The sequence below is a fragment of the Kribbella polygonati genome (assembly GCF_050320105.1).
Taxonomy (GTDB): Bacteria; Actinomycetota; Actinomycetes; order Propionibacteriales; family Kribbellaceae; genus Kribbella.
Genome location: NZ_CP190129.1, coordinates 8,157,441 through 8,268,151 on the forward strand (window position 1 = coordinate 8,157,441; position 110,711 = coordinate 8,268,151).

Consider the following 110,711-nt stretch of genomic DNA (forward strand, 5'->3'; position numbering starts at 1 on the left):
GGATGGGTTCCGGGCCGCGCGCCGGGCTCGGCGAGATCGCGCTGCCGGACCTGCAGCCCGGGTCCAGCATCATGCCCGGCAAGGTGAACCCGGTGATCTGCGAGGCGACGCTGATGGTCGCCGCGCAGGTGATCGGCAACGACACCACGATCACCGTGGCCGGTGCCGGCGGCAACTTCGAGCTGAACGTGATGCTCCCGGTGATCGCCCGCAACCTGCTCGAGTCGATCACACTGCTGGCGAACAGCTCCCGGCTGCTCGCCGACCGCTGCGTCGACGGCATCACCGCGAACGTCGCCCACGCCCGTGCGCTCGCCGAGTCGTCGCCCTCGATCGTCACCCCGCTGAACCGCTACATCGGGTACGAGAACGCCGCCGCGGTCGCCAAGAGTGCCTTGAAACAAGGGAAAACGATCCGCGAGGTCGTGATCGAGAACGGTCACGTCGACAAGGGAGACCTCACCGAGGAGCAGCTCGACGCGGCCCTCGACGTACTGTCGATGACCCGGCCCGGCTCGTGACGGAGTACTGGGAGCCGGGGACGACGATCGAGTGGGTGTACGAGGGCCGCGGCAAGCACGCCGACCTGCCGAACGTACGGCCGATGACGGTCGTCCGCGACGACGCCGACGGGCTGGTCGCCTGGCTCGCGCCCGGAACGCCGCTGCTCAAACCGGTCCTGGCCGACGGCCGGGAGACGCGGGACGCCGGTCCGATCGCGATGTTCACCGCGGACCGGGTGCTGAAGCTCGACGTGTGGCGCGGGACCGGGATCCTCAAGGCGTCGCCGGTCGGGAAGCCGTGGTCGGTCTGGTACTTCTGGGACGCCGACGGGACGTTCAGCGGGTGGTACGTGAACCTGGAGCGGGAACACGTTCGCGATCTCGCGGGGCGGCGTACGAGCACCGTGGACCATGTCCTGGATCTGTGGATCAACCCTGACCGCAGCATCGAGTGGAAGGACGAGGACGAGCTGGATGGGGCGGTGACCGCGGGGCGCCACACGCCTGCGGAGGCGGAGCAGATCGTGGCGGACGCGTGGGCGGCGATCCGGGACGTGGAGGCGTGGGTGGCGCCGTTCTCCGAGGACTGGCAGGAGTGGGTGGCGCCGGTCGGGTGGCGGGTGCCGGGCGCGCCGACGACCCACCAGCCGGCGCTGATCGCGGCGGAGCTGCACAGCTGACAACTGGTGGGTGCGGGATTAGCTTGGAGGTATGTACACCATCGAGCTGCAGGCCGAGGAGCTTCAGATGCTGCGCTCGGCCCTTGGGTGCTACCTCCAAGCCTTCGGCCACAACGAGGCAGACCTCGTCCGCGCCGCCAAGGCCCTCCTCCTCAAACTCCCCGAAGAAGTAGAGACGAAGGCAGGCTGAATCAGCTTCGGGGGCGGACCGTCAACGGAACCGGCTTCCTCGTGTCGGTGAAGAAGTCGTTTCCCTTGTCGTCCACCACGACGAACGCCGGGAAGTCCTCGACCTGGATCTTCCAGATCGCCTCCATCCCGAGCTCCGGGTACTCGATCACCTCGACCGACTTGATGCAGTCCTGCGCCAGCCGCGCCGCCGGCCCGCCGATCGACCCGAGGTAGAACCCGCCGTGCTCCTTGCACGCCGCCGTCACCTTCGCCGACCGATTGCCCTTGGCAAGCATCACGAACGAACCACCCGCCGCCTGGAACTGGTCGACGTACGCGTCCATCCGCCCCGCCGTCGTCGGCCCGAAGGACCCCGACGCGTACCCCTCGGGCGTCTTCGCCGGGCCCGCGTAGTACACCGCGTGGTCCCGCAGGTACGACGGCATCTCCTCGCCGGCGTCCAGCCGCTCCTGGATCTTCGCGTGCGCGATGTCCCGCGCCACCACCAGCGGCCCGTTCAGCGACAGCCGGGTCTTCACCGGCAGCTTCGACAGCTCCGCGCGGATCTCGCTCATCGGCCGGTTCAGGTCGACGCGGACCACCTCGGAGTCGTCCAGGTGCTCGTCGGTGGTGTCCGGCAGGAACCGCGCCGGCTCCTTCTCCAGCTGCTCCAGGAACACCCCCTCCGGCGTGATCTTCGCCAGCGCCTGCCGGTCCGCCGAACAGGACACCGCGATCGCGACCGGGCAGGACGCCCCGTGCCGCGGCAGCCGGATCACCCGCACGTCGTGGCAGAAGTACTTCCCGCCGAACTGCGCCCCGATCCCGAACTCCTGCGTGAGCTTGAAGACCTCTTCCTCGAGCTCCACGTCCCGGAACCCGTGCCCCACCGGCGATCCCACGGTCGGCAGCGTGTCCAGGTAGTGCGCGGAGGCGTACTTCGCGGTCTTCAGCGCGTACTCCGCCGACGTACCGCCGACGACGATCGCCAGGTGGTACGGCGGGCAGGCCGCCGTACCGAGGGACCGGATCTTCTCGTCCAGGAACTCCAGCATCCGGTTCGGGTTCAGGACCGCCTTGGTCTCCTGGTACAGGAACGACTTGTTCGCGGAGCCGCCGCCCTTGGCCATGAACAGGAACTTGTACGCCGGGTCGCCGTGCTGCGGGGTGGAGTACAGCTCGATCTGCGCCGGGAGGTTCGAGCCGGTGTTCTTCTCGTCCCACATGGTCAGCGGGGCCATCTGCGAGTAGCGCAGGTTCAGCTTGGTGTACGCGTCGTACACGCCGCGGCTGATCCACTCCTCGTCGACCGCGCCGGTCAGCACACCCTCGGACTTCTTGCCCATCACGATCGCGGTACCGGTGTCCTGGCACATCGGCAGTACGCCGCCCGCGGAGATGTTCGCGTTCTTCAACAGGTCGAGCGCGACGAACCGGTCGTTCCCGGACGCCTCCGGGTCGTCGATGATCCGCCGCAACTGCTCCAGGTGCGCGGTCCGCAGGTAGTGCGAGATGTCGTGCATCGCCTCCGCGGTCAACTGCCGCAACACCTCGGGCTGCACCTGGAGAAAGGTCCGGTCGCCGGCGGTGAACGTACTGACACCCTCGGTCGTCAGCAGCCGGTACTCCGTCCCATCAGCACCCAACGGCAACAGCTCGGAGTAGTTGAAGTCCGCAGACACCGAAATACCTCCACACAAACTGGACTGGACGCTCCAAGCCTAGTTCTCACCAGCCGTCCGGCCCGCCACCCCCCGTGTTACTTCACCAACACCCGCCAAGCCCGCCCAAGCTCAACCCCCACCGTCAGTCGCCGATAGGCGCGAGTGCTGTTGCTCGACATCGCCGCCAACCGGCCGGTCGGTGGCGGCACGTGGTCGCGCAGCGCCGACGCGAGAACGAACATGGTGATCACACTCCCGGAGAACACGAAGCCGCCGAGCGCTAGCTGCTTCACCCCCGTCAATTGCGCGGCGAGCACACACGCCAGTCCTCCCCAGAGCCCGGCGAAGGCGACCAGGTACAAACCAGCCAACTGCCGTGCGCGGCGTACTCCACCCCAGTCCATGGCGGACAGTATGCGGGTCAGGGGACGGTTCAGGGGTGAATCGGGGAGACAACCGGTCTGCGGGTGGGGGTGGGCGCGCGTATGGTTTCTGACGTGGCTCAGGATGACGTTCCCCAGGAGAACCGACCGCAGGACGCGGTGCCGGCGCAGGTCGATCCGGCGTTGCTGCGGCGGGTGTCGGACCTCGAGCGGGAGGAGGTCGCCGACGTACTGCGCGACGCCGCCGGCGAGGGCCGGTTGTCGTACTCCGAACTGGAGGAGCGGCTCGAGACGCTGTACGCCTCCAAGACGTACGGCGACCTCGTCGAGCTGACCGTGGACCTGCCCAACGGCCCCCGCGCGCCCGGCGCGACCCAGGGCGTCCCGGCCACCACCCCGCAGTACAGCGGCGCGATGGTGGAGACCGGGCCGGTGATCAACGTGTTCATGTCGGAGACCAAGCGGATGGGCAGCTGGCTGGTCCCGCAGCGCCAGGAGGTCAACGCGGTCCTCGGCGACGTGACGCTGGACTACACCGAGGCGCAGATCCCGTACGACGAGATCCAGATCGACGTGAAGTCGATCCTCGCCGACGTCAAGATCCGCGTCCCGCAGAACGCCGTCGTCCTCCTCGACAGCAACCCCATCCTCGGCTCCGTCACCGAACAGGAAGCCGGCCTCAAAGCCGTCCCCGACCCGAACGCCCAGCCGACCGCCCCCAAACGCTTCCACATCCGCGGCACCGCCATCCTCGGCGAAATCAAGATCAAACGAGGCCCCCGCCTCAGCAAACGCCTAGGCCTGACCTGAGCCCTGCCGCTCCATCAACAAGGCCCCCAGCCAGCGGCGGAACTCCGGGAGGTCGCGAATGTTCTGTTGGTAGAGCCGCACGTTCTTGCTCGTCAGGTCCCGGCGGATCACCAGGAACGATCGTCCCAACGGTGGCCCGATGACGACTCCGAGTCCTCCGATCGCGCTCCAGGGCAGGAACTTCCGTCGTCCGTACCGGATCCCGTCGCGGTCCACCACCACGGCGGGCCGCTGCACGATCAGCTGGTAGAGCCTGATGCCGATCAGGACGGCGTACACCGCTGCCACGACGAGGACGTCGACGACCCCGGGTGGCGGCGCCGCGCGGAGCAGCAGACCCAGAATCAGCAGGGGTGGCAATATCTGGAGCGGCACCAGCAGGAGTGTCCACCGCCGCCGCAACGGGAACACCACTCGCCCGGTACGACGCAGCTCTGCGGCCCAAACGTCCGCCGTGGCGTCCCCCATGTCCCGCATCAGTCCACGCATCCTTCCCCCACGCCCGCCCGCTGCTTGTCAACCAGGTCACCCAGCCACCACCGGAACGCCGCCACGTCGCGTACGTACTGCTCATCGATCCGGAGCTTGCGCCTGCGACCGCGCGGTACGACGCGGAAGCCGTCGCGGCTCAGCTCGGTGATGCCGGCGATCTCGTGCCACGCCACGAACCGCCGTCGCCCGACCCGGACACCGGCCGCGTCGACGGTCAGCACCGGCCGCAGGGTGACCAGCTGCCAGCCGGAGACGCACACACCGACCAGCACGGCCGCCGTCACCACGATCGCCAGAACACGCAGCCCCCCGCCGCTGCGCAGAGCATGCGGCAACTGGATCAGCCCCAGCATTGCCAGAAGGAAAAGAGCAGGCAGGGTCTGCCGGAACAGCGCTTCACGCCGGATCGGAAACACAACCCGCCCAACCCGCCTCAGCTCAGCAGCCCAGCTCTCAGGGGACCCGTCACCCATCACGCGCCGCACCCAACACACCCTCGAGCCAAGTCCGGAAAGACTCCAGATCGTTGACGTGCTGCCGGGTGATGACAAGGTCCTTGGCCCAGACGTTCTTCGGGTGGATCGGGAGCTGGCGGGCGGGTCGACCGACGAGTCCGATGGAGCCGACGTCGGTCCACGCCATGGAGCGACGGCCGACGTGTACGCCGGCGTGGTCCACGACGACGTACGGGCGCTGGGTGACGGCGGTCCACGCGACGAAGCAGGCGACTCCGACGTACCCCGCGATCCCCAGGTACCCGACGTACCGCCATCCCGGCCGGTCGAGAACCCCCGCGAGGTGAACCAGCGGGCCGCACGCGATCCCGAGGAACATCAACGTCATCAGCAGAAACCACCATCGACGAATCGGAAACTCGACCCGCCGATTCCGAGCCCACTCGACCATCCAGGCCTCGGGCAGGCGTTCGCCCATCACGCTCATGTTTCCCCCAGGCGGTCGATCGATGGCCAAGGATGACAGGCCGCGCCGGGTTTCGGAAAGTCCTCAGTGGCGGGTTGTGGTGGCGGTCCAGCGGCCGGAGTGGTGGGTGATGGTGATGGGGTGGGCGAAGGTTTGGGAGATGAGGGGGGTGGTGATGACTTCGTCGACCGGGCCGGCGGCCAGGAGTTGGCCGTTGCGGATGAGGGCGGCGTGGGTGGTGCAGGTGGGGAGTTCTTCGAGGTGGTGGGTGACGAGGAGCCAGGCGAGGTGGGGGTGGGTGGTGTGGATGTGGTCGAGGACCTCGAGGAGTTGTTCGCGGGCGGCGACGTCGAGGCCGGTGGACGGTTCGTCGAGGAGCATGAGTTGGGGGTCGGAGATGAGGGCGCGGGCGATCAGGGCGCGGCCGCGTTCGCCTTGGGAGATGGTGGTCCAGGGGGAGTCGGCGAGGGCGGTGACGCCGAGGAGGTCGATCAGTTCCGCGGCGCGGGCGGACTCGGCGGGCGCCGGCTCCCAGCGCGGCATCCGCTCGATGGTGCCGGTGAGTCCGGTGAGTACGACGTCCCGGATGCTCAGCGGCGACCGCAGCGGGTGCCGTGGGTTGACGTGACCGATGGACTCCCGCAGCGTGCGGATGTCGACCGTACCGAGACGCCGGCCGAGGATCTCGACCGTGCCGCGGGTCGGGTGCGTGACGGCGCCGCAGAGGCCGAGCATCGTGCTCTTGCCGGCGCCGTTCGGGCCGAGCAGCGCCCACCGCTCGCCTTCGCCGACGGTCAGCGTCACCCGGGACAGCAGCAGTTTGCCGTCCCGGACGAAGTCGACGTCCTTCAGTTCGAGCACCCGTAAACCTCCTCGTACAACGCCTTCAGCTCCGAAGCGGTCGCTTCGCGCCCGGTCTCGTCCGTCCGTCGCTGCACGTGCCGCGCGAACTCCCGCTCGTCGGACAGCTTGATTCCGTACACAGACTCCAGCACATGCGCGATCCCACCCTTACCGGACTGGCTGTTCACGCGTACGACGGCCTCGTACCCGCGCCCCACGTCCGCCGGGTCGATCGGCAGGTACGGCACCTCCCACAACCCGTCGTCCTGAACGGCGAAACCCTTCCGGATCGCGTCCTGGTGCGTCCCCGAGAACGCCGTGTACACGAGCTCCCCGACGTACGGGTGCCGCGGATGGATCGGCATCCGCGTGCAGTGCTCGACCACCGCGCGGATCCCGTCGATGTCGGAGAAGTCGATCATCGGGTCGACGCCCTGCGCGTGCAGGTTGAGCGCGAGCGTGGCGATGTCGACGTTCCCGGTCCGTTCGCCGTTGCCGAAGATGCAGCCTTCGACGCGTTGCGCCCCGGCGAGTACGGCGAGTTCCGCGCAGGCGATGCCCGTTCCGCGGTCGTTGTGCGGGTGCACCGACAGGATGACCCCGTCCCGGCGCGGCAGGTTCTGGTGCATGTACTCGATCTGGTCGGCGTACACGTTCGGCGTCGCCGCCTCGATCGTCGCGGGCAGGTTCAGGATCACCGGCCGCTCCGGCGCCGCGTCCCACTGCTTGGTGAGCCGGTCCGCGAGCTTGAGCACGTAGTCCGGCTCGGTCAGGTTGTACACCTCGGGCGAGAACTGGAACCGCACCGAGTCGCCGGCCAGCCGCTGGATCTCCTCCGACCCGGCGTAGATCATCGACGCCAGCTCGTCGCGGGACTTGCGCAGTACGACGTCCCGCCACACCGGCGCGGTCGCGGCGTACATGTGGATGACCACGTCACCCTTCATCCCCGCGACCGACTCGACCGTCCGGGCGATCAGGTCGGGCCGGGCCGGCGTGAAGACGACGATCGTCACGTCGTCCGGCACGAGATCCGAGGTGGCCAGCAGGCGGACGAAGTCGAAGTCGGTCTGCGACGCGGACGGGTACCCGACCTCGATCTCCTTGTAGCCGATGGCAACCATCAGCTCGAAGAACTCGCGCTTCCGTTCCGGGTCCATCGGCTCGGCCAGCGCCTGGTTGCCGTCCCGGAGGTCGACCGGGACCCACAGCGGCGCCGCGGTGATCCGGCGGTCCGGCCAGGTGCGGTCGACGGGGGCGACCGGGACCTTGGCGAAGATGTCGCGATAACGGTGGCTGGGCATCGGGGAGGGCTGCTGACGGTTCATGCGAAGGTCCTTCCAAACCTGTCGGAGGACCGGCGGACGACTGCACTCCACGAAGGGAGCGCCGGTCGAATCAGCTCCCGCCGTGGCGGCGAAGAAGAAGGAGACCCGGGAGCAAGCGCATGCGGAGCACGCTACCAACTCCTCAGACAAGCTGACAACCCGGGTCCCGCTATTCTTGCCCGCATGATCCGCCGACACCCACTCGCCGAGCAGGCCGCCGAGGAGCTGCTGCGCCGGATCGGCAGCGGGGAATGGACGCTCGGCACGAAGCTCCCGGGCGAGACCACGCTGGCCGCCCAGCTCGGCGTCGGCCGGTCGACGATCCGGGAGGCCGTCCGCGAGCTGGCCGGTCGGCGGGTGCTGGAGAGCCGCCAGGGCGCGGGCGTGTTCGTGATCGCGCTGCAGGCCGCCGAGGACTGGGACAAGGTCCTGCGGAAGGCGGACATCACCGACGTACTCGAAGGCCGGCTGGCGATCGAGACCGAGGCCGCCCGGCTGGCCGCGTCCCGCCGTACGCCGGGGGACCTGAAGAACTTCCGCTACACCCTCGCGGACCGCGAACGGGCGGCCGCGAACGCGCCGGACGACTGGTACATCGAGGCCGACCTCGCGTTCCACCGGGCGGTCGTGACGGCCGCGCACAACGCCGTACTGACCGAGCTGTTCGACACGTTCGTGCCGCGGATCCGGCGGGCGATGATCGACATGCTCAAGCTCGACGACGAGCACCGGCACCGGCACGACCAGGCGGCGCACGAGGCGATCGCGGAGGCGATCCGCGCGAAGGACCTGGAGCTCGCGGCAGCCCGCTCCCGCGAGCACCTCAGCGCCGTACGAAGCTCAGTCCGTTAAGTGCTGCCGGTGCAGCGAGCGCAGCCAGGGTGCCAGGGCGTCCAGGTCCTCGACGTTGTCCTGTGAGATCGAGATCGGGCGGGTACGCCGGTCCGCCGGGCGGACCTGGACCGTGCGCGCGAGCGGGAGGCCGGCCGGTTCGTCGATGCCGGTGATGCCCGACCAGGGCAGGCTCCGGCCGCGGGTGATGCCCTCGGCGTTCACCGTGACGACCGGGCGGTTCGTGACCAGCTGCCACCCGGTCAGTCCGGTCCCGTAGACGAACGCCGCGAGCGCGGTCAGCCGCAGTACGCCGAGCGCGCCGGACACGCCGTCCGCGCGCAGGTGGTCGACGTTCGTCCACGCCGACAGCAGCATCAGCAGGCCGAACCCGAACAGCCGCACCCACAACCTGCTCCGGCGCGGCGGGAAGTCCACACTGCCCTTGGACTCCAGCTCGGCGGACCACGCCTCGACGGACACCGTCAGGAACCCCAGGTCGCCGTGTACTCGGCCGCCGTCGGCGGGTCGGCGCCGTTCCGCGTGCAGGTGATCGCCGCCGCGCGTACGGCGTATTCGACGATGTCGTGCAGGTCCTCGGTCGTCAGCCCGGCCAGCCGCCGCTCGCCGAGCAGCCCGCGCTGCTCCAGGCCCGCGATCAGCGCGGCCATGAACGAGTCACCGGCGCCGACCGTGTCGACGACGGTGATCGCCGGCGCGATCACGTCCACCTGCCCGTCCCGGCTGACCCCGAGCGCGCCCTTGCCGCCCCGGGTGATCACCACGCACTGCGTCCGCTCCACTGTCAGCAGCTCGGCGGCGATATCGGCCGGTTCCATCCCCGGACGCAGGAACTCGCAGTCTTCGTCGCTCAGCTTCACCAGATCACTGACCGCGGCCAGCTGCCGTACGGCGGCCCACGTCGAGACCGGGTCCGGCGTGATGCTCGGCCGCGCGTTCGGGTCCAGCGTCACGGTCACGGGCTGGTCCGCCACCGACTCCAGGAACGCCCGGATCGCGGCCGCACCGGGCTCGAGCACGGTCGCGATCGACCCGGTGTGCACGGCCGGGCAGCCGCGCGACAGCGACAGCGCCGGCGGCTCCCAGGAGATGTCGAACTGGTACGTGGCGACACCCTCCGCGTCGAGCGTCGCGGTCGCCGTACTGGTCCGGAAGTTCGGGTCGACGGACCCGGGCGCGAGCTGTACGCCGTTCCCGAACAGGTGCGCGCCGAGCTGATCGCCGTACCCGTCCGTCCCGAACCGCGTCACCAACTCGGTCGGCACCCCGAGCCGCGCTAACCCGACCGCCACATTCGCGGGCGACCCGCCCGGCGTCGCCTTGCTCTTCCCGTTGCCGTTGCGCTTGACCGCCGTACCGACAATGTCCACGAGAGCCTCGCCGATGACGAGGACGGGTGCGCTCATCGGGCGTGCTCGAAGTCGATGGCGGAGTAGGCGCGGAGCTTCTCCAGTTGGTGGACGCTCTCGATCGAGCGGATCGTGCCGCTCCGGGAGCGCATCACCAGCGAGTGGGTGCGGGCCGTCGAGCGGCCGTACCGGACGCCGCGGAGCAGTTCGCCGTCGGTGATGCCGGTCGCGACGAAGAAGCAGTCGTCGCCGCTGACCAGGTCGTCGGTGTCCAGCACCCGGTCCAGGTCGTGCCCGGCCTCGAGCGCCTTCTGCCGCTCGGCGTCGTCGCGCGGCGAGAGCCTGCCCTGGATCTTCCCGCCGAGGCATTTCATCGCGCAGGCCGCGATGATGCCCTCCGGCGTACCGCCGATGCCGAGCAGCATGTCCAGGCCGGTGTCCGGCCGGGCCGCCTCGACCGCGCCGGCCACGTCGCCGTCGGAGATGAACTTGATCCGCGCGCCGGTGGCCCGGATCTGCTTGGCCAGCTCGTCGTGCCGCGGCCGGTCCAGCAGTACGACGGTGACGTCGTCGACGCTGGAGCCCTTCGCCTTCGCCACCCGGCGGATGTTCTCCGCGACCGGGAGCCGGATGTCGACCACCTCGGCCGCCTCCGGGCCGACCACCAGCTTCTCCATGTAGAAGACCGCGGACGGGTCGTACATCGAGTGCCGCGGCGCGACCGCCATCACCGCGATCCCGTTCGCCATGCCTTTCGCGACCAGCGTCGTACCGTCGACCGGGTCCACCGCGACGTCGCACTCGGGACCCTGGCCGGCGCCGACCTGCTCGCCGTTGAACAGCATCGGGGCGTTGTCCTTCTCGCCCTCGCCGATCACCACCACGCCGTTCATCCCGACGGTGCCGATCAGCGTCCGCATCGCGTTCACGGCCGCGCCGTCGGCGCCGTTCTTGTCGCCGCGGCCGACCCAGCGCCCGGCCGCCATCGCCGCGGCCTCGGTGACCCGGACCAGTTCGAGCGCGAGGTTCCGGTCGGGCGCGTGCGCCTCGACCTCCAAATGGGCCGGTGGCGATGTCGGGTCCGTCATGTCCACGGATCGTAGCCAACGACCTTGGGCGGTGTTCGGGCGGATTGCGCAACGCGAGACACTGTGGGCATGAGTTCGACAGGTCAGGACGCTCCCGGCGACGCCGAGGCCCAGGAGAAGGCTGAGGAGAAGGCACGGGAACGGGCGCAGATCCAGGCGGAGGCGAACGAGTACCGGCAGGCGTACCGGCGGGACAAGGCGAAGTCGCAGACCGTCGGCAACATGGTGTTCGCGATGGCGATCTGCCTGGCCGTGGTCGCGTTCCTGATCGTCGTCACCTGGCGGCCGAAGCACGAGGAAGTGAAGGCGGTCGAGTACACCGCCCAGCTGCAGGACGCCCGCAAGGTCGCGCCGTGGGTCCGCGGCCCCGAGCCGATGCCGGCCGGCTGGAGCGCGAACAGCGTCGAATTCCTCGCACCGCAGCAGGAGCCGATCACCTGGCACCTGGGCACCGTGACCGACAAGAAGATGTACGTCGGCCTCGAACAGTCGAACATGGCGACCGGGAAGTTCCTCGCCGACAAGCTCGGGCGCACCGCCGACGACGGCACCGCGACGCTGGCCGGGGCAACCTGGCAGCGCAAGGTCCTGCTGGACCGGAAGAACGAGAACGCCCTGGTCCTGGTGACGTCGGGCGTCACCACGATCGTCACCGGAAACGCCGGCTACCCGGCGCTCGCCACCTTCGTCACCGCGCTGCACTGAGGGCTACCGCCCGGTATTGACCAGTTCGTGGGCTTTCGCGCCCACTTTCCGGACGGTCGTTGACACCTGCCCGGAGCAGGCGCTTCCATCGAAGCTCGGCTTTGTACGCTCGGGGACCAGCGAATCGAGTCTCGGATGCGCATGCCATCCCGGCCGGGGAGTTGACCCGGTCATGTTCATCACGGGGCTGTTGCTGGGCGCGGACGCCGCACCACATCTCGGTGCGCCTTGGCAGTTGCTGGCCTATCGCGGCGGGACGTTGTTCGGCGCGGCGCTGGACGGGGCGCGGGAGTGCGGGTTCGACCAACTGGTCGTGACGCTGGGCAGCGCGTCCGGGCAGATCCGCGACCGGATCGACCTGGACGGGGTCCGCGTGGTCGAGTCGCCGCACGCCGACACCGGCAGCGCGTCGGTCGTGCCGGCGCTGGACGCGGTCGACCGGCGCGCCGACGGGATCGTCGTACTGCTCGGTGACCAGCCCGGCATCACGTCCGCCGCGGTTTGGTCGCTCGTCGCGGAGGTGGCGACGCCGATCGGGGTCTGCCGGTACGACGACGGCGAGAGCTTCCCGTGCTGGTTCGGCCGCGAGCTGTTCGGCGAACTCCGCGAGCTGCGCAGCGACGCCGACCTGTGGAACCCGGTCCTGGACGGCAGTCACCCGGTCACCCGGGTCGATGCCATCGGCAACGTTCCGCCGCGGGCGACGAGCTGGTCGACGTACCATCAGCTGCTCTCCGGCGCGCCGGTCCCGGCCGAGGAACTGCACCCCACCCGCCCGAGCGCCTACGCCCGCCGCCGGCGCCGTACCACCAGCTGAGAAGCGGACCGCCGGCACTCACCAACCCTGCCCGCCCCGACGCCCGCACGCTCAGAGCGCGGCGCACGGCAGCCGCGAGCGCGGTCTGCTGAGTGGCGCAGGTCCGCTCAGTCGGCTCCGGCCAGGCGGAGGCCGACGACGCCGATCACGATCAGCGCGATGCAGGCCAGTCGTGCGGGGGTCACCGGTTCGTGGAACAGGATGATCCCGAGCGTCACCACCCCGACCGATCCGATCCCGGTCCAGATCGCGTACGCCGTACCGACCGGCAGCCTGTCCAGGGTCCTGGCCAGTAATGCCACCGAGATCACGCCGAACACGAGTACGCCGAGCGTCGGCCACAGCCGGCTGAACCCTTCACTCGGCTTCAGGCTGAGCGCGAACGCGATCTCGAACGCCGCCGCCGCGAGCAACACGATCCATGCCATCAGCCGGCCACCGCACCTCTCATAAGCTTCCTCCCACGCCGTGAGCGGACTACAGTCCGTCTCATGGACGACAGTACCGGACCAAAGTCCGTTTCACCACGCGATCTGCCGGTCGTCGGCGCCCCGCGCCCGGAGCGGGCCGACGCCCGGCGTAACCGGCTGCGCGTGCTGGAGGCGGCCGAGCGGTTGTTCACCGAGCACGGCGTGAAGAACGTCTCGCTCGACGCGATCGCCGCCGAGGCCGGCGTCGGGAAGGGGACCGTGTTCCGCCGGTTCGGTGATCGCGCGGGGCTCGCGGTCGCGCTGCTCGACGAGCGCGAGCAGGAGTTGCAGGCCAAGCTGCTCACCGGCCCGCCGCCGCTCGGCCCGGGTACGTCGCCGGTCGTGCGGGTGCTGGCGTTCCTCGACGCGTACCTGAACCTGCTCGACCGGCACGTCGAGCTGTTCATGGACAGCGAGAACGCCTCGGACGGCGCGCGCTACCGGATCGGCTCGTACCACCTCTGGCACCGTCACCTGTCGCACCTGATCGAGTCGGCCCGGCCCGACCTCGACGCGGACTACACGGCCCACGTCCTGCTGGCACCGCTGGCCGCCGACCTGCACAACGCGTTGCGCAACCAGGGATTCGGGCTCGACCGGATGAAGACCGGCCTGAAGGCTGTCGCCAAGGATCTGCTGAGCGCAGGAACCTTCACCTCAAGGGGGCGATCAGCCTGATTTCCGGGAGGTTTCCGAGCGAGGAGAAGGTGCGATCGGCGGTTTCGGAGAAGCCGTAGCGCGTGTAGAACGTGCGCGCCCGGGTGTTTGCCTCGAGCACCCAAAGTTGCACCGTGGCACAGTCGGCGGCCCGCAGGTCGGCGCAGGCGGCGTCGGTCAGGGCGCGCCCGGCGCCGGTTCCCCAGTGGTCCGGGTGGACGAAGAGCGCGTACAGCTCGCCGGTGCGCGGCGGCGCTCCCGGGTCACGCTCGGGCCCGACGCCGGCGTACCCGATGACGCGGTCGCCACGTACGGCGACGTGGATCCGCGAGCGCCCCGCGGCGATGCTGTCGGCCCACCCGGCGGCGATCGCCACCGGATCCATCGCGTCGAGAAAGCCCTGCGGCACAAGCCCCGCGAACGCCCCACGCCAACTGGCAACCCGAGCCTCAGCCGCCCCCAACAGATCCCCCGTCCGAGCCACCCGAACAACCACCCCGCCAGCTCCCACTCCACCCACCCCACTCGACCCACCCGCTGGACCCGGCCTGCTCGACCCGCTCCCGTTCGACCGCCCGCTCCACCTGACCGCTCGTCCCGGCCCGTTCGACCCGCCCACCGGACTCGGCCTGCTCGTCCCGCTCCCGTTCGACCGCCCCGCTCGACCTGGCCGTTCGTCCCGGCCCGTTCGACCCGCCCGCTGGACCCGCCTGCTCGACCCGCCCGCTGGACCCGGCCTGCTCGACCCGCTCCCGTTCGACCGCCCGCTCCACCTGACCGCTCGTCCCGGCCCGTTCGACCCGCCCACCGGACTCGGCCTGCTCGTGCCGCCCCCGCTCGACCCGCCCCGCTCGACCTGGCCGTTCGACCCGGCCTGCTCGACCCGCCCGCTCCACCTGACCGCTCGACCCGCCCCGTTCGCCCGGGCCGTTCGACCCGGCCGCTCCGAGTGGTCGCTCGACCTGCGCCCGGACCAATCGCCGGCTCGGGCTGTCCGCGCTTCGGGTGGGGTGGGTCAGTTTGGCTTTTCTTCGTGGGCGGCTTGGGCCTTGGTGAGGCGTTCGCGGGCGCCGTCTAGCCAGCGTTGGCAGGTGGTGGCGAGTTCCTCGCCGCGTTCCCACAGCGCCAGCGACTCCTCGAGGGTGGTGCCGCCGGCTTCGAGTTTGCGGACCACCTCGACGAGCTCCTCGCGGGCCTGTTCGTAGGTGATCTCGGGTCGGTCGCCGCTCACTTCTTCTCCTCGGACTTGACTTCCACCGCGAAGCGGCCGTCGGTGACCCGCGCCTGCAGCAGGTCCCCGGGCGCCACCTGCGCCATCTCCCGGACGGCCGTACCGTCGGCCAGTTGCAGCACGGAGTACCCGCGCTCGAGCGTCGCCTTCGGTGACAACGCCCGGACGCTCGCCAGCCGGTGCGCGATGTCGTCGCTCGCTCGGTCCAGCCGGTGCGTCAACGTACGGCGATTGCGCTCGACCAGCGCGGCGATCTCGTCGGCCCGCCGCTGCAGATCGCTCACCGGCGCCGCCAGCGCCGGCCGCGAACGGATCGCCGCCAGCGCGTGCGTCTCGCGATCCAGCCACGCCCGCACCGCCCGCAGCCCGCGCTCCCTGAGCAGGCGGACGCCGTCGAGCTCCTCGCGTACGTCGGGCACGATCCGCTTCGCCGCGTCCGTCGGCGTCGACGCGCGCAGGTCCGCGACCAGGTCGAGCAGTGGCGTGTCCGGCTCGTGCCCGATCGCGCTCACGACCGGCGTACTCGTCTTGGACACCGCCCGGATCAGCCCCTCGTCGGAGAACGGCAGCAGGTCCTCCAGCGATCCGCCGCCGCGGGCGATCACGATCACCTCGACCGCGTCGTCCGCGTCCAGCTTCCGCAGCGCGGTCATCACCTCGGCGGCCGCCGACGGCCCCTGCACCGACGCGTACTCGATCCGGAACGCGACCGCCGGCCAACGGCGCTTCGCGTTCTCCAGTACGTCGCGTTCGGCCGCGGAGTCGCGCCCGCAGATCAGGCCGATCGTGTGCGGCAGGAACGGCAGGCGCTTCTTCCGGTACGACTCGAAGAGCCCCTCCGCGCCGAGCAGCTGTTTCAGCCGCTCGATCCGCGCGAGCAGTTCGCCGATGCCGACGTGCCGGATCTCGCTGACCGCGAGCGCGAGCGTGCCGCGGCGGGCGAAGAAGTTCGGCTTGGCATGCACGAGCACTCGCGAACCGTCGCGTACGTCGACGGTCTCGAACACCCGGCGGTTGCAGGTGAACCGCAACGAGATGTCCGCGTCGGTGTCCCGCAGCGTGCCGAACACGGTCGTCGTACCGCGCCCGATCGAGACGTCCGTCAGCTGCCCCTCGACCCACACGGACCCGAGCTGGTTGATCCAGCTCGCAATCCCGTTCGCGATCGTGCGAACGGCCGCGGGCGCTTCCGGCGACGTCTCCAAAGCCACCCCCAGACCCTACGACCTGTCACCGACAATCGAGGGATGCGCCCGCTTCTGCTCCTGGATTTCGACGGCCCACTCAACCCGCACGCGGCAGACGGCGTACCGCCCGGCTACCGCCGGCACGAGATCACCGAGGGCGCGAGGACGTGGCGAGTGCTGCTCAACCCGTCGCACGGGGTGGAGCTGAACGCGCTCGCGGCCAGCTTCGACCTGGTCTGGGCAACCAGCTGGGAGCACGGTGCGAATCGCCTGCTCTCACCGCTCCTCGGGTTGCCGACGGACCTCCCGACGATCATGTGGCCGGAGCGTTCGCCGGTACGCCGCGGGTCGTGGAGGGCGGCGTACGTCGCGGAGTGGGTGGGGGAGCGGTCGTTCGCGTGGGTGGACGACGAGGTGGGTGACGCCGAGCGGGAGCGGTTTCCGGGGCAGCTGATCCTGCCGGTCGACGCCCGTACAGGACTGACCGCGGAGCACTTCGCGGCCCTAAAATCCTTTGCGGACAAGGGTTTTCCCGGGCATCCTTGAGACCTGGTAACACCTCCCACGGCGGAGCCGTCCGGACAGGGCGGACGGCTCCTCGTCGTGATGATGCTCACACGGCCGGGCGCCGGTGCGTCGATGCCGGGGCTCACTTCGTTCGGAGGCGTTGAGGCCGGGCCCGTACGATGGGGCCGTGACTTCCCAGGCTGACGAGAGCGGTGCTCCGACCGTGACGAAGACCAAGCGGGTGCTGCTGGCGGCCCCGCGCGGGTACTGCGCGGGCGTCGACCGGGCCGTCGTCGCGGTGGAGAAGGCGCTCGACCTGTACGGTCCGCCGGTGTACGTCCGCAAGGAGATCGTGCACAACAAGTACGTCGTACAGACCTTGCAGAAGCGCGGCGCGATCTTCGTCGACGAGACCTCCGAGGTGCCCGAGGGTGCGACGGTGATCTTCTCCGCGCACGGTGTCGCCCCGGTGGTGCACGAGGAGGCGGCCGCGCGGCAGCTGAAGACGATCGACGCGACCTGCCCGCTGGTCACCAAGGTGCACCACGAGGCGAAGCGGTTCGCCGCCACCGACTACGACATCCTGCTGATCGGCCACGAGGGGCACGAGGAGGTCATCGGCACCTCCGGCGAGGCCCCCGACCACGTCCACATCGTCGACGGGCCTGACGACGTACCGAACGTCACCGTCCGCGACCCCGAGAAGGTCGTCTGGCTGTCCCAGACCACGCTGTCCGTGGACGAGACGATGGAGACGGTACGCCGGTTGCGCGAGCGCTTCCCGCACCTGCAGGACCCGCCGAGCGACGACATCTGCTACGCCACGCAGAACCGGCAGGCCGCGGTCAAGAAGCTCGCCCCGGAGGCCGACCTGATGCTGGTCGTCGGCTCCCGCAACTCGTCGAACTCGGTCCGCCTGGTCGAGGTCGCGATCGAGCACGGCGCCAAGGGCGGCTACCTGGTCGACTTCGCCGACGAGATCGACGAGGCCTGGCTGGAGGGCGTCGACGCGGTCGGCGTCAGCAGCGGCGCCAGCGTTCCCGAGGTCCTCGTCCGCGACGTCCTCCGCTGGCTCGCCGAACGCGGTTACGCCGACGTCCAAGAGGTCACCACCGCCGAGGAAAGCCTCACCTTCGCCCTCCCCCGAGACCTCCGCACCGACCTGAAAGCAGCCGGCCTCCCCACCACCGGCACCTCCGACCACGCCTGGACTATTTGACCGTCACCTTCGCGGTCTTGACGGTCTTGAACGAACCGTTGGCGTTGCAGTACGACACCTCGTAGCGCAGCGTGTAGGTGCCGGCCTTCGTGTAGGTATGGGTGTCGATCGAGTACGTCTCGCGCCCGCTGCGCACCGTCTTGCCACCACACTGCACCGCCCCGCCGTCTGAACCGCCCTGCTGCCCGTCACCCCAGTAGTAGTTCGTGCCGCCGGAGAGGTTCAGGAACGACGTGTCCTTCGGCAGGTCCTTCCCGTCGGCCGTGGGCACGAGGACGGTCCCCGACACGGTCACCTTCACCGTGACGGTACGGCCGGTGACCGTTGGCGTCAGCCTGACGTGGACCCCGACGGCCGGCGGGGCCGGTGTGTTCGTCGAGGTGTTCGAGGTCGGCGGTGGGGTGTCACCCGGGTTCGGTGTATTCGTGTTCTGCGCAACGGGCGGCTCGGTAGTCGCCGTGGCTCCGGTCGCCTGGGTTGACGGCATCGCCGTCGGCGAGCTCGGAGCGGGCGTGACCGCTGTCATCGGGACGGTCGGAGTGTTACTCACCGGCGGGCGCCCGTCGATGTCGGTGACGTTGCCGATGGCAAACGCCACGGCGACAACCGCGGCGGCGGCCAGCGTGACCGCACCGGCGGTCCGGCGGCGTCGTGCCGTCCGGACCCGGGCGAAGACGGCCTGGCTCGGCTCCGTACTCGGCGGCGGCGGGTCGGCCACCAGCTGCTCGAACTTGTGCTTGAGGTCATCGGTCATGGCTCAGCCCTCCTTCGGGACCGTGGCGGGGATCGCGCTGATCAGTTCGTGTTCGCGGAGCTTGGCCAGCCCGCGGGAGACGCTCGACTTCACGGTGCCGACCGAGCAGCCCATGATCCGGGCGATCTCGGCCTCCGGAAGATCCTCGAAGTAGCGCAGGACCAGGGCGGCCCGGGTACGGCGCGGCAGTGAGGCCAGTGCCCTGAGCAACAGGTCCCGGTCGTCCACCGTGCCGTACGGCTCGTGTCCGCGGGCCTCGGGCAACTGCTCGGTCGGCGTCTCGCCGCGCCACTTCCGGCGCCACCACTGCGTGCTGGTGTTCACCATCACGGTCCGGGTGTAACTCTCCAGCGCAGTCCCGCTGCGCAAGGAGTTCCGGTGGAACCACACCTTGGTCAGCGCGGTTTGCACCAGATCCTCGGCCAGATGCCATTCCCCGGTCAGCAAGTAGGCGAACCGCTGCAACGCGGTGAACCGCCCGTCCACGAACTCGGCGAACTCGTGGTCGCGTCCTGGATCCATCCCAACCCCCAACTCGTCAACTCGGTCAGACTTGTGATGCCCGAGTGGGCCGGAAAGGTTGAGTGTTCCGGCAGGCCGGTTTCAGACCGCGTCGTACGCCGCCTGTGCCTCGGTGATGGCGGGCATGTGGGTTTCGGCCCAGTCGGTGAGGACGCTGATGGGGTCGATCAGCGAGGCGCCCATCGCGGTCAGGGTGTAGACGACGCGCGGTGGGATCTCCGGGAAGACCTCGCGGGTGAGCAGGCCGTCGCGTTCCATCCGCCGCAGGGTCTGGGTGAGGACCTTCGGCGCGACCTGGCCGATGGCGTCGCGGAGCTCGGTGAAGCGCTGCGGGCCGGAGCGCAGCCGCAGTACGACGAGGACCGTCCACTTGTCGCCGAGCCGGTCCAGGATCACCCGGGTCGGGCAGTTCGGGTCGAACACGTTTCCTTTGGTTACCACAAGGTACTTATAGCACGTTGAAGTAGCCAGTTACCAGTGGATACCGTCGAGGTCAGACCGAACAAGACGGGAGTTGGACATGAAGATCGCGGTGATCGGGGCGAGCGGGATGGTCGGCAGCCGAGTGGCGGCCGAGGCCGTCGGCCGGGGCCACGAGGTGACCGGCGTCACGCGCTCCGGCGGCGAGCTGCCGGCCGGCGTCCGCGCGGTGCGGGGCAGCGCGAACGACGTCGCGACGGCGAAGGAACTCGCCGGCGACGCCGACGTACTGGTCGCGGCGATCGGCCCGAGCCGGACCGGTGGCGACCACCAGGAGTACCTGGACGCGGTCGACAACCTGATCGGCGCGGTGCGGGGTACGGCGACCCGGCTGTTCGTGGTCGGCGGCGCCGGCAGCTTGGTTGTCGACGGCAACCGGGTGGTCGACGGGCCGGACTTCCCGGCCGAGTACAAGCTCGAGTCGCTGACCGTTTCCCAAGCGCTGGAGAACCTCCGTGCCACCGGCGACGACGTGAACTGGACGATGCTCTCGCCCGCGTTCGTGATCGCCCCCGGCGAGCGCACCGGCACGTTCCGGCTCAGCGGCGACGAGCCGGTCGGCGACCACATTTCCGCCGAGGACTACGCCGTTGCCCTGGTCAACGAGATCGAGACCCCGGCGTACAACCGGAAGCGTTTCACGCTGGGCTACTGAGGTCCTTGCCGAGGTACCCGCGGGCGAGCATCGTCACCCACTGGTAGACGGCGTCCTCCGCGGGTGCCAGCGGCCCGGGCCGGAAGTGCGGCGACTCCGCTCCGCGCTGCACCGACTCGCAGGCCGCCCAGTCCTCGCGGTTCGTGACGTCCCAGAACTCCACGGCGTACGCCGGATCCGTCGTCTCGGGCCGGAAGTACCACGAGCACTCGATCGTGGTCAGCCCCGGCGTCCGCGGTTCGAGGCGATGGGTCAGCACGTAGTCGGGGTGCAGCGAGATCAACAGGTTCGGGAACAGGCCGACGTAGTTCACCCGTCGCGGGTCGACGCCGGCCAGCATCACGCCGTGCGAGCGGCCGTCGAGCGACATGGTCTCGGCGTCCGGGCGGAGGTCCATCAGGCCGCCGACCCAGGCGCCGGGCAGGTCCCAGTTGTCGCCGGAGTTCGGCGGCGACACCTTGCACAGCTCGGGATGGATCAGCGGGCAGTGGTAGCACTCGTGGTAGTTCTCCACGATCGTCTTCCAGTTCGCCGCCACGTCGTACGTCTGCCGGAACTTCCGGACCAGCGTTTCCGGCGCGTACGGCGCGACCAGGCCGGTGAGCCCGCCGACGTGATCCGCGAACGCGGCCGCCGTACCGGTCGCGTTCACGAACAGCCACCCGTGCCACACCTCGGCCGGCAGTTCGACCAGCCCGTACGGCGTGGTGTCGAACCCGTCGCCCATCCGCGGCGCGCTCTTCACCGACCCGTCGAGCTCGTACGACCACCCGTGGTACGGGCACACCACCGCCCGCCGATCGCCGGCCTCGTCCCGCCGCAGCAGCTCATGTCCGCGATGCCGGCATACGTTCGCGAATGCCCGCGGCCGCTCGCCGAACGTCAGCACCGTCGCGATGTCGCCGACGGTCACCTCCCGGTACGCCGTACCGCTCGCGAGCTCGTCGACCCGGCCGAGGCAGGTCCAGGTACCGGCGAAGAAGTGCCGGCGTTCCCACGCGAGCACGTCCGGATCGACGTACGCCGCCCGCGGCAGCATCACCGATTCGCCGTGCGGCCGAAGTGTGGCTTCCAGAGCACGAGGGTCGACAGGAGGCATGCACCAACTATCGGGCGAACTCCACGTACTTGCCCAGGACGTAGTCCCAGCCGGTGTCGTAGCTGAGCCGCGCCCGGCCGCCGTCGCCGCGGCGTTCCCAACCGGCGTGCACGAGCTTCACCTCGGTACCGTCGCCGGTCGCGGTGAACGTGACGGTCACCTGCCCTGCCTCCGCCGGATCCTGGCCCGGGTGCCAGCTGAAGCTGAGCGACACAGGCGGGTCCCACTCCGACAGCGTTCCCCAGGTGGCGATGTCGCCGTCGGCGCCGTACTCGACGATCTGCCCGCCGATCGTCCCGTCCACCCGCACGCCGCGCGCGGACTCCTCGCCGACCGAGTGACCGAACAGCGGCCACCACTGCGACGTTTCCGCGGTGAAGGCCTCGAAGGCGCGGTCGACGCCGACCGGCACGGTGACGGTCTTCACCAATGGCGAAAGGTCTTGTTCCACAGTCATTTCCGTTCCTCCTCGGTCCGCCGCACGTGGTCTGCGTACGCCTGCAGCGTGTCGCCCCAGAACTGGTCGAGCCAGCCACGCAGCTCGTCGAGCCCCGACTGGTGGACGCGGTAGATGTTCCGCGTCCCGCGCGACTCGTGCCGCACCAGGCCGACCGCGCCGAGCACCTTCAGGTGCTGCGAGATCGCCGGCCTGCTGACGGGCACGCGCTCGGCCAGTACGCCGACCGAGCACGGCCCGCTGGTCCGCAGGGTCTCGAGGATCGCCCGCCGGGTCGGGTCGCCGAGTGCGTCCAGCACCGGTCCGACCGCTTCCAGTGATCCGTAAGTTTCCACGAACGGTAAGTTGCCACTAACGGAGCGAGGAGTCAACCCTCAGTTCAGCGGATCCAGGATCAGCGCCGCCTGCTGCGGGTTCCCGTCGTGCACGAGCGCCTCGTGGTTGCCGACGTCGTCGAACGCGAACCCGTACGCGCGGCCGTCCGCCATCTGCGCGTGGATGGTCTTCGAGTACTGGTTCGTGGTGCCGTCCTGGTAGAAGTTGGCGTCGTTCGGGTCCGGCTGGTTCGGGTTCGTCAGCAGGGTCGAGCGGTTGTACCCGGCGCAGAGGGTGCGCGAGATCGGCCCGCGGACCTGGTCGTTCGGTGCGTCCAGCAACTTGAAGCAGCCGAAGACGCTGGCCGAGTCTGGCTTCTGGAACGACGTGACGACGGCGCCCGCGCTGTTGGTGAAGTTCATGACGTCGCCCGACACGTGACCGAAGTACTTCGTGTCCGGCTGGTCGCCGAACGGTGTCACGGTCAGGGTGTCCGAGCTGTACTTCGACCACACGCGGTTGATGTAGTCGTCCATCGCGCTCGCCGGCAGCGCGCCGGTCTCCACGCCGTACAGCGGGGAGAGTGCGCGCAGGGTCGAGCCGTCGGGCGCGGTCTGGATCAGCCCGCCCCAGTTGGCGGAGCGCAGCCCGTTGTAGACGGCGGCGTACCCACCGGACTTGAGGTGGCCGGTGGTGCTGGAGTTCACGCTGACCGCGTACGGCGCCGAGAACATGTCGACCTGGGTGCTGTTGATCCACAGGCCGTCGTTGTTCAGCGTGTACTCCGACCAGTTGAACAGGATGTTCCGGTTCGGGTCGGACGGGTTCTGGACCGCGGGCTGGACGAGGCCGCCGGTGGTGAGCTTGAAGACGAGCTTCTGGCCGTACGAGAAGTACACGCGGCCGGAGAACTTCGGCATCTGGATCGTCACCGACTGGCCGTTGGCCGGGCCCGCGATCGAGGCGTCCGGTGCCGGGGTCGGCGGATCGCCGCCGGCCGGCCAGGCGTGGAAGGTGCCGGAGGCATCGGCCCAGCCCTGCTGTCCGGTCGCCAGGTTGGTGCCCAGGTTGTAGATGTACACGGCGTCGCCGCGGCCCGAGTTGTTGGTGATCGTCAACGGAATGGTGTCCGGCACGGCCGCGTCGGCGTGCCGCCCCGGGGCTGCCGACAGCACACCCGCCACGGCCACCGCGGCTGCGACGACACCCAGCAGTCTGAAACGCATCAGTCTTCTCCTCACGTCCGCCTGAGAGAGCGCTCTCATCGTTTCGCGGAGAGACCACTGACTGTCAACAACTCATCACTGTCGGCTTTCCGACAGGTCCTCACCAGGAATGCCTTCGCCGGTGAGGCCGTCGATGGATTCGCGGATCAGGTCGGCGTGGCCGGTGTGGCGGGCGTACTCCTCGATCAGGTCGACGAGGATGTAGCGCAGGCTGGGGGAGTCGCCGTTGCGGCCCTGCCAGTTCGCGAGCTGGTCGACGGCGCCGCGGGTGAGCACCTCGGTGACCGCCGCGCGGGACCCCTCGACGGACGCCTCCCAAAGGCCCATCAGCTCTTCGGGAGAGTCGTCGGCCGCGCTGTGCCACTCCCAGTCCGGGGCGGCGTCCCAGTCGACGCCGTCCCACGGTGCGCCGAGGTCCTTCCCGAGCAGGCGCCGGGTGAAGTACTCGTCCTCCACCAGGGCCAGGTGCTTGAGCAGCCCGCCGAGCGTGACGGTCGACGGTGGATGCTGCTTGTTCAGCCCGGCCGCGTCCAGCCCGCCGCACTTCCAGGCAAACGTCCGCCGGTTGCGCTCGAGCGCCCCGATCAACGTGTCGGCCTCACTCCCGGCAACAGGCGGCCCGGTCAACGGTGTCGTCTCCATGCCGGCCACGCTATCCCGTGTTCCGGACGATCCCCGTCCGGAACCGCATCGGGGTCAGCCGGCCTGGGACGGCGGCCAGCGATGGGTCGAGGGGGAGTCGTCGAGGGCGAGGAACTCGGGGGCGGTCAAGGGACGGACAGAGGCCTCGATCGACTCCATCGCGGTGAGCTCGGCCTCGGTGACATGGAGGTCGCGGAGTTTCCGGGCGGTGATGAAGACCCGGCGCTCGAACGACCCCACCGTGCCGTTGTACGCCTCGACCGCCGACGTCAGGGATCGCCCGACCCGGCCGAGGTGCTCGCCCATCGTGCCGAGCCGTTCGTACAGCTCCCGGCCGAGCTCGAAGACCTGCTGGGCCGACTCGGTCAGCGCCGACTGGTTCCACGCGTACGCCGCCGCGCGAAGGGTCGCGATCAGCGTGGTCGGCGTCGCGAGGATCACCCGGCGCTCGGCGGCGTACTCCAGCAGCGACGGCTCGACGTCGAGCGCCGCGGACAGGAACGACTCGCCCGGCACGAACAGGATCACGAACTCCGGCGACGGCGACAGCCTGGTCCAGTACGCCTTCGACGAGAGCTGATCGACATGCGTCCGCAGATGCCGCGCGTGCGCCCGCAACCGGTCCTCGCGGAACGCGGCATCGTCGGACTCGCTCGCGTCCAGGAACGCCGCCAGCGGCACCTTCGAGTCGACGACCAGGTTCTTGCCCTCGGCAAGCCGCACCACGAGATCCGGCCGCAGCACGCCGTCCTCGCCGAACGTGGTCGTCTGCTCGGTGAAGTCGCAGTGCGCGACCATCCCGGCGAGCTCGACCGTACGGCGCAGATGCAGCTCACCCCAGCGCCCGCGGACCTGCGGCTTGCGCAACGCGGTAGACAGCGACGCGGTCTCCCGCCGCAACGCCTCGCCACTCATCCGTACCTCGTTGACCTGCTGATGCAACTGGCTCTGCCACGCGGCCCGCCCCTGCTCGAGCTGGTTCAGCTGTGCGTGCAGCCGATCGAGCGCCTCCTTCACGACCGCCTGGCCGCCCAGTTGCTGCCCGACCGAGGTCCGCTCCTGGGTCAGCTCGACCACGCGGTCCTCGGCCGCGTCCCGCTCCGCCGTGATCCGTGCCAGCTGCGCGCCGTCCCGCCCGCGCACCCACAGCACCCCGAACACAGCACCCAGCAACAGCCCGACCACCAGGAAGAGCAGGATCAGCAACACAGTCGTACCGGTCATGTCACCGATAGTGCCCAACGCCACCGACAGTTTTGGGCCTGAAGCGCCCGAAGTTCCGGAAAAGTGCCGATTCAGTTCGTCAACGCTGCCGGCAGTTCATCGCCGGGAACGTGTAGCCCTGCGCCTTCAGTACCGGCAGCACCTGCTCCAGGGCCGCGACGGTCTGCGCGCGGTTGCCGCCGCCGTCGTGCATCAGGACGATCCGGCCGCTCTTCGCGTGGGTCAGGATGTTGTGCGCGATCACGCTGGTACCGGGGCGGGCCCAGTCCCGCGGGTCGACGTCCCAGAGCACCTGGACCATGCCGGCGGCCTTGATGTCGGCGCGGACCTTCGCGTTGGTCGCGCCGTACGGCGGCCGGAAGCAGGTGGACTGCGGACCGTCGAAGATCTGGTGGTGCCGCTGCGCCGCCGACAGCTTGGTCAGCTGCGGGTGGCTGATCGAGTGACTGCCGATCGCGTTGCCCGCGGCAAGCACCTGGTCACGCAGACCGGGGTGCTCCGCCTGCATCTCACCGAGCTCGAAGAACGTCGCGTGCGCGCCGTACTTCGCCAGCGTCGCGAGCACCTGCGGCGTCCAGGTCGGGTCCGGCCCGTCGTCGAAGGTCAGGAACAGCACCTTCTTGCCGGAGGCAACGGACGTGGTCGGGTTCGGCGGCACCGGGTGGACCGAGCTCGGCTTCTGCGTCGGCGTACCGCTCGGAGTGGGAGCACTGGTCGGCGTACCGGACGGTGTCGTGGTCGCCTTCGTGGTGGCGGCGGCCGCGTGCGGTTGCCGTTGCTGCCCGACCGCAGTGGCCATCATCCAACCGCCCAGGGCGGCGAGCGCTACCAGCGTCGTGACGAATGCGGCGAACTTGCGGGTCATGGCGTTTCCCCTTGTATTTCAGGCGGTTCTTCCCCAGTGCTCCCCCTCAGGAGCGCCTCACACCACAAGAGACGCCTCATCCCGCGGAATGGTTGGCCCCGTCATGTTGCGGTGAGATCTCGACTGTTGCCGACGCGCCGCGGTGGTACAGCCGCCCTTCCAGCGCCTTCACGCTGGACACCAGCACGAAGCTCATGCTGACCAGCAACGACCACGCGCCGAACTTCGCCGGATGCACCAGCCGCCACACACTCACCTGGTCCGGGTAGTTCCAGGCGTCCAGGAAAGTGCCGAAATTCTCCGCGATCCAGAGGAAGAACCCGATCAGCGCGAACGCCACCGCGAGCGGCATCCGGTACCGCCGTACGCCGACCGTGAAGAACACCCAGGTACGCCGCAACACGACCAGCAGGCCGAGTGCGATCGGGATCCGCAGGTCCGGGATCCAGTGATGGGTGAAGAAGTTCGCGTAGATCAGCACCGCGAGAATCGTGGTCGGCAGCGGCCGGTAGTTGCTCACCCGCAGGTCGAACCGGCGCCACGCCTGACAGATGTAGCTGCCGACCGCGGCGTACATGAACCCGGCGAACAGCGGTACGCCGCCGAACTTCGTCACCGCGTCGCCCGGGTACTCCCACGAGCCGACCCGCACCTTGAACAACTCCAGCCCGAGTCCCACGAGGTGGAACCCGAAGATCACGGCCACCTCGCGCCACGTCTCCAGCCCGACCGCCCAGCACAGGACGGTCAGCCCGACGCAGTAGATCAGCAGCGCGTCGTACCGCGCGATCGGCAGGTCGACGTACTTCGAGATCGCCAGGGCCGCGAACAGGCACACCGGGAACAGGCAGGACACCAGCTCCAGCCACCCGAACCGGAACAGCTGCAGGCAGCCGAACACGAAGCGTGAAGGGATTCCGGCCCGATCTGTCCACGTGGTCACAGACTGGAGACGTTGCTTGCGATCACCTGGTTGGGAGAAATAGGAACGGGCGTGGGAGGTGGTGGGGATGGTGGTGTTCGAGACCGATCGGGTCGTGGTGCGTGACTGGACCGACGCGGACGGCGACCGGGTGTTCGACATCTACCGGCGCTGGGAGGTCTCCCGCTGGCTCGGCGCCGAGCCGCGGGTGATGACCGACCGCGACGCCGCGAGCAGGCTGATCGAGCGGTGGAACGAGCGCAGCCGCGAGGCGCCGTACGGCGTCTGGGCGGTGGAGGAACGGGCCACCGGGACCATCGCGGGGACCGTACTCCTGGTGCCGCTGCCCGACCCGTCGGACGGGACGGCCGGCCGCGGCGAGATCGAGGTGGGATGGCACCTGCACCCGGACGCGTGGGGGCGCGGGCTCGCGACCGAGTCGGCGCGTGGCGCGATCGAGCACGGGTTCAAGGCCGGCGTCGACGCGATCTACGCGGTGGTCCGCCCCGGCAACGTGGCCTCACTGGCGGTCTGCAACCGGCTCGGGATGCGGCCGCTCGGGTCCACCAGGCGCTGGTACGGCGCAGACCTCGAGGCGTTCCTGATCTGACGGATTGGGGTACGGCGTGCCAACCCGCGTACCCTTGCCTCCCGTGGCACTCACCATCGGAATCGTCGGACTCCCGAACGCGGGCAAGTCCACCCTGTTCAACGCACTGACCAAGAACGACGTGCTCGCCGCGAACTACCCGTTCGCGACCATCGAGCCGAACGTCGGGGTCGTCGGTGTGCCGGATCCACGGCTGGCCAAGCTGGCCGAGGTGTTCGGGTCCCAGAAGCTGCTTCCGGCCACCGTGCAGTTCGTCGACATCGCCGGGATCGTCCGCGGCGCCTCCGAGGGTGAGGGGCTGGGCAACAAGTTCCTCAGCCACATCCGCGAGTCGGACGCGATCTGCCAGGTCACCCGGGTGTTCCGCGACGACGACGTCACGCACGTCGACGGCAAGGTCTCGCCGGCCGACGACATCTCCACCATCCAGACCGAGCTGATCCTTGCCGACCTGCAGACCGTCGAGAAGGCGATCCCGCGGCTGGAGAAGGAAGCCCGGCTGAAGAAGGAGAGCGTCGCCGTCCTGGACGCGGTCCGGGAGGCGCAGAAGCACCTCGAGGCCGGTACGCCGATCATCGCCACCGACCTGGACCGGGACGCGCTCCGCGAGCTGATGCTGATGACCGCGAAGCCGTACCTGTACGTCTTCAACTGCGACGCCGACGAGCTCGCCGACGCCGAGCTCAAGCAGAAGATGCGGGACCTGGTCGCCCCGGCCGAGGCGATCTTCCTGGACGCCAAGTTCGAGGCCGAACTGGTCGAGCTCGGCGACGAGGACGAGGCCCGCGAGATGCTCACCGAGATGGGCATCGACGAGCCCGGCCTCGACGTACTCGCCCGCGTCGGTTTCGACACCCTCGGCCTGCAGACGTACCTGACCGCGGGCCCGAAGGAGTCCCGCGCCTGGACCATCAAGCGCGGCGCGACCGCCCCGGAGGCGGCCGGGGTGATCCACACCGACTTCCAGCGCGGCTTCATCAAGGCCGAGATCGTCTCCTTCGACGACCTGATCGAAGCCGGCTCGATGAACGCCGCCCGCGCGGCCGGCAAGGTCCGCATGGAAGGCAAGGACTACATCATGCAGGACGGCGACGTGGTCGAGTTCCGCTTCAACGTCTGAGGCGGAGTTGCGGTTAGGTGCCGACCAGTAGGCGGACGAAGAAGAACGATCCGAGGCCGAACGCGGCCATGGCGGCGAGTGCGCCGCCGAGTGCGGCGCGGCTGGTCTTCTCGACCGGGTACGACTCCGTGGGCTTGCCGGGGTTGACGCACACGGCCAGGGACTGATGTAGAGGCAGCGGGTGGTACCTGCTCCAGACCGTCTCGCCCTGATAGGTGCGGCCGTCCGGGCCGGCGTACTGGTAGACGCTGATGTACGAGTTGGACGTGGACAGGTCGCCGCTGGAATCCGCATCGGGAACGGCCTTGTGACCGACCACGACCGCCTGGACGTGCGGCCAGGTGCGCATCCCGAACTCGCGATGCCTGAGCTTACGCAACTGGAACACCGAGACCAGGATCACCAGCAGGAAGAACCCGCCCCAGCAACTCCACACCACGGTCTGAACGGTCGTCATGAACAGGTCTTCTCTCCGTCGGGGCGGTTGAGGTGAGGTCAGAGGGGGCCGTACGAGGCGTTACCGACAGGGGGTCGCCAGGTGACGAGGTCCTGTTCGAGCAGGGCACGAAATCCCGTGTCGTTCGTGGCCTTACGGCGGAACGTCTCCCGGGACCGACCCATGATCGTGGCAGGCACCACAATGCAGGCCGTCAAGAACAGCATGATGAGAACGTAGGTACCGATCAACGCGGTCAGCATGGACTTCCCCTGCCCGGGTGCGACGGATGCAACCCCCGCACCGAGGGCGACGCCGAAGAAGGCGAGCATGCTGAGGCCGCCTCGTGCCGATCCGGGACCGCGCGCGATCAGGGTGCGTGTGGTGTCGGGAAGCCGGGATCCGACTCGGCGGCATCCGAGGACTCCGAGCACCACGAGCGTCGCTCCGAGAACTCCGAGGACGACGAGCGGCGCGAGGCCGCCGCCCAGCGCGGCGACGAAGATTCCGGCGAGGACGAACACCGCGCCGGCCCCGATTCCCGCTCCCCAGGCTGCTGTCAGGGTGCCCTGGGTGTCGGCCAGTTCGCGCAGCCGAGAGGGCAACTCCGGTGGGACCGGACGAGCCAGGTCCGGCGACAGCCAATACTCCAGCGGCCGCCCCGGTGGGTCGGCAGGCAACCGCCATGACTGGCCGGTCATCTCCCGGTCTCCTTGTCCTTGGCGACGTACCGGACGAGCAAGCCGAGTACGCCGAGAACCATCGCGAGGCCGAAGACGCGGGAGCCCCAGAGCGCCCAGGCGACGGTGCTGTTGCCGGTGATCGCGAGGACGATGACGTCATAGGCTCCGGCGTACGACGGCCAGCCGCCGGGTGCGCCCGCGAGGGCGACGACCGAGCAGGTGATCCAGCCGGCCCAGGCTCCGAACAGGCAGCACAGCGCTGTCCTCGTCGCACGGCTGGTCCGCCGGTGCGGGGTGCCACGGTCTGGTGGCGTGCCCGCCTCGTTCGTTGTCACGCGCCGTCCCTTCAGGGGCCATGAGTTGCACGACGAACGCCGCGCGGACCATCGACGACCGGGCGGCGACCCGGTTGGCCGGGCTTGCGGTTGGACGCGGTCAGGAGACCAGGCGTTCCGGTTGGGTGACCTCGGACCAGAGGGTGTCGAGGGAGAGACCGAGGACGTCGGCGATGGCGGCGATGGTGGGGAAGGCAGGGGTGGCGACCCGGCCGGACTCGATCTTGCGGAGGGTTTCGGGGGAGACACCGGCGGCGAGGGCGGTCTGGAGCATGGAGCGGTTGCCGCGGGCGCGGCGGAGGAGGACGCCGAGGCGCTCGCCGCGCTCGACTTCCGCGGGGGTGAGCGGGAGCCTGACCATGATCCGATAATAGTACCGGGATAATATGGCCGGTATAGTTATTGCATGATCGAGATCCTGGACACCCGTGAGTTGGCGCAGGCGAAACAGACCGGCGCGCTGGTCGGCGGCATCCTGCAGGACCTGAAGGGCCGCACCGCGGTCGGGACGAACCTGCTGGACATCGACCAGTGGACGAAGGAGCTGATCGTCGGGGCCGGCGCGCAGTCGTGCTACGTCGACTACGAGGCGTCGTTCGGGCGGGGGCCGTTCGGGCACTACATCTGTACGGCGGTGAACGACGCCGTGCTGCACGGCAAGCCGTCCGACTACAAGCTCGCCGACGGGGACCTGCTGACGCTCGACCTGGCCGTGTCGCTGGGCGGGATCGCGGCGGACGCGGCGATCAGCTTCGTCGTCGGTGAGAACGCCGCGCCGGAGGATCTGGCGATGATCGACGCGACCCGGCGGGCGCTCGACGCGGGCATCGCGGCCGCCGTACCGCGCGCGCGGGTCGGCGACATCTCGCGCGCGATCGGCACCGTGCTCGGAGCGGCGGGGTATCCGATCAACACCGAGTTCGGCGGGCACGGGATCGGGTCGACGATGCACCAGGACCCGCATGTCGCGAACACGGGCCGTCCGGGGCGCGGGTACAAGCTGCGGCCCGGTCTGCTGCTCGCGCTGGAGCCGTGGGTCATGCAGGACACCGCCGAGCTGGTCACCGACGAGGACGGCTGGACCCTGCGCAGCGTCACCGGCTGCCGCACCGCCCACACCGAACACACCATCGCGATCACCGCCGACGGCCCCGAGATCCTCACGAGGGCGTGATGCTCACACCGATCCTCGCGACCCCTGATCCGTACGCCGCTGCCGACGAGTTCGTCGCCAACGGGTGGACGCTCGCGTACGCGACCCCGAAGGACTCCGGTGACCGGATGGCCGTCGTCGAGCTGTACGGCGGGCAGGTGATGCTCGGCGTCGACACCGAGCAGTTCCTGCCGGCCGCGGCCCGCGAGCACCGTGGTGCGGGCGTGCAGTTCTACGTCGAAGTTCCCGCCGACGTGATCGATGCGGTGCATGCCACGCACCGGGATCCCGGGCCGATCGAGCCGCGCGCGTGGGGCGTGCGGTCCTTCGTGGTGCGGCTGGCGTCGTACAACTTCATGGTCGCGACTGCCCAGGGTGCTGCCACTGGGTAGGGTGTGAGGAATATTGTCGACCATCGGAGGAGTCGGCGGGTGCCGGTGCAGGACGGGCAGTCTCTGGGGGCGCGGTTCCGGTCGTTGGGGCATCACGCTGCCGAGGAGCTTCGGGAAGCGATCATCGACGGGGAGCTCGCGGCCGGGGAACGGCTGGTCGAGCGGGACCTGGCGGCGCGGCTCGAGGTGTCGCGGATCGTCGTCCGGGACGCGTTGCAGCAGCTCACCAACGAAGGGCTGGTCGAGCTGCTCCCGCGGCGCGGTGGGGTCGTCACCGCGCTGACCGCGCAGGACATCCTCGACCTGGTCGAGGTCCGGGCGAGCGTCGAGGTGCTCGCGGCCCGGCTGGCGGCGGTACGGCGTACGGACGCTGACCTGGAGCGTCTGCGCTCGGCGATCGAGGGCGCCGCCGCGGCGGTCGGGCTGAAGGATCAGCGCGCGGCCGCGCGGGCGAACGTCGCGTTCCACGAGGAGCTGGTGCGCGCGTCGGGCAACGCGCTGCTGGAGTCGATCGTGCTCGGGTTCAGCAGCCGGCTGCGGCGGATGTTCCAGCTCACCCGGCGCCTCGACACCGACCGGATGGCCGACCACCAGGCCCTGTACGACGCGGTCGCGGCCCACGACCCCGACCGCGCCGCCGAGGTCGCCCACCACCACATCCTCACGACGGCCGCCGACACCCTCACGGCCATCGACGAACCCCGCGACCGACTCACCGCCATCACCACAAACCTCTGAACCACCGCCGAGACTCGGTCAGGGTTTGGTGGGGTAGTACTCGATGGCGCCGGGGACTTCGGGGCGGATTTCGGTGCCGGTGGTGCGGGCGAGGAGTTCGGGGAGTTTGTCGAGGGGGCCGATCAGGGCGCGGCCGCCGCGTTTGGCGAAGCGGATCGCGGCGTCGACCTTCGGCTGCATCGAACCTTCCTCGAACGGGAACTCGGCCAGCGCCTCTGGTGTCGCGGACCTGATCGCGCGCTGGTCCGGCGTACCCCAGTCGACGTACACGGCGTCCGCGTCGGTCAGCATCACGAGTACGTCGGCCTCGATCTCGGCGGCCAGTACGCCACTAGCGAGGTCCTTGTCGACGACCGCCTGGCTGCCGAGCTGCCGGCCGCTCGCGTCGACCCGCACCGGTACGCCGCCACCGCCCACGCACACCACCAGGTGGCCCAGGTCGAGCAGCTCCTTGATCACCGGCGTCTGCAGGATCCGGATCGGCATCGGCGACGGCACCACCCGGCGGAACTGCGAGCCGTCCCGGGCGATCGTCCAGCGGTACTCCGCGGCGGCCTCGGCGGCGTCCTGCGCGGAGTACTGCGGGCCGATCAGCTTGGTCGGCCGCTCGAACGCGGGGTCCTGCTCGTCGACCTCGGTGTTCGTGATCAGCGCGACGATCTGCCGGTCGCCGCCGAGTGCATTGGTCAGCTCCTGCTGGACGACGTACCCGATCATGCCCTGGGTCTCGGCGCCGAGGATGTCCAGCGGGTACGCCGCGACGTCGGAGTACGCCAGGTTCTGCAGCGCGAGCAGGCCGACCTGGGGCCCGTTGCCGTGGGTGATGACGAGTTCGTGCTCCTGCGCCACGGCGGCGAGGGTGACGCACGAGCTGCGCACGTTCTTGCGTAGGTAGTCGGCGGTCATCGGCTCGCCCCGACGGGCGAGCGCGTTGCCTCCGAGCGCGACGACGATCCGCACGTTCGGGTCCTTTCAGCGGGTGGTGATGCGTCCAGGTTGCTCCCTGGCGCAGCTCCAGCATAGGTGAGATTGGTATATGGTCTACCATCGACCAAGATTCCGGCTACCTCTGAAGGTCCCCTCCGCCATGAGCACCCGCACCGCACGCACGCTGACCGCGCTGAGCGCGGACGGGCTGCTGCTCGACGCGCTCGGCGCGGCCGTGGTGGGTGGAGAGGTGCACAGCGTCTTCGAGCGGGTCGTGAACTTGATCACGCCCGACGGGTGGTTGATCACGCTCGCTGCCCGGACGCTGGACGACGCTCCCAACACCGCTCGCGTCGACGAGGCCTCGTGGACCGACGTACGTGCGGGCGAGCTGTTCACCGCCGAGCACGGGCGGCTGGAGGTCGCCGGCCTGACGGTCGACCTGCGGCACGCGAACCGTTGGCAACCACAGCTCCCACTCCTGGTCGCAGCGTCGTGCGAGCCCGCCGTGGTGACCCTCGACGAGGTGCTAGGGGCAGTCGGCGTTGCCGGCGGAATGGTTGCGGTGGGGGCGACCGCGTTCGAGCGTGAGCAGGCTCGCCTGTTGCGGGAACACTCGGCCGGCGTGGTCGAGGCGCTGCGTCTCGGCGATGCGGCCGCGGTTGCCGTACATGTACTGGGGTTGGTCGGCCTGGGACCGGGGCTGACGCCTTCGGGGGACGACTTCTTGACCGGGCTGCTGCTGAGTGCGGCGTCGGTCCGGCGGCTGCTGGCTCCGGCGGTCGTCGATCAGGTCCACCGGACCACCGCGGTCAGTGCGGTCACGCTGACGGAGGCGGCCCGCGGCCGGGTCCGGCAGTCGCTCGCCGACCTTCTCCACGCCGTTGCCAACGGCAACCAGCCGGCCGTCCGTACGGCCGCCGTGAAGGTGTTCGCGATCGGCCGGACGTCGGGCACGGACATCTTGTCGGGGGTGCGGGCCGGCCTGCACCTGGAACTACTGCTGAGAGGTTCAGCGTGAGTATCACCGTCGTACGCAAGAACACCTACTACGACTCCGTGTCGCTGATGTCGGTCTCCACGCGGGCCAATCAGCTGGACGGCGTGCACCAGGCCTTCGTCGCGATGGCCACCGAGATGAACAAGGAGGTACTGCGCAACCTCGGCCTGCTCACCGCGGAGCTGGACGCGGCCGGCGGCGGCGATCTGATGATCGTGCTGGACACCGCGGACGGCGTCGACGACGACGCCACGCTGGTCGCCGTGGACGAGTTGTTCACCGCGAAGAAGCGCGCGTCCGGGCAGACCGAGAGCTACCGCACGATCGACGCCGCGGCCCGCAACCGCCCCGGCGCCAACCTCGCGGTGATCGCGGTCGCCGGCACGTTCGCCGCCCGCGAGGCCCGCAAGGCGCTGGAGAACGACCTGCACGCGATGGTCTTCAGCGACAACGTCAGCATCGAGGACGAGGTCGCGCTGAAGACACTTGCCCACGACAAGGGCCTGCTGATGATGGGCCCGGACTGCGGTACGGCGATCATCGACAACGTCGCGCTCTGCTTCGGGAACGCCGTCCGCCCCGGCACGATCGGCATCGTCGCCGCGTCCGGGACGGGCAGCCAGGAAGTGAGCGTACGGGTACACGCGCTCGGCGGCGGGGTCTCGCAGCTGATCGGCACGGGCGGCCGTGACCTGAGTGAGCAGGTCGGCGGCGTGATGATGATCGACGGCCTCCGGGCGCTGGCCAAGGATGCCGGTACCGACGTGATCGTGCTGATCTCGAAGCCGCCGGCGCCGTCGGTGGAGCAGAAGGTGCTGGCCGAGATCGCCGGTGCGGGCAAGCCGGTCGTGGTCTGCTTCATCGGCGGATCGCAGGACGCGGTCGTCGCCGCGGGCGGGACCTTCGCCGCGAACACCGACGAGGCCTCGCGGGCCGCGGTCCGGCTGGCCGGGATCGACGTACCGGACGAAACCCCGGAGCCGGTCGACGTCGAGGCGATCCGCGCGAAGCTCACGCCGGAGCAGCGCTACATCCGCGGGCTGTTCTGCGGCGGGACGCTCTGCGACGAGGCGATGTACGCCGCGCTCGAGGTCTTCCCGGACGTGTACAGCAACATCCAGAAGGACCCGGAGCGGAAGCTCGACGCCTCGAGCCGGAGCGTGGCGCACACGTTCCTGGACTTCGGCGACGACGACTTCACCAACGGCCGGCCGCACCCGATGATCGACCCGACGCTGCGGATCGCCCGGCTGCTCGAGGAGGCGAAGGACCCCGAGGTCGGCGTGATCGTGATGGACTTCATCCTCGGTTTCGGCTCGCACGAGGACCCGGTCGGCGTCCTGCTGCCCGCGATCGCCGAGGCGAAGGAACTCGCCGCCGCCGACGGCCGGCACCTGGAGATCGTCGGGTACGTGCTCGGCACCGACCGGGACCGCCCGGAACTCGGTGCACAGCTGGAGAATCTGCGGTCGGCCGGAGTCACGGTCGCCGCCAGCAGCGCGTCGACCGGACGGCTCGCGCGCGCCATCGTCCGGAAGGGAGACGACGCATGAGTGGGATCGAGGAGCTGTTCGCGGCCGACCTCGAGGTGGTCAACGTCGGCCTGCAGATGTTCGCCGACGACATCACCGCGCAGGGAGCGGCGGTGACGACGCTGGACTGGACCCCGCCGGGCGGCGGCAAGGCCGACGTCGTCGCGGCCCTGAACACCTTGGAGGACCCGGAACTCGCGGCGCGGATCGAGGCCGCGAACGCCGAGGCGGTCGAGCGGATCACCAGCTCGCAGCCGATGCTGGCCGGGTTCGGCAAGGCGATCGACGTGGTGCCGGGGATGACGCCGACGACGATCCTGCACGCGGGTCCGCCGATCGAGTTCGAGCGGATGAGCGGCCCGATGAAGGGCGCGGTCACCGGTGCGCTGGTGTTCGAGGGCCTCGCCGCCGACCTGGACGAGGCGGCGAAGGTCGCGGCGTCCGGGCAGATCACGTTCGCGCCCTGCCACGAGTACGGTTGCGTCGGGTCGATGGCCGGCGTGACGTCCGCGTCGATGTACATGCACGTCGTCGAGAACGCGACGTACGGCAACAAGGCCTTCACCAACCTCAGCGAGCAGCTGTCGAAGGTACTGCGGATGGGCGCGAACGACGCGTCCGTGATCGACCGGCTGGTCTGGATGCGCGACGTACTCGGGCCGATCCTGAAGGAAGCGCTGGAGATCGGCGGCCCGATCGACCTGCGGCTGATGCTGTCGCAGGCGCTGCACATGGGCGACGAGTGCCACAACCGCAACGTCGCCGGCACCACGCTGCTGATCCAGGCGCTCGCGCCGATGATCCTGCAGACCAGCTTCACGACCCAGCAGAAGAAGGAGGTCTTCGACTTCGTCGCGAGCTCGGACTACTTCTCCGGGCCGACCTGGATGGCGATGGCGAAGGCCGCGCTGGACGCCGCGCACGGGATCGAGTACTCGACGGTCGTCACCACGATGGCCCGCAACGGGGTCGAGTTCGGCATCCGGGTCAGCGGGATCGGCGGCAACACCTGGTTCACCGGGCCGGCCCAGCCGGTGATCGGGCCGATGTTCGCCGGGTACAAGCCCGCGGACTCCGGGCTGGACATCGGCGACTCGGCGATCACCGAGACGTACGGGATCGGCGGGTTCGCGATGTCGGCGGCGCCGGCGATCGTCGCGCTGGTCGGCGGCACCGTCGACGAGGCGGTCGAGTTCACCCGGCGGATGGGTGAGATCACCACCACCGAGAACAAGAACGTGACGATCCCGCTGCTCGACTTCCAGGGTGTGCCGACCGGGATCGACGTCCGCTCGGTCGAGCTGACCGGGATCCTGCCGGTGATCAACACCGCGATCGCGCACAAGGAACCCGGCATCGGGATGATCGGCGCCGGCATCACCAACCCGCCCGTGGACTGCTTCGACCAGGCCGTCGTCGCGCTCGCGGACCGGTACCGGCGAGGCGGGAACGATGACTAGTTCGGTCGACGACAAGCAGGGCGGGCTGGAGTCGGAGTTCGAGCACAGCCCGGTGCCGCAGTCGCACCGCAAGGGCCTGGCCACGGTAGCCGCGGTCTGGTTCGGGTTCCCGATGATTCTCACCAACGCCGTACCCGGTGGTGTGGTGGTCGCGATGCTCGGCTTCTGGAAGGGTCTCGGCGCGATCGCGGCCGCGAACCTGGTGATGCTGCTGTACGTCGGCCTGCTCAGCCACCGCGCGGGCAGCACCGGCCGGAGCTTCGCGCTGCAGGCCACCGAGACGTTCGGCAAGGTCGGGTACGTCATCGCGTCCGGGTTCCTGGCGACGATCGTGGTCGGGTGGTTCGCGTTCAACACCGGGGCGACCGGCGCGACGCTGAACAGCTCGTTCGGCTGGAACAAGGACGTCGTGATCGTGGTCGCGGGGCTCGCGTTCATCGCGATCACGTACGCCGGGATCCGGGCGCTGTCGTTGCTCGGGGCGATCGCCGCGCCGTTGTTCATCCTGGTCGCGGTGATCGCGCTGGTGATCGTGGCCCGGAGCAACGATCTCGGGAAGGTGTTCGGCTACCAGGGGGTCGGCGGCGGGGCGATGACGTTCGGCGTCGCGGTGTCGGTGATCATGGCGACGTTCGCGGACTCCGGGACGATGACGGCGGACTTCACCCGGTGGTCGAAGAACGGCCGGGAAGCGGTGATCGCGTCGGCGACGGCGTTCCCGGTGGCGAGCATGATCGCGCAGGTGACCGGTGGGCTGGTCGTCGCCGCCGGGGCGATCGCGGATCCGGCGACGGACGGCGGGAACTTCCTGCCGATTCTCACCCACGGGCACGGGGTCGCGCTGAGTGCGTTGGCGGCGGTGTTCGTGTTCGTCAACCTGGGGTCGGTCTGCAGCCACTGCCTGTACAACGGTGCTGTTGGGTGGTCCCACATTCTGCGGGGGCGGATGCGGATCGTGACGCTCGTGCTCGGAGTTGTGGGGCTGGTCGTCGCGCTGGCCGGGGTGTGGAGCTTCTTCCTCAGCTGGTTGGTGATTCTCAGTGTGTTCGTACCGCCGTTGGGTGGGGTGCTGATCGCGGATCAGTTCCGCCGGCACGGGCCGCGGGACGAGACGTTCCGGCCGACGGCGTTCATCGCGTGGGCGATCGGGGCGGGCGGTGCGGCGCTGGTGCACTGGGTGGTGCCGCAGTTCTCGGACGCGGTGACCGGTTTGGTGGTCGCGATCGTCGCGTACCTGGTGATCGAGCGGGTCCGGGTTCAGGCCTGACGGTGCTGGTCCGCGAGGTGCTGGGCGGCTTCGTGGACCAGCGTGACGAGTTCCTTCGGTGCGACGACCTGGGCGGCGCCGGCTTGGGCGAGTACGGCGGCTTGGGCTTCGTACGCGTTCTCGAGGTCGGCGTGCACGATCCACCAGCCGTTGCCGGTCGGGAGCATCGGCTGGGTCGGGCGGAACCGGCGTACGGCGTGGTCGCGAACCTTGAGCACGATCGGGTACGACGGGCGGGAGGCCTGGAACTCGCGCTGGGACCGGGCCCAGTAGGCGGCCAGGTCGAAGCCGGGCGGTCTCGTGAAGGTGTCGGTGGTGAGTTCGGCCGACGTCAGGCGGGACAGGCGGTAGGTGCGCAGGCGACCGTCGGTGCGGGCTGCCACCAAATACCAGGTACGCGCCTTCGCCACCAATCCCAACGGTGCGACCGCAAACACCCCGCGCCCGGCGCGCTCCGCGCGCCCGGTCGCGGGGGTGGGGGCTGCGGGTGTCGCGGGGGTGGGGGCTGCGGGTGTCGCGGGGGTGGGGGCTGTGGCAGGTGGGGTGGTGGGGGTGGGAGGGGCGCCGTAGGTGATGTTCAGGTGGCGTTGTTCCCAGAGTGCTTGGCGGCAGAGGGAGAGCCAGCGGGGGGTTTCGCGGTGGTCGTCCCAGCCGGCGTGGTCGATGAGGAGGCGTTGGCGGGCGTATTCGGCTTCGCGGCGGGTGCCTTCGGGGAGGGAGGCGATCAGTTTGGTGACGGCCAGGTCGCTGGAGGCGTCGAGGCCGAGGTCGGCGAGGACGTGCGCGGTGGCGCCGACGAACACCGACATGACCTCGGACGGGGTGAGGCCGGTCAGGCGGGTGCGGTAGTCGGGGAGCAGCGCCCATCCGCCGCCCCGGCCGCGGATCGAGTACACCGGCACCCCGGCGAGGCTAAGGACCTCGAGATCGCGCTGGATCGTCCGCGGCGACACGTCCAGCGCCTGCGAGAGCTGGTCGACCGTCGTCTGGCCGCGCGTCTGCAGGTGCAGGAGCAGCCGGAGGAGCCGTTCCGCGCGCATCTCCCGAGTATCGCAGGAAAATAAGTCACAGCTGGGCGTCTTTTGTTCCTACGGTCGGCGACATGACTGCTGTCGAGGTGGAAAACCTCTCGATGTCCTACCAGGCCCCGGTCCGCAAGGGCGGGCTGCGGGCCGCTTTCCGTTCGCTGGTACGCCGTGAGTACAAGACCGTCCAGGCCCTCGACGAGATCTCGTTCGGCATCGCCCCGGGCGAGGTGGCGGGTTTCATCGGCCCGAACGGCGCCGGCAAGACCACGACCATGAAGATCCTCAGCGGGATCCTGCACCCGACCGCCGGGCAGGTCCGGGTACTCGGCAGCGTCCCGTGGCACCGCCGGTCGCCGTTCCTGAAGCGGATCGCGTTCGTCCGCGGCAGCCAGCCGGTCGGCGGCTCGCAGGAGCTCACGGTGATGGATTCGCTCGAGTACCAGCGGCTGCTGTACGACGTCCCGCGCCCGGCGTTCCGCAGTACTCTCGCCGACCTCACCAAGCTCCTCGACCTCGAACCGCTGGTCGAACGCCAGCTCCGCGCGCTCAGCCTCGGCGAACGGATGCGGGTCGGCCTCGCGATGGCGCTGATCTACCGCCCGGAGGTGCTGTTCCTCGACGAGCCGACGATCGGGCTGGACGTCAGCGCGGCGAGCCTGATCCGCGAGTTCGTCCAGGAGTACGTCGAGCAGACCGGCGCGACCGTACTGCTCACCAGCCACTACATGGCCGACGTCGCGTCGCTCTGCCCGCGGCTGATCCTGATCGACCACGGGCAGGTGCGGTACGACGGCCCGCTGGTGGAGCTGTCCGCGCGGCTGTCGCCGTACAAGCTGATCCGGATCTCCACCCGCGACGACCCGTCCGCATTCGGCGAGGTGGTCGAGAAGGCCGACGGCCAGTGGGTACTGCGGGTGCCGCGGGACGAGGTCGCCGGCACGACGGGGCGCCTCCTGCAGGCGCTGGAGGTGGTGGACCTCGCGGTGGAGGAGCCGCCGCTGGAGAAGGTCATCGACCAGGCGTACCGCGAGGGGTTGCGATGAGGACCGCCGTACTGCTGGGGTTCCGGCTCCGTCAGGACGTGCTGGAGTGGTCGGGCGCGTGGTGGTTCCTGCTGACGCTCGTGGTGCAGGCCGTGGTCGCGCCGCTGATCGGGCTGTTCGTCTGGTCGGCGGTGTACCCGGGGGATCCGGCGATCGGGCGGTACTACGTCGCGGTCATCCTGGTCACGCTGATGACCGAGTCGTTCGAGCAGCACACGTTCTCCGAGCGGATCTACGACGGGACGCTGAGCCACGAGCTGCTCCGCCCGCAGCCCGTCGTACTCGGCGTGATCGCGACGAACCTGGCGGTCCGCGCCTGGCTGACGTTGCTCGGGGCACCGATCGTGCTGCTCACCGCGGTGGCGATGCGGGTCGGGTTCGACGGTTGGGCGGTGCTGCGGGCGCTGCCGTATGTCGTCCTCGCCGCGGTGCTCGTGTTCCTGTGGACGTTCCTGCTGTCGTTGACGGCGTTCTGGACGGATCGGGTGCACGCGGTGGTCGGGTTCGGCGGGCAGGTGATGTTCCTGCTCGGCGGTACGGCGGCGCCGATCGACGTGCTGTCGTCCGGCTGGCGGCGGGTCGCGGAGGTGCTGCCGTTCTACGGGATGACCGGGTTGCCCGCGTCGGTCGCGGCGGGGGTCAGGGCCGGGGCGGTCGGTTTCCAGTTGGCTTGGGTGGTGGTGCTGGTGGGGGCGGTCGTGGTGCTGTGGCGGGCCGGCGTACGGCGGTACACGGCGGTGGGATCGTGAAGGTGCTGCGGCTGTTCGGTGCGGGGTTCTCGATGTCGCTGCGGCGGAGCGTGGCGTTCCGGATCAACCTGTTCTTCGACGTACTGCTGGCGTTCACGGGCCTGGGTACGGCGATCGCGGCGGTGCTGATCGTGTTCACCCGGGCGGACACGCTGGCGGGCTGGTCGAAGGCGCAGTTCCTCGTGCTGATCGGGACGTATCAGCTGATCACCGCGCTGCGGGCGGCGTTCATCGATCCGAACCTGTCGTGGTTCCCGGAGACCGGCATCCGGAACGGGAAGCTCGACGGGTACCTGTTGCAGCCGGCGTCGAGCCTGTTCCTGTCCAGTCTGTCGTTGTCGTCGCCGCTGCAGCTGATCCAGTTCGTGCTCGGCCTCGGCGTACTGGGGTGGGGGATCTCGGATCGCTTGCCAACTGTGGGCGGGGTCTTGAGTTGGTTGGTGCTGGTGATCGCGGGCGTGGTGGTGACGTGGGCGTTGAGCGTTCTGCTGGCGTGCTTGGCGTTCTGGGCGCCGAAGCTGCAGTTGGACGTGTTCTACCACTCCGCCTGGCAGCTCGGGCGCTATCCGACGGATGTGTTCGCGCGGCCGCTCCGGATCATCCTCACCTATGTGTTCCCGATGGCGTTGATCGCCAGCGTCCCGTCGGCCGCGTTGCTTCGGGGGCCTCAGCCCGGTGTGTTGGCCGCCGGGGTCGCGGCTGCGGGCGGCGCGGCCGGCCTGGCGGTTCTTGCGTGGCGGGCCGGGTTGCGGAGGTACACAGGGGCTACGTCGTGATAGGGGGTACAGGAGGACAGGAGATGTCGCCGGATCGGCGGTTGCCGGGGCGACGGTCACGCTCACGGCGGGGTATACGTAGACGACTACGTCCTGTCGTTCTGTACCCGAAGCCGGGTTAGTGTCGCGGGCATGGTTGATGCGTTGTTCGGGGTGCCTCGGTTGGCGGCGGTGTACGACGCGCTGGATCCGGATCGGGGGGATCTGGAGCACTACGCGGCGATCGTGCGAGAGTTCGGCGCCGGGCGGGTGCTCGACGTGGGGTGCGGGACCGGCGAGTTGAGTTGCCTGCTGGCGGGCGCCGGGGTGGACGTGACGGGGGTGGATCCGGCGGCGGCTTCACTGGAGGTTGCTCGGGGCAAGGAGTTTGCGGATCGGGTGCGGTGGCTGCACGGCGACGCGACGACGTTGCCGGCGTTGCGGGTGGAGCTGGCGTTGATGACCGGCAACGTGGCGCAGGTATTCCTCACCACGGAGGAGTGGGCCGCGACGGTGCATGGAGTGCATCAGGCGCTGGAGCCGGGTGGGCGGTTCGTGTTCGAGACCCGGATCCCGGCGCGGCGCGGGTGGGAGGAATGGACCCGCGAGAACACCCATCAGGTGCGCGAGATCAACGGTGAGACCGTCGAGGTCTGGACCGATCTGGTCGAGGTGAGGCTGCCGTACGTCACGTTCCGCGCGACCTACAACTTCTCCTCCGACGGTGCCGTGCTCACGTCCGATTCGACGCTCTGGTTCCGCGAGCGGGACGAGGTGGAGCAGTCGTTGACCGCCGCCGGGTTCGCGGTCGACGACGTACGGGAGGCTCCGGACCGGCCCGGGAAGGAGTACGTGTTCGTGGCTAGGAAGTTGTAAGGAGAGCCGTCAGTGTGTGGTGGGCGGTGCGGGACATGACCGGGTTGGTCTCGACGTAGTACCAGAGGCAACCGATCGCCTGCGCGAACGACCACCCCATCCCACGCCGCCACTCGTCCTCGTCGCTGCCGACCGCGGCCCGGAACGCCGCCCGCGCCGTCGGGCCGAACAGGTTCCAGGCGGGCTGCAGGTCCATCGCGGGGTCCGAGACCGTGAACATGCCCACGTCGATGACGCCTGCCAACCGGCCGTCCCGGACGAGCAGGTTGCCCGGCATCAGGTCACGGTGCGTCCAGGCGTCCGGCTCGGTACGCGACGTCGTGCGCAGCTCGGCCCACAACCTCGTCAGGCTGTCCACGTCGATCATGCCGCGGCTGCGCTCCAGACACTCCGCGACCCACTCGTCCTGCGAGGTCAGCAACCCGCCGCGCCACTGCCCGTCGAAGGTCCGACCCTCGGTCGGCTGCGCACGCAGCGCGAGCACGAACCGCGCGAGATCCTCGGCGTACGCGGTGGCCTCGGCGACGTCGGCGTCGTACGCGATCGTCCCGTCCACCCAGGTCTGCACCGCCCACGGCAGCGGATAGTCCGCAGCCGGCGCACCGATCGCGACCGGTTCCGGTGTCGGGTACGGCGACATCGCGTGCAGCCGCCGCGCCGCCGCGGCCTCGTCCTCGAGTTCCTGCCGGACCGCGGCCGGATCACCGGGCTGGATCGGCAGCCGCGCGGTGAGCCCGTCGCCGATCCGGAACACCGCGTTGACGGTCCCGTGCGACGGTACAGCGCGGATCGGGAGCGCGCTCCACTCCGGGAACTGCTCCTTGACGAGCCCTTCCACCAGGTCGACCGACACGTCCAGCTGTCCTTCGTGCATCACGCCGTGCAGTATCCAGGTCAGGCGGCCGGGGCCGCACACGATTTAGACCAGGACTGCAGGGGCGACGCGGGCGGAGCCGATGCCGCGGTCCGGTTTGCCGAGGCGGAAGCGGACCTTGCCCTTGAGGACGGTCCCGGACTCGGCCTGCCCGTCGACGGGCGGTTCGCCGGGGAAGAGGGTGAACGTCCAGCGGTCGTTGTGCTCGCAGTCCGGCGGGGTCGCCCCGCATTGCAGCACCCGGGCGCCCCAGATCTGACGGGTCATCCAGGTGCGGGTGTCGTACCCGTCGACGATGAAGCCGTCCGAGGCCAGCACGTCGTTGTAGCTTCCGAGGGACGGGCCGTACGACCCGATCACGGTCACCACCAGGCGCCACGGGGCGCTACCCGGAAGTGCGACTCCGGCCGGGAGACGGTCGTCGAAGGCGTCGGGGGACGTCAGCTCGCGGGGGAGTGGGGCGCGGGTGTCGAGCTTCGACGGGTCGGGGACGAGGAGTACGCCGTACTCGACCTCGTCGGCGAAGCGGGCCGCGGCGAAGTGTGAGGACAGCGCGTGGGTGGTCTGCTCCGCCTGGGACCACGGGAAGGTGTCGCGCAGGTAGTCCTCGGTGATCGCCGGTAGACCGCGCTCGTGGACCAGTGGCAGGTCCCAGGCGGCGACCAGTCGTTCCACGGACACGGTGACGAAATCGTTCATGGTTCAGTGGGTGGCGAGGGGGCGGGCGCGGTCGGTGGCGAGGCGGAGTGCGAAGACGGCGAGCGCAGTCCCGGTCAGGTAGCGGTGGATGCGCATCCAGGTCGGGCGGCGGGACAGGAAGACCGCGACCGAGCCCGCGGTGATCACGAAGACCGCGTTCATCACCACGCCGACGGTCAACTGCCCGAGGCCGAGGATCAGGCTCTGGACACCGAGGTGCCCGCGGGACGGGTCGAGGAACTGCGGGAGCAGCGAGATGTAGAGGATCGCGATCTTCGGGTTCAGCAGGCAGGTGAGCAGGCCCATCCCGAACAGCTTGCGCGGGCGGTCCGGTTCCAGGTCCTGCGTCGCGAACACCGACGTACCGCCGGGACGGAACGCCTGCCAGGCGAGCCAGAGCAGGTACGCCGCGCCGGCCAGCTTCAGCGTCAGATAGATCTCCGGGACCAGCGCGAACAGGGTCGCGAGCCCGGCGCTTGCCGCGAGCAAGTACACGAGGAACCCGAGGCCGACGCCGGCCAGCGAGATCAGCCCGGCCCGGCGGCCCTGCGCGATCGAGCGGGAGATCAGGTAGATCATGTTCGGCCCGGGCACGATCACCAGACCCAGCTCGACCAGCGCGATCCCCAGCAGCGCCTCGTTGCTCACCAGCATCTGCGTCGTCCCTCCCTCGGCGGTACGACGAACCTAACAGCGCGACTCCCGCCGGGTCGGGGGTTTCCACAGGACGGTATTGGCTCGCGGCGGATGCTCACCCTCGGTTAGTTTGGGTGTGTACGCCTATGGTTTGAAGGAGACGGTATGAGCGACAAGTCCAGCGAGCCGGCGGACGATCTGCAGAAGAAGTTTCGGGAAGCGCTTCAGAAGAAGAACGCCGGTAACCACTCGCACCCCGGCAGCGGGGTTCGCGGACAGGGTGTCGGCGACGCGCACAACGACAAGCAGAAGCGCCAGTTCCGGCGCAAGTCCGGCAGCTGAAGTTCCGCCGCACTGTCCATCCATCCGATATGAGCCCCGGGTTGCCGCCCGGGGCTCGACCTTTGGTGCGGGATATTGTCGGCTCGTGAGCGAGCCGTTGCATTTCGTCGTCAAGACCCGGTTGATCGAGGTCGTCGAGCGGCTGGGGGAGGGCGCCGCGCTGCCGCCCGAGCGGGTGCTGGCGAAGGACTTCGGGGTGTCCCGGTGGACGATGCGGCAGGCGATCCGGGAGCTGATCGCGGACGGCCGGCTCCGGGCGCGGCAGGGGCAGGGGACGTTCGTCGCGACGCCGAAGCTGGTGCAGCCGCTGGCGCTGGTCAGCTACACCGAGGCGCTCCGGGCGCAGGGGCACACGCCGGGGCGTGAGGTGGTCGCGTTCGACGAGGTGGTCGCGGACGCGGAGCTCGCGGAGCAGCTGAAGATCGCCGAGGGTGCCCCGGTGCACCGGCTCGAGCGGGTGCTGTTCGCGGACGGGCAGCCGATCGGGCTGGAGACGACGTACCTGTCGGTGGCGCGTTTCCCCACGTTGCGCGAGGTGCTGGAGCCGACCGGTTCGCTGTACCGCTGCCTGACCGATCAGCTCGGGGTGCGGTTCGGGGAGGGCGAGGAGCTGGTCGAGACCGTGATCGCGACCCCGCGCGAGGCCGAACTGCTGAAGGCCACCCAGTCCCTCCCGATGCTCCTCCTGCACCGCAACAGCCGCGACGCCACCGGCGACCCGATCGAGGTCGTCCGCTCCCTCTACCGCGGCGACCGAGTCGGCTTCCGAGCCATCCTCCGCCCCTGACCCACGCCCCGCACCCCCCTCGCCGCCGAACCCACGCTCCTGCGCCGTCCTCGCCACTGAACCCACACCCCGCGCCGTACCTCGCCCCCGAAGGCCCGTCCCGCGCCCTCCCGCGCCGCGCCCTCCCGCGCCGTGCCCGCGCGCCGTGCCCGCGCGCCGTGCCCGCGCGCCGTGCCCGCGCGCCGTGCCCCCGCGCCGTGCCCCCGCGCCGTGCCCCCGCGCCGTGCCCCCGCGCCGTGCCCCCGCGCCGTGCCCCCGCGCCGTGCCCCCGCGCCGTGCCCCCCGCGCCGTCCCTGCGTCGGCTTCCGAGCGATCCTCCGCCCCTGACCCACGCCCCCCGCCGTCCCCGCGCCGTCCCCGCGCCGTCCCCGCGCCGTCCCCGCGCCGTCCCCGCGCCGTCCCCGCGCCGTCCCCGCGCCGTCCCCGCGCCGTCCCCGCGCCGTCCCCGCGCCGTCCCCGCGCCGTCCCCGCGCCGTCCCCGCGCCGTCCCCGCGCCGTCCCCGCGCCGTCCCCGCGCCGTCCCCCCTGCCGTCCCCCCTGCCGTCCCCCCTGCCGTCCCCCCTGCCGTCCCCCCTGCCGTCCCCCCTGCCGTCCCCCCTGCCGTCCCCCCTGCCGTCCCCCCTGCCGTCCCCCCTGCCGTCCCCCCGCCGTCCCCCCCGGCGCCGTGCCCCCGCGCCGTGCCCCGGCGCCGTCCCCTCCGCGCCGTCTCCTCCCGCCGTCTCCTCCCGCCGTCCTCCCGCGTCGTCCTCCCGTGTCGTCCTCCCGTGTCGTCCTCCCGCGTCGTCCTCCCGCGTCGTCCGCCCGCGCCGTCCGCCCGCGCCGTCCGCCCGCGCCTCGCCCCCGCGCTGTCCCCCCGGCGCCGTCCTCCCGCCGTCCACCCGCACCGTTCCCCGCGCCGACCCCGGGCGGTCCTCGCGCCGGGCTCCGTGGTTGGGGCGGATCGCCAGGCCATCACAATTGCGCTGGTCGGGGCAGTTGTGCGCTGGGGTGCGTCGCGGTGGGGGGATTGTGATGGCCTGGGGGTCCGCCAGCCAACTGTTCGTCCGGGGTTTACCTGCTGGACCGGCGTCCCGCATGCTCTCTTCATTGGTCCGGACCAATCTTGGTCTCGACGAGAGGAGCGGATGTGCGGGTGGTTGTGGTGGGTGGTGGCGTGCTGGGCACGTTCCACGCCTGGCAGGCGGTACGGCGCGGGTACGAGGTGCTGCACCTCGAGCGTGAACTCGAGGCGCGCGGCGCCAGTGTGCGGAACTTCGGTCTGGTCTGGGTCAGCGGCCGCGCCGACGGCGCCGAGGTCGAGCTGGCGCAGCGGGCCCGCGACCTGTGGACCGAGGTGCCGGGGATCGGCGTCCGGACCGCCGGCTCGCTGACGGTCTGCCGGAGCGAGGCCGAGCTCGCGGTCGCCAAGGAGGCGGCGGCCCGCCCGGACGCGGCGGCGCGCGGGTTCCAGGTACTCGACCCGGAGCAGACCCGGGAGCGCAACCCCGCGCTGAAGGGCGACCTGCACGGCGCGCTGTGGTGCGCCCGGGACGCGATCGTCGAACCGCGCGAGATCCTGCCGGCGCTGCGCGCCGAACTGGAGAAGTCCGGCCGATACAGCTTCGGAGGAGGACGCGAGGTACGCAACGTCCGGTCCGGCGAAGTCGTCGACGACCACGGCGACGTCCACGCGGGCGACCTGGTGTTCCTCTGTACGGGCGCCTGGCACAGCGGGCTGATCCGCGAGCTGACCGACGACCTGCCGGTACGCCGGGTGCGCCTGCAGATGATGCAGACGGCGCCGCTCGACGACACCCTCACGACCGCGGTCGCGGACGGTGACAGCTTCCGGTACTACCCGGCCTTCGCCGGTCCCGCGCTCGGCGACCTGCCGCCGCAGGCGAAGATCGCCGACGCGCACAAGATGCAGCTGCTGATGGTGCAGCGGACGCACGGTGGACTGACGATTGGCGACACCCACGAGTACGACGAGCCGTTCGGGTTCGACGTACAGACCGATCCGTACGACTACCTGCGCGGGGTGGTCGAAAGCATTCTCGGACGGGAACTGCCCGTGATCACCCAGCGATGGGCTGGGGTGTATTCGCAGGCCACCAGCAATGAGGTGGTGGTGCGGCGAGAGGTTGCTTCGGGCGTGTATCTCGTGACCGGGCCTGGCGGACGCGGGATGACGATGGCGCCGGCGATCGCCGAAGCGAGCTTCGAGGCGATCGAGGGCGCACGCTCGCCGCGACCCGGATCCCCTGCAGGCGTTGACGACCTGGCTGGACGGGCGTCCGACGAAGGGGCGGGGCGATGATTCAGCTGGCGGTGCTCGACATGGCGGGGACGACTGTTGCCGATGACGGGCTGGTCGAGCGGGCGTTCACCGCGGCGATCGGGGCCCAGGGCATCGAACCGGGGACCCCGCGGTACGACGAGATGATCGCGCATGTTCGCGCCACGATGGGCGAATCCAAGATCACCGTGTTCCGCGCGCTGCTGGGCGCCGAGGACGCGGCGCAGCAGGCTAACGCGGCGTTCGAGGCGGCGTACGGCGAACTGATCGACGACGGACTGGCGCCGATCGACGGTGCGGCCGACGCGATCCAGGAACTCCGGGACGCCGGCATCAAGGTCTGCCTGACCACCGGCTTCGCCGAGACCACCCAGCACCGGATCCTGACCGCTCTCGGCTGGCAGCAGCTGGCCGACCTCACTCTCTGCCCGGCGCAGGCGGGCCGCGGCAGACCGTACCCGGACATGGTGCTCAAGGCACTCCTCGAACTGCGCGCCGACGGCGTCCGGAACGTGGCCGTGGCCGGGGACACCGCCTACGACATGACGACGGGGATCCGGGCCGGTGCCGGGATCGTGGCCGGCGTCCTGACCGGTGCCCACGGCAACGAACAACTGACCGCCGCGGGCGCGACGCACGTACTCGAGTCGGTCCGGGACCTGCCCGGCCTGCTCCTCGATCGAAGGCTGGAGAAGTGAAGGCACTCAAGACCCTGCTCGCCACCACCCTCGTACTGACCGTTGCCGCCGCCTGTGGCGGGACCGGTGCGGCCTCGACCACCGGCGACGGTGCGAAGAAGACCGTCACCGTCTACACCGCCGACGGACTCGCCGACTGGTACAAGACCCGGTTCGACGCGTTCACCCAGAAGACCGGGATCAAGGTCCAGACCGTCGAGGCGGGCTCCGGCGAGGTGGTGTCGCGGCTGCAGAAGGAGAAGTCCAACCCGCAGGCCGACGTCGTCGTCACGCTGCCGCCGTTCATCCAGAAGGCGGACAAGGACGGGCTGCTGCAGAAGTACGCCGTACCTGGCGCGGATCAGGTGAAGGGCGTCAAGGGCGACGACTACGTCACGGTCGTCGACAACTACCTGTGCTTCATCGCGAACGCCCAGGCCGGTACGCCGAAGACGTTCGACGACCTGCTCGACCCGAAGTTCAAGGGCAAGCTGCAGTACTCGACGCCGGGGCAGGCGGGCGACGGTACCGCCGTACTGCTGCTGCTCCAGCATCTGCTGGGGAAGGACGGCGCGCTGGCGTACCTGAAGAAGCTGGAAGCCAACAACGTCGGGCCGTCCGCGTCCACCGGCAAGCTGCAGCCGAAGGTGAGCAAGGGCGAGTTGCTGGTCGCGAACGGCGACCTGCAGATGAATGCGGCGTCGATCGCGAACGACAAGTCGGCGTTCAGCATCTTCTTCCCGGCCGTGCAGGGCAAGCGGACGACGCTGGCGCTGCCGTACGTGATGGGGCTCGGTGCGGGGGCGCCGAACGCCGACGGCGGTAAGCAGCTGATGGAGTACCTGCTGTCGACGGACGCGCAGCAGACGATCTCGAAGGACGCGTTCGGGCTGCCGGCGCGCGACGACGTACAGCCGACCGACGCGAACTTCACGTCGGTGCGGAAGGCGACCGACGGGGTCGAGGTGTGGCAGCCGGACTGGGCCGCGGTGCTGACGGAGCTGGATGCGGATGTGGCGGCGTACACGAAGGCTGTGGGATGACCGTTCAGCTCGAGGACGTGACGGTGCACTTCGGCCGTACGTGCGCGCTGGAAGGACTGGACCTGAGCGTCGCGGCCGGTGAGACGGTCGCGCTGCTCGGGCCGTCCGGGTCCGGGAAGTCGACCGCGCTGAAGGCGGTGGCCGGATTCGTCCGGCCGTCGCGCGGGCGGATCCGGCTCGGCGGCCGGGACGTCACCGAGCTCCCGCCGGCGCGGCGGGGGATCGGGGTGGTGGTGCAGAACTATGCGTTGTTCCCGCATCTGCGGGTGTCGGAGAACGTCGCCTTCGGCCTGAAGGCCGCACACAGGCCGAAGGCGGAGGTGGCCGCGCGGGTCACGGAAATGCTCGAGATGGTCGGGATGGCGGATTTCCGGACGCGGTTTCCGCGGGAGTTGTCGGGTGGGCAGCAGCAGCGGGTGGCGATCGCGCGGGCGCTCGCGATCAAGCCGCCGGTGTTGTTGCTGGACGAGCCGTTGGCGGCGTTGGACGCGCAGTTGCGTGCGGACATGCTGGGTGAGCTGCAGAAGCTGCGGCGGGAGGTGCCGGACATCGCGATCGTGTATGTGACGCACGATCAGTCGGAGGCGCTCGCGCTGGCGGATCGGATCGCTGTCATGCGGGACGCGCGGCTGGTGGATGTCGCGCCCGCGGCCGAGTTGTACGCCGCCCCGCCGTCGGCCTTCACCGCGTCGTTCCTGGGCGGGGCGAACCTGCTGCCTGTCGAGATTTCCGAAGGCGCCGTCAGGGTGGCAGGCCACGAGATCCCAGGACTGACAGCAGAAACCGGTGGATCGCTCCTGTGCATCAGACCACACGCCATCCGCCTGTCGCCGAGCGGTGCGGGGGCGCAGGGCGAGGTGGGAGGTGCCGGTGCCGCCGCGCTGGGTGATGCGGGGGCGCTGGGTGAGGTCGGAGGGCCCGGCGCCGCCGCCCCGGGCAGTGCGGGGGTGCTGGTGGAAGGTTCCGGTGCCGCTGCGCTGGGTGGTGCGGGGGAGTTGGTGGGTGGTGCCGGCGCCGCTGCGCTGGGTGGTGCGGGGGTGCTGGGTGAGGTGGGAGGGGCCGGTGCCGCCGCCCCGGGTAGTGCGGGGGTGCTGGTGGAAGGTGCCGGTGCCGCTGCGCTGGGTGGTGCGGGGGTGCTGGGTGAGGTGGGAGGGGCCGGTGCCGGCGCCACCCCGGGTGGTGTGGGATCGGTTGTGGGGCTGGGTGGGCGGGTGGTGGGGGTGCAGTGGCGGGGGGACTCCAAGCGGGTTACCTGTGCTGTGGAGGGGTTGGGGGATGTGGTGGTGCGGGTGGATGTTGCGGCGGATCGGTGGGTGCCGGAGTTGGGGGCTTCGGTGGTGCTGGGGTTGCCCGTCGAGGCTTGCAGTTTGGTGGTGGGGGACTGATGGCTGTCGAGGCGCTGGGGACCGCGCTGGTGGTGGATCGGGGCCGGCGGCGGGACGGGAAATGGTTGTGGGTGCTGCCGCCGTTGCTCGTGATCGCGGTGCTGGTGGTCTATCCGCTGGTGCTGGTCGCGGTCGAGTCTGTGCCTGCCTGGGGAGTGGTGATCGGATCGGCGGAGTTCCGCGACGCGCTGGTGCGGACCGTGCGGATCGCGGTCTGTTCGACGATCGGGTGCATGATCGTGGGGACCTTCCTCGCCGTGGTGATCAGCTTCGTGCCGTTCCCGGGCGCGCGGGTGGTGGCCGGCCTGGTGGACACGATGCTGGCGCTGCCGTCGTTCCTCGTCGCGCTCTCGTTCACCTTCATCTACGGGAGTACGGGCATCCTCCGCGCCGGCGGGTTCCTCACCTCGCCGTGGGCGGTGGTGCTGGCCGAAGTCACGTTCTACACCCCCTTCGTCATGAGACCGTTGCTAGCGGCAATGAGTCGCCTCCCGCGCGCCCAGCTCGACGTCGCCGCCAGCCTCGGCGCGGGCCCTTGGCGGGTACTGCGGCAGGTAGTACTCCCCGAAGTACGACCGGCCCTGGTCGCCGGCGGCAGCCTCACGCTACTGCTGACGCTGAACGAGTTCGGCATCGTCCTGTTCCTCGGCGCGAAGAACACCACCATGCTCCCGATGCTCGTGCACACCAAGGGCATCGTGATGTTCGACTACCCGGGCGCCTGCGTGATCGCCGTCGTCCAGATCGCGCTATCGCTCGGCCTGTACGCCGTACTGCGGGCAGCGCTCGGAGGAGGCCGCCGTGCTCGTCTGGACTAAATCGGGAAAGGCCGTCGTCTGGACCGCCTTCGCGGTCGTCTTCGGCGTACTCGTCCTGGCGCCGTTCCTGGTCGTGATCGCCGCCGCGTTCGCCGGCTCGTGGAACGGCGTACTCCCGTCCGACCCGACCACCAGCCATCTCCAGCAGGCCCTGTCCGGCGACGAACTCGCATCGCTTTCGGTCAGCCTGCAAACAGCGTTCATGGGTGGGCTGCTCGCGGTCCTGTTCGGCACCTGGGGTGCACTCTCGGCCGCGAACACCCGGTTCGCCCGCCTCGCCGACGCCATGCACCACCTCCCGATCGCCGTACCGTCCGTGGTCGTCGGCCTCGGGCTGCTGGTCGCGTTCTCCCGGCAGCCGATCCTGCTCAACGGCACGAAGTGGATCGTGGTGATCGCCCACCTCGTGCTGATGGTTGCCTTCAGCTACGGAACGGTCGCGGCCGCCCTGCAGCGCGTCGATCCGTCGTACGCCGATGTCGCCGCCTCGCTCGGTGCCTCGCCGGCGCGGGTGTTGTGGCGGGTCCGGTTGCCGATGCTGCTGCCCGCGATCGCCTCGGCGGCCGGGTTGTCGGTCGCGCTGTCGATGGGCGAGATCGGGGCGACGATCATGGTCTACCCGGCGTCGTGGCGGACGCTGCCGGTGAGCATCTTCGCGCTGACCGACCGCGGTCAGGCGTTCGTCGCCGCGGCCGAGGCGGTGGTGTTGCTGGTGGCAACCGTCGTCCTCGTCCTCATCCTCGATCGGCTGCGGGGTCGGGCTGCCGAGCGCTGAGCAGCCCGGCCAGGCGGTCGAGTTCGGGGTCCCAGCCCAGCCGGTGGTTCGCGGCGTCCTCGGCGGTCGCGAACCCGGTGTGGCTGAGCCGCATCCGGGTCCCCTCCGGCACCTCGGTCAGCTCGACCTCGACCCGGGTCGGCGCGTCGTCGGTCCCGTCCCACCGCCAGCTGAACACCAGCCGGTTCGGCGGTTCGACCTCCAGGTACGTACCGCGGACCACATGCGGCCCCATCTCCACGACGTACGACCCACCCTCGCGTACGTCCGCGTCGACCTTCAGCGACAGCCGCGGGTTCGGGCAGTACCACCGGGCCAGCAGCTCGGCGCGCGTCCAGGCGTCGTACACCCGCGCGATAGTTGCCGGAAGCACCCTTTCGATCCGGATCTCAGTGTCCATCGCCGTCCTCCCGCAAGAGCTCTTCCAATCGGTCAACGGTGCCGTTCCAGTACGACGTGAGGTCGCCGAGCCACTGCTCCACCTCGGCGACCGCCTCCCGCCGGAGCGAGCACACCACGGTCCGGCCGGCCCGCTCCCGCCGTACCAGCCCGGCGTCGACCAGCACCCGGACGTGCTTGGTCATCGCCGGCGGCGTGAGCCGGTGCGGCCCGGCGAGTTCCCCCATCGTCGCCGGGCCGCGACTCAGCCGGCCCACGATCGCCAGCCTGGTCGGATCCGCGAGCGCTCCGAACGTCCGTGGCAGTCCAGTCAGCACCCGCAATACTTCACCAATTGGTGAAGTGTCTTGTCAAGGGCGGACCTCGAAGACCAGGTTGAACGGCGTCTGCGCGACGGTCCGGAATCGGGTGAACCCGGCCGCCTTGGTCACGTCCCGGATCCGCGCCGGGCCGGCCTGCGTACCGAGTGCGAGGCCGACCGGCTGGGACAGCGAGGCCGGTGTGCAGAGCAGCGTGGAGAAGCCGTAGTACGCCCGGCCGACCGGGTTGAGGTTGTCCTCGACGTGGTCCCCGGCCATCGGCTCGACCAGCATCCACGTCCCGTCCGGCGCCAGTGCGTCGCGGACGTGCCGGGCGGTCCCGACCGGGTCGCCCATGTCGTGCAGGGCGTCGAACGTCGTCACCAGGCCGAACCCGCTCCCGCTGAACCGGTCCGCCGGCGCCACCTCGAACGACGTCCGGTCGCCGACCCCGGCGTCGGCCGCGCGCTGCCGGGCGGTCTCGATCGACGCCTGGTGGTAGTCGGAGCCGGTGAACGTCGACCGCGGGAACGCCCCGGCCATCAGGATCGTGGACGCGCCGTGCCCGCAGCCGATGTCGGCGACCGTCGTACCGCGCTCCAGCTCGCCCACGACACCCTCCAGCGCGGGCAGCCAGCTGGTCAGCAGATTCGCGTTGTACGACGGCCGGAAGAACCGCTCGCACCCGATGTGGACATCGGACGTGTGCTCGTGCCATCCGATCCCGGCGCCGCTGCGGGCGGCCTCGATCGTCTCGGTGGCGTGGTTGACGGTGCCGAGCGCGATCTGGAAGAAGCCGGGCAGGTACGCCGGGCTGCTCGGATCGGTCAGCGCCACGGTCTGCTCCGGCGGCAACGTGTAGCGGCCGGAGGTCGCGTCGTACTCGACGAGTCCGCCGGCGGCCTGGGCGTTCAGCCACTCCCGTGTGTAGTGCTCGTCGGTGCCGGTCCGCTCGGCGAGCTCGGCCGGTGTCGCCGCGCCGTGGTCGGCGAGCGCCTGGTAGTAGCCGAGCCGGTCGCCCATCACCACGAGCGCCGCGTTCAGCGTCGCGCCCACCTCGTCGACAGCCTTGTAGACCAAGCCCATCAGCTTGTCGGCGTCAATCGCAACAGTCATCGCTCTGTCCCCCTTCGTGGGAATCGGTACGCCGAACGTAGGCAGCCGAGCCCGGCCGTCGCGTCAGGTGGGGCACCTGGTGGCACACTGCGAACATGCTGATCGGGCGGGATGCCGAACGCCGGGCGATCGAGCAACTGATCGCGGGGGCGCGGGTCGGAGCCGCGGGCGTACTGCTCGTGACCGGCGAGCCCGGCATCGGCAAGACCACCCTGCTGGACGAGGCCGCCGTACTGGCCGACGGACTGCAGGTGCTGCGCGCCCGCGGCACCGAGGCCGAGAGCGAACTGCCCTTCGCCGGACTGCTGCAGCTGTTGCGGCCCGCGCTGACCGACCTGGACCGGATCCCCGGCCCGCAGCGGACGGCACTCGCCGCGGCGCTGGCGCTCGGACCGGGTACGGCAGGCGCGGCCGACCGCTTCGCCGTCGGCGCCGCCACCCTCAGCCTGATCTGCCGGTACGCCGAGAACACGCCGGTCGTGCTGCTCGTCGACGACGCCCATCTCCTGGACCGGCCGTCCGCGGAGGCCGTGCTGTTCGCCGCCCGACGGTTGGTGGCCGACCCGATCGCGATGGTGATCGCGGTCCGCAGTCAGCAACTGCAGCCGTTCCAGGCCGACCTGCCGACGCTCCGGCTGGACGGGATCCCGCTCGACGCCGCGCAGCAGATCATGCGGCACCTCCCGGCGGAACTGGTCGAGCAGCTGCACCACACCGTGGCGGGCAATCCGCTGGCGTTGCTGGAGCTCGCCGATGATCCTGAGCGGCTGCTCCGGATACCTCCCGGCGTACCGCTCCCGGTCCCGGCGATGCTCGCGGAAGCCTTTGCCAGCAGGGCGAACGGGCTGAGCCGGGACGCGCGGACCGCCTTGCTGATCGCGGCGGTGGACGACCCGGAGCTCGGGGTCGTGTCCCGTGGGTGCGCCGAGGCCGGTGTCGACGTGGCTGCGCTGGCCGAAGCCGAGGCGGCCGGGTTGATCGCGATCCGCGACAGCCAGGTGCAGTGGCGGCACCCGCTGGTTCGGTCGGCGATCTACACCAGCGCCGACCCGGCGGAACGCCGTACGGCGCATCAGGCGGTTGCCCGGGCGACGCCCGACCCGGACCGACGCGCGTGGCACCTGTCGGAGGCCGTCCTCGGTGCCGACGACGAAGTGGCGGCCGGGTTGGTCGTTGCGGCCGAGCATGCGGCGTCCCGCGGTGCGTATGCGGTCGCGGCGACGGCGTACGAGCGTGCCGGCCGGCTGAGCCGGGGATCGCCGGACGCCGCGGTCCGACTGGTCGCGGCCGGTGAAGCCGCGTGGTCGGCCGGGCAGGCGGAACGGGCCGAGGCGTTGCTCGACGACGCGTTGCTGCTGCGGCCGCCGGTGCCGGTCTCGATCCACGTCCAGGCGATTCGCGGCGACATCGAGCTGAAGTGCGGGTCGCCGCGGCGGGCGCTCGACATCCTCGTCGCGGCCGCGGCGGAATCCACCGAACCGGAAGTCGCCGTCGGACTGCTCGCCGACGCGGTCGCGGCCTGTCTGCAGTTGTGCGACACCGCCGCCGGACTCGACGCGGCCGGCCGGCTCGACAGTCTGCTGCCGGTGCTCGAGCGGCCGGGCGCGCGGATCGTCGGCATGCTGGCGAGCGGCGTCGCGAAGGTCCTCGCCGGCGGCAGCGGCGGGACGGACCAGATCCGCGACGCTCTCGCTCTGACGCCGCACGACGAGGCCGGCAAGGATCCGCGCCGGCAGTACTGGACGGTGATGGGGGCGTTGTTCCTCCGGGAGACCGGGACCGGGCGGGCGTTGCTGCAGCAGGCGATGCACGAACGGCGTGAACAGGTCGCGCTGGCGGCCTTGCCCGGGCTGCTGTTCCTGCTCGCCCGCGACGACGCGACGACCGATCGGTGGGCCGACGCCGAAGCGTCGTACGACGAGGCGATCCGGCTGGCACGGGAGACCGGCGAGACGACCGAAGAGGCGATGAACCTGGCCGGACTGGCCTGGCTGATGTCCCACCAGGGCAGGGCGCGGTCCCAGGAACTCGCGCTGCGCTGCCTGCGGATCTGCGCACAGCACGAGATCCACATCGGTACGACGTGGTCGCTGTTCGCGCTCGGCGACCTGGAGCTCGCCCGGGGCGACCCGGCCGCGGCGTTGCCGCAGTACGAGCGGCTGGTCGGCGTACTGGCCGAGTACGGCATCAAGGATCCGGACCTGTCGCCGGCTCCGGAGCTGGCCGAGGTGTACCTGCGGTTGGGGCGTCCGGACGACGCACGGCGGGTGGCCCGCGAGCACTCCGTACTCGCGGAGGCGAAAGGGCAACCGTGGTCGTTGGCGCGCGCGGCCAGGGCGCTCGGGGAGGCCGGCGAGAGCGAGCAGGAATTCCTTACCGCGCTCAGCCGGCACGAGCAGACGCCGGACGCCTTCGAGCTGGCCCGGACCCGGCTCGCGTACGGCGCATGGCTCCGGCGGGTACGGCGGCGCGTCGACGCGCGGACCCAGCTCCGGCTCGCGGTGCAGGGGTTCGACCTGCTCGGTGCGCTCGGCTGGGCCGACCAGGCGGCGGCCGAACTCAAGGCGACCGGCGAGACCGCACGGCGCCGGGTGCCGAGCACCGCGGACGACCTGACGCCGCAAGAGCGCCAGATCGCCGTACTGCTGGTGGACGGGAACAGCATCCGGGAGGCCGCGGCCCGGCTCTTCCTGAGTCCGAAGACCGTCGAGTACCACCTGCGCAAGATCTACGCGAAGCTCGGCATCCACTCCCGCGGCGAGCTGGCCGACCACCTGGCCTCGGGCCGAACGTAGGCTGGCCGCATGCGCCAGCCGTTCACCGAGATCAGTGGCATCGCCCGGCACTGGGGGTTCGAGGACCTCGCCTCGACCGGGCCCGTGCAGCGCTTCACGATGTTCACCGGCGTCCCGGTCCAGCTCGTCACCGGGTACGCCGAGACGCGCGAGCTGCTCGCGCATCCGGACGTGGTGCGGTCGTCGATGGAAGGGCCGCACCGGGACGCGGTGATGGACGACCTGATCGCCAGTACCGAGCTGCACATGCTGAACCTGAACCCGCCGGACCACACCCGGCTGCGGAAGCTGGTCGCGGCCGCGTTCACCCGGCGCCGGATCGAGGCGCTCGAGCCGCGGATCCGCGAGCTCGCGGCCGGCCTGCTCGACGAGCTGGCGACCGCCGAAGGACCCGTGGACCTGGTGAACGCGTACAGCTACCCGCTGCCGATCACCGTGATCTGCGAGCTGATCGGCATCCCCGCGGTCCGCCGGGACGACTTCCGCCGCTGGTCGTCGGTGTTCGTGAACGCGGCCGTGCACACCCCGGAGGAGTACGTCGAGGCGATCACGCTGATGCGCGAGTTCGTCCACGACCTGATCGCGCAGAAGGGGCAGGCGCCGACCGACGACCTGCTGTCCGGGCTGATCGCCGTCCAGGAGGACGGGGACCGGCTGAGCCAGGACGAGCTGACCTCGATGGTGTTCCTGCTGCTCGCGGCCGGCCACGAGACGACGGTCAGCCTGATCAGTAACGGAGTACACGCTCTGCTCCGGCATCCGGACCAGCTCGAGCTGCTGAAGGCCGAGCCCGAGCGCCTCCCCGCCGCCGTCGAGGAACTGCTCCGGTACGACGGCCCGCTGCAGGCCGCCATTCCGTACGTCGCCCGCGCGCCGATCGACGTCTCCGGGCGGCGGATCGAGGCCGGCGAGGTGATCGTGTTCGCGCTGCTGCCGGCGAACCGCGACGTCCGGAAGGTGGAGCGCGCCGACGAGCTGGACATCACCCGCTCGGACTCGGCGCACCTCGCGTTCGGGCACGGGATCCACCACTGCCTCGGCGCTCCGCTGGCCCGGTTGGAGGGGCGGATCGCGCTCGGGATGCTGTTCGAACGGTTCCCGCGGCTGCGGCTCGCCGTACCCGAGCAGGACCCGCCGCGGCACCCGAGCTTCCTGATGAACGCGATCCGCGAACTGCCCGTGCTGCTCTGAACATCCGGTGAAATGACATCGGTGGGATTGCGGCGATCTTGACCCGCAATGGCATCCTTTCGGGGTGACGGAGTTGATGGAGGTCGCGCGGCACCTGCTGAGCATCGCGATGCAGTCGCACTGGCTGCTGCTCATCCTGTTCGTCGCCGCCGCGGTCGACGCGGTGTTCCCGGTGGTGCCCAGCGAGGGCATGGTGATCACCGCCGGCATGGCCGCGGCGGCCGGCCACCAGAACCTGCCGCTCGTGATCGCGGTCGCGATGGCCGGCTCGGTGATCGGCGAGTCCTTCTGCTACTTCCTCGGCCGCGGCTCCGGCCCGGCGCTGCACCGCTGGATGAAGCGCCAGGAGCGCCGCCAGCAGCTCTACGACCGGGTCTCGGGCGCGCTGCACAAACGCGGCGGGCTGATCCTGATGACGGTCCGCTACATCCCGGGCGCCCGGATGGTCGCGACGCTGACCGCGGGCGCGACCCGGTACTCGTTCAAGAAGTTCCTGATCTTCACGTTCTTCGGCGTGACGATCGCGTACACGTACGTCGCGATGCTCGGCTACCTGGGCGGGGACGCGTTCGCGCACGACCAGCTGAAGGGGCTCGCGTTCAGTCTGAGCCTGGCCGCGGTGATCGGTCTGGTCATCGAGACGTCCCGCCGGATCGCGAACCGGCGCCGCGCCGCGAAGATCACAGGCGCCTAACGATCCCCGCGCGGGTTTCCGTGCGGACGCGTGTCCTGGCCCAACCTTTCCGGCGTTCCGTGCGTCAGTAGGGAGGTGGTGAGGCCTGGGGTGAACCTCGCGGCCGTTGCGGTTGTCGTCGCGGCGGTCCTGGCCGGGTGTGCCGACGTACCGCCGGACGGTGCCCCGAAGCCCAGCCAACACACGGTTCCCAGGACCGGGGTGACGCCGACGACGAAACCCACGACTCCTTCGATCACGCCGTCGACCGGGAGGCTCCCGGCTGCTGCACCGGTGCTGCGGTCGTTCCCGGCGCGGCTGCCGAACGGGAAGCCGCCGCTGTTCGTGGTGGTCTCGTTCGACGGTGCCGGCGACCTCGGGCTCTGGGCGCACTGGCGCGCCGTCGCCAAACAGGTCAACGCACGGATGACGTTCTTCCTGTCCGGGCCGTACCTCTACCCCGAGGACCATCGCACCGACTACAAACCGCCGTACAAGAAGCCCGGCGCGTCCGACATCGGCTGGGGCGACACCGCGAACATCCTCGGCCGTACGACGGTACTGCGGCAGGCGATCGCCGAGGGCCACGAGATCGGTACGCACGCCAACGGGCACTTCTGCGGCACGAACGGCATCGGCCGCTGGACCACCGCGCAGTGGACCGCCGAGCTGAACGCGTTCGACCGGATGATCCGGACCGGGCCGACATTGGCCGCGGGCAAGACCGTCGAGCCGCCGTTCGACCCGTCGACCGTGAAGGGCATGCGGACGCCGTGCCTGGAGGGCAACCGGGCCGCGTACCGGGCCGCGATGGTCCGCCGCGGCATGCTGTACGACGCCTCCACGCCCGGCTACCTCGCGTGGCCGAAGAAGGAGAACGGCGTCTGGAACTTCCCGCTCGAGTCGGTGCCGCTCGCGGGGACCAAGAAGATCACGCTGACGATGGACTACAACCTCTGGTACTCGCAGACCAGGGCGAAGCGGGCGCCGGTCGCCCAGGCGGCGGCGATGAAGGCGCAGGTGCTCGCGACTTACCGGCAGACGCTGGCCAAGTCACGCGCCGGCGACAACCCGCCGCTGTTCCTCGGCAACCACTTCAACCACTGGAACAACAGCGTGTACTCCGACGCGCTCACCCAGTTCGTGCTGGAGACGTGCAAACAGCCCGACGTCCGGTGCGTGTCGAACATGGAACTGGCCAGCTGGCTGGCCAAGAACGGCGTACCGGCGCGTTCATAGCTCCAGGTAGCCGAACCCGCTCTGCCAGGTGCCGCCGTCCTTGATCCGCCCCACGACCAGCCGCTGCAGCGTGGTGTCCTGCGGGAGTTCGTCGAGGTGGTCGGTGCCGTGCGTACGGAACGTGAAGAAGATCGCGCTGTCCTGGCTGTCCACCGGCGTCCCGTACGGCGTGAACCGGCGGCCGAACTTCACCATGTTCGAGTCCTGCGGAAGGTGGTCCAGCAGGTACGGGTCGATCAGCCAGGACCAGAGCGTCGCGATCCGCACCGGGTGCTCCGGGAAGTACCGCGGGAAGAACTCGCGGGCCTGCCGCAGGCTGTCGTCGACCAGTTCCGGGGTCAGCGGACCGGTCTCCGGGATGTGGACGCCGATCACCCACTCGCCGGTCGCGACGCCCGGAACCGGGTCCTTCTCGGTGACCTCGTAGATCATGTACTGCAGCCGGCCGAGCGAGTAGATCTGCCCGTTCCAGAAGTGCCGCAGCCACCAGTGCGTCTCCAGGCCGTAGTCACCGTGGGTACGCCGGTTGACCTTGAGCTGCTGCCCGAGATCCGCGAGCGAGGCCCAGCTGATCTCGTCCGGGATGCCGCGCCCGGCGTGGAACCGGCGGATGTCCGGCACCGTGTCCAGGTACGCCTGGACCGAGTTCCGCGGGTCCTCCGGAAACGTCGGCTCGGCCTCCTGCCCGAGCTTGCCGACCGCGGCACGGAGCTGGTCCGCAAGATCCTTCACCGCCACCGGATCCGTCGCGAACGCCTCCGCCGCCTCCCGATCGACCTCCGAAAACCCCAGCAGCCGGTACTCCTCAGCAGTCGTCACCGGTCAACGGTAACCGATGTAACGGCGGACAGAACCTTACGATCTGAGGCGTGAGCTACCAGCGGTTTCCGGTGCCGGAACGGTTGCGGGGTGTGGTCGAGCATGTCTGGATGGTGGAGTCCGCGCCGCTGGCCGAGGTCCGGCGGGAGATCCTGATCCCGAACGGGCGGCCGGGCCTGGCGATCGCGCTCGCCGAGCCGGGGACGCGGCACGATCCGGTGACTGGGGCCGAGTGGGTGAACGCGGCGTCGGTGTTCGGTGTGATGACGCGGCCGCACGTCCTCGGGCAGGTCGGTACGTCGAGCTACGTCGGCGTCGAGTTCACGCCGTGGGGTCTCGCGGCGTTCGGGTTGCCGGCGTTGGTGGACGACGTACTGGAGCTGGGGGACTGGGCCGGCGCGGCCGCGGCCGGGTTGGTGGGGGAGCTGCGGGCGGTGCCGTTCGGGGCCGAGCGGGCGGAGCGGCTGGCGGGGTTCCTGGCGGCGTGGTTGACCGGGGCCGACGTACCGCCGGTCGTGGTGGCGGCGGTGCGGGCGATCGACGAGTTGCGTGGGCGGGTCGCGGTGGCGGAGGTCGTGCGGCGGTGCGGTACGTCGTACAGCACGCTGTACCGGCTGTTCCGGCGGAGCGTGGGGATCGGGCCGAAGCAGTACGCCGAGATCATCCGGTACTACGACTTCGTCGGCGGACTGCTCGGCGGTCCGGCGGACGCGGCGGCGACGCTGTCGGCGCTGCACGGGTACTACGACCAGGCGCACGCGGCGCGCGACTTCAAGCGGTACACCGGGGTGAGCGCGACGACGTTCCTCGCGGTGCAGAACGGGATCGCGGCGCTGATGCATGGAAGATCCGTCCAAGACGGATAGCCGCCCGCGGAGCAGGATCGGGGGCATGGGACAAATCATCCATGTCGAGATAGTTGCCGAGAGCCACGACCGCGCGGCGGAGTTCTACACGAAGGTGTTCGGCTGGCAGGTCACCCCCGCACCCGTGCCGGACGGCTACCTACTGGCCGAGACCGGCGCGGGCGAAGGAATCGACGCCGCGATCATGAGCAACCGCTACCAGACCCAGCAGACCATCGCCTGGATCGAGGTCGACGACCTGGAAGCCACCTTGGACGCCGCCCGCGGCGCAGGCGGCACACCCGTCGGCGACATCCAGGAACTCCCCGGCATCGGCCGCCTCAGCTACGTCCGCGACACCGAAGGCGTGCTGATCGGACTGCGCCAGGAGCGGACCTGAGGCACTCACCAACCCGCCGCCGCCGGCGCCGCGTCCGCTCAGCGCTGCGCTCGCACGGGTCCCTCGACCACCTTGGTGAGTGTTGGAGGTCCGCCTACCGCTCCTCGGCCAGGCCGAGGTAGAGGATCTTCGGGTTGGCGGGGTTGAAGGCGAGGGAGGGGATGCCGTCGTTTTTGTTGTGCTGTTTGGTGAGGGCGCCGGTGGACGGGACGAAGCGGTAGAGGTCGGCGCCGAAGTTGGCGAAGGACGTGCCGTAGCTGAAGTAGAGCAGGTCGGGGTCGACCGGGGAGGCCCACATCCGGTTGCCGTTGATCAGGTCGGCGCGGCTCTGGTCCAGGACCTCGCGGAACTTGAGCCCGCCGTCGTCGGACTGCCAGATGAACCGGGTCGAGCGGTCCCGGTCGTACCCCTCCAGCCACACCTTCGACGGATCCGCCGGCGAGATCGTCAGGCTGAACGCGTTCACCCGCTCCACGGCCCGCGCCCGGGTCCAGCTCCGGCCGCCGTCGTACGTCGTGTAGACGCCGTCCGACATCACCCCGACGACGATGTGGTCGGGGTTCCGCGGGTCGACGACCGCGTCGTACAGGAAGAGATCGGGGGCCGCCGGTACGCCGGCCCGCTGCCAGGTCGTGCCGTCGTCGGTGGAGTCGTAGATCTGCCCGTCCGTCGACACCGCGCGCAACCGCCCGGCGCGGGCGTCGAGCGCGGCGAGGCCGTTCCACTCGACCGGCCCGAGGGTCGAGGTGACCTGCGAGCCGTGCACGCGATAGATCGGCTGGTCGTTGACGCTGTAGATGTACGCCGAGTCGCCCGGCCCGGCCTGGACGTCGTACGTGCTGAGGTCGTCGGGCGACTTGTCCAGCAGCTGCCAGCTGCACCCGGCGTCGCTGGAACGCTGGATCGACCGCTGGCCGATGCTGATCAGCGTGTTCGGTTCCTGCAGGGCGGCGACCTTCGCGTACGTGACGGCCTGCAGCGTGCCGGTCGTGTTCGCGAGGACCTGGCCGTCGGTGTCGGTGAAGGTCACCGAGCCGTCGCCGTACACCTTTCCGCAGTGTGGGCGGTTCCAGGACCAGCCGGGGTCCGCGGCGTCGGCGTACGCGGGGAGCAGGGTGAGGAGGGCGGTCAGGGCACTGGTGATCGCAAGGTGGCGTGAGGTCATCCCTTAGATGTAAGGGCTTTCGGTACGCCGATCCAGCGCCTGCCGTGGCCGACAGGCGTCATGACGGAAAGCGGTCAGGCAGCGGCGGTGTCGATGTGGCGCGCCAGGACGAGGTCGTCCTCGGTCAGCCCGCCGGCCTCGTGGCTGCTGACCCGGAACGTGATCGTGGTGTACCGGATGTCGATGTCCGGGTGGTGGTTCATCGACTCGGCGAGTTGCGCGACGGTCGCCACCAGCCGGATGCCGTCCAGGAAGTTGTCCCTCGTGACACTGCGGACCAGCTCGCCGTCCACGACCTTCCAGCTCGGCAGGTGGTCGCGCAGGGCGAGGTCGATCTGGTCGTCGGTCAAGAGGTCAGCCATGCGCTCACTCTAGACCTATCCGTCTGGTGGCGAGCAGGCCCGCGGCCGCGGCGGCGGCGCCCGCGGTGATGATCGTGCCGAACACCCATGGCCGTGGATTGTCGGCGTTGAAGGCGAGCAGGGTGCCGCTGATCGCGAGGCCGGTGGCGATGCTCATCGTCGAGGCCATCTGGCCGGCGCTGGAGTTGCGGCCGGAGTTGTTCTGGTCCGAGAGATCCAGCGTCAGCACCGACAGGCTGGACGAGCTGAGGCCCATCCCGATGCCCCCGAAACCCCAGCCGATCAGCCCGAACCACGTCGTCGCGTCGGTCCACGCGAGCAGCGACGTCACAGCGAGCCCGATCGTCATGAACGCCAGCCCGGTCCGCAGTACGGCGACCCGCGCGAACCCGTGCTCCCGGCCCTGCAGCCACGACCCGAACGCCCAGCACACCCCGGTGATCGACAACGTGACGCCGGCCTTCGACGGGCTGAAGTGGTGCTGCAGCGTGAGCAGCAACGGCAGGTACGCGCCGACCCCGGCGAAGGCGGCGCCGCCGAGGCCACGGACCGCGACGACGGCCGGGAACCCGCGGCGGGCGGTGAACGTGCCCGCGGGCATCACCCGTACGGCGGCCCGCCCGAGGACCAGGAGCGCGACGAGGATCGCCGTACCGCCGAGCAGCGGATGCGCTTGGAGGTGGTCGCCGGCGACGGTCATCGTGAACAGCGCGACCGACGCGGCCAGTGCCCAGGGGAGTGCGGCGCGCCACGCCTCCAGCTCGGCCGCGTCGTCCGCGGAGCGCTCCGGCGCCGGTACGTCGGCGGACTGGCGCATCGCGGGGCGGAGCAGCAGCCAGCTCGGGACGAGGAGTGCGACCGCGCCGAGGAACACCCAGCGCCATCCGAACTGCTCGGTGACGACGCCGGTCAGCACCGGCCCGAGTACCGACGGCAGGATCCACATCGCGGCGAACAACGAGAACATCCGCGGCCGCAGTACGGCGGGCAGCGCCCGGGCGACCAGCACCATCAGCGACACGTCGAGCAGTCCTTCGGCCAGACCGCTGAGCAGCCGGCCGGCGATCACCATCGGCATCGCGGCCGCCGTACCGACGAGCAGCTGGGCGAGGGCGAACGAGATCGCGCCGGCCCGCAGCGTCGGGATCGGGCCGCGGCGGTCGGACCAGAGGCCCGCGATCGCGAGCGAGATCAGGTAGCTCGCGTTCGGGGTGGCGTTCGCCAGGCCGAAGCTGCCGAGCGCGTCGAACTCGCGGACCATCGTCGGCAGCGCCGTACCGACCGCGCGGTTCTCGAACGCGCCGAGCGTGACCAGGCCGATCACCCCGAGAACCAAGGGGAGATGCTGTCCGGTGAAGAGCTTCGGGCGGGCCTCGGTGACGGTCATGCCCGCTATCGTCGAAGTTGAAGTGGGGTTTAAGTCAAGCGATTACCTGGGAGGCGGAAGATCAGTACCAGGACGCGGAGCACGAGGACGGCGCAGATCACCAGCAGGTTGTAGCCGAACAGCTGGAACAGCGACATCGTCTCGGTGATCTTCGGGCCGCCGGAGGTACTGAGCAACAGTACGGCCATGATGCCGGCGGTGGCGCCGAGGATGACCAGCAGGACCTGGTGGAGCAGGGCGGTGAAGTGCCGGCGGTCGCGTTCGTCGGCGAGCAGCCGGACGTTCACGCCGAGCCGGCCGCTCTCCGCGGCGGCCGCGATCCGGTCGATCCGGCGCGGGAGCCGGCGCAGCATCGGGAGCAGCTGCGCGAGCTCTTCGGTCGCCGTACGGCGAAGTGAGTCCGGAGCGAGGCGGTCGATCACGTGCGCGCCCGCGAACTGGCGGGACGCCGCGACCAGGTCGAAGCCGGGGGAGATCCGGGAGATCGTGCCCTCGATCGTCGCCAGCGCGCGGAACACCGCGGCGACCTCCGGGGGTACGCCGAGGTCGTGCGAGGTGATGATCCTGAACAGGTCGTTGAACATGGCCGGGCCGAGCGTGACGCCGGCGGACAGGTACTTGGTCATGAACTGGCCGACGGCACGTTCCAGCGAGCGCTCGTCGATCACGTCCGGCCGGTAGACGATCTCCAGCAGCGCGTCGGTGGCCGCGACCGGGTCGCCGTGGTCGATCGCGAGCAGGAACCGCTGCAGGGCCTCGCGGGTGGCTGGGTCGAGGCGGCCGACCGAGCCGAGGTCGAGCATCCCGATCCGGCCGTCGGCGAGCAGCAGGAAGTTGCCCGGGTGCGGGTCCGCGTGGAACACGCCGTCGATCGCCACCTGCCCGAGCAGGCAGTCGAACAGCGTGCGGCCGAGGCGGACCGGGTCGAGCCCGCGGTCGGCGATCGCCTGCTGGGCGTTCCCGAGACCGATACCGTCGAGGCGCTGCATGGTCAGCACCCGGCGGGTACAGCGCTCCGGATACAACCGCGGTACGACGAGATCATTGCTGGCGGCAACGGAACGCCCGGCCGCGACCGTGGTCATGTTGCCGGCCTCGACGGTGAAGTCCAACTCCTCCCGCATGGCATCCGCGAACCCGTCCGCCAGCGCCCGAACCCCCATCGCGCGCCCCCAGTCCGTGTTCCGCTCCAGCAACCGCGCCAGCCGCCGCACGATATCCAGATCCCGCTCCACCAGCCCCCCGATCCCCGGCCGCTGCACCTTCACCACCACATCGGATCCTTCGGGGAGGCGGGCGGTGTAGACCTGGGCTACCGAGGCGGCGGCCAGCGGGGTGGTGTTGAAGTCGGCGTACAGGTGGTGGAGGGGAGCGCCCAGTTCGTCGATCAGGACCTGTTCGACGGCCGGCCAGGGAGCGGGGGTGACCTGGTCCTGGAGGCGGCTTAGCTCGGTGGCTACGGATGCCGGGATGATGTCGCTGCGGGTGGACAGCACCTGGCCGAGCTTGACGAACGTGACGCCGGCCTCGTCGAGGGCGAGGCGGAGGGAGCGGGCGAGTTCCGCTTGGCCGGCGGCGTTCTCGCGGCCCGGGCGGCGGCGGCCGCGGAGGTACGGGCCGAGGCCGTGCTTGATCGCGATCCGGAGGATCTGCAAGTACCTTCGGGTACGCGCGAGCCGCCCGCTGACGTCGCGGCGCAGATCGCGGGCCCTCGGCAACGACCCGGTCGGCACCAGCGCCTCCGCGAGGACCAGGAACACCAGCCCCGCGACCATCGACACCAGCGCGATCAGCACCATGTACGCGATCGCGGCACCGTTCGACCCGGTCCACGGCGGCGTACCGATCATCGCGACCGCCAGCGGACCGGACACGCTCAGCGTGATCAGCGCACCGACCGCCAGCCGCCCGAACCCGAACCGCACCCCGAGCAGCCGCTGCGCGATCGGCACGAAGATCACCATGAACAGGACCAGGTTGGTCAGCCGCAACACGACAACGTCCATGCCGGGAACACTAGGCGCTGGACCCGCGCCGACGGCTCCCCCACACGGGTGAGCAGACCCCGGACAACGCGAAACCCCCGGAACCCACGAGCAGGTTCCGGGGGTTTCACCGAGGATCAGGCGCGGCGGCGGATCTTGTTGCCGAGCCAGACCAGCGGGTCGTACTTGCGGTCGACGACGCGTTCCTTCATCGGGATCAGCGCGTTGTCGGTGATCTTGATGTGTTCGGGGCAGACCTCGGTGCAGCACTTGGTGATGTTGCAGAAGCCGAGACCGTGCTGTTCCTGCGCCGCGTTCTGCCGGTCGGCGGTGTCCAGCGGGTGCATGTCGAGCTCGGCGATCCGCATCAGGAAGCGCGGACCGGAGAAGTTCTCCTTGTTCTCCTCGTGGTCCCGGATCACGTGGCAGGTGTTCTGGCACAGGAAGCACTCGATGCACTTCCGGAACTCCTGCGAACGCTCCACGTCCTCCTGCTGCATCCGGTACTCACCGGGCTTCAGGTCCGCCGGCGGCTTGAAGGCCGGCACCTCGCGGGCCTTCTGGTAGTTGTACGAGACGTCCGTGACCAGGTCCCGGATCACCGGGAACGTCCGCATCGGCGTGACCGTGACGACCTCGTCCTCGGCGAACGTGTTCATCCGGCACATGCACATCAGCTTCGGCATGCCGTTGATCTCGGCGCTGCAGGAGCCGCACTTGCCGGCCTTGCAGTTCCACCGGACCGCCATGTCCGGCGTCTGGGTCGCCTGCAGCCGGTGGATGACGTCGAGGACGACCTCGCCCTCGTTCACCTCGACCTCGTAGTCCTTGAGCTCACCGCCCTCGGAGTCCCCACGCCAGACGCGGAACTTACCTTGGTAACTCATGTGGCCGGCAGCTCCTCATCCGTCAGGTACTTCTTCAGTTCGTCGCCCTCGAACAGCTCGAGCAGGTCCGCACGCATCGGGATCTGCTGTTCCTCGGACACGTTCACGTGGCCCTCGGCGTCGAGCCTGCAGACCAGCAGCTTCTTGCGCCAGTCCGCCGACATCGTCGGGAAGTCGTCCCGGGTGTGGCCGCCGCGCGACTCCTGCCGCAGCAGCGCCGCGCCGGCCACGCACTCGGACACCGTCAGCATGTTCCGCAGGTCGAGCGCGAGGTGCCAGCCCGGGTTGAACTGCCGGTGACCCTCGACCGTCATCTTCGCGATCCGGCCGCGGAACTCGGCCAGCCGGCCGAGCGCCTGCTCCATCTCGGCCTCCTTGCGGATGATGCCGACCAGGTCGTTCATCGACTGCTGCAGTTCCTGGTGGATCGAGTACGGGTTCTCGCCGCCCTCGAGCTCGAACGGCGCCAGCGCCTCCGCGGCGGCCGCGTCGACGTCGGCCTGGTCGATCTTCGGCCGCTCGGCCAGCGAGTCGACGTACGTCGACGCGCCGAGGCCGGCGCGCCGCCCGAACACCAGCAGGTCGGACAGCGAGTTGCCGCCGAGCCGGTTCGAGCCGTGCATGCCGCCGGCCACCTCACCGGCCGCGAACAGGCCCGGTACGACCGAGGACGCGGTGTCCGGGTCGACCTCGACGCCGCCCATCACGTAGTGACAGGTCGGGCCGACCTCCATCGGCTCGGCGGTGATGTCGACGTCGGCCAGCTCCTTGAACTGGTGGTGCATCGACGGCAGCTTCTTGATGATGGTCTCGGCGGGCAGCCGGCTGGACACGTCCAGGAAGACGCCGCCGTGCGGGGACCCGCGGCCGGCCTTGACCTCGGAGTTGATCGCCCGGGCCACCTCGTCCCGCGGCAGCAGCTCCGGTGGGCGCCGGTTGTTGGCCTGGTCCTCGTACCAGCGGTCGCCCTCCTCCTCGGTGGTCGCGTACTGCTCCTTGAACACGTCCGGGATGTACTCGAACATGAACCGCTTGCCCTCGGAGTTCGTCAGTACGCCGCCGTCGCCGCGGACCGACTCCGTCACCAGGATCCCCTTCACCGAGGGCGGCCAGACCATGCCCGTCGGGTGGAACTGGATGAACTCCATGTTGATCAGCGTCGCGCCCGCCCGCATCGCGAGGGCGTGGCCGTCACCGGTGTACTCCCACGAGTTCGAGGTGACCTTGAAGGACTTGCCGACGCCGCCGGTGGCGAGCACCACGGCGGGCGTCTCGAAGACCACGAAGCGACCCGACTCGCGCCAGTACCCGAAGGCACCCGAGATGGCGTCGCCGTCCTTCAGCAGGTCGGTGATCGTGCACTCGGCGTAGACCTTGAGGTTCGCCTCGTAGTCGCCGGTCTTCTCGAAGTCCTCCTGCTGCAGCGAGACGATCTTCTGCTGCAGCGTGCGGATCAGCTCGAGGCCGGTGCGGTCGCCGATGTGCGCGAGCCGCGGGTACGTGTGGCCGCCGAAGTTGCGCTGGCTGATCCGGCCGTCGGGCGTCCGGTCGAACAGGGCGCCGTACGTCTCCAGCTCCCAGACCCGGTCCGGGGCCTCCTGGGCGTGCAGCTCGGCCATCCGCCAGTTGTTCAGGAACTTGCCGCCGCGCATGGTGTCGCGGTAGTGCACCTGCCAGTTGTCGTCGGAGTTGACGTTGCCCATCGCCGCCGCGCAGCCGCCCTCGGCCATCACGGTGTGTGCCTTGCCGAACAGCGACTTGCAGATGATCGCGGTGCGCTTGCCCTGCTCACGGGCCTCGATCGCCGCGCGCAGGCCGGCGCCACCGGCCCCGATCACGACGACGTCATAGGTGTGTCGTTCCAGCTCAGTCATGACATCCTCAGTTGATGAAGCGCAGGTCGGAGAACCATCCGGCGGAGACCGCCATGATGTAGAAGTCGGTCAGGATCACGGTGAACAGCGACGTCATCGCGAAGGTGCCGTGCTTCGGGTTCAGCTTGGACACGAAGGTCCAGTACCGATAGCGCATCGGGTGCTTGGAGAAGTTCTTCAGCCGGCCGCCGACGATGTGCCGGCAGGCGTGGCAGGACAGCGTGTACAGCCACAGGCAGACGAGGTTGATCCAGATGATCAGCGTGCCGAGGCCGATGCCGAAGCCGCCGCCCTTGCCGTGGAAGGCCTGGACGCCGTCGTAGATGTTCAGCAGGCCGAACAGCAGCGCACCGTAGAAGAAGTAGCGGTGCAGGTTCAGCGCGATCAGCGGGAACTTCCGCTCACCGGTGTAGGCCTTGTGCGGCTCGGGCACCGCGCACGCGGCCGGCGCGAAGAACAGCGACCGGTAGCCCGCCTTGCGGTAGTAGTAGCAGGTGCCGCGGAAGCCGGCCAGGACCACGAACGTGATCAGGCTGAACGGCAGGAAGCGCGGGAAGTTGCCGAACCAGGTGCCGAGATGGCTCGAGCCCTCGACACAACTGCTGGTCACACAGGGCGAGTACAGCGGGGTGAGGTAGTGGTACGCGTCGACCCAGTACCACTTGTTCATGAAGATGCGGACCGTCGCATAGACGATGAAGAACAGCAGGATCACGCCGATACGCAACGGCGCGAGCCACCATTTGTCCGATCTTGCGGTCTTGAGGCCTACCTGTGCGCGGCCGGGAGCGCTTACCCCGGTCGCCATCAGGGAGCGTGCCTGTCGGGCGCGCCGAAGCCTTCGTGTTCCGCGTCTGTCCACATGGACGCGTCGTACTCCACGTCGGGAATCTCCTCGAGTTCCTCCGGAACCGGTCCGGGCCTGTGCCTGGGATCAGGCGGGCCCAGTTCGGCGAGATCGTCGCTCAGCCGGGCCACGTCGGACACCAGGCGGCGGATGCCGAGGGTGTCACCGTACTCCTGGCTGAGTCTGCCGACGGCGGCGTGCAGCCCTTCGAGTGCGCGGGCGACTGCGGCAACCTCGCTGTTGCTCATGCCGACTCCAGTGATGGTTATGTAGCTGTCAGTATGGGCACACTTTGCCCCTGCCGAGCGCGCAACGGAAGACCCCTCGGTACGGCGTGTTTCCAGTTAGGCTTACCTCAGTTGCGACCGGCCGTCGGGTGGAGTAATGGAGCGAATCCGGCCTGTAGTACAAGAAGATTCGCGGGCGGCGTCAACGTCTCGGCCTGATGAAGACCGGCGGGTTCGAGCGGTATGCCGTACCCGTTCCAGGACCACGGCAGCACCCGGCCGCCGAGCACCAGCGCAGGCGCCCCGTCGAACCGCACCATGGCCCCATCAGGCAGTTCGGAGAAGTTCTGGGTAGTAGTCCGCTGCCGCCGGGTACGGGATTCGACCCGCTGGTAGTGCAGTACGGCATCCATCTCGGCCGCCCGCGGACGCTCGCCCAGAGAGTTGGCGGCCGCCCAGGCGCCGGCGTACAGCAGGTAATCCCTGCGTCTGCAGTAATGACACGGTCGATGGCCGGCCGCCAGCGCGACCGCCTCGTCGAAGAAGAACAGCGCGGTCCAGCGCCCCGGCGGCATCGGATCGCGCCGGATCCCCTTCCACTCAAGGACGCAGCAGATCCACGCCTTCGAGCGCCAGCGGGTCGTCCCGAGCGTGCGGTCCGGGCGGTGGATGCTGCCGCGGTTGCCCATCAGCAACCCGCGGCCGGTGTCGGCCACGATCTCCTGGGTGGGCAGAACCCTGTTCTGCAAGGGCATAGGAGCATCGTGCCGCACGCGTCGGACACCTTCTGGCAGAGTCGCGACGTGAAGACTGTTGTGGGAGTGGCAGTAGTAGAGGGCAAGCGGGTGCTCGCGGCGTACCGGCCGGGGGTGGACGGCGGGTGGGAGTTCCCGGGCGGGAAGGTGGAGCCGGGGGAGTCCGACGAGCAGGCTGCCGTACGGGAGCTCCGCGAGGAACTGGACCTGGAGATCAAGGTCGGGGAATCGCTCGGTCCGGCGGTGAACATCTCGGCCGAGTACCAGCTGCACGTCTATCTCGCGACAGTGGTTTCCGGGGATCCGGTACTGCGGGAACACTCGGAGCTGAGGTGGTTCGCCGCCGCCGAACTGGACGAAACGGGCTGGCTGGTCCCGGATCGGCCCTTCGTCCGGGAACTTCGTACCAGGTTGTAAGTGGTACACATCACACTGCCGCTCGGCGCCGAGTGCTCACGCTCCGGAACTGTATGGGTCGTTTGTATGGGTTGTACCTGGCACGTGGTCCAGCCGCCGGACGAGAATCCTTGCCTGACTCTTGGGGAGGAGTGACGTATGTCGGTGTACCCGGCAGTTCCGGCGGTGCGGAGAGAAGACTTCGCGCCCGAGGTCGTGTGTGAGGTGTACGAGCTCGGTTCGCACCGGCGGACGCCCGCGGCGGTCAGGGAGCTGACCAGCCGCCAGGTGGCGATCGGCCGGATGATGTCGACCGGTGCGAAGGACGCCGCGATCGCTCGTGACCTCGGGCTCTCGCTGCGCACCGTGCGTGCCGAGATCAGCGCGCTGATCAAGGGCCTGGGCGCGAAGTCGCGGTTCCAGGCGGGCTGCCTGCTGGTTCGCCGCTTCGGCTGAGAACTGTCCGGAGGCCGACGTAGGCTTTCGGCATGGTTGAGCTTGCTGAGCGCCGGCTGCTGCTGGTGCACGCCCACCCGGACGACGAAACCATCAACAACGGTGTGACGATGGCGCGATACGTGGCCGAGGGAGCGCACGTCACGCTGATCACCTGCACCCTCGGCGAAGAGGGCGAGGTGCTGGTCCCCGAGCTCGCGCACCTGGCCGCCGACCAGACCGACGGCCTCGGCCGGCACCGGATCGGCGAGCTGGCGAACGCGATGTCCGAGCTCGGTGTCACCGACCACCGGTTCCTCGGCGACGCGGGCAAGTACCGCGACACCGGGATGATCTACAACGACCACGGCAACGCGGACGTCCCGCCGGAGACCCGCAAGGACAGCTTCTGGCAGGCCGACCTGCTCGACGCGGCCAACGACCTGGTCCCGGTGATCCGCGAGCTCCGGCCGCAGGTCCTGGTCACGTACGACCAGTGGGGCAACTACGGCCACCCGGACCACATCAAGGCGCACCGGGTCGCGATGTACGCCGCGGACCTGGCCGCCGCCCGCTCGTACCGCGAGGACCTCGGCGAGGCCTGGGAGATCCCGAAGATCTACTGGACCGCGATGGCCGAGTCGCCGATGCGTGAGCAGCTGCGGGCGCTCCGCGACGCCGGCGACACCACGACGTTCGAGGGCATGGACCCGGACGGCCCGCTGCCGCCGATGATCACCCCGGACCGGCTGATCGACTGCGTGATCTCCGGCGAGGAGTATCTCGACCGGAAGATGAACGCGATGAAGGCGCACGCCACCCAGATCACCGTGGACGGCCCGTTCTTCGCGCTGTCCAACAACAACGGCAACCAGATCTGGGCCTCCGAGCCGTACCGGTTGGTCCGCGGCACCGCCGCACCCGACGCCGACGGCCTCGAGCACGACCTCTTCGCCGGCCTGTAAACCGGCGGTGAGGTGACCCTTTCCACACGCTCGGTCGAGTGAACAAGGCATAACCTGCTGACGTGTCCTCGACCGAGCCCAGTGGGAGTGTGCCCGCCGCGGAGTTCCGTGCCGCGCTCGGGCGGTTCGCGTCCGGGATCACGATCATGAGCACGTTGCAGGACGGCGTCGCGCACGCGATGACCGCGAACGCGTTCACCTCGGTGTCGCTCGACCCGCCGCTGGTGCTGGTCTGCGTGGACAAGGGCGTCCGGATGCACGCCGCCGTCCTGGACTGCGGGTACTGGGCGATCTCGGTGCTGGCCGCGGAGCAGCAGCCGGTCGCGGAGCGGTTCGCCCGGTCCGGGCGGGACCTGTACAGCCAGTTCGACGGGATCGCCACCACGGCCGGCCCGAAGACCGGGTGCCCGACCGTCGACGGGGCGCTGTCCTGGCTGGAGTGCCGCACCTGGGCGACGTACGACGGGGGCGACCACACGATCGTGGTGGGTGAGGTGCTGAGCCTGGGGACCGGTGGTCCGGGCGATCCGGGAGCGCTGCTCTACGCGTCCGGTCACTACCGGAAACTGCCCGGAAACTGACCGTTGTCCCGGGGCAGGGAAGGGCTGCCCCGAGGGGTGGCCAGACCTCTGGCGTCCCGTAGGATGTGCGCTTGTGCCCTGACCCCGGCTCGTGCAGGAGGACTCTTTCCGGTGGGGAGAAAGCAGCTCGCGGGGATCATCGCCGCCGCGGGGCTCGGTGTGGTCGTCGTCGGGTACGGCGCCGCGTTCGCGTTCGCGGGCTCGAAGGTGCCGAGCTCCACGACCGTGCTCGGGATCCCGATCGGGGGCCTGTCGAAGGACGCCGCGCAGGCGAAGCTGACCGACGGTCTGAAGGACCGGGTGGCGGCGCCGATCGCGCTGACCGCCGGCGGGGCCACGTTCCAGGTGGTACCGGCCGAGGCCGGGCTGTCCGTGGACGTCGGCAAGACCGTCGACGCGGCCGGTGCGGGTCGCAGCCTGGCGCCGGGCCGGATCTGGCACGCGCTCACCGGCGGCGACGCGGTCGACCCGGTGGTCACCAAGGACGACGCGAAGCTGAAGGCCGCCGTCGACAAGCTGGCCGGCCAGGTGAACCGCAAGGCCACCGAGGGCACGATCACGTTCAAGGGCACCCAGCCGGTCAAGCACGAGCCCGCCGAGGGCCTCGAGTTGGACACCGCGAAGGCGACCGACGCGGTCGTCGCGGCGTACCCGGCCGACGGGCAGCCGAAGGAGCTACCGGTCAGTACGACGAAGCCGCAGGCCGCCTCCGACGCGATCGACAAGGCCGTCAAGGAGTTCGCCGAGCCGGCCATGTCCGGCCCGGTCCGGCTGGCGGTCGGCTCGAAGTCGGTCGACCTGACGCCGGCCGAGCTCGCTCCCGCGCTGTCGGTCACCGTGCAGGAGGGCAAGGTCATCCCGGCGCTGAACACCAAGACCCTGGAGCCGCTGTTCCAGCAGCGCTTCAAGACCTTGGAGACGCTGCCGAAGGACGCCACGGTGCAGATCGTCGGCGCCGGCCCGAAGGTGGTCCCGGCCGTCGACGGGGTGGTCGTCGACCGGACCAAGATCGGCGCCGCGATCCTGTCGGTGCTGCCGAAGCCGGTCGGCGAGCGGCGGGCCACCGTGCCGCTGATCCCGACCCCGGCGAAGTTCACCACCGAGCAGGCGACCGCGCTCGGGATCACCCAGAAGATGGGCGAGTTCCAGACCGAGTTCCCGGACGCGGCGTACCGCAACATCAACATCGGTACGGCGGCGCGGAAGATCAACGGGACGCTGCTGAAGCCGAACGAGATGTTCAGCCTGAACAAGATCGTCGGTGAGCGGACCAAGGAGAACGGGTTCACCGAGGGCTACATCATCAGCGGCGGGAAGTTCGAGAAGGACCTCGGCGGCGGTGTCTCGCAGTCGGCGACCACGACGTTCAACGCGGCGTTCTTCGCCGGGCTGAAGCTCGTCGAGCACAAGGCGCACAGTGTCTACATCAGCCGTTACCCGGTCGGGCGGGAGGCGACGGTCGCGTGGCCGTCGCTGGACCTGAAGTTCCTGAACGACTCCGGCCACGGTGTGCTGGTGCAGACGGTGTTCAAGGCCTCGACGGCGGGCAGCAAGGGCAGCATCCGGGTGATCATCTGGGGCACCAAGGTCTGGGACGTCACCGCCGGGCAGTCCTCGAAGACGAACGTCCGGCAGCCGAAGGTCGTCTACAACACCGCCGCCAAGTGCGAGGCGCAGGCGCCGACGCCGGGCTTCGACATCACGATCTACCGGTACCTGGCGAAGAACGGCGTCCGGCAGAAGACCGAGTCGTTCGTCACCAAGTACAACGCGGCCGACGACATCCGCTGCGGACCGCAACCCGGCACGGTCACCCCGCCGCCGGGCACCACGACGACCCCACCGCCACCGGGCCGAGGCCACAAACCCAACTAACCCCGGTGGAGTTCGTGCAGTCCCGCCGCGACCTGGTCGAAGAGTGCCTCCTCGATGACCGCGCCTTCGCGGCGGACCTGCCGCGGGTCGATGCGGAGCACCCGGTCCAGCCGTACTTCGCTGTTCCGGTGTTCCTTGTCCCACGAGCCGCTGCCGATGTCCATCCAGACCCGGCCCCAGCGCGCCTCGTCGGCGGCGTCGCGGTCGTGGTCCTTGCTGGTCAGGATCAGCGCCAGCAGGTACGGCTCGTCCCAGCCCATCACCAGCACCGGACGGTCCTTGCCGCGGGTGTGGTCCTCCTCGAACGGCACCCAGGTCCAGACGATCTCACCCGGATCCGCCACCCCGTCGTCCGGATGCGGCGTGTACTCCACCCGCACCGTCCCCTCGAAATCCCCCGCGTACTCCGGCCGCTCAACCACGTGATCCGCCATAGCCCCGGAGCCTAACGCCCTCACATCTCGGTGGGCTCACACCGTTCAACGCACGTGCTCATCACTCGCAACCGGGGCGCGGTACTCGCCGTGCTGCTCACCGGTCAGTTCATGGCCAACATCGACACCGCGGTGGCGAACATCGCCGGCCCGTCGATCGGGACCGATCTGCACGCCTCGCCGGGCGCGGTCGGGCTGGTCGTCTCCGGGTACGTCGTCGCGTTCGCCGTCCTGCTGATCACCGGCGCCCGGCTCGGTACGTCACTCGGCTACCGGCGGACGTTCCTGCTCGGCCTGACCGTCTTCACCGCCGCGTCCCTCGCCTGCGGTCTGGCGCCCGGGATCGGCACGCTCGTCGGCGCGCGCTTCGTTCAGGGTGCCGGGGCCGCGCTGATGGTTCCGCAGGTGCTCAGCGGCATCCAGCTGCACTTCCACGGCCGCGACCGGCTCAAGGCGCTCGGGTACTTCTCGATCGCGCTGTCCGGCGGCGCCGTGGCCGGGCAGCTGCTCGGCGGCGTACTGATCGCCGCGAACCTGTTCGGCACCGGCTGGCGCCCGATCTTCCTGGTCAACGTGCCGATCGGCGCCGGCCTGCTGATCGCCGGCCGCCGCCTGCTCCCGCCCGACCCGGCCGGCCGCCGGGACCGCCTGGACCTCGGCGGTGTCCTCGTCCTGTGTACGGCGGTTCTGCTCGTCATCGTGCCGCTCCTGCTCGGTGCCGAGCGCGGCTGGCCCACCTGGTCCTGGCTGTGTCTCCTGCTGAGCGTTCCGGCGCTCCTGCTCTTCGAGTACGGCGAACGCCGTACGGCCGCGGGTGGTGGGCGACCGCTCATCGCGCGGGAGGTGCTCGGCAGCAGGTCCGTCCGCGCCGGGCTGCTCGCTCACGGGTGCACCAGCGGTTCGTACTTCGCCCTCCTGTTCGTACTCGCCCTTTACCTACAGGGCGGGCTGCACAAGGGTCCGGCGTACTCCGGGTTCGCCATGGTGGTGTGGGTGGCCGCTTTCGGGCTGGCGGGGCCTGTACTGCCGAGGCTGCGCAGGGGAGCGCAGTGGATGCCGGTTGTGGGCTGCCTGGTGCTGGCGACGGGCTATGTGCTCGTGCTGGCGTATCTGGTGCTCGGCGGGCGTAGCGGGCCGTTGCTGTTCGTTCTGCTCGGTGTCGGCGGGTTGGGGCTGGGGATCAGCGCCAACACGTTGATCGGCGCGGTGACGTCCAGCCTGCCGCCGTCGTACGCCGCTGACCTGTCCGGGGTGGTTGCTACCAACGCACAGCTGTCTGGTGCATTGGGGGTCGCTGTGGCGGGCTCTGCGTACACCGCGCTCTCTGCTGATCCCGGGAGGGCCTTGACCGTCGTACTGGCTGGGTTTGCGGTGCTTGCGCTGGTCGGGGCCGCGGCTGCTCAGCGGTTGGTCAAGTAGCGGTAGCGGTACGCCTCTTGATAGCCGAGGCGGGTGTAGGTGGTCAGCGCGGGGATGTTCTCCAGGAGAACTTCAAGATAGGTACGCCGACCGCCTTCCGGGCCTGACCAGCGCGCCAGGCCCTGGACGATCGCCGTACCGAGCCCGCGCCGGCGGAACCCCTCCGCCACGCGGATCGAGTCCACCCCGAGCCAGTGCCCCGTCATCGCCCCCCGCCCGACCGCCACAACCCGCCCGCCCTGCACCACAGAGGCAAACCTCGCCTTCGCCGCCCCTTCAAGCACCTGCGGTGCAACAACCGGTACTGGGCCCTCGAAAGCAGCCGCATACCACGCGTCATCCGGCCGCTCTGTCAGCTGAACCTCGTACCCAGGTGCAGCGTTCACATGGTCCAGCGTGGTGTGCATGACGAGTACGTCGGACTGCCCCGGGCGGGCGTCCACCCACCCGAGAGCACGAATCTCCTGGTCGAACGGACTGCCGACGCGGACCTGAACCTGTGGGCGGAGTTGGCGCTCTGTGTAGAACGCGACGGTCTGCTCGAGGGCTTCGGCGACCGGGACGCCGGGGCGGCCGGCCGGGAGGAGCGAGTTGGCGCGGCCGGTCCAGCCGGCGGATGCCCGGAGCAACCACTGGCCGATGTACGCGCGTTCCACGGCGGGCCGGCCGAGCGACGCGGTCAGGAACAGCTGGTCGACGTCGACCGGGCGGAGCGGCAGCTCGGGGATCCGCTTGGCGGCGGCGATGTCCGCGACCGGGATGTCGTACAGCGTGCTGTCCGCGTGCCGAACGGTGACGAGTTCCGGCGTACCGGCCTGCAGGACGCCGATCACGTCGGTCAGCCCGCCCGGAATCCGGTGCCGGACGACGACACGGTGGCCGATATCACGGGCACCCAGGCCTGACACGATCCGGACTCCTGGCACAGTGGTCGAGGTACTACCGTGATACTAGAGATACTCGCATCACCGCATCGCAGCACCCCGAAGCCAGCGCTGCGCTTGCCTGCCATAGGAGGAGTAGCAGTGACCTACGTCATCGCGCAGCCGTGTGTTGACCTGAAGGACCTCGCGTGTGTCGAGGAATGCCCCGTCGACTGCATCTACGAGGGCAACCGGATGCTGTACATCCACCCCGACGAGTGCGTCGACTGCGGAGCCTGTGAGCCGGTCTGCCCGGTGGAGGCGATCTACTACGAGGACGACACTCCGGAGCAGTGGAAGGACTACTACACCGCGAACGTCGACTTCTTCAACGACCTCGGTTCGCCGGGCGGTGCGTCCAAGCTCGGCAAGATCGACAAGGACCACCCGTTCATCGCGGCCCTGCCGCCGCAGGAACACGACGAGTAAAGAAAGCTGACAGAGAGTAGGGCATCCAAGCGGGTGCCCTACTTCTGTTTACTGCGCCAGTACGTCCACGTGGACGTGATCGAGGTGCCTGAGGATCTTCGGGTCACCTGAGCGCTCCGGTGGGGTGTACTTGCGCCAGCCCGCGTCCGACTGCCCGCCCGCGGTCCAGATCTTGTCGCTGAAGATCACCGTCTGGATGTTCAGCAGCTTCGCCCGGGCCACCAGGTACTGCGCGATCGCCCACCCCTTGGTGGTGTTCGCCGCCGAGATCGGCCGGACGAACACGTCGATCGCCCGCCCGTCGTAGTGCGCCGACCCCTCCATGTGCCCGGTCCGCACCCCGCCGGCCTCGTACCCGCCGGTCGACAGCTTCCCGAACGTCCGCGCCAGGTCCTTGCGGACCACCTCCGCCCGCGGCGTCAGCCCGTCCTTGCCCATCGTCTCCTGCGGTACGTCGGCCGTGTTCACCGTGCAGCTGAACACGCTCTCCGACTGCCCGGTCAGCGACGACGCCAGCACCCGGGCGTCAGCCTCGTGGTCGGCGTACGCGTTCGGGAACGCGCTGCGCTGCACCTTGTCCGCGGCGACCGTGATCGGGAGGCTCTGGTAGTTCGCGATCTTCACCAGCGCGTCGTAGAACTTCCCGGTCGCGTAGTACGGGTTCTGGACCTGTTTCGCCGTACCCCAGCCCTGCGACGGCCGCTGCTGGAACAGCCCGAGCGAGTCCCGGTCGCCGTGCGCGAGGTTCCGCAGGTTCGACTCCTGGTACGCCGTGGCCAGCGCGATCGTCGCCGCCCGGGCCGGCAGCCCACGGCGGACCGCGATGCCCGCGATGATCGCCGCGGACTCGGCCTGCTCGAAGTCGAGCACGACCTGCTGCCCGTTGACCGTCGCGGTGCACTGCTCGGGCGGCGGCAGGATGTTCGCGATGTTCTTCCCGCCGAGCCAGGCGATCCCGGCGCCGATCGCGAGGCTGAGCACGCCGATGCCACCCAGGACGACGAGGGCACCACGCTTCACCGGCATACCGCTCCCAACGTTCGAGGGCAGAGGACAGTTTCGCGGGTCACGTACTGATTGACGTGGTCAGCCTCACGCTGGTTGGCAAAGTCATCCTTTCGGACGATCAGGCGTTGGCGTGCAGCGCTTCGTTCAGCGTGATGCCCTCGCCCTGGCGCGGGCGGGCCTCGACGGCGCCGGTGACCGAGTTCCGGAGGAACAGCAGGCCGGGCTGCCCGGACAGGTCGCGGGCCTTCACGACCGTGCCGTCGGGGAGCGTGACCTTGGTGCCGGCGGTCACGTACACCCCCGCCTCGACCACGCAGTCGTCGCCGAGCGAGATGCCGGTGCCGCCGTTCGCGCCGAGCAGGCACCGCTTGCCGATCGAGATCACCTGCTTGCCGCCGCCGGACAGCGTGCCCATGATCGACGCGCCGGCGCCGATGTCGCTGCCGTCGTCGACCACCACCCCGGCGACGATCCGGCCCTCGACCATCGACGTCCCGAGGGTGCCGGCGTTGAAGTTCACGAAGCCCTCGTGCATCACGGTGGTCCCCGAGGCGAGGTGCGCGCCGAGCCGGACCCGGTCCGCGTCGCCGATCCGGACCCCGGACGGTACGACGTAGTCCGTCATCCGCGGGAACTTGTCGACGCTGGTCACGCTCAGGTGCTGGCCGGCGGCGCGGGCGCGGAGCCGGACGTTCTCGACCTCGTCGACCGGGACCGGGCCGAGCGACGTCCACGCGTTGTTCGGGAGGGCGGCGAAGATGCCGTCCAGGTTGACGCCGTGCGGGCGGACCAGGCGGTGGCTGAGCAGGTGCAGCCGCAGGTACGCGTCCGCCGTACCGCTCGGGGCCTCGTCGAGGACCAGTTCGGTCGTGACCACCTCACGCCGTACCTGCCGGAGGGCGTCGTTCCCCTCGGCGGCGACCAGCTCGGCCGGGGCCTTGGCGTCGGCCGGCCGGGACCCGAGCGCGGGCGCCGGGTACCAGACGTCCAGGACGTCCCCGGCGGTGGTAACGGTGGCAAGGCCGAAGCCCCAGGCGTGGTTCGTCATGCCTACACCCTAATTCGGGCGCACCCGGCGCCGGAGCATGGTCTACTTTTCGGATGCTTCCTGGATGGATCCCGCGGGACGTGGTGCTGGAGGTGTTGGCGGCGCCGGCTCCCGAGGCGGTGCATTCGGAGCTGCTGCGGCAGTGGGGATCGTCGGAGGTACGGCGGCTGTCGTACGGCTTGCGCAGCGTGATCGTGAAGCACGGGACGGACACGCAGGCCGGCGAGGAAACGGCCTACCAGAGGTACGTCGTACCGCTGGGGCTGCCGGCGCCGGAACTGTTGTACGGCGGCGACGGCGTGATCGTGCTGGCCGACGTCGGCCGGGTGACGCTCGAGCAGGAGCCGACCGCGGACGGGTTCGTCGCGGGCGCCGAGCTGGCGGCGCGGATCCACGGCGCGACGGTGGCCGGGGCGAGCGGGTTTCCGCCGGTGCGGGTGAAGGAGCTGGCCGGGCGGATCGGGCGGATCGACTTCGACCTGGATCCGCTGGTGGAGGCGCTCGACCGGCTGCACCGGGACGCGCCGCTCGGGGTGGTGCACGGGGACTTCGTGCCGAAGAACCTGGTCACCGACGGCACTCGCTGGACGGCGGTCGACTGGCCGCTGGCGCATCTCGCTCCGCATCTGAGCGACCTGTACACGTTGATCCGCGATGCCGTTGCCCTCGGCTACGACCGCGGCCCGATCGTCGCGCGGTACGTCGAGGTCTCGGGCGCGGATCCGTTCCTGGTGGACCGGCAGCTGCTGACCGGGGGCGCGTGTTTCTGCCTGCTCGCGCTGACGTTCGTGATCGAGGAGGGCGTCCGGACGATCCCTGGCTCGGAGGACTGGATCGACCCGCTGCTGGCCGAGCTCGCGGACCTCGTCGGGCAGTTGTCGTGAGGCTGCTGGTCCTCGGCGGCACGAAGAACCTCGGCCGGCACGTCGTCGAGGCGGCGCTCCGGGACGACCACGAGGTCACCCTCTTCAACCGCGGGCTGACGAACCCGGTGCTGTTCCCCGGCGTACGCCGGATCACCGGCGACCGGGCGGCTCCCGGCGTACTGGCCGGCGGTGAGTGGGACGGCGTGATCGACATGTCCGGCTTCCTGGTCCGCGACGTGTCGCTGAGCGCCGCCGTACTCCGGGACCGCTGCGGCCACTACACGTACATGTCGTCGATCGCCGTCTACGCGAGCAAGACCGACGTCGGCATGACCGAGTCCGCCCGGCTCCTCGGCTGGCCCGCCGGCGCGCCCGAGGACCACTTCACGATGGACCTGTACGGCCCGTCCAAGGTCCGCAACGAATCGTTGCTCACCGCCACCTTCGGGGACCGAACCGCGTCCGTCCGCTCGGGCTTCGTGATCGGCCCGTACAACCCCGACTTCGGCAACTGGGGCTGGGCCCTGGCCCACAACGTCCCGCTGGAATGCGCTGCCCGCCGCGACCAGCCCGTCCAGTACATCGACGCCCGCGACCTCGCCGGCTTCCTCCTGCACGTCACGGCCGACCGTCTCCCCGGCCCTTTCAACGCCGTCGGCCCCACCCGCCGGATGTCAGACCTCGCCGAGAGCTGGTGTTCGGTCGTACCGGACCCTCCACCCGTCAACTGGTCCCCACCGGCAGACGCCTTCCACCTACCCCACGACGGCTCCAACGACGGCACCTTCCAACTGGTCAACACCCGCGCCCTCACCCACGGCCTCCAGCTCCGCCCCGACACCGAGACCGCCCGCGACTACGTCGCCTGGGTCCACGATGGAAACGTTCCACCCGCGCCGCCGCATTGATTCGTAGGATTGCGCCCGTGGATATCGAGACTGGCGGTGGACCGGGCGGCCCGACGAGTTCGCGGGGTGGGTTCAGCAGTGTGGACGGGACGCGGTACTCGGGGGTTGCCGGTGCGCGGCAGGAGGTGCGGCTGCCCGGTGGGGGACAGCTGGTCGCGGTCGGAGATCGGCTGCGGTACAAGGTCTATCCGGAGCTGGACCGGGCGCTGACGTACGCGGCGACGTACGTCGCGGTCGAGGTGGTGTTCGCCGACGGGACGCGGTACGCCGGGACCGACCAGTACGGGAAGCCCGCCGACGCCGCGGGGCAGGGCGACGCGAAGATCCTGTACGCCGACCAGTGGAACGACGTGCAGGTCGATCTCACCGCCGCCGCGGGGAAGACGATCGCGCAGCTGGTGCTGGTGGTCGACGCACCGGGCGACGGGCCGTTCGCGGGGTGGATCGACGACGTCGAGGTCGGGCCGGCGCCGGCGGAGCCGGACGGGTCGGACCTCGCGGCGTACGTCGACACCCGGCGCGGGACCAACGCGAGCCACGCCTTCTCCCGCGGCAACACGCTCCCGATCACCGCCTGGCCGAACGGGTTCAACTTCGTCACCCCGGTCACCGACGCCTCGACGTACCGCTGGCCGTACGAGTATCAGCGCGCCAACAACGCGGACAACCGTCCCGAGCTGCAGGGCCTCACGTTCTCGCACCAGCCGAGCCCGTGGATGGGCGACCGCGACCAGCTGACGATCATGCCGGTCGCGGCCGCCGAACCGCTCGGCGACCCGGCGGAACGGGCCGTCGCGTTCAGCCACGACGACGAGATCGCCCGGCCCGACCTGTACTCCGTCGCGCTCGCGAACGGCGTCCGCGCCGAGCTGACCCCGACCGACCACGGCGCGATCTTCCGGTTCACGTTCCCGGCAGACGCGGCTGGGCGGCACCTGGTCTTCGACACGATCGACGAGAACGGCGGCTTCGAGTACGACGGGACCGCGGTCACCGGCTGGGTCGAGAACGGGGCGGGGACCGGAATTACCCGGATGTTCTGCTACGGCGAGTTCTCCAGTACGCCGACCGGGTTCGGCCCGGCGTCCGGCGGGCGGGACAACGCGCGCGCCGCGAGCTTCGACGTACCCGAGGTGACGCTGCGGATCGCGACGTCGTTCATCGGCGTGGACCAGGCGCGGCACAACCTGTCGCTGGAGCTGGGCGGTTCGTTCGAGGAGATCCGGAGCGCCGCCAACGCAGTCTGGAACGAGCGTCTGGGAGTCATTCGTCCGGAGGGTGCTACTCCGCCGCAGCTTCGGACCGTTTACGGCAACCTGTACCGGCTGAACCTCTATCCGAACTCGCACTTCGAGAACGTGGCGAGCCTGGAGAACCCGGACTACCGGTATGCCAGCCCAGTACTGCCCGCAGAGGGGGAGGCCACGAGCCTTGTCACCAATGCGGTCGTGCGGCCCGGGAAGATGTATGTGAACAACGGTTTCTGGGACACGTACCGGACCGCGTGGCCGGCGTATGTGCTGTTCTACCCGGAGCTGGCGGCCGAGCTGGTCGACGGGTTCGTGCAGCAGTACCGCGACGGCGGGTGGATCGCGCGCTGGTCGTCGCCGGGGTACGCCGACTGCATGACCGGGACGAGTTCGGACGTGTCGTTCGCGGACGCGTACCTCAAGGGCGTCGCGCTGCCGGACCCGTTGGCGACGTACGACGCCGGGCTCCGGAACGCGACCGTCGCGCCGGCGGCGACCGAGGTCGGGCGGAAGGGCGTCGAGACCGGGTTCTTCGCCGGGTACGTGAGCACGGACACCGAGGAGAGCGTGTCGTGGTCGCTCGAGGCGTACCTGAACGACTTCGGTCTCGCGCAGATGGCGCTGCGGTTGGCGGACGCGTTCCCGCAGCGGCGTGCGCAGCTGCTCGAGGAGGCGGAGTACCTGCGGCGCCGGTCGCTGAACTACGTACTCCTGTTCGACGACGCGATCAACTTCTTCCAGGGGCGGCGTCCGGACGGGAGCTTCGCGAAGACGCCGGCCGAGTTCGACCCCGAGGAGTGGGGCGGCGACTTCACCGAGACCGACGGGTGGAACTTCGCGTTCCACGTCGCGCACGACCCGCGCGGGCTCGCGAACCTGTACGGCGGTCCGCGCGGGCTGGAGGCGAAGCTCGACGAGTTCTTCGCGACACCGGAGCTCGCGGTGAAGAAGGGCACGTACTCGATCGTGATCCACGAGATGGTCGAGGCGCAGGCCGTCCGGATGGGCCAGTTCGGCTTCTCGAACCAGCCGGCGCACCACATCGCGTGGATGTACAACTACGCCGGTACGCCGGCCAAGACCCAGGCGATCGCCCGCGAGGTCCTGGACCGGCTGTACGTCGGGGAGCAGATCGGGCAGGGGTACCCCGGTGACGAGGACAACGGGGAGATGTCCGCGTGGTACCTGTTCGCGGCGCTCGGGTTGTACCCGCTGCGCGTCGGCGCACCGGAGTACGCGATCGGGTCGCCGCTGTTCCCGCGCGTGGTGGTCTCACCGCTGGGCGGGAGCCCGCTGACGATCACCGCGACCGGGGTCGAGAACCCTTACGTACAAGACCTCCGGGTCGACGGCAAACAGTTGCCCGTAGCATCCATCACCCACGCCGACCTGACCGCCGCCACCCACCTCGACTTCACCCTCGGCGCCGAACCATCCGATTGGGCCACCCTGGAGTCCCCGCCTTCGCTGACCACCGACGACCGGGTCGCCACGCCGCTCGTCGACCTGATCCCGGTGGACCCGGGCAGCCCGGTCTTCGACGACACGTCGGCCACCGAAGCCGTCTTCGAGTCCGTCAGCTGGTCACTGCCCGCACCGGCGAGCCCAACTCTCTACACCTTGACGTCCGGCACCGGCGAGCCTCCCACCGGTTGGCAGCTCGAAGCCTCGGCCGACGGCACCACCTGGACCGTCCTCGACACCCGCGCCGACCAGTCCTTCGGCTGGCCCCGCCAGACCCGCCCCTTCAAGATCCCGACCCCCGCCCCTCACCAGCACTACCGCCTGACCTTCCCGACCCCGTCGGCCCTCGCCCAGTTCGAGCTGCTGGCCTGACGGCCGTGCGCCGAGTCGTGAGAACCGGCTGCGCTGAGCAGCCGAAGTCCACGACTCGGTGGGCGGGGCCGGAGCCGTTTGCCACGACTCGGTAGCTCAGGTCGATGGGTGGACGGTGACGGAGCGGATTCGGGTGGTCTTGTCGGGGACGGAATCAGCGACGGGGCGGGTGACCACCAGGCGGACGTAGCGGGCCGTGAACGGGGCGACCGTGCGGTCCGTCGTGGCGGCGGTGTTGCCCCGCACGGTGTCGCGGGTGGTCCACTGCTTGTTGTTGTCGCTGGACTGGAGCTGGAAGTCGCGCGTGTTCAGATCCGCGGCGCCGGCGTGGGCGACTGTGTAGCGGCCGATCGTGCGGTCGGCGCCCAGGTCGACGGACAGCCAAGTGCTGTGGGAGGGGTTGACCCACAAGCCGGCCGTGGGGTCGGTGACGTAGTGGGCGGTGGTGTTCTCGGCGCTTGCCAGGACGGGACAGTAGCGCGCCAGATCCGGTACGCCGGTCGTGTCGGCCACCGCGGCGAACTCCAGCACGCGCACGATGGTGTCGTCGGACTGTGTCGGACGCTGGACGGTCAGCCGGAGGTAGCGCGCCGGGACCGGCTGCGGGAAGCGCCGTTCGGTCAGGTTGTGGATGTTGCCGGTGACAACATCGACCGGCCGCCACGGACCCGTCCGGCGGTGCGCGGCCTCGACGGTGAAGTCCCTGGTGTTGAAGGCGGTCTGACCACTCTCGTACCCGGCATGTTTGACGCGATACCCGGACACGGTCCGCAGCCCGCCCAGATCCAGAACCCGACCACCGGCCGCCACGTCCGTTGTCGCAGACGGTACGACGGATTCGTCGGCGAACCGGTGCAGGTCCAGCCAGACGAAGCGCGGCCGGTAGATCTCGGTTGTCAGCGGATCCGCCCCGAGGCGGTTCACGTTGTAGCTGATCAGCAACCGTCCGTCCTCGGACAGACTCGGGTGCGCCTTCGCGTTGTAGCAGTACGTCCCGCCCGCGGTCTGCGCCTCGTACACGTAGGGCTCCGGGCAGTTGTAGAACCGTACGCCCGGACCGAACGGCCCGATCGGCGACGACCCGATCGCATACTCGAGCCCGGTCGAGTTCACGTTCCGCAGATACACGAGCAGGTACCGCCCGCCCGGGATCGGTGTCACGCTCAGCTCGGTCGACACGTCGGCATGCAGTACGGCGGCGTCCTGGACGCTGACCGTGATGTCCGGGCTCCACGACGTACCGCTCCAGAACCGCCAGGACGCGATGTCGGCGAACTGCTCGCGGCGGACCCGCGCGCAGACCAGGTCCTTCTGCCCGCCCGCCAACGTGTTCCGGTACCCGTAGACGTACACGAATCCGTCCGGACCAGGCATGATCCCGACGCCGAACATCACGATGTACGTGCCGTCCCGGACCAGCAGCCCGACGTCCTCGGTACGGCGTACCGCGGTGTAGTCCGGGACTCCGCCGGCCAGCGGTACGGCGATCAGGTCGACGCGTGCCGCATTCCAGTCGGAGTCCGGGGCGAACCCGGTGGCGTACAACGTGTCGCCGATCGCGATCCCGTCGTTCATCCAGAACCCGCTGCCGAACGCCCCGTTCTCGCCGAGCACGAACGTCGTCCGGGCGGGGTCCGGCCGGTTGCCGACCAGGACGGCCGAGGAGTTGTTGACGAACCCGGTCTGCCGGTACGTCAAGGTGTCCGGGTCGACGGTACCGATCCGGGTGTCGCTGAAGATGAACGCGGTCCGCGAGCCGGGCGTCGCGGAGCCCATGCCATCGCCGCCGTCGCCGCCGTCGCGGCCGTCGAGCGGGACCGAGTAGATCCCGTCGGCGCCGATCCAGCCGGAGCGGCGGTCGAACAGCTCGGTCCACTCGTCGGCGCGGGTGGCACGCAGCGGGCGGTCTGCGGAGGAGGTGGTGGGGGAGGACCAGGACAGCGCCGGGAGTGCGGCGGAGGCGCTCAGGCCGGCCAGAGCGGCGTTGGTGCGCAGGAAGGTACGGCGGGAAACGGTGCTCACCGCAGGCACCTTAGGAAGAAATGTCAACGTTGACAAGGCTATGTCAACGTTGACATCATCAAATCGCTTCGCACTTGTTGCTGTCACTCAGTGAGGGAGTACCAACCGTGCGTCAATCCCGCATCCCCCTCGTCCTGGCGGTGCTGCTCGCCGCCACCGCCCTCTCCTCCCCGGCCGAGGCCTCCCCGGCCGGGCATCGCGCTTCGAACCTGGTGGTCGAGAGTGCGACCGAGCTCGGTCCGATCACCCAGAACCCGCACAACGCCGCCCGCGACAACGGTCAGAGTGTCCGGTACGGCAACCAGTCGGTGTGGTTCTTCGACGACACGATCCTGAAGAACCCGGACGGCTTCCTGACCAGTACCGCCGCGACCACGAGCGACCTGGACGCGAGCGACAACATCACGCTGACCTCGGCGAACCCGCTCGACGAGCACTCCACCGGCGTACCGCCCGAGTTCGTGCCGTTCTCCGCCGCCGAGACCGCGTTCCAGCAGCAGCACGCGGCCGCGGACTGCACGAACTCGACCGACGAGTACTGCGGCACCGTGTTCGCGCACTGGCCCGGCCCGGCCGTCGTCGACCAGGCGCGGCACCGGATCCTGGTGTCGTACGGCAAGCTCTGCCGCGGCGGACGCGTCGGTACGCCGTGTGAGTCGGGCTTCGTCGGCCAGGCGCAAGGCACCGGCCTCGTCTCGGTCGACATGAACAGCAGGACCATAACCCGGCTCACCGCGACCAACCGCCCGGCGGACATCCCGAGCCCGGAGGGCACCGACAACACGTTGTTCTTCCCGCCCGGCCAGGACTGGGGTGGTCAGGCGATGGTGCTGGTCGGCAGCACGCTCTACGGGTACGGCAAGTGCACCCTCGACGGCTGCGCGGTCGCGAAGGTCCCGGTCGCGCAGGTCACCGACATCTCGCAGTGGCGCTTCTACACAGGTGCCGACGGCAACGGTAATCCGCAGTGGTCGACGGACCCGAGCAAGACCGTGCAGGTGAAGGCGAACGGCGCGGCCGGCTCGACCGTCTACTGGGACAGCGCGTTCGGCGCCTACGTCAACACGTTCATGCAGTTCCAGTCCCAGGACGTCCAGTACCAGACGGCCCCGAACCCGTGGGGCCCGTGGAGTACGCCGACCAAGCTGTTCACCGCCGCGAAGACCAGCGGCATCGAGTACGCCGCGTTCGCGCACCCGGAGTACACCAGCGCGGACGGCCTGACGAAGTACTACACGTACTACACCTCGTCGACCGGCGCCCAGATGCTCGTCAAGGTCCGCTTCGCGAAGGGGTCGTGATGCATCAGCATCCACAACGCACGATCGACCGGGCCCGCCGGATGCTCGACGAGCGGGTGCGGCCCGCCGTCGAGCGCCGGACGGCGGCGCTGGACCTCTCGGTACGGCGCCTGCCCGGCGAACCCGAACCGTTCGAGCAGGCGACCGCCGGACCGTTCGAACCGTTCACCGCCGGGTCCGCGTGGGGCCCGGCATGGACGACCGCGTGGTTCCACCTGCGGGGCGACGTCCCGGCCGGCTGGGACGCCGCGGTCGTGATCGACCTCGGCTTCGACGGCGGCCCGGGCTTCCAGTGCGAGGGCCTCGTGTACCGCGCGGACGGCAGCATCATCAAGGGCGTCCACCCGCGCAGCCGGTACGTCCGGCTCGACCCGGGCGCGACCACGGTCGACCTGTACGTCGAGGCCGCCGCGAACCCGGACATCGCGGCGAAGGCATTCCGGCCGACCGGTCTCGGCGACGGGCTCGACGTCGACGGCGAACCGCAGTACCGGTTCCGCCGGGCGGAGCTGGTAGCGCTGGACGTCGAGGTCGACGCGCTCGTGGTCGACCTCGACGTACTGATCGGGTGGGCGGTTGAGCTGGCCGCCGAAGACCCGCGCCGGTCGAAGATCCTCCGGGCGCTCGACCGGGCCTGCGACGTGATCGACCCGGACCGGATCCACGACTGCGTCGACGCCGCGCGGGCCGAGCTCGCGCCGGTGCTCGGGCAGCCGGCGACCGCGAGTACGCACCGGGTCGCGGCGGTCGGGCACGCGCACATCGACTCGGCCTGGTTGTGGCCGATGCGGGAGACCGTGCGCAAGTGCACGCGGACGTTCGCGAACGTGCTGGCGCTGATGGACGACTACCCGGAGCTGCGGTTCGCCTGTTCGCAGGCGCAGCAGTACGCCTGGATCGAGGAGCACCAGCCGAAGCTGTTCGCCCGGATCAGCGACGCGGTCGCGGCCGGGAGGTTCGTACCGGTCGGCGGGATGTGGGTCGAGTCGGACACGAACATGCCGGGCGGCGAGGCGCTCGTCCGGCAGTTCGTGCACGGCAAGCGGTACTTCGCCGAGCGGTTCGGGGTCGAGCCGCGGGAGGTGTGGCTGCCGGACTCGTTCGGGTACTCCGCCGCGCTGCCGCAGATCGCCGTACTGGCCGGGTTCCGGTGGTTCCTGACCCAGAAGCTCGCGTGGCATCCGACGAACCCGTTCCCGCACCACACGTTCTGGTGGGAGGGGATCGACGGCAGCCGGCTGTTCGCGCACCTGCCGCCGGTCGACACGTACCTGTCCGAGCTGACCCCGGCGGAGCTGAACCACGCGACGAAGAACTTCCGCGATCATGCGGGTGCGACCACGTCCCTGGTCCCGTTCGGGCACGGCGACGGTGGTGGCGGGCCGACCGCGGTGATGATGGAGCGCGCCCGCCGGCAGGCCGATCTCGAAGGTGCGCCGCCGATCGAGCACCTGACGCCGACGGCGTTCTTCGAGCGCGCCGAGGCGGAGTACCCGGACGCGCCGGTGTGGGTCGGCGAGCTCTACATGGAGGCCCACCGCGGCACGTACACGTCGCAGGCGGCGATGAAGCGCGGCAACCGGCGCAGCGAACACCTGCTGCGTGAGGCCGAGCTGTGGTGTACGACGGCGACGATCCGGACCGGTACGCCGTACCCGTACGACGCGCTGGACCGGATCTGGAAGACCGTGCTGCTGCACCAGTTCCACGACGTACTGCCGGGGTCGTCGATCGCGTGGGTGCACCGGGAGGCGCGGGAGGCGTACGCGAAGGTCCGGGCGGAACTGGAGGAGCTGATCGCGTCCGCGCTGACCACGGTGGCCGGTGCGGGCGACACCCCGATCCGCTTCAACGCGGTCCCGCTGGCGATCGACGGCATTCCCGCGCTCGGTGCGTCGGACGCGCCGCAGCCGATCGGATCGAGCGTGACGGCGCGGTTCGACGGTGCGCAGTGGATCGTCGACAACGGCGTACTGCGGGTCACAATCGGTGCGGACGGGACGATCACCTCGCTCGTCGACACCCGGTACGACCGCGAACTGGTGGCCGAGGGCGCCCGGTTGAACGACCTGGTCCTGCACCAGGACCTGCCGAACGCGTTCGACGCGTGGGACCTGGACTCGTTCTACCGGACGTCCGCCGCGCCGCTGCGGACGGTCGACTCGTTGCGGATGACGGAACGCCCCGACGCGGTGGTGGTCGAGGTACGCCGGGTGCACGGCGCGTCGACGTACGAGCAGACGATCACGGTCCCGGCCGGCGCGGACCGGGTGGAGTTCGCGATCGACGTCGACTGGCACGAACGGGAGAAGCTGCTGAAGGCAATGTTCGGCGTGGACGTCCGCGCCGAGCAGGCGACCGCGGAGATCCAGTTCGGGCATCTGCGCCGGCCGACGCACGACAACACCACCTGGGACGAGGCGAAGTTCGAGGTGTGCGCGCATCGCTGGGTGCACGTCGGCGAGGCGGGCTTCGGCGTCGCGGTCGCCAACGACTCGACGTACGGGCACGACGTCCGGCGGCTGACCGGCGCGGCGGGCGATCCGCTCGCGGGCCGGGCGGGCACCGCGATCGGGCTGTCGCTGCTGCGGGCGCCGCGGTACCCGGACCCGGAGACCGACCAGGGCCGGCACCACGCGCGCTACACGCTGGTGTCCGGCGCCGGCATCGACGACGCGGTCGAGGCCGGCCTGCGGCTGAACCTCCCCGTCCGCGAGATCCGCGGTACGTCGGCACCGGCGCCGCTCGTCGCGGTCGAAGGTGACGGCGTCGTGATCGAGACCGTCAAGCTCGCCGAGGACCGTTCGGGCGACGTGATCGTCCGGCTGTACGAGTCCCTCGGCGCGCGCACGACGGCCCGGCTGAGCTGGGACTTCGTTGCCGTGGGCGCCGACATCGTGGATCTGCTCGAACGCCGGCTCGAGACGGTCGACGAGCCGCGGTTCGAGCTGCGGCCGTTCCAGATCCTGACCGTGCGCATCCGGGTGGCAGCTGATGAGTAAACGACGCAGGGACACGATTCTCGGGTACCTGTTCATCTCGCCGGCGATCATCGGGCTGTTGCTGTTCGTGGCGTACCCGATGGTGACGTCGCTCTACCACTCGTTCACCCAATGGAACGGCCTGACGCCGGCGAAGTGGGTCGGCCTGGAGAACTACAAGTTCCTGTTCACCAGCGACCCGACGTTCTGGCCGTCGTTGAAGGTGACCGTGCTGTGGGTGGTCATCTCGGTCCCGGCCACGCTGGCCGCCGGGCTGGCGCTGGCGGTCGTGGTGAACCGCACGATCAAGGGCGTCAAGGTGTTCCGGACGATCTTCTACCTGCCGGTCGTGCTGCCCGCGGTCGCCGTACTGACGTTGTGGAAGTACATCTACGACCCGACGTACGGGCTGGCCAACCAGGTGCTGAAGTTCCTGCACCTGCCGACCAGCCTGTGGCTGGGCGACGCGCACGTGGCGCTGGCGGCGATCCTGATCGTCGGCGTGTGGAGCGTCGGCGGCACGATGATGATCTTCCTGGCCGGCCTGCAGGCGGTGCCGGAGGAGATCCAGGAGGCGGCCAAGGTCGACGGCGCGAACGCGTTCCGGCGGTTCACCCGGATCACGCTGCCGATGATCGGGCCGATCATGATGCTCCAGCTGATGCTGGCGCTGAACGGCGCGTTCCAGACCTTCAACCAGGTCGCGATCCTGACCAAGGGCGGACCCGGGCACTCGACCAACCTGTTGATGTACAAGATCTACAACGACGGGTTCGCCGACTTCATCACCTCGCCGCAGCTCGGGTACGCGACCGCCGAGGTGTGGGTGCTGTTCGTGATCGTGATGCTGGTGACCGTCGTGATGCTGCGCCTCACCCGCAGCCGCGTGTACCAAGGAGAAGGCGCATGACGGCTGAAGCCCTAGTCCTGACCCGCCCGGCGACCCTCACCCAGCGGGTGCCGTTCATGCTCTCGCGGGTCGCCTGGTACGCGTTGTGCGGGCTGCTCGCGGTGTCGATGCTGCTGCCGCTGGTGTGGATGATCAGCATCGCGCTGAAGGGCAACGGCGACATCAACCAGCTGCCGCCGGCGTTCCTGCCGCGCGAGTTCCGGGCCGCGAACTTCGTCGACGGGCCGGCCCAGATCGGGTTCTACCGGCTGCTGCTGAACACCGTGATCGTCACGGTGCTGTCCACGATCGGCGCGGTCGTCAGCTCGATGATCGTCGGGTACGGCATCTCCCGGATCGACTTCCCGGGCCGCCGGTTCTGGTTCGCGCTGATCTCCGGCAGCATCTTCGTACCGGGCATCGTCGGACTGATCCCGCTGCAGCACCTGTACATCAGCCTCGGCCTGATCGACACCTGGGCGCCGCTGATCCTGCCGGCCTTCTTCGGCAGCCCGATCTTCGTGTTCCTGGCGCGGCAGTACTACCAGTCGATCCCGAAGTACCTGGACGAGTCGGCCACCATCGACGGCGCCGGGCACTGGATGATCTTCACCCGGATCATGATCCCGCTCACCAAGCCGGTCTGGATCACGGTCGCGATCATGTCGTTCCAGCTGGCCTGGAACGACTACCTGAGCCCGCTGGTCTACCTGCAGGACGCGAAGAAGTTCACGCTGCCGCTCGGGATGGCCGCGTTCCTCTCCGACCAGGCCGGCTCTCAGTACAACTACTACATGGCGACGAACCTGCTGTTCGTCGTACCGCCGCTGGTGCTGTTCTTCCTCGCCCAGCGCTACTTCATGGAGGGCCTCGGCGCCCTCGGAACCATCGCGAAATGAGGAGATCGATCATGCCCCGAATCCGGGCGACAGCAGTGCTGGTCGTCGCCGGTCTCGCCCTCGCGGGTTGTGGCGGCGGCTCCGGATCCGCTCCAGGCGGGACGGTCAGCTACATGACCTGGGAGTCCGTCCCCACCAACCAGGCCCTCGACAAGAGCATGGCCAAGCTGCAGGGCGTCACAGTCAAGCGCGAGGAGTCGCCGAACGCCGACTACGCGCAGAAGCTCGCCTCGCTGATCATGTCCAAGAAGGCGCCGGACTTCTTCTGGTGCTCGAACTCGCAGGAGCAGAACCTGGCCGCGGAGGGCCTGCTGTACGACTGGTCGTCGTACCTGAAGAAGGGCGACGGGCTGCAGGAGGACAAGTTCTCGCCCGGCTCGCTCGACCTGTGGCGCAACCCCGACGGCAAGCTGTTCGGGATCCCGACGCTCGCGAACACGTACGGGTTCTTCTACAACAAGGCCGACTTCGACAAGGCCAAGCTGAAGACCCCGGCGATCGGCTGGACCTGGGACGAGCTGTACGCCGACATCGCCGCGCTGAAGAAGACCGACGCCAAGACCACGCCACTGGTGAACGCGTGGGCGCTGCTGGAGAGCCCGCAGGGCGTGTCGGCGTACTCCGTCGCGAACGGCGGCGCGCCGATCGTCGAGAAGCCGATCGGGTCCAAGCAGGTGCAGGCCGACGCGACGTTCCGGACCGGGGCGGAGCGGATGGCGAAGGCGATCAAGGCCGGCGAGATGACGAACCCGGACTACGACGGCAGCAACGCGGTCGCGAAGTTCGCGAATGGCGGCATCCCGCTGATGTTCGGCGGGCAGTGGCTGCACCAGTCGATCACCCAGAACAAGCCGAAGTTCGACTGGGGCTACGCGCCCTGGCCGGCCGGTACGGCGAAGTCCGTACAGCCGATCGAGACCAACGGCGTGTGCTCACCGGCGACCCTGAAGGACCCGGACAGCACCTGGAAGGTGATCAGCTACATGGAGGTCACCGGGTTCAACGAGACGATGAAGGACCAGCCGATCGCGCCGATCGCGTACGAGCCCGGGTCGAAGGGGTACTACGAGTCGCTGCAGGGCGGTGATGCGGCGGCGAAGAGCATCGCCGCGACCGCGACGTACGAGCTCGGGGTGAAGGACAAGTTCGTCACGCAGTTCCTCGACCCGTGGTCGACGCCGGCCGGTGACGTCGTCGGGACCACCTGGAACCCGGCGCTGTCGGGGAAGAAGGAACTGAGCGCTGGGATCGACGGGATGGTTGCCGGAATCAACAAGCTGGCGGCCAAGTGAGTACGCCGGCGGTCGACTACCCGTTCGGCCCGTTCGTGCCCCGGCCGGAGAACCCTGTGTTGAGGCCGGGGCGGCACGAGTGGGAGTCGGCGAACGTGTACAACCCGGCGGCGCTCGTGGTGGACGGGCGGGTGGCGCTCGTGTACCGGGCGCACGCGGACGACATTGTCTCGCATCTCGGGCTGGCGTGGTCCGACGACGGGATCGCGTTCGAGACCGAGCCGGATCCGATCATGGTGCCGACCGAGGACTACGAGCGCTACGGGTGCGAGGATCCGCGCGTCGTTTTCGTTGGTGAGACCTACTACCTGACCTATACCGGATGGGACCGGCACACCGCGCGGTTGTGTCTGGCGACGTCGACCGACCTGCGGACGTGGGAGAAGCACGGGCCGATGTTCCCCGGCGTCAACACGTTCGCCGGGGTGCGCGAGACGCCCGGGCCGGAGTGGAGCAAGGGCGGGGTGATCCTGCCCGAGCCGATCGACGGGCGGTACCTGATGTGGTTCGGCGAGGGGAACATCCACCTCGCCGTGTCGGACGACCTGCTGCACTGGAAGGCCGAGCCGACGCCGGTACTGCGTCCTGAACCGGGGACGTTCATGGGCGACCTCGTCGAGACCGGGCCACAGCCGATCCGGACCCGGACCGGGCACGTGCTGCTGATGCACAACAGCGCGGTGGTCCAGCCTGGCGGCGGGGTGTACTACGCCTGCGGGCAGGTGCTGATCGATCCGGCACGACCGGACACTGTGGTCGCGAAGCTGACCGAGCCTTGGCTGGAGCCGAGTACCTACGAGGATCAGAACGGGCTGGTGAGCAACGTGACGTTCGTCGAGGGGCTGGTGTTCCATCGCGGGACCTGGTTCGCGTACTACGGGCAGAGCGACACCACGATCGGTGTCGCGACGTACACGCCGTCATGACGAGGCCGCGGGTGATGTTCACCGGGGACTCGATCACCGACTGCCATCGCCGGGAGACCGACAATCCGCTCGGATACGGGTACCCGCTGCTCGTCGCCGGGCAGTGGGGGTTGCGGCGGCCGGACGAGTCGCCGGTGTGGATGAACACCGGGATCTCCGGGGACACCCTCGCCGGGCTGGGCGGGCGGTGGAGGGACGACGTACTGGATGCGCGGCCGGACGTGGTGTCGATCCTGATCGGGATCAACGACACCGGGTACCGGTTCTCGTTCGGGCACGACGAGGTGCCGGCGGAGACGTTCCGCGCCGGGTACCGGCGGTTGCTGGAGCCGTTGGCCGACGTACAGCTCGTGCTGATCGAGCCGTTCCTGCTGCCGGTGAAGGAGGAGCAGTGGGCATGGCGGCCCGACCTGGACGCGAAGATTCAGGTGGTACGCGAGCTGGCCCGCGAGTTCGGGGCGCGGCTGGTAGCGGCGGACGGGCTGTTCGCATCGCTTGCCGCAGGCAACAAGAACCCGGAGCACTGGCTGTTCGACGGCGTCCATCCGACGCCCGCGGGACATGCGGCGTTGGCAGACGCCTGGCTCCGCCAGCTCAGCTGACCTGGGCCGGTCGATGGGGACTGACGATAGGTAATTGCCTATCGTCAGTCCCCTTCTAATACGTCGGGCTGTCGTTGACGACCAGGCGGGCCGGCACCTCCAGGCGCTGCGGTGCACGGGTCGGGTCGGCGAGGCGGTCGAACAGGAGCTGGGCGCCGGCGTGGCCGACGTCGTACGGGTCGCTGTCGATCACCGAGACACCGAACGCCGCGGCCAGCTCGAAGCGGTCGAAGCAGACCGTGTCGATCCGGCGGCTCGCGAACGCCTGCGACTGCAGCAGCCCGGTGCAGAGCCGGTTGTTGTCGACGAACACGGCGTCCGGCGCGGCCGACGGGAGCAGATCCTCGGCGGCGCGGCGGGCGTCCTCCTCGCTCACCAGGTTGTCCCGGACCAGGGCCGGGTCGACGGCGATGCCCGCGGCGCCGAGCGCGGCGACGTACCCGGCCCAGCGTTCCTCGGCGCCGCTGCCGCTGCGCGGATGCCCGAGGTACGCGATCCGCCGCCGGCCCTTCGCGAGCAGGTGCTCGACGCCGGCGCGCGTACTGGCCGCGTTCGTGGTGGTGACCGAGTCCATCGACTCACCGAGCCCAGGGGGAGGGGAGTCGACGAACACGATCGCCGACCCGAAGCGCGCCTCGTTCGCCAGGTACCCGAGGTCGTTCCCGACCGGCGCGATGATCAGCCCCGCCACCCGGTGCGCGAAGAACGACCGGATCGCCCGGTGCTCCAGCTCCGGGTCGTTCTGCGCGTCGGCGGTCAGCACCAGGTACCCACGCTCCGAGGCGACCGAGTGGATCCCCCGCAGCATCGGCGCGAAGAACGGGTTCGTACAGTCGCCGAGCGTCACCCCGATCGACGTCATCGCCTGGTTCTTCCGCCGCAACCCCGCCGCCACGTCGTTCAGCTGCACCCCGAGCCGATCCGCCTCCGCCACGATCCGCTGCCGCGTCGACTCCCGCACCTTCGGATCCCCACGCAGCGCCCGCGACACCGTCTTGATACTGACACCGGTAGTCGCCGCCACATCCTCGAGCCGCGGCCGCCGCGGAGTTTCACTCATACCGTGCATTGTAATGTCAACGTTGACATCGAGGCTCCCTCCATCCCAGCAGAGTACGACGCCAGCTGACCCCACCCAGGTATTTCGTACAGGCGACGAGCCACCTGGCGGATCCGTCCTCCAGCACGGCAACGGCACCCGCCTTCCAGACAAACGCCGCCCTCCCCACCACCTCCAACACCGGTCCTCCCCCACCGCCACCCCGTCACCTCAGCCGCCCAACCATCGTCCTGCCCCGCCCACCCAGCCACCCGCGCCGGCCACCCGCGCCGGCCACCCGCGCCGGCCACCCGCGCCGGCCACCCGCGCCGGCCACCCGCGCCGGCCACCCGCGCCGGCCACCCGCGCCGGCGACCCATCCCGGCGGCCCATCCCGGCCACCCATCCCGGCCACCCATCCCGGCCACCCACCCGCGGCGGGCACCCACGCGTGCACCCACTCCGGCCACCCACCCCGGGCACCCAGCCCGGCCACCCGCGGCGGGCACCCACGCGGGCACGCACTCCGGCCACCAGCGGCGGGCACCCACTCCAGCGGCGGCCACCGGCGGCGGCCACCTGCGCCGGGCACCCACCCCGCCGACTCCTGGCCCGTTCCCCGCCGAGTCGTGCCGATCGGCTCCCGCACCACCTGCCGAGTCGTGAGGTACGGCTGCCAAATCACAACCACCTCCCACGACTCGGCGGGCGGCGCCACCACTCCTATTCATGTTCGTGGAGAGGCGCGTGCTCGGCGCGACCACCTCGGCCGGTGGTGCATTCCCACACGCCACCGAAGCCGGCCAACAGTTGCGAGCGACGTCCGCTCTGGTCTCGCGGACGGTTGCTGCGGCGGGACGGTATCGGCTCGGGGGTTCAGGGCGGTTGGTGCGGCTGGGTGGTGTCGGCTCGGGCTTGAAGCGGCGCCCCGCTTGGCGCCGGCGCCTCCGCCCGGTAGTACCTTCCCGCGCACGTCGCCGAAGGCGGTCAGCAGGTGCGTCGCCGCGGAGCGGGTCCGCCCTGGGTTCCCGGGCGATTGGTGCGGCCGGGTGGTGTCGGCTCCGGCTTCAAGCGGCGCTCCGCTTGGCGGCGGGGCCTTCGCCGGGGAGTACGTCCCGCGCACGTCGCCGAAGGCGGCCAAAGATGAGCCGCCGCGTAGCGGTGTCCGCTCTGCCTGTCCGGGGTGGTTGCTGCGGGCGGGGTTGCCCGCGAAGGCGTTCACCCGACGCGGGTGCCTGCGTCCGGTGGCGCCTTCCCGCCTGCCGCCGGAGGCGGCCAATGGGTGAGTCGCCGCGGAGTGGCGTCCGTTCTGGGTCTATGGGCGGTTGGTGCGGCGGGGCGGGGTTCGAGCGGGTGGCTCGCTTGGCGCCGGGGCGTCCGCCCGGTAGGACCTTTCCGCGCACGTCGCCGGAGGCGACCAAAGGACTGCCGCCGCGAAGCGGTGTCCTTTGAAGAGTTACTGCTTTTTCGCGGCGGAGGTCGCTCGGATGTGGAGTTCGGTGCGGAGGGTGACGGTGGAGGGTGGGCGGCCGGGGGCGGTGGTGCGGTCTTTGAGGAGCATGCCGGCGGTGCGGCCGAGTTCGTACGTGGGCTGGGCGACGGTTGTGAGGCTCGGGATGACCAGGTCCGCCCACGGGATGTCGTCGAAGCCGACGATGGCGATGTCGTCGGGTGCGCGCAGTCCCTTGCGGGCCAGGCATTCCAGGGCGCCGACGGTCATCAGGTTGTTGGTGGCGAACAGTGCCTCGGGCGGATTCTCCAGCTCCAGCAGGCTTTCCATCGCGGCATACCCACCGGCCTCGCGGAAGTCCGCGTGCCGCACCAGGTCCTTGTCGTACCGGATCCCGCCCGCGCGCAGCGCCGACCGGTACCCGGCGAGCCGGTCCATTGCTGTCGACACCTTCCGCGGGCCGGTGATGCAGGCGATCCGCCGGTACCCGCCGTCGATCAGGTGTTTGACGCCCTCGAACGCCCCGTGTTCGTTGTCGACCAGGACCGTGTCCGCCTCGACGCCCTCGACCCGCCGGTCGATCATCACCAGCGGGATCTTCGCGTCCGCGAGCAGTTGGACGCCCTCGGCGGTGGACGTCGGCGAGATCACGACGCCGGCCATCTGGTCGGTCAGCACGGCCGAGGCGTACGCCGCCTCCTTCGCCGGGTCCTCGTCGGAGTTGCAGAGTACGACGTGGTACCCCTCGGTCTGCGCGACGTCCTCGAGCCCGCGGACCAGCGAGGTGAAGAACGGGTTCTCGATGTCCGAGATGACGACCGCCCACAGGTTCGTGGAGGATTTCCGCAGGTTCCGCGCCACGCCGTTCGGGCGGTACCCGAGTTCGGCGACCGCGGCGCGGACCTTCTCGGACAGCTCGGGGTCGACGTTGCGCCGGCCGCTGAGCACCCGCGACACCGTCGCCGGCGACACCCCCGACCTACGCGCGACGTCGTAGATCGTCGTCATACCCGCTCCCCGCTGGAGATCCGATGGTCGTCTGGATCGCACTCTAACCCCGATCCCGCCAAGAGTGCCCACGGAGCGCTCCAGCTCGGCGTTGCCGACGCCCAGGCACGCACCTGGACGCCGCCACCGCCGAGCTGGAGCGCTCCGTGGGCACTAAGGATCTCATGGAGAACGGGGAGTTGTGGGTGTGGTGCTCTGGAGCAGGGTGAGGGCGGCGGCGTGGGTGGGGGCGGAGGCGGCGGCGCCGTTGACGGTGGTGGAGAGGGCGCCGGCGGCGTTGGCGAGGCGGACGGCGTCGACGAGCGGGGCTCCGGCGGCCAGTGAGGCGGCGAGGGAGCCGCAGAAGGCGTCGCCGGCGCCGACGGTGTCGATGGTGTCGACGGTGTACGGCGCGATCCGTTCCTCGAAGCTGCCGGCCCGGTCGAGGACGTACGCGCCGCGCGCCCCGAGCGTGACGACGCAGCCGCGCAGGTCCCAGTCCTCGGCGAGTTTGCGGGCGATCATCGGGACCTGCGACTCGTCGTCGCAGTCCAGGCCGGTGAGGGCCGCGGCCTCGACCTCGTTCGGCACCAGGATGTCGACGTACGTCGCCAGCGCCGGGTCGATCGGCCCGACCGGGGCCGGGGTGAGGATCGTGGTGACGCCCGCGGCCGAGGCGAGCCGGAGGGCGGCGTGGCTCGCCTCGACCGGGAGTTCGAGCTGCACGCTGAGCACCTTGCTGCCGGTCAGGATGTCGCGCGCGGCCTCGACCTCGACGGCGGTGATCGCGGCGTTCGCGCGGGACACGATGATGATCGAGTTCCCGCCGTCGGGCAGTACCAGCGGCAGCCCGACGCCGGTACCGAGCGACGGGTGCCGCACGACCCAGGACGTGTCGACGCCGTTGGAGCGGAGCAGTTCGAGGAACTCCTCGCCGTACCGGTCCTCGCCGATGGTGCCGACGATCGCGGTCCGGGCGCCCATCCGGGCCGCGGCGATCGCCTGGTTCACGCCCTTCCCGCCGAGGTGTTCGGCGAACCCGGTGCCGTGCAGCGTCTCACCGGGCAACGGCCGCCGTTCCGCGGACGCGACCAGGTCCTTCATGAACGACCCGAGCACACACACGTCGTTCATGAGGACTCCTCCGACAGACGTTTGCCGAGGGCACCGGACGGGTGGAACTGCGCGAAGTCCTGGTGGCTGAACTCCCGCAGTACGACGAGCGCGCACGCCAGCGCGTCGCCCATCGCGAGCGAGGCGGTGGTGGACGCGGTCGGCGCCAGGTTCAGCGGATCGGCCTCCCGCAGAACCATGGTGTCCAGCGTGTACGTCGCCAGCTGGGCGAGCGTGGACTCCTCGCGGCCGGTCATCGCGATCACCGGGATCTGCCGTTCGCGTAGCATCCGGGCGAACGCGACCACCTCGGCGGTCTCGCCGGACGCGGACAGCGCCAGTACGAGGTCCCGGGACGTGACCGCACCGGAGTCGCCGTGCAGCGCGTCGCCGGAGTGGATGAACGTGGCCGGCGTACCGGTACTGGCCAGGGTCGCGGCGATCTTCCGCCCGACCAGGCCCGACTTGCCCAGGCCGGTCACCACCAGGTGACCTTCGCACCGGGCGACGGCGGTCAGCACCTCCAGGAACACTCCGTCCAGCCGGTCGGCGAGTGCCGACACGGCTGCTGCTTCGGTCTCGATGGCGTCCCGCGCCGCCTGCAGCCCCCGTGCCACCAGGTCCCTGGACAGCTCGTCGGCCGTGCGGTGGGCGGACGCACGGTTCGGCACAACTGGCATCCCCAGCGCCTCTCATCTCAGAAATCGATTTCCGCAGATTAGGCAGTGGGGTGACTCGGTGTCAACGTCTACGGGCAGCACGAAACCCTGTGTGTACGCGGGAATCGGCAGAGTTGATCACATCGTCACCCCGCCGACCCTTGACCGGCCCCGGTGGCGCTCGTACATTGCGAGAAATCGATTGCCCTTCGAGCTGACTGTGCCGGGCCGACCGGAAAGGCCACCTATGTACGGCGACTACGGGAGCAGCCTGCGTGACCTGCCCCGGCTGCGGGACTCCAAGCGCCGCCGGGCGTCCAGCTGGGACCGCACCGGCGGCAACGACGACCGGTTGACGATCCGCCCGGGCGAGACCGCCGTACTGGCGGACATCGACGGGCCGGGGTCGATCAACCACATCTGGTGCACGGTCGCGCGGGACAGCCCGTGGGGGCCGGACGAGGCGGACGGGGACTACCTGCGGAAGCTGATCCTCCGGATCACCTGGGAGGACTCCGCCCGGCCCAGCGTGCTGGTGCCGCTCGGCGACTTCTTCGGTGTCGGGCACGGGAAGACCGTGAACTTCGTGTCCGCGCCGCTGCAGATGAGCCCGCAGGACGGGAAGGGCTTCAACTGCTGGTTCCACATGCCGTTCGCCTCCCGGGCCCGGGTCGAGATCGTCTCGGAGCTGACGGCGGCGCCGGTGTTCTTCTACTACTACGTGGACTACGAGCTGTACGACGGCGTACAGGACGGGCTCGGGTACTTCCACGCGTCGTACAACCGGCAGCACCCGACCGACGGGGTCGAGCAGGGCGCCGAGACGCTGCGCCAGTACCAGGTCGAAGGCACCAACCTCACCGGTGACGGGAACTACGTCGTACTCGACACCGAGGGGAAGGGGCACTACGTCGGGTGCGTGGTGAGCATCCGGAACCTGCGCGAGTCGCCCGAGTGGAACTGGTACGGCGAGGGCGACGACATGATCTTCATCGACGGCGAGCCGTTCCCGCCGTCGCTGCACGGCACGGGGACCGAGGACTACTTCAACACCGCGTGGTGCCCGAGCGAGGCGTACTCCGCGCCGTACCACGGCATCACGCTGCCCGGCGGGCCCAACTGGAGCGGCGAGATCTCGCTGTACCGCTTCCACATCGAGGATCCGATCACGTTCTTCACCTCCATCCGCGTGACCATCGAGCACGGGCACGCGAACAAGCGCAGCGACGACTGGTCGTCGGTCGCGTACTGGTACCAGACCCTGAAGGGATAGCTCATGAAGCGTGGGGCTCTGCTCGCTGTCCTGCCGCTGGTCTTCGGAACGACGGCACTGCTCACCCAATCCTCCGCCACCCCCTCCCCGACGCCCGCGACCACACCGATCGGCACCGTCCAGGTCGAGTCGAAGGGCACGCCGAGCAAGAGCGACGGCGACCTCTGGCCGTCCTGCTGGGCCGGCAACGACAAGCTGTACGCCGCGAACGGCGACGGCAAGGGCTTCAGCACCGACGGGGCTTTCGCGGACGTCGCGGTCAGCGAGATCAACGGCACCCCGGGAAACTTGTCCGGGGCAACGATCTCGAAGGGCGACCAGGTCGGGCAGATCTGGAGCGGCGCCGGGTACAACCGGAAGCCGACCGGGATGGTGTGCGTGGGGGACACGCTGTACCTCGCGGTGCAGGACCTCGCGCTCGACTTCAACGACGTACCGGCGGCGACGATCCTGAAGTCGACGGACCACGGGCGGACCTGGACGTGGGACAAGTCCCGGCCGATGTTCTCGAACCACGAGTTCACGACGATCTGGTTCGCCGACTTCGGACGCGGTGGGGCGTTGGCGCCCGACGGCTACGTCTACGCCTACGGGCTGGACGGGAACTGGCGGGACTCGTTCGACGACACGGTCGCGGATCCGCAGTCGGTGTTCCTGGCGCGGGTGCCCAAGGACGAGGTGCAGAACCGGAGCGCGTGGAAGTTCTACACCGGGTCCGGGTGGTCGCCGAAGCTCGCGGACCGGAAGCCGGTGCTGACCGACACGCGGCGGCTGTACGCGCAGACGTACGGCGCGAACGCGTCGAACCTCAGCGTGATCAGTCAGGGCGGGGTGACGTACCTGGCCGCGCAGAAGCGATATGTCTACACGTCGTGGACCGAGTACACCTTCGAGTTCTACGAGTCGCCGACACCGTGGGGTCCGTGGAAGCACTTCCTCTCGAAGGACTTCGGCGGGTATCCGTGGTCGACGTCGAAGTACGGCGGGTACGGCGTGACGATCCCGTCGAAGTTCGTCCAGCCGGACGGGCGCACCATGTACCTCCAGGCCAACGTCTGTCCGTGCGGCGGGGGCGGGATCGGGACGTCGGTGTACAACTTCAACCTGCGCAAGCTGGTGCTGACACCGTCCTCCGATGCTCCGGCCGCCAACCTGCCGGGGCCGGACAACCTCGCGGCTGACGGCGTGGCGATCTCGAAGTCGTCGCAGTCGGGGAGCCTCGCGCTGATGAACGACGGCGCGCGGACGGGCAGCGAGTCGGACTTCGACGACGAGGTGAAGGGCGCTTCGTGGTGGGGGTACGAGTGGGCGGCGCGGCACAAGGTGAACAACGTGGAGTTCACGTCGGGGGCGGTGTCTGCTCAGGGCGGGTACTTCACCGGGCGGCCGCAGGTGCAGGTTCGTCGCGACGGGGAATGGGTCGAGGTCGGGTCGCAGACGGTGTCGCCGGCGTACCCGGGTGATGCCTCGGCCGGGGCGAACACGACGTACACGATCACGTTCCCGACGCAGGAGACCGACGGGGTGCGGGTGATCGGGCTGCCCGGTGGGACACGGTCGTACACGACGGTGTCGGAGCTGGCGGTGCGGTACGTGGCGCAGGTCGCGGACGGCGGGTTCGAGGGGATGGGCGGCGGCAAGCCGGCGTGGCTGTTCGAAGGTACGGCGGCCAACGGCGTCGACCGCGGCCTGGGCTTCGCCCACTCGGGTGCCAACAACGGCTGGATCCGCTGTACGTGCACGGGTTTCAGCGATCTCTACCAGAACGTACCGGTCGTTCCCGGGGCGACGTACACCTTCGGCTCCTGGATCAACGCCTCCGCAAACCTCCCCACCGACCAGGGCCGCTTCGGCGTCCGTAACGGCACCACTGATGTGGCGAGCACGACGTTCGGCGCCGGCACGGGCTACGTCCACCACGAGGTGACGGTGACGGTCCCCCCGAACGTCCACGAGCTCACGGTCTACGCCGGCTTCAACGCCCCCAACAAGGACACCTGGATCCAGATGGACGACTTCACAGTCGGCTAGGACCGAGGGAGAGGCGAACGGCCAAGGATGACCGGAAGGTGGAGACGGCACCTGTAGTCTGTTTCGGTGCCTCCTGCCACTGTTGACTTCGGGATAGCTGCGCGGCGCCACTTCGAGGACGCGCAGCATCTGGCATCGGCGGCTCGATACGCCAATGCAGACCATCTAGTTGGCTTCGCGGCCGAATGTGGGCTAAAGGCGGTTCTCGTGGACTATCTCGGGGGTGTGCCGAATCCGAGAGGAGGACCGCCCGTTCACCCATCAACTGGCTCGGATAAGTATGGGCACTTACCGCGGCTGTGGGACCAGTTAGCGCTGCTCGCAAATGGCCGCAGCGGTGCGCGGTTCGCCGCCCTGATCAGCGCGGGCAACCCTTTCGCGCGCTGGGACGTCGGCGAGCGTTATTGTGACGGGGAGCACATCGACGACGGTAGGTTCACAGATCACTTGGGAGCCGCCAGCCAGGTGTTGACGATACACCAAGACGCTAAGTTGTCCGGAGCCCTTGTATGACTATTCGGTTTGACGGCGCGTGGTCGAGTGCACTCGCGATTGGTGATCAGATGCGTCGTACAGGCGCGGACATCATCGTTCTGCGGGATTTGATTGGCAGGGTCTCCTTTATTGTCGCGAATACGCGATCTAGACCGCTCGACTTCGAAGGATCAGCGGACTACCTTGACAAGCTCGGCGCATTCGCGGCACCTACTCCAATCATCTATTCCGACGACCTCTTCGATCGTGATTCGATACTTCAGGCGGCAGATCTCGTCGTCAAAGAAGCGGGCTCGGATGGCGAAGGCTCACTCTCAACCCTGGAACGAACAATTGTCGGCTCTGACTGGGTGAGACCAGAGGAGCCTGGCAGGACCCGGCGTGTCACTCTGTATGGCTTTAAAGGCGGAGTTGGGCGGTCGACGGCAACGTTCATGCTGGCTCAGCACCTCGCTCGGCAAGGGAGCTGCGTTCTCGTCGCGGATCTTGATCTAGAATCTCCCGGCGTTGGTGCGCTCTTGCAGCGGCAGGAAGATCTTCCAGACTACGGGCTGATCGATCATCTGGTGGAAGCTTCGGTTGGCAACGCGGCCGGATTGGATCTTGTAACACGGAGTGAGACAGCGCCAGCCTCGGGTAACGGAGAGGTCTGGGTGGCACCAGCCTCAGGTCGACCACGAGATGGTTACGACTACTTGTCCAAGCTCAATCGGGTGTATTTGGATTCACCGACCGGCGAGCATCGATTTGGTGAGCGAATTGATGCAGCGCTCGTAGCATGCGAGCAGCGAGTCTCAGAGCTCAGTCGTACTCCTGACGTGGTTCTGCTCGACAGCCGCGCGGGAATCCATGACATTGCTGCGGTTGCCATCACCCAACTAAGCGAACTCTCTCTGCTGTTCGCTGGAGACAACCCACAGACATGGTCTGGATACAGACTGCTCTTCAGTCAATGGCAGCAGAATTTAAGTCTAGAGAAGTTAGATCAGGTTCGGCAGAGACTGCGGATGGTTGCTTCAATGGTCCAGCCTAACGAGGCGGACCGCTATATTGAGAGATTTCAGGATCACTCGCAGGAATGTTTTGCGGAGACGCTGTATGACGCGGTCGGTCCTGACGATCCCGATGATCTGAATGCATTCAATTTCCAGCCGCGCGACAGTTCGGCCCCGCATTCGCCGCTCCCAATTCTGTTCAGTTCGGATCTGGTCGGATTGGATCCGGTTGATCGTCCGGATTGGTATGCGCGCCCGTTGATTTCCGCAGCATATGAGAGGTTCTTGTCTGCTGCGGCGGATCTGATTGGAGGTGGTTCCGATGGTGCTTGATCCGCACGTCTACCGCGAATTGCTTCGAACCGCCCTATCCCCTGCGGTTGATGCCGATACCATTGATCCAGATGCACGCACGCTCTACACGCCGACCAGTCATCGCCGCGCCTTGGATCCTGATGTCACTGTTGTGCAGGGTGGCCGCGGCGTCGGAAAGACGGTTTGGTTCAAGGCGCTGCAGAACCGTGAGTTGAGATCATTGACTGCCGACGAGTATCAACTTGGTCGCCTTAACCGTATCGATGCGTTGCCGGGATACGGAACCGCTCTGCTTCCAGAGCAGTATCCGAGTCAGCGTGTTCTGAGTGCCCTTCTCGCTCAGTTTCCAGCTGCAGAAGACATCTGGACTGCCGTTGTATTGAATGCGCTTGAAGCGCCGGGGATTGTGGAGCAGGCAACGTGGGCGGATCGGGTTAGATGGCTGCTGGCGAACCCTGAGCAGAGCGAGATTGCATTGGCCGCAGCCGACCGTGACGCTGCCTCGAGAGATCTGACCAGACTGTTTCTCTTTGATGCTCTCGACCGGTTGCACTCTCGACGCGACGCTGCTGACAAACTGGTGAGTGGAATACTGCGAGTTGCGCTTGACTTGCGAACGCGTACTCGGAACCTACGTGCCAAGGTATTCATTCGGCATGACATGTTCGACGGGATTAAGCTTACATTTCCGGATGCTTCGAAGTTGACGGCTAATGCGGCTGATCTGACTTGGTCGCCAACGAATTTGTATGGCCTACTGTTTCACCAGTTGGGTAACGCTAGCCATCCGGCATCCGAGTCGTTCATTCGCGAGACCGGTAGATGGATAACGCAGAGTGATCATCGTCGAACGCCGCCGCGAGATCTAACTGGAGATCAGGCTCGGCAGCGGGAGGTGTTTACTCAGATTGCCGGGCCGTATATGGGACGCGAGCATCGAAAAGGTATCACATATACCTGGCTTCCTAACCATCTGACTGACGGAATCAATCAGGTGAGCCCACGGAGTTTCCTCAGTGCCTTAGACACGGCGACGGATATCACTGCGCAAAGATTCTCCACGCACTCTGTTCCATTGCATTGGGAAGGGATACGTCAAGGAGTGCAGACTGCCTCTAAGATTAGGGTTGTTGAGATCCGTGAGGATATCCCCTGGGTTGGCACTTGTGTTGAGCCGCTTCGTGGTATGCAGGTTCCTATCGAGCAAGATGAGATTGTCGCTCGATGGCGCGATCAGGATCTGAAAGCTGATCTGGAAGCTATGTCGCAGGTCACCGGCGGCGATGCTGACCTGCCTGCGCCGGCCCCCACTGGTCCACTGCACACCGATTACCAGGGTTTGATTACTGAGTTGATTGAGCTTGGCGTAATGAGCCGCCGAGTTAATGGAAAAATTGACCTTCCTGATGTCTACCGGATCGCCTTCGATATTGGTCGCAAGGGTGGCGTGCCACGGGTGAGATCCTGACGTGCATAGGCACGCTCCGGCGAGGCTTCCGTCAATGCAAGTGTGTCTTCGATCAGGTGTGATCCGCTTCACTCGGTTCTGGGAGATCCACCAAGGAGTGGCGACTGCCTTTCGGCCCGATCGCCGGGAGGAAGGAGAACTCAGGGCCAGGGGAGGAGCTGTAGTGCTGGACCCTTGACCGGGCCCAATGTCAGGCGGCCGGCGTACCAGGCTGTGAGGTCTGGGAGGGTGCCTTTCAGCTTCACCTCTTCGCCGGTGCCGTTCTCCCAGGTGGTTTCTGGGGACTGGAGGATCAGGTGGGTGTTGTCGGGGGTGCGGGGGCGGAGGAAGTCGAGGAGGTGGAGGCAGAAGTCGTCGGGCCAGGTGGCGGGGGTTACGCCCAGGTTGAGGTCTGAGGTGTGGATGGTGAGTTCTCGCCAGGTGGCTTGGAGGCCGGCGGAGAGGTTGCTGTTGCGGTGGAGGATGGGGAGGGGCCAGTCCGTCGGGCTGACCTTGTCCCAGGAGGCGAGCAGGGTGGTGACGGCCTGGGTCAGGTGGGCCTTGAGGTCGGCGGCGGGGCGGTTGGCGCCGGCTTCGATGGCGGCGTCGCGGGCGGGGCGGCCGCCGTCGTACACCTCGACGAGCCGGCCCTGGAGGGCTTCCTCGACCTGGCGGGTCATCGCCTCGGAGAAGTACGCGATGTGCGTGATCACGTGACCGCGGGACCACCCGGGCAGGACCGAGTCGCCGCGGGCGGTCGCGTCGTCGAGGCCGGCGGTGAGAGCGAGCAGCCGGTCGGCGATCGCGTGTACGTCGTTCAGGGCCACAGGAGCTCCTTCGTCCAGGTGTCGTCGAGGTTGTACCGCAGGCGTACGTGCCGGCGGTCCGGGTCGGCCTGCCA

Annotated in this window: 118 protein-coding genes (2 of these 118 cut by a window edge); 59 read left to right on the top strand and 59 right to left on the bottom strand. The window is 69.4% G+C overall.

Annotated elements, in window-relative coordinates; all coding sequences use genetic code 11:
* The 3 genes in view from ACQHIV_RS39280 to ACQHIV_RS39290 are tightly spaced (at most 31 nt apart) and all read left to right on the top strand, a layout consistent with a single transcriptional unit that may run on beyond the window.
* On the top strand, positions 1-521 hold the final stretch of the coding sequence (locus tag ACQHIV_RS39280; protein ID WP_427889403.1) for a class II fumarate hydratase. The gene continues 880 nt to the left of window position 1, outside the view; 521 of the gene's 1,401 nt are visible here — the last part of the coding sequence; its start codon lies beyond the left edge, outside the window; the stop codon is at positions 519-521.
* The gene (locus tag ACQHIV_RS39285) at positions 518-1,183 is read left to right on the top strand and encodes a DUF402 domain-containing protein (protein ID WP_427889404.1); all 666 of its coding nucleotides are present in this window, start codon (positions 518-520) and stop codon (positions 1,181-1,183) included. Before ACQHIV_RS39280 ends, ACQHIV_RS39285 begins: the two co-directional genes overlap by 4 nt.
* Before the next feature lie 31 nt (positions 1,184-1,214).
* A complete protein-coding gene (locus ACQHIV_RS39290; protein ID WP_380193756.1) occupies positions 1,215-1,373 on the top strand; it encodes a hypothetical protein in 159 nt (52 codons plus the stop codon).
* 1 nt (position 1,374) lies between these two features.
* On the opposite strand, the gene ACQHIV_RS39295 is transcribed toward ACQHIV_RS39290, so the two are convergent.
* Both ACQHIV_RS39295 and ACQHIV_RS39300 read right to left on the bottom strand, forming a co-directional pair.
* A complete protein-coding gene (locus ACQHIV_RS39295) occupies positions 1,375-3,036 on the bottom strand; it encodes a fumarate hydratase (protein WP_427889405.1) in 1,662 nt (553 codons plus the stop codon).
* Between the two features lie 77 nt (positions 3,037-3,113).
* Positions 3,114-3,422 (bottom strand): hypothetical protein, encoded by a 309-nt coding sequence (locus ACQHIV_RS39300; protein ID WP_427889406.1) that lies wholly within the window; start codon positions 3,420-3,422, stop codon positions 3,114-3,116.
* Positions 3,423-3,515: 93 nt separating this feature from the next.
* On the opposite strand from ACQHIV_RS39300, the gene ACQHIV_RS39305 reads away from it, so the two are divergent.
* Complete coding sequence (locus ACQHIV_RS39305) at positions 3,516-4,211, top strand: DUF1707 SHOCT-like domain-containing protein (protein WP_427889407.1); 696 nt, start codon at positions 3,516-3,518, stop codon at positions 4,209-4,211.
* On the opposite strand, the gene ACQHIV_RS39310 is transcribed toward ACQHIV_RS39305, so the two are convergent.
* From ACQHIV_RS39310 to ACQHIV_RS39330, 5 genes are all read right to left on the bottom strand, one after another.
* Positions 4,197-4,688: a hypothetical protein gene (locus tag ACQHIV_RS39310; protein ID WP_427889408.1), complete on the bottom strand. Its 492-nt coding sequence runs from the start codon at positions 4,686-4,688 to the stop codon at positions 4,197-4,199. The two genes, ACQHIV_RS39305 and ACQHIV_RS39310, sit on opposite strands and share 15 nt — an antisense overlap.
* Positions 4,688-5,056, bottom strand: a complete 369-nt coding sequence (locus tag ACQHIV_RS39315) for a hypothetical protein (RefSeq protein WP_427889409.1) — start codon at positions 5,054-5,056, stop codon at positions 4,688-4,690. The genes ACQHIV_RS39310 and ACQHIV_RS39315 overlap by 1 nt, the downstream gene beginning before the upstream one ends.
* Positions 5,057-5,168: 112 nt before the next feature.
* A complete protein-coding gene (locus ACQHIV_RS39320; RefSeq protein WP_427889410.1) occupies positions 5,169-5,546 on the bottom strand; it encodes a hypothetical protein in 378 nt (125 codons plus the stop codon).
* Positions 5,547-5,708: 162 nt separating this feature from the next.
* On the bottom strand, positions 5,709-6,485 hold the full coding sequence (locus tag ACQHIV_RS39325; RefSeq protein WP_427889411.1) for an ABC transporter ATP-binding protein: 777 nt from the start codon (positions 6,483-6,485) through the stop codon (positions 5,709-5,711).
* Positions 6,473-7,795 (bottom strand): 2-isopropylmalate synthase, encoded by a 1,323-nt coding sequence (locus tag ACQHIV_RS39330; protein WP_427889412.1) that lies wholly within the window; start codon positions 7,793-7,795, stop codon positions 6,473-6,475. The genes ACQHIV_RS39325 and ACQHIV_RS39330 overlap by 13 nt, the downstream gene beginning before the upstream one ends.
* Positions 7,796-7,978: 183 nt before the next feature.
* Here ACQHIV_RS39330 and ACQHIV_RS39335 point away from each other — a divergent pair, with 183 nt between their 5' ends.
* Positions 7,979-8,647, top strand: a complete 669-nt coding sequence (locus tag ACQHIV_RS39335; RefSeq protein ID WP_427889413.1) for a FadR/GntR family transcriptional regulator — start codon at positions 7,979-7,981, stop codon at positions 8,645-8,647.
* On the opposite strand, the gene ACQHIV_RS39340 is transcribed toward ACQHIV_RS39335, so the two are convergent.
* Genes ACQHIV_RS39340 through glpX form a run of 3 tightly spaced genes read right to left on the bottom strand, consistent with a single transcriptional unit; the run spans position 8,636 to position 11,084 of the window.
* Positions 8,636-9,109, bottom strand: coding sequence for a hypothetical protein (locus ACQHIV_RS39340; protein ID WP_427889414.1), 474 nt, complete (start codon positions 9,107-9,109; stop codon positions 8,636-8,638). The genes ACQHIV_RS39335 and ACQHIV_RS39340 overlap by 12 nt on opposite strands.
* Before the next feature lie 2 nt (positions 9,110-9,111).
* The gene (locus ACQHIV_RS39345) at positions 9,112-10,053 is read right to left on the bottom strand and encodes a carbohydrate kinase family protein (protein WP_427889415.1); all 942 of its coding nucleotides are present in this window, start codon (positions 10,051-10,053) and stop codon (positions 9,112-9,114) included.
* Entirely contained in the window at positions 10,050-11,084 is a 1,035-nt protein-coding gene (glpX, locus tag ACQHIV_RS39350; RefSeq protein WP_427889417.1) for a class II fructose-bisphosphatase, read from the bottom strand. The genes ACQHIV_RS39345 and glpX overlap by 4 nt, the downstream gene beginning before the upstream one ends.
* 69 nt (positions 11,085-11,153) lie before the next feature.
* Here glpX and ACQHIV_RS39355 point away from each other — a divergent pair, with 69 nt between their 5' ends.
* Complete coding sequence (locus ACQHIV_RS39355; protein ID WP_427889419.1) at positions 11,154-11,789, top strand: DUF4245 domain-containing protein; 636 nt, start codon at positions 11,154-11,156, stop codon at positions 11,787-11,789.
* A 172-nt stretch (positions 11,790-11,961) separates the two neighbouring features.
* A complete protein-coding gene (locus ACQHIV_RS39360) occupies positions 11,962-12,606 on the top strand; it encodes a nucleotidyltransferase family protein (protein ID WP_427889421.1) in 645 nt (214 codons plus the stop codon).
* Between the two features lie 107 nt (positions 12,607-12,713).
* On the opposite strand, the gene ACQHIV_RS39365 is transcribed toward ACQHIV_RS39360, so the two are convergent.
* On the bottom strand, positions 12,714-13,034 hold the full coding sequence (locus ACQHIV_RS39365) for a DMT family transporter (protein ID WP_427889423.1): 321 nt from the start codon (positions 13,032-13,034) through the stop codon (positions 12,714-12,716).
* 63 nt (positions 13,035-13,097) lie between these two features.
* On the opposite strand from ACQHIV_RS39365, the gene ACQHIV_RS39370 reads away from it, so the two are divergent.
* Entirely contained in the window at positions 13,098-13,754 is a 657-nt protein-coding gene (locus ACQHIV_RS39370) for a TetR/AcrR family transcriptional regulator (protein WP_427889425.1), read from the top strand.
* Here ACQHIV_RS39370 and ACQHIV_RS39375 read toward each other — a convergent pair.
* The 4 genes from ACQHIV_RS39375 to xseA all read right to left on the bottom strand — a co-directional run bounded on the left by ACQHIV_RS39375 (position 13,729) and on the right by xseA (position 16,175).
* Positions 13,729-14,118, bottom strand: coding sequence for an N-acetyltransferase family protein (locus ACQHIV_RS39375; protein ID WP_427889426.1), 390 nt, complete (start codon positions 14,116-14,118; stop codon positions 13,729-13,731). The two genes, ACQHIV_RS39370 and ACQHIV_RS39375, sit on opposite strands and share 26 nt — an antisense overlap.
* Positions 14,119-14,182: 64 nt before the next feature.
* A complete protein-coding gene (locus ACQHIV_RS39380; protein WP_427889428.1) occupies positions 14,183-14,629 on the bottom strand; it encodes a hypothetical protein in 447 nt (148 codons plus the stop codon).
* 119 nt (positions 14,630-14,748) lie between these two features.
* Positions 14,749-14,964, bottom strand: a complete 216-nt coding sequence (locus tag ACQHIV_RS39385; RefSeq protein WP_427889430.1) for an exodeoxyribonuclease VII small subunit — start codon at positions 14,962-14,964, stop codon at positions 14,749-14,751.
* Positions 14,961-16,175 carry an exodeoxyribonuclease VII large subunit gene (xseA, locus tag ACQHIV_RS39390; protein ID WP_427889432.1) on the bottom strand — a complete coding sequence of 405 codons (1,215 nt, stop codon included), beginning with the start codon at positions 16,173-16,175 and terminating at the stop codon, positions 14,961-14,963. Before xseA ends, ACQHIV_RS39385 begins: the two co-directional genes overlap by 4 nt.
* 36 nt (positions 16,176-16,211) lie before the next feature.
* On the opposite strand from xseA, the gene ACQHIV_RS39395 reads away from it, so the two are divergent.
* Both ACQHIV_RS39395 and ACQHIV_RS39400 read left to right on the top strand, forming a co-directional pair.
* Positions 16,212-16,697, top strand: coding sequence for an HAD domain-containing protein (locus ACQHIV_RS39395; protein ID WP_427889434.1), 486 nt, complete (start codon positions 16,212-16,214; stop codon positions 16,695-16,697).
* Positions 16,698-16,845: 148 nt separating this feature from the next.
* Positions 16,846-17,877: a 4-hydroxy-3-methylbut-2-enyl diphosphate reductase gene (locus ACQHIV_RS39400; RefSeq protein ID WP_427889436.1), complete on the top strand. Its 1,032-nt coding sequence runs from the start codon at positions 16,846-16,848 to the stop codon at positions 17,875-17,877.
* Here the strand turns inward: ACQHIV_RS39400 and ACQHIV_RS39405 are convergent.
* The 3 genes from ACQHIV_RS39405 to ACQHIV_RS39415 all read right to left on the bottom strand — a co-directional run bounded on the left by ACQHIV_RS39405 (position 17,870) and on the right by ACQHIV_RS39415 (position 19,594).
* The gene (locus ACQHIV_RS39405) at positions 17,870-18,631 is read right to left on the bottom strand and encodes a hypothetical protein (protein WP_427889438.1); all 762 of its coding nucleotides are present in this window, start codon (positions 18,629-18,631) and stop codon (positions 17,870-17,872) included. The genes ACQHIV_RS39400 and ACQHIV_RS39405 overlap by 8 nt on opposite strands.
* A 3-nt stretch (positions 18,632-18,634) precedes the next feature.
* The gene (locus ACQHIV_RS39410; protein WP_427889440.1) at positions 18,635-19,153 is read right to left on the bottom strand and encodes a SigE family RNA polymerase sigma factor; all 519 of its coding nucleotides are present in this window, start codon (positions 19,151-19,153) and stop codon (positions 18,635-18,637) included.
* Positions 19,154-19,234: 81 nt separating this feature from the next.
* A complete protein-coding gene (locus tag ACQHIV_RS39415) occupies positions 19,235-19,594 on the bottom strand; it encodes a winged helix-turn-helix transcriptional regulator (RefSeq protein ID WP_427889441.1) in 360 nt (119 codons plus the stop codon).
* Positions 19,595-19,673: 79 nt separating this feature from the next.
* Between ACQHIV_RS39415 and ACQHIV_RS39420 the strand changes: the two genes are divergently transcribed.
* The gene (locus tag ACQHIV_RS39420; protein WP_427889443.1) at positions 19,674-20,288 is read left to right on the top strand and encodes an NAD(P)-dependent oxidoreductase; all 615 of its coding nucleotides are present in this window, start codon (positions 19,674-19,676) and stop codon (positions 20,286-20,288) included.
* On the opposite strand, the gene ACQHIV_RS39425 is transcribed toward ACQHIV_RS39420, so the two are convergent.
* From ACQHIV_RS39425 to ACQHIV_RS39460, 8 genes are all read right to left on the bottom strand, one after another.
* Positions 20,272-21,387, bottom strand: a complete 1,116-nt coding sequence (locus ACQHIV_RS39425; RefSeq protein ID WP_427889445.1) for an aromatic ring-hydroxylating oxygenase subunit alpha — start codon at positions 21,385-21,387, stop codon at positions 20,272-20,274. The two genes, ACQHIV_RS39420 and ACQHIV_RS39425, sit on opposite strands and share 17 nt — an antisense overlap.
* A gap of 7 nt (positions 21,388-21,394) precedes the next feature.
* Positions 21,395-21,844 (bottom strand): SRPBCC domain-containing protein, encoded by a 450-nt coding sequence (locus ACQHIV_RS39430; RefSeq protein ID WP_427889447.1) that lies wholly within the window; start codon positions 21,842-21,844, stop codon positions 21,395-21,397.
* Complete coding sequence (locus ACQHIV_RS39435; RefSeq protein WP_427889449.1) at positions 21,841-22,179, bottom strand: ArsR/SmtB family transcription factor; 339 nt, start codon at positions 22,177-22,179, stop codon at positions 21,841-21,843. The genes ACQHIV_RS39430 and ACQHIV_RS39435 overlap by 4 nt, the downstream gene beginning before the upstream one ends.
* A 39-nt stretch (positions 22,180-22,218) precedes the next feature.
* Positions 22,219-23,385, bottom strand: a complete 1,167-nt coding sequence (locus ACQHIV_RS39440) for a glycoside hydrolase family 64 protein (protein ID WP_427889451.1) — start codon at positions 23,383-23,385, stop codon at positions 22,219-22,221.
* 75 nt (positions 23,386-23,460) lie between these two features.
* On the bottom strand, positions 23,461-24,027 hold the full coding sequence (locus tag ACQHIV_RS39445) for a DinB family protein (protein ID WP_427889453.1): 567 nt from the start codon (positions 24,025-24,027) through the stop codon (positions 23,461-23,463).
* A gap of 54 nt (positions 24,028-24,081) precedes the next feature.
* Positions 24,082-25,251, bottom strand: a complete 1,170-nt coding sequence (locus ACQHIV_RS39450) for a DNA recombination protein RmuC (RefSeq protein ID WP_427889454.1) — start codon at positions 25,249-25,251, stop codon at positions 24,082-24,084.
* 79 nt (positions 25,252-25,330) lie between these two features.
* Positions 25,331-26,116, bottom strand: a complete 786-nt coding sequence (locus tag ACQHIV_RS39455) for a polysaccharide deacetylase family protein (RefSeq protein ID WP_427889456.1) — start codon at positions 26,114-26,116, stop codon at positions 25,331-25,333.
* A 76-nt stretch (positions 26,117-26,192) separates the two neighbouring features.
* A complete protein-coding gene (locus ACQHIV_RS39460) occupies positions 26,193-27,059 on the bottom strand; it encodes a DUF817 domain-containing protein (RefSeq protein WP_427889458.1) in 867 nt (288 codons plus the stop codon).
* Positions 27,060-27,126: 67 nt separating this feature from the next.
* On the opposite strand from ACQHIV_RS39460, the gene ACQHIV_RS39465 reads away from it, so the two are divergent.
* Entirely contained in the window at positions 27,127-27,648 is a 522-nt protein-coding gene (locus tag ACQHIV_RS39465) for a GNAT family N-acetyltransferase (RefSeq protein WP_427889460.1), read from the top strand.
* Between the two features lie 43 nt (positions 27,649-27,691).
* Positions 27,692-28,768 carry a redox-regulated ATPase YchF gene (gene ychF, locus ACQHIV_RS39470; RefSeq protein WP_427889462.1) on the top strand — a complete coding sequence of 359 codons (1,077 nt, stop codon included), beginning with the start codon at positions 27,692-27,694 and terminating at the stop codon, positions 28,766-28,768.
* A 13-nt stretch (positions 28,769-28,781) separates the two neighbouring features.
* Here the strand turns inward: ychF and ACQHIV_RS39475 are convergent, their stop codons facing one another.
* From ACQHIV_RS39475 to ACQHIV_RS39490, 4 genes are all read right to left on the bottom strand, one after another.
* The gene (locus ACQHIV_RS39475; protein WP_427889463.1) at positions 28,782-29,225 is read right to left on the bottom strand and encodes a hypothetical protein; all 444 of its coding nucleotides are present in this window, start codon (positions 29,223-29,225) and stop codon (positions 28,782-28,784) included.
* A 38-nt stretch (positions 29,226-29,263) separates the two neighbouring features.
* A complete protein-coding gene (locus ACQHIV_RS39480) occupies positions 29,264-29,905 on the bottom strand; it encodes a hypothetical protein (protein ID WP_427889465.1) in 642 nt (213 codons plus the stop codon).
* A complete protein-coding gene (locus ACQHIV_RS39485) occupies positions 29,902-30,222 on the bottom strand; it encodes a hypothetical protein (protein WP_427889467.1) in 321 nt (106 codons plus the stop codon). Before ACQHIV_RS39485 ends, ACQHIV_RS39480 begins: the two co-directional genes overlap by 4 nt.
* Positions 30,223-30,322: 100 nt before the next feature.
* Positions 30,323-30,583: a helix-turn-helix transcriptional regulator gene (locus ACQHIV_RS39490; RefSeq protein WP_427889468.1), complete on the bottom strand. Its 261-nt coding sequence runs from the start codon at positions 30,581-30,583 to the stop codon at positions 30,323-30,325.
* Positions 30,584-30,628: 45 nt separating this feature from the next.
* Between ACQHIV_RS39490 and map the strand changes: the two genes are divergently transcribed.
* Genes map through ACQHIV_RS39505 form a run of 3 tightly spaced genes read left to right on the top strand, consistent with a single transcriptional unit; the run spans position 30,629 to position 32,505 of the window.
* Positions 30,629-31,396: a type I methionyl aminopeptidase gene (gene map, locus ACQHIV_RS39495; protein WP_427889470.1), complete on the top strand. Its 768-nt coding sequence runs from the start codon at positions 30,629-30,631 to the stop codon at positions 31,394-31,396.
* Positions 31,396-31,767: a hypothetical protein gene (locus tag ACQHIV_RS39500; protein WP_427889472.1), complete on the top strand. Its 372-nt coding sequence runs from the start codon at positions 31,396-31,398 to the stop codon at positions 31,765-31,767. The genes map and ACQHIV_RS39500 overlap by 1 nt, the downstream gene beginning before the upstream one ends.
* A 39-nt stretch (positions 31,768-31,806) precedes the next feature.
* Positions 31,807-32,505 (top strand): GntR family transcriptional regulator, encoded by a 699-nt coding sequence (locus ACQHIV_RS39505; RefSeq protein WP_427889474.1) that lies wholly within the window; start codon positions 31,807-31,809, stop codon positions 32,503-32,505.
* 18 nt (positions 32,506-32,523) lie between these two features.
* Here the strand turns inward: ACQHIV_RS39505 and ACQHIV_RS39510 are convergent, their stop codons facing one another.
* Positions 32,524-33,465: a carbamate kinase gene (locus ACQHIV_RS39510; protein ID WP_427889476.1), complete on the bottom strand. Its 942-nt coding sequence runs from the start codon at positions 33,463-33,465 to the stop codon at positions 32,524-32,526.
* A gap of 127 nt (positions 33,466-33,592) precedes the next feature.
* Between ACQHIV_RS39510 and ACQHIV_RS39515 the strand changes: the two genes are divergently transcribed.
* From ACQHIV_RS39515 to ACQHIV_RS39530, 4 genes are read left to right on the top strand one after another with little or no spacing between them, the layout of a single operon-like run.
* A complete protein-coding gene (locus ACQHIV_RS39515; RefSeq protein ID WP_427889477.1) occupies positions 33,593-34,453 on the top strand; it encodes a DUF2877 domain-containing protein in 861 nt (286 codons plus the stop codon).
* Complete coding sequence (gene fdrA, locus ACQHIV_RS39520; protein WP_427889479.1) at positions 34,450-35,985, top strand: acyl-CoA synthetase FdrA; 1,536 nt, start codon at positions 34,450-34,452, stop codon at positions 35,983-35,985. Before ACQHIV_RS39515 ends, fdrA begins: the two co-directional genes overlap by 4 nt.
* A complete protein-coding gene (locus ACQHIV_RS39525; RefSeq protein WP_427889481.1) occupies positions 35,982-37,424 on the top strand; it encodes a DUF1116 domain-containing protein in 1,443 nt (480 codons plus the stop codon). The genes fdrA and ACQHIV_RS39525 overlap by 4 nt, the downstream gene beginning before the upstream one ends.
* A complete protein-coding gene (locus ACQHIV_RS39530; RefSeq protein WP_427889483.1) occupies positions 37,417-38,691 on the top strand; it encodes a cytosine permease in 1,275 nt (424 codons plus the stop codon). The genes ACQHIV_RS39525 and ACQHIV_RS39530 overlap by 8 nt, the downstream gene beginning before the upstream one ends.
* Here the strand turns inward: ACQHIV_RS39530 and ACQHIV_RS39535 are convergent.
* The gene (locus ACQHIV_RS39535) at positions 38,682-39,731 is read right to left on the bottom strand and encodes a helix-turn-helix transcriptional regulator (RefSeq protein ID WP_427889484.1); all 1,050 of its coding nucleotides are present in this window, start codon (positions 39,729-39,731) and stop codon (positions 38,682-38,684) included. The two genes, ACQHIV_RS39530 and ACQHIV_RS39535, sit on opposite strands and share 10 nt — an antisense overlap.
* 62 nt (positions 39,732-39,793) lie before the next feature.
* On the opposite strand from ACQHIV_RS39535, the gene ACQHIV_RS39540 reads away from it, so the two are divergent.
* From ACQHIV_RS39540 to ACQHIV_RS39555, 4 genes are all read left to right on the top strand, one after another.
* A complete protein-coding gene (locus tag ACQHIV_RS39540; protein ID WP_427889486.1) occupies positions 39,794-40,762 on the top strand; it encodes an ABC transporter ATP-binding protein in 969 nt (322 codons plus the stop codon).
* The gene (locus tag ACQHIV_RS39545) at positions 40,759-41,511 is read left to right on the top strand and encodes an ABC-2 family transporter protein (RefSeq protein WP_427889488.1); all 753 of its coding nucleotides are present in this window, start codon (positions 40,759-40,761) and stop codon (positions 41,509-41,511) included. The genes ACQHIV_RS39540 and ACQHIV_RS39545 overlap by 4 nt, the downstream gene beginning before the upstream one ends.
* Positions 41,508-42,287 (top strand): ABC transporter permease, encoded by a 780-nt coding sequence (locus ACQHIV_RS39550; RefSeq protein WP_427889489.1) that lies wholly within the window; start codon positions 41,508-41,510, stop codon positions 42,285-42,287. Before ACQHIV_RS39545 ends, ACQHIV_RS39550 begins: the two co-directional genes overlap by 4 nt.
* A gap of 132 nt (positions 42,288-42,419) precedes the next feature.
* Positions 42,420-43,142 carry a class I SAM-dependent methyltransferase gene (locus ACQHIV_RS39555; protein WP_427889491.1) on the top strand — a complete coding sequence of 241 codons (723 nt, stop codon included), beginning with the start codon at positions 42,420-42,422 and terminating at the stop codon, positions 43,140-43,142.
* Here the strand turns inward: ACQHIV_RS39555 and ACQHIV_RS39560 are convergent.
* The 3 genes from ACQHIV_RS39560 to ACQHIV_RS39570 are packed head-to-tail and all read right to left on the bottom strand — an operon-like array spanning position 43,129 to position 45,369.
* Positions 43,129-44,016 (bottom strand): aminoglycoside phosphotransferase family protein, encoded by an 888-nt coding sequence (locus ACQHIV_RS39560; protein WP_427896655.1) that lies wholly within the window; start codon positions 44,014-44,016, stop codon positions 43,129-43,131. The genes ACQHIV_RS39555 and ACQHIV_RS39560 overlap by 14 nt on opposite strands.
* A 45-nt stretch (positions 44,017-44,061) precedes the next feature.
* A complete protein-coding gene (locus ACQHIV_RS39565; protein ID WP_427889493.1) occupies positions 44,062-44,715 on the bottom strand; it encodes a hypothetical protein in 654 nt (217 codons plus the stop codon).
* Between the two features lie 3 nt (positions 44,716-44,718).
* A complete protein-coding gene (locus ACQHIV_RS39570; RefSeq protein ID WP_427889495.1) occupies positions 44,719-45,369 on the bottom strand; it encodes a LysE family translocator in 651 nt (216 codons plus the stop codon).
* 147 nt (positions 45,370-45,516) lie between these two features.
* Here ACQHIV_RS39570 and ACQHIV_RS39575 point away from each other — a divergent pair, with 147 nt between their 5' ends.
* The 8 genes from ACQHIV_RS39575 (at position 45,517) to ACQHIV_RS39610 (ending at position 53,456) form a co-directional block, all read left to right on the top strand.
* Complete coding sequence (locus tag ACQHIV_RS39575; RefSeq protein ID WP_427889496.1) at positions 45,517-45,693, top strand: DUF5302 domain-containing protein; 177 nt, start codon at positions 45,517-45,519, stop codon at positions 45,691-45,693.
* A gap of 85 nt (positions 45,694-45,778) precedes the next feature.
* Entirely contained in the window at positions 45,779-46,480 is a 702-nt protein-coding gene (locus ACQHIV_RS39580) for a GntR family transcriptional regulator (RefSeq protein WP_427889497.1), read from the top strand.
* A 1,126-nt stretch (positions 46,481-47,606) separates the two neighbouring features.
* Positions 47,607-48,779 carry a TIGR03364 family FAD-dependent oxidoreductase gene (locus tag ACQHIV_RS39585; protein WP_427889499.1) on the top strand — a complete coding sequence of 391 codons (1,173 nt, stop codon included), beginning with the start codon at positions 47,607-47,609 and terminating at the stop codon, positions 48,777-48,779.
* Positions 48,776-49,456 carry a phosphonatase-like hydrolase gene (locus tag ACQHIV_RS39590; protein ID WP_427889501.1) on the top strand — a complete coding sequence of 227 codons (681 nt, stop codon included), beginning with the start codon at positions 48,776-48,778 and terminating at the stop codon, positions 49,454-49,456. The genes ACQHIV_RS39585 and ACQHIV_RS39590 overlap by 4 nt, the downstream gene beginning before the upstream one ends.
* Positions 49,453-50,478 (top strand): 2-aminoethylphosphonate ABC transporter substrate-binding protein, encoded by a 1,026-nt coding sequence (locus ACQHIV_RS39595; RefSeq protein WP_427889503.1) that lies wholly within the window; start codon positions 49,453-49,455, stop codon positions 50,476-50,478. The genes ACQHIV_RS39590 and ACQHIV_RS39595 overlap by 4 nt, the downstream gene beginning before the upstream one ends.
* A complete protein-coding gene (locus ACQHIV_RS39600; protein WP_427889505.1) occupies positions 50,475-51,863 on the top strand; it encodes an ABC transporter ATP-binding protein in 1,389 nt (462 codons plus the stop codon). The genes ACQHIV_RS39595 and ACQHIV_RS39600 overlap by 4 nt, the downstream gene beginning before the upstream one ends.
* Positions 51,863-52,681: a 2-aminoethylphosphonate ABC transporter permease subunit gene (locus tag ACQHIV_RS39605; RefSeq protein WP_427889506.1), complete on the top strand. Its 819-nt coding sequence runs from the start codon at positions 51,863-51,865 to the stop codon at positions 52,679-52,681. The genes ACQHIV_RS39600 and ACQHIV_RS39605 overlap by 1 nt, the downstream gene beginning before the upstream one ends.
* Entirely contained in the window at positions 52,665-53,456 is a 792-nt protein-coding gene (locus ACQHIV_RS39610; RefSeq protein WP_427889508.1) for an ABC transporter permease, read from the top strand. The genes ACQHIV_RS39605 and ACQHIV_RS39610 overlap by 17 nt, the downstream gene beginning before the upstream one ends.
* Here the strand turns inward: ACQHIV_RS39610 and ACQHIV_RS39615 are convergent.
* From ACQHIV_RS39615 to ACQHIV_RS39625, 3 genes are read right to left on the bottom strand one after another with little or no spacing between them, the layout of a single operon-like run.
* A complete protein-coding gene (locus ACQHIV_RS39615; protein WP_427889510.1) occupies positions 53,416-53,856 on the bottom strand; it encodes an SRPBCC family protein in 441 nt (146 codons plus the stop codon). The genes ACQHIV_RS39610 and ACQHIV_RS39615 overlap by 41 nt on opposite strands.
* Positions 53,846-54,172, bottom strand: a complete 327-nt coding sequence (locus ACQHIV_RS39620; RefSeq protein WP_427889512.1) for an ArsR/SmtB family transcription factor — start codon at positions 54,170-54,172, stop codon at positions 53,846-53,848. The genes ACQHIV_RS39615 and ACQHIV_RS39620 overlap by 11 nt, the downstream gene beginning before the upstream one ends.
* 33 nt (positions 54,173-54,205) lie before the next feature.
* Positions 54,206-55,270: a class I SAM-dependent methyltransferase gene (locus tag ACQHIV_RS39625; protein WP_427889514.1), complete on the bottom strand. Its 1,065-nt coding sequence runs from the start codon at positions 55,268-55,270 to the stop codon at positions 54,206-54,208.
* 95 nt (positions 55,271-55,365) lie between these two features.
* Here ACQHIV_RS39625 and ACQHIV_RS39630 point away from each other — a divergent pair, with 95 nt between their 5' ends.
* The 4 genes from ACQHIV_RS39630 to ACQHIV_RS39645 all read left to right on the top strand — a co-directional run bounded on the left by ACQHIV_RS39630 (position 55,366) and on the right by ACQHIV_RS39645 (position 61,168).
* The gene (locus ACQHIV_RS39630; protein ID WP_427889516.1) at positions 55,366-58,065 is read left to right on the top strand and encodes an AAA family ATPase; all 2,700 of its coding nucleotides are present in this window, start codon (positions 55,366-55,368) and stop codon (positions 58,063-58,065) included.
* A 9-nt stretch (positions 58,066-58,074) separates the two neighbouring features.
* Positions 58,075-59,256, top strand: coding sequence for a cytochrome P450 family protein (locus tag ACQHIV_RS39635; protein WP_427889517.1), 1,182 nt, complete (start codon positions 58,075-58,077; stop codon positions 59,254-59,256).
* Positions 59,257-59,320: 64 nt separating this feature from the next.
* On the top strand, positions 59,321-59,950 hold the full coding sequence (locus ACQHIV_RS39640) for a DedA family protein (RefSeq protein WP_427889519.1): 630 nt from the start codon (positions 59,321-59,323) through the stop codon (positions 59,948-59,950).
* A 78-nt stretch (positions 59,951-60,028) separates the two neighbouring features.
* Positions 60,029-61,168: a hypothetical protein gene (locus ACQHIV_RS39645; RefSeq protein ID WP_427889521.1), complete on the top strand. Its 1,140-nt coding sequence runs from the start codon at positions 60,029-60,031 to the stop codon at positions 61,166-61,168.
* Here the strand turns inward: ACQHIV_RS39645 and ACQHIV_RS39650 are convergent.
* The gene (locus ACQHIV_RS39650; RefSeq protein WP_427889523.1) at positions 61,163-61,987 is read right to left on the bottom strand and encodes an acyltransferase domain-containing protein; all 825 of its coding nucleotides are present in this window, start codon (positions 61,985-61,987) and stop codon (positions 61,163-61,165) included. The genes ACQHIV_RS39645 and ACQHIV_RS39650 overlap by 6 nt on opposite strands.
* Positions 61,988-62,037: 50 nt before the next feature.
* Here ACQHIV_RS39650 and ACQHIV_RS39655 point away from each other — a divergent pair, with 50 nt between their 5' ends.
* Together ACQHIV_RS39655 and ACQHIV_RS39660 are read left to right on the top strand one after the other, a co-directional pair.
* The gene (locus tag ACQHIV_RS39655; protein ID WP_427889525.1) at positions 62,038-62,853 is read left to right on the top strand and encodes a helix-turn-helix domain-containing protein; all 816 of its coding nucleotides are present in this window, start codon (positions 62,038-62,040) and stop codon (positions 62,851-62,853) included.
* A gap of 25 nt (positions 62,854-62,878) precedes the next feature.
* On the top strand, positions 62,879-63,232 hold the full coding sequence (locus ACQHIV_RS39660; RefSeq protein WP_427889527.1) for a VOC family protein: 354 nt from the start codon (positions 62,879-62,881) through the stop codon (positions 63,230-63,232).
* A gap of 94 nt (positions 63,233-63,326) precedes the next feature.
* Here ACQHIV_RS39660 and ACQHIV_RS39665 read toward each other — a convergent pair whose 3' ends face one another.
* From ACQHIV_RS39665 to ACQHIV_RS39705, 9 genes are all read right to left on the bottom strand, one after another.
* Entirely contained in the window at positions 63,327-64,397 is a 1,071-nt protein-coding gene (locus ACQHIV_RS39665) for a VPS10 domain-containing protein (RefSeq protein WP_427889529.1), read from the bottom strand.
* A gap of 74 nt (positions 64,398-64,471) precedes the next feature.
* The gene (locus ACQHIV_RS39670) at positions 64,472-64,759 is read right to left on the bottom strand and encodes a 4a-hydroxytetrahydrobiopterin dehydratase (protein WP_427889531.1); all 288 of its coding nucleotides are present in this window, start codon (positions 64,757-64,759) and stop codon (positions 64,472-64,474) included.
* Positions 64,760-64,763: 4 nt separating this feature from the next.
* Positions 64,764-66,146 carry an MFS transporter gene (locus tag ACQHIV_RS39675; protein WP_427889533.1) on the bottom strand — a complete coding sequence of 461 codons (1,383 nt, stop codon included), beginning with the start codon at positions 66,144-66,146 and terminating at the stop codon, positions 64,764-64,766.
* Positions 66,147-66,175: 29 nt separating this feature from the next.
* Positions 66,176-68,152: an ABC1 kinase family protein gene (locus ACQHIV_RS39680; RefSeq protein WP_427889535.1), complete on the bottom strand. Its 1,977-nt coding sequence runs from the start codon at positions 68,150-68,152 to the stop codon at positions 66,176-66,178.
* Positions 68,153-68,268: 116 nt separating this feature from the next.
* Complete coding sequence (locus ACQHIV_RS39685; protein WP_380193882.1) at positions 68,269-69,018, bottom strand: succinate dehydrogenase/fumarate reductase iron-sulfur subunit; 750 nt, start codon at positions 69,016-69,018, stop codon at positions 68,269-68,271.
* Positions 69,015-70,892 carry a fumarate reductase/succinate dehydrogenase flavoprotein subunit gene (locus ACQHIV_RS39690; protein WP_427889537.1) on the bottom strand — a complete coding sequence of 626 codons (1,878 nt, stop codon included), beginning with the start codon at positions 70,890-70,892 and terminating at the stop codon, positions 69,015-69,017. Before ACQHIV_RS39690 ends, ACQHIV_RS39685 begins: the two co-directional genes overlap by 4 nt.
* A 7-nt stretch (positions 70,893-70,899) precedes the next feature.
* Positions 70,900-71,700 carry a hypothetical protein gene (locus ACQHIV_RS39695; protein WP_427889539.1) on the bottom strand — a complete coding sequence of 267 codons (801 nt, stop codon included), beginning with the start codon at positions 71,698-71,700 and terminating at the stop codon, positions 70,900-70,902.
* On the bottom strand, positions 71,700-71,987 hold the full coding sequence (locus tag ACQHIV_RS39700; RefSeq protein WP_344192953.1) for a hypothetical protein: 288 nt from the start codon (positions 71,985-71,987) through the stop codon (positions 71,700-71,702). Before ACQHIV_RS39700 ends, ACQHIV_RS39695 begins: the two co-directional genes overlap by 1 nt.
* A 107-nt stretch (positions 71,988-72,094) precedes the next feature.
* Positions 72,095-72,721 (bottom strand): hypothetical protein, encoded by a 627-nt coding sequence (locus tag ACQHIV_RS39705; RefSeq protein WP_427889541.1) that lies wholly within the window; start codon positions 72,719-72,721, stop codon positions 72,095-72,097.
* Positions 72,722-72,769: 48 nt separating this feature from the next.
* Between ACQHIV_RS39705 and ACQHIV_RS39710 the strand changes: the two genes are divergently transcribed.
* The 5 genes from ACQHIV_RS39710 (at position 72,770) to ACQHIV_RS39730 (ending at position 76,973) form a co-directional block, all read left to right on the top strand.
* The gene (locus ACQHIV_RS39710) at positions 72,770-73,138 is read left to right on the top strand and encodes a (deoxy)nucleoside triphosphate pyrophosphohydrolase (protein WP_427889543.1); all 369 of its coding nucleotides are present in this window, start codon (positions 72,770-72,772) and stop codon (positions 73,136-73,138) included.
* Positions 73,139-73,276: 138 nt separating this feature from the next.
* Positions 73,277-73,573, top strand: coding sequence for a response regulator transcription factor (locus tag ACQHIV_RS39715; protein WP_427889544.1), 297 nt, complete (start codon positions 73,277-73,279; stop codon positions 73,571-73,573).
* Between the two features lie 32 nt (positions 73,574-73,605).
* Positions 73,606-74,517, top strand: coding sequence for an N-acetyl-1-D-myo-inositol-2-amino-2-deoxy-alpha-D-glucopyranoside deacetylase (gene mshB / locus ACQHIV_RS39720; protein ID WP_427889546.1), 912 nt, complete (start codon positions 73,606-73,608; stop codon positions 74,515-74,517).
* A 62-nt stretch (positions 74,518-74,579) separates the two neighbouring features.
* A complete protein-coding gene (locus ACQHIV_RS39725; RefSeq protein ID WP_427889548.1) occupies positions 74,580-75,098 on the top strand; it encodes a flavin reductase family protein in 519 nt (172 codons plus the stop codon).
* Between the two features lie 111 nt (positions 75,099-75,209).
* Positions 75,210-76,973 (top strand): VanW family protein, encoded by a 1,764-nt coding sequence (locus ACQHIV_RS39730; RefSeq protein WP_427889550.1) that lies wholly within the window; start codon positions 75,210-75,212, stop codon positions 76,971-76,973.
* Here the strand turns inward: ACQHIV_RS39730 and ACQHIV_RS39735 are convergent.
* On the bottom strand, positions 76,970-77,407 hold the full coding sequence (locus ACQHIV_RS39735) for a type II toxin-antitoxin system PemK/MazF family toxin (protein ID WP_427889552.1): 438 nt from the start codon (positions 77,405-77,407) through the stop codon (positions 76,970-76,972). The genes ACQHIV_RS39730 and ACQHIV_RS39735 overlap by 4 nt on opposite strands.
* 54 nt (positions 77,408-77,461) lie before the next feature.
* Here ACQHIV_RS39735 and ACQHIV_RS39740 point away from each other — a divergent pair, with 54 nt between their 5' ends.
* Positions 77,462-78,826 carry an MFS transporter gene (locus ACQHIV_RS39740; RefSeq protein WP_427889554.1) on the top strand — a complete coding sequence of 455 codons (1,365 nt, stop codon included), beginning with the start codon at positions 77,462-77,464 and terminating at the stop codon, positions 78,824-78,826.
* Here ACQHIV_RS39740 and ACQHIV_RS39745 read toward each other — a convergent pair.
* On the bottom strand, positions 78,808-79,734 hold the full coding sequence (locus ACQHIV_RS39745; protein ID WP_427889556.1) for a GNAT family N-acetyltransferase: 927 nt from the start codon (positions 79,732-79,734) through the stop codon (positions 78,808-78,810). The genes ACQHIV_RS39740 and ACQHIV_RS39745 overlap by 19 nt on opposite strands.
* Positions 79,735-79,851: 117 nt before the next feature.
* Here ACQHIV_RS39745 and fdxA point away from each other — a divergent pair, with 117 nt between their 5' ends.
* A complete protein-coding gene (gene fdxA, locus ACQHIV_RS39750; RefSeq protein WP_012923087.1) occupies positions 79,852-80,178 on the top strand; it encodes a ferredoxin in 327 nt (108 codons plus the stop codon).
* Positions 80,179-80,226: 48 nt separating this feature from the next.
* On the opposite strand, the gene ACQHIV_RS39755 is transcribed toward fdxA, so the two are convergent.
* Together ACQHIV_RS39755 and dapD are read right to left on the bottom strand one after the other, a co-directional pair.
* The gene (locus tag ACQHIV_RS39755) at positions 80,227-81,204 is read right to left on the bottom strand and encodes a hypothetical protein (protein WP_427889559.1); all 978 of its coding nucleotides are present in this window, start codon (positions 81,202-81,204) and stop codon (positions 80,227-80,229) included.
* A 100-nt stretch (positions 81,205-81,304) separates the two neighbouring features.
* The gene (gene dapD, locus ACQHIV_RS39760; RefSeq protein WP_427889560.1) at positions 81,305-82,234 is read right to left on the bottom strand and encodes a 2,3,4,5-tetrahydropyridine-2,6-dicarboxylate N-succinyltransferase; all 930 of its coding nucleotides are present in this window, start codon (positions 82,232-82,234) and stop codon (positions 81,305-81,307) included.
* Between the two features lie 53 nt (positions 82,235-82,287).
* Here dapD and ACQHIV_RS39765 point away from each other — a divergent pair, with 53 nt between their 5' ends.
* From ACQHIV_RS39765 to ACQHIV_RS39775, 3 genes are read left to right on the top strand one after another with little or no spacing between them, the layout of a single operon-like run.
* Positions 82,288-83,118, top strand: a complete 831-nt coding sequence (locus tag ACQHIV_RS39765) for a phosphotransferase family protein (RefSeq protein WP_427889562.1) — start codon at positions 82,288-82,290, stop codon at positions 83,116-83,118.
* Positions 83,115-84,008 (top strand): NAD-dependent dehydratase, encoded by an 894-nt coding sequence (locus ACQHIV_RS39770; protein WP_427889564.1) that lies wholly within the window; start codon positions 83,115-83,117, stop codon positions 84,006-84,008. The genes ACQHIV_RS39765 and ACQHIV_RS39770 overlap by 4 nt, the downstream gene beginning before the upstream one ends.
* A gap of 17 nt (positions 84,009-84,025) precedes the next feature.
* Positions 84,026-87,094, top strand: a complete 3,069-nt coding sequence (locus ACQHIV_RS39775) for a GH92 family glycosyl hydrolase (RefSeq protein ID WP_427889565.1) — start codon at positions 84,026-84,028, stop codon at positions 87,092-87,094.
* A gap of 96 nt (positions 87,095-87,190) precedes the next feature.
* Here the strand turns inward: ACQHIV_RS39775 and ACQHIV_RS39780 are convergent, their stop codons facing one another.
* Positions 87,191-89,116 carry a discoidin domain-containing protein gene (locus tag ACQHIV_RS39780; protein ID WP_427889567.1) on the bottom strand — a complete coding sequence of 642 codons (1,926 nt, stop codon included), beginning with the start codon at positions 89,114-89,116 and terminating at the stop codon, positions 87,191-87,193.
* A 107-nt stretch (positions 89,117-89,223) separates the two neighbouring features.
* Between ACQHIV_RS39780 and ACQHIV_RS39785 the strand changes: the two genes are divergently transcribed.
* The 7 genes from ACQHIV_RS39785 to ACQHIV_RS39815 are packed head-to-tail and all read left to right on the top strand — an operon-like array spanning position 89,224 to position 98,006.
* Positions 89,224-90,417, top strand: coding sequence for a DUF4185 domain-containing protein (locus tag ACQHIV_RS39785; RefSeq protein WP_427889569.1), 1,194 nt, complete (start codon positions 89,224-89,226; stop codon positions 90,415-90,417).
* Positions 90,417-93,419, top strand: coding sequence for an alpha-mannosidase (locus ACQHIV_RS39790; protein ID WP_427889571.1), 3,003 nt, complete (start codon positions 90,417-90,419; stop codon positions 93,417-93,419). The genes ACQHIV_RS39785 and ACQHIV_RS39790 overlap by 1 nt, the downstream gene beginning before the upstream one ends.
* On the top strand, positions 93,412-94,308 hold the full coding sequence (locus tag ACQHIV_RS39795; RefSeq protein ID WP_427889573.1) for a carbohydrate ABC transporter permease: 897 nt from the start codon (positions 93,412-93,414) through the stop codon (positions 94,306-94,308). Before ACQHIV_RS39790 ends, ACQHIV_RS39795 begins: the two co-directional genes overlap by 8 nt.
* Positions 94,305-95,186 carry a carbohydrate ABC transporter permease gene (locus ACQHIV_RS39800; RefSeq protein ID WP_427889575.1) on the top strand — a complete coding sequence of 294 codons (882 nt, stop codon included), beginning with the start codon at positions 94,305-94,307 and terminating at the stop codon, positions 95,184-95,186. The genes ACQHIV_RS39795 and ACQHIV_RS39800 overlap by 4 nt, the downstream gene beginning before the upstream one ends.
* Before the next feature lie 11 nt (positions 95,187-95,197).
* The gene (locus ACQHIV_RS39805; RefSeq protein ID WP_427889577.1) at positions 95,198-96,478 is read left to right on the top strand and encodes an ABC transporter substrate-binding protein; all 1,281 of its coding nucleotides are present in this window, start codon (positions 95,198-95,200) and stop codon (positions 96,476-96,478) included.
* Entirely contained in the window at positions 96,475-97,404 is a 930-nt protein-coding gene (locus ACQHIV_RS39810) for a glycoside hydrolase family 130 protein (protein WP_427889579.1), read from the top strand. Before ACQHIV_RS39805 ends, ACQHIV_RS39810 begins: the two co-directional genes overlap by 4 nt.
* Positions 97,401-98,006, top strand: coding sequence for an SGNH/GDSL hydrolase family protein (locus ACQHIV_RS39815; protein WP_427889581.1), 606 nt, complete (start codon positions 97,401-97,403; stop codon positions 98,004-98,006). The genes ACQHIV_RS39810 and ACQHIV_RS39815 overlap by 4 nt, the downstream gene beginning before the upstream one ends.
* A gap of 55 nt (positions 98,007-98,061) precedes the next feature.
* On the opposite strand, the gene ACQHIV_RS39820 is transcribed toward ACQHIV_RS39815, so the two are convergent.
* From ACQHIV_RS39820 to ACQHIV_RS39835, 4 genes are all read right to left on the bottom strand, one after another.
* Positions 98,062-99,066: a LacI family DNA-binding transcriptional regulator gene (locus tag ACQHIV_RS39820; protein ID WP_427889582.1), complete on the bottom strand. Its 1,005-nt coding sequence runs from the start codon at positions 99,064-99,066 to the stop codon at positions 98,062-98,064.
* Positions 99,067-100,501: 1,435 nt separating this feature from the next.
* Entirely contained in the window at positions 100,502-101,503 is a 1,002-nt protein-coding gene (locus tag ACQHIV_RS39825; RefSeq protein WP_427889584.1) for a LacI family DNA-binding transcriptional regulator, read from the bottom strand.
* Between the two features lie 162 nt (positions 101,504-101,665).
* Positions 101,666-102,616, bottom strand: a complete 951-nt coding sequence (locus tag ACQHIV_RS39830) for a ribokinase (protein WP_380193931.1) — start codon at positions 102,614-102,616, stop codon at positions 101,666-101,668.
* Positions 102,613-103,266, bottom strand: coding sequence for an SIS domain-containing protein (locus ACQHIV_RS39835; RefSeq protein ID WP_325036846.1), 654 nt, complete (start codon positions 103,264-103,266; stop codon positions 102,613-102,615). Before ACQHIV_RS39835 ends, ACQHIV_RS39830 begins: the two co-directional genes overlap by 4 nt.
* A 235-nt stretch (positions 103,267-103,501) precedes the next feature.
* Here ACQHIV_RS39835 and ACQHIV_RS39840 point away from each other — a divergent pair, with 235 nt between their 5' ends.
* From ACQHIV_RS39840 to ACQHIV_RS39855, 4 genes are all read left to right on the top strand, one after another.
* Positions 103,502-104,527, top strand: a complete 1,026-nt coding sequence (locus ACQHIV_RS39840; protein ID WP_427889586.1) for a glycoside hydrolase family 172 protein — start codon at positions 103,502-103,504, stop codon at positions 104,525-104,527.
* A 3-nt stretch (positions 104,528-104,530) separates the two neighbouring features.
* Positions 104,531-106,558 carry a DUF4185 domain-containing protein gene (locus tag ACQHIV_RS39845; protein ID WP_427889587.1) on the top strand — a complete coding sequence of 676 codons (2,028 nt, stop codon included), beginning with the start codon at positions 104,531-104,533 and terminating at the stop codon, positions 106,556-106,558.
* A 509-nt stretch (positions 106,559-107,067) separates the two neighbouring features.
* A complete protein-coding gene (locus ACQHIV_RS39850) occupies positions 107,068-108,381 on the top strand; it encodes a ParA family protein (protein WP_427889589.1) in 1,314 nt (437 codons plus the stop codon).
* Entirely contained in the window at positions 108,371-109,831 is a 1,461-nt protein-coding gene (locus ACQHIV_RS39855) for a hypothetical protein (protein WP_427889590.1), read from the top strand. Before ACQHIV_RS39850 ends, ACQHIV_RS39855 begins: the two co-directional genes overlap by 11 nt.
* Before the next feature lie 140 nt (positions 109,832-109,971).
* Here ACQHIV_RS39855 and ACQHIV_RS39860 read toward each other — a convergent pair whose 3' ends face one another.
* A complete protein-coding gene (locus tag ACQHIV_RS39860; RefSeq protein ID WP_427889591.1) occupies positions 109,972-110,637 on the bottom strand; it encodes a maleylpyruvate isomerase family mycothiol-dependent enzyme in 666 nt (221 codons plus the stop codon).
* A protein-coding gene (locus ACQHIV_RS39865) for a pyridoxine/pyridoxamine 5'-phosphate oxidase (protein WP_427889593.1) crosses the window boundary here: on the bottom strand, positions 110,628-110,711 show its 3' portion. It continues 567 nt past the right edge of the window; 84 of the gene's 651 nt are visible here — the last part of the coding sequence; its start codon lies beyond the right edge, outside the window — the gene reads right to left on this strand; the stop codon is at positions 110,628-110,630. The genes ACQHIV_RS39860 and ACQHIV_RS39865 overlap by 10 nt, the downstream gene beginning before the upstream one ends.

Bases quoted from the DNA above. Each gene is read 5' to 3' on its own strand.
- ACQHIV_RS39290 (WP_380193756.1), top strand. From the start codon at position 1,215: ATGTACACCATCGAGCTGCAGGCCGAGGAGCTTCAGATGCTGCGCTCG.
- ACQHIV_RS39300 (WP_427889406.1), bottom strand. From the start codon at position 3,422: ATGGACTGGGGTGGAGTACGCCGCGCACGGCAGTTGGCTGGTTTGTAC.
- ACQHIV_RS39310 (WP_427889408.1), bottom strand. From the start codon at position 4,688: ATGCGGGACATGGGGGACGCCACGGCGGACGTTTGGGCCGCAGAGCTG.
- ACQHIV_RS39315 (WP_427889409.1), bottom strand. From the start codon at position 5,056: ATGCTGGGGCTGATCCAGTTGCCGCATGCTCTGCGCAGCGGCGGGGGG.
- ACQHIV_RS39320 (WP_427889410.1), bottom strand. From the start codon at position 5,546: ATGACGTTGATGTTCCTCGGGATCGCGTGCGGCCCGCTGGTTCACCTC.
- ACQHIV_RS39330 (WP_427889412.1), bottom strand. From the start codon at position 7,795: ATGAACCGTCAGCAGCCCTCCCCGATGCCCAGCCACCGTTATCGCGAC.
- ACQHIV_RS39335 (WP_427889413.1), top strand. From the start codon at position 7,979: ATGATCCGCCGACACCCACTCGCCGAGCAGGCCGCCGAGGAGCTGCTG.
- ACQHIV_RS39345 (WP_427889415.1), bottom strand. From the start codon at position 10,053: ATGAGCGCACCCGTCCTCGTCATCGGCGAGGCTCTCGTGGACATTGTC.
- glpX (WP_427889417.1), bottom strand. From the start codon at position 11,084: ATGACGGACCCGACATCGCCACCGGCCCATTTGGAGGTCGAGGCGCAC.
- ACQHIV_RS39355 (WP_427889419.1), top strand. From the start codon at position 11,154: ATGAGTTCGACAGGTCAGGACGCTCCCGGCGACGCCGAGGCCCAGGAG.
- ACQHIV_RS39360 (WP_427889421.1), top strand. From the start codon at position 11,962: ATGTTCATCACGGGGCTGTTGCTGGGCGCGGACGCCGCACCACATCTC.
- ACQHIV_RS39365 (WP_427889423.1), bottom strand. From the start codon at position 13,034: ATGGCATGGATCGTGTTGCTCGCGGCGGCGGCGTTCGAGATCGCGTTC.
- ACQHIV_RS39370 (WP_427889425.1), top strand. From the start codon at position 13,098: ATGGACGACAGTACCGGACCAAAGTCCGTTTCACCACGCGATCTGCCG.
- ACQHIV_RS39375 (WP_427889426.1), bottom strand. From the start codon at position 14,118: ATGGATCCGGTGGCGATCGCCGCCGGGTGGGCCGACAGCATCGCCGCG.
- ACQHIV_RS39395 (WP_427889434.1), top strand. From the start codon at position 16,212: ATGCGCCCGCTTCTGCTCCTGGATTTCGACGGCCCACTCAACCCGCAC.
- ACQHIV_RS39405 (WP_427889438.1), bottom strand. From the start codon at position 18,631: ATGACCGATGACCTCAAGCACAAGTTCGAGCAGCTGGTGGCCGACCCG.
- ACQHIV_RS39410 (WP_427889440.1), bottom strand. From the start codon at position 19,153: ATGGATCCAGGACGCGACCACGAGTTCGCCGAGTTCGTGGACGGGCGG.
- ACQHIV_RS39420 (WP_427889443.1), top strand. From the start codon at position 19,674: ATGAAGATCGCGGTGATCGGGGCGAGCGGGATGGTCGGCAGCCGAGTG.
- ACQHIV_RS39425 (WP_427889445.1), bottom strand. From the start codon at position 21,387: ATGCCTCCTGTCGACCCTCGTGCTCTGGAAGCCACACTTCGGCCGCAC.
- ACQHIV_RS39430 (WP_427889447.1), bottom strand. From the start codon at position 21,844: ATGACTGTGGAACAAGACCTTTCGCCATTGGTGAAGACCGTCACCGTG.
- ACQHIV_RS39440 (WP_427889451.1), bottom strand. From the start codon at position 23,385: ATGCGTTTCAGACTGCTGGGTGTCGTCGCAGCCGCGGTGGCCGTGGCG.
- ACQHIV_RS39445 (WP_427889453.1), bottom strand. From the start codon at position 24,027: ATGGAGACGACACCGTTGACCGGGCCGCCTGTTGCCGGGAGTGAGGCC.
- ACQHIV_RS39450 (WP_427889454.1), bottom strand. From the start codon at position 25,251: ATGACCGGTACGACTGTGTTGCTGATCCTGCTCTTCCTGGTGGTCGGG.
- ACQHIV_RS39455 (WP_427889456.1), bottom strand. From the start codon at position 26,116: ATGACCCGCAAGTTCGCCGCATTCGTCACGACGCTGGTAGCGCTCGCC.
- ACQHIV_RS39465 (WP_427889460.1), top strand. From the start codon at position 27,127: ATGGTGGTGTTCGAGACCGATCGGGTCGTGGTGCGTGACTGGACCGAC.
- ACQHIV_RS39475 (WP_427889463.1), bottom strand. From the start codon at position 29,225: ATGACGACCGTTCAGACCGTGGTGTGGAGTTGCTGGGGCGGGTTCTTC.
- ACQHIV_RS39480 (WP_427889465.1), bottom strand. From the start codon at position 29,905: ATGACCGGCCAGTCATGGCGGTTGCCTGCCGACCCACCGGGGCGGCCG.
- ACQHIV_RS39490 (WP_427889468.1), bottom strand. From the start codon at position 30,583: ATGGTCAGGCTCCCGCTCACCCCCGCGGAAGTCGAGCGCGGCGAGCGC.
- map (WP_427889470.1), top strand. From the start codon at position 30,629: ATGATCGAGATCCTGGACACCCGTGAGTTGGCGCAGGCGAAACAGACC.
- ACQHIV_RS39500 (WP_427889472.1), top strand. From the start codon at position 31,396: ATGCTCACACCGATCCTCGCGACCCCTGATCCGTACGCCGCTGCCGAC.
- ACQHIV_RS39515 (WP_427889477.1), top strand. From the start codon at position 33,593: ATGAGCACCCGCACCGCACGCACGCTGACCGCGCTGAGCGCGGACGGG.
- ACQHIV_RS39525 (WP_427889481.1), top strand. From the start codon at position 35,982: ATGAGTGGGATCGAGGAGCTGTTCGCGGCCGACCTCGAGGTGGTCAAC.
- ACQHIV_RS39530 (WP_427889483.1), top strand. From the start codon at position 37,417: ATGACTAGTTCGGTCGACGACAAGCAGGGCGGGCTGGAGTCGGAGTTC.
- ACQHIV_RS39535 (WP_427889484.1), bottom strand. From the start codon at position 39,731: ATGCGCGCGGAACGGCTCCTCCGGCTGCTCCTGCACCTGCAGACGCGC.
- ACQHIV_RS39540 (WP_427889486.1), top strand. From the start codon at position 39,794: ATGACTGCTGTCGAGGTGGAAAACCTCTCGATGTCCTACCAGGCCCCG.
- ACQHIV_RS39545 (WP_427889488.1), top strand. From the start codon at position 40,759: ATGAGGACCGCCGTACTGCTGGGGTTCCGGCTCCGTCAGGACGTGCTG.
- ACQHIV_RS39555 (WP_427889491.1), top strand. From the start codon at position 42,420: ATGGTTGATGCGTTGTTCGGGGTGCCTCGGTTGGCGGCGGTGTACGAC.
- ACQHIV_RS39560 (WP_427896655.1), bottom strand. From the start codon at position 44,016: ATGCACGAAGGACAGCTGGACGTGTCGGTCGACCTGGTGGAAGGGCTC.
- ACQHIV_RS39565 (WP_427889493.1), bottom strand. From the start codon at position 44,715: ATGAACGATTTCGTCACCGTGTCCGTGGAACGACTGGTCGCCGCCTGG.
- ACQHIV_RS39570 (WP_427889495.1), bottom strand. From the start codon at position 45,369: ATGCTGGTGAGCAACGAGGCGCTGCTGGGGATCGCGCTGGTCGAGCTG.
- ACQHIV_RS39575 (WP_427889496.1), top strand. From the start codon at position 45,517: ATGAGCGACAAGTCCAGCGAGCCGGCGGACGATCTGCAGAAGAAGTTT.
- ACQHIV_RS39590 (WP_427889501.1), top strand. From the start codon at position 48,776: ATGATTCAGCTGGCGGTGCTCGACATGGCGGGGACGACTGTTGCCGAT.
- ACQHIV_RS39600 (WP_427889505.1), top strand. From the start codon at position 50,475: ATGACCGTTCAGCTCGAGGACGTGACGGTGCACTTCGGCCGTACGTGC.
- ACQHIV_RS39605 (WP_427889506.1), top strand. From the start codon at position 51,863: ATGGCTGTCGAGGCGCTGGGGACCGCGCTGGTGGTGGATCGGGGCCGG.
- ACQHIV_RS39615 (WP_427889510.1), bottom strand. From the start codon at position 53,856: ATGGACACTGAGATCCGGATCGAAAGGGTGCTTCCGGCAACTATCGCG.
- ACQHIV_RS39625 (WP_427889514.1), bottom strand. From the start codon at position 55,270: ATGACTGTTGCGATTGACGCCGACAAGCTGATGGGCTTGGTCTACAAG.
- ACQHIV_RS39630 (WP_427889516.1), top strand. From the start codon at position 55,366: ATGCTGATCGGGCGGGATGCCGAACGCCGGGCGATCGAGCAACTGATC.
- ACQHIV_RS39635 (WP_427889517.1), top strand. From the start codon at position 58,075: ATGCGCCAGCCGTTCACCGAGATCAGTGGCATCGCCCGGCACTGGGGG.
- ACQHIV_RS39660 (WP_427889527.1), top strand. From the start codon at position 62,879: ATGGGACAAATCATCCATGTCGAGATAGTTGCCGAGAGCCACGACCGC.
- ACQHIV_RS39665 (WP_427889529.1), bottom strand. From the start codon at position 64,397: ATGACCTCACGCCACCTTGCGATCACCAGTGCCCTGACCGCCCTCCTC.
- ACQHIV_RS39670 (WP_427889531.1), bottom strand. From the start codon at position 64,759: ATGGCTGACCTCTTGACCGACGACCAGATCGACCTCGCCCTGCGCGAC.
- ACQHIV_RS39675 (WP_427889533.1), bottom strand. From the start codon at position 66,146: ATGACCGTCACCGAGGCCCGCCCGAAGCTCTTCACCGGACAGCATCTC.
- ACQHIV_RS39680 (WP_427889535.1), bottom strand. From the start codon at position 68,152: ATGGACGTTGTCGTGTTGCGGCTGACCAACCTGGTCCTGTTCATGGTG.
- ACQHIV_RS39685 (WP_380193882.1), bottom strand. From the start codon at position 69,018: ATGAGTTACCAAGGTAAGTTCCGCGTCTGGCGTGGGGACTCCGAGGGC.
- ACQHIV_RS39690 (WP_427889537.1), bottom strand. From the start codon at position 70,892: ATGACTGAGCTGGAACGACACACCTATGACGTCGTCGTGATCGGGGCC.
- ACQHIV_RS39695 (WP_427889539.1), bottom strand. From the start codon at position 71,700: ATGGCGACCGGGGTAAGCGCTCCCGGCCGCGCACAGGTAGGCCTCAAG.
- ACQHIV_RS39700 (WP_344192953.1), bottom strand. From the start codon at position 71,987: ATGAGCAACAGCGAGGTTGCCGCAGTCGCCCGCGCACTCGAAGGGCTG.
- ACQHIV_RS39705 (WP_427889541.1), bottom strand. From the start codon at position 72,721: ATGCCCTTGCAGAACAGGGTTCTGCCCACCCAGGAGATCGTGGCCGAC.
- ACQHIV_RS39715 (WP_427889544.1), top strand. From the start codon at position 73,277: ATGTCGGTGTACCCGGCAGTTCCGGCGGTGCGGAGAGAAGACTTCGCG.
- mshB (WP_427889546.1), top strand. From the start codon at position 73,606: ATGGTTGAGCTTGCTGAGCGCCGGCTGCTGCTGGTGCACGCCCACCCG.
- ACQHIV_RS39735 (WP_427889552.1), bottom strand. From the start codon at position 77,407: ATGGCGGATCACGTGGTTGAGCGGCCGGAGTACGCGGGGGATTTCGAG.
- ACQHIV_RS39755 (WP_427889559.1), bottom strand. From the start codon at position 81,204: ATGCCGGTGAAGCGTGGTGCCCTCGTCGTCCTGGGTGGCATCGGCGTG.
- dapD (WP_427889560.1), bottom strand. From the start codon at position 82,234: ATGACGAACCACGCCTGGGGCTTCGGCCTTGCCACCGTTACCACCGCC.
- ACQHIV_RS39765 (WP_427889562.1), top strand. From the start codon at position 82,288: ATGCTTCCTGGATGGATCCCGCGGGACGTGGTGCTGGAGGTGTTGGCG.
- ACQHIV_RS39790 (WP_427889571.1), top strand. From the start codon at position 90,417: ATGCATCAGCATCCACAACGCACGATCGACCGGGCCCGCCGGATGCTC.
- ACQHIV_RS39795 (WP_427889573.1), top strand. From the start codon at position 93,412: ATGAGTAAACGACGCAGGGACACGATTCTCGGGTACCTGTTCATCTCG.
- ACQHIV_RS39800 (WP_427889575.1), top strand. From the start codon at position 94,305: ATGACGGCTGAAGCCCTAGTCCTGACCCGCCCGGCGACCCTCACCCAG.
- ACQHIV_RS39805 (WP_427889577.1), top strand. From the start codon at position 95,198: ATGCCCCGAATCCGGGCGACAGCAGTGCTGGTCGTCGCCGGTCTCGCC.
- ACQHIV_RS39815 (WP_427889581.1), top strand. From the start codon at position 97,401: ATGACGAGGCCGCGGGTGATGTTCACCGGGGACTCGATCACCGACTGC.
- ACQHIV_RS39820 (WP_427889582.1), bottom strand. From the start codon at position 99,066: ATGAGTGAAACTCCGCGGCGGCCGCGGCTCGAGGATGTGGCGGCGACT.
- ACQHIV_RS39825 (WP_427889584.1), bottom strand. From the start codon at position 101,503: ATGACGACGATCTACGACGTCGCGCGTAGGTCGGGGGTGTCGCCGGCG.
- ACQHIV_RS39830 (WP_380193931.1), bottom strand. From the start codon at position 102,616: ATGAACGACGTGTGTGTGCTCGGGTCGTTCATGAAGGACCTGGTCGCG.
- ACQHIV_RS39840 (WP_427889586.1), top strand. From the start codon at position 103,502: ATGTACGGCGACTACGGGAGCAGCCTGCGTGACCTGCCCCGGCTGCGG.
- ACQHIV_RS39845 (WP_427889587.1), top strand. From the start codon at position 104,531: ATGAAGCGTGGGGCTCTGCTCGCTGTCCTGCCGCTGGTCTTCGGAACG.
- ACQHIV_RS39850 (WP_427889589.1), top strand. From the start codon at position 107,068: ATGACTATTCGGTTTGACGGCGCGTGGTCGAGTGCACTCGCGATTGGT.
- ACQHIV_RS39855 (WP_427889590.1), top strand. From the start codon at position 108,371: ATGGTGCTTGATCCGCACGTCTACCGCGAATTGCTTCGAACCGCCCTA.